The 112,665-nt window shown below is 56.7% G+C and carries 113 protein-coding genes, 5 tRNA genes, 1 pseudogene and 1 riboswitch (1 of these 120 only partly in view); of the genes and pseudogenes, 82 read left to right on the top strand and 37 right to left on the bottom strand.

The features are described 5' to 3' along the window. Positions 1-260 precede the first annotated feature (260 nt). The 3 genes from ACVDG4_RS00005 to ACVDG4_RS00015 all read left to right on the top strand — a co-directional run bounded on the left by ACVDG4_RS00005 (position 261) and on the right by ACVDG4_RS00015 (position 4,126). Complete coding sequence (locus ACVDG4_RS00005) at positions 261-974, top strand: substrate-binding periplasmic protein (protein ID WP_447233555.1); 714 nt, start codon at positions 261-263, stop codon at positions 972-974. Between the two features lie 156 nt (positions 975-1,130). Continuing rightward, positions 1,131-3,113, top strand: coding sequence for a threonine--tRNA ligase (gene thrS / locus ACVDG4_RS00010; RefSeq protein WP_447233556.1), 1,983 nt, complete (start codon positions 1,131-1,133; stop codon positions 3,111-3,113). Positions 3,114-3,283: 170 nt separating this feature from the next. Then, a complete protein-coding gene (locus ACVDG4_RS00015) occupies positions 3,284-4,126 on the top strand; it encodes a lysophospholipid acyltransferase family protein (protein ID WP_133946800.1) in 843 nt (280 codons plus the stop codon). 49 nt (positions 4,127-4,175) lie between these two features. Here the strand turns inward: ACVDG4_RS00015 and ACVDG4_RS00020 are convergent, their stop codons facing one another. Beyond that, positions 4,176-5,270 (bottom strand): RgsD C-terminal domain-containing protein, encoded by a 1,095-nt coding sequence (locus ACVDG4_RS00020; RefSeq protein WP_209173890.1) that lies wholly within the window; start codon positions 5,268-5,270, stop codon positions 4,176-4,178. Between the two features lie 180 nt (positions 5,271-5,450). On the opposite strand from ACVDG4_RS00020, the gene ACVDG4_RS00025 reads away from it, so the two are divergent. From ACVDG4_RS00025 to ACVDG4_RS00040, 4 genes are all read left to right on the top strand, one after another. Next, entirely contained in the window at positions 5,451-6,047 is a 597-nt protein-coding gene (locus tag ACVDG4_RS00025; protein WP_447233557.1) for a nitroreductase family protein, read from the top strand. 2 nt (positions 6,048-6,049) lie between these two features. Continuing rightward, positions 6,050-6,652, top strand: a complete 603-nt coding sequence (locus tag ACVDG4_RS00030; protein ID WP_133946802.1) for a flavin reductase family protein — start codon at positions 6,050-6,052, stop codon at positions 6,650-6,652. A gap of 318 nt (positions 6,653-6,970) precedes the next feature. Continuing rightward, on the top strand, positions 6,971-8,380 hold the full coding sequence (locus tag ACVDG4_RS00035; RefSeq protein ID WP_447233558.1) for a transglycosylase SLT domain-containing protein: 1,410 nt from the start codon (positions 6,971-6,973) through the stop codon (positions 8,378-8,380). 109 nt (positions 8,381-8,489) lie between these two features. Continuing rightward, the gene (locus ACVDG4_RS00040; protein WP_447233559.1) at positions 8,490-9,650 is read left to right on the top strand and encodes a DUF2336 domain-containing protein; all 1,161 of its coding nucleotides are present in this window, start codon (positions 8,490-8,492) and stop codon (positions 9,648-9,650) included. 92 nt (positions 9,651-9,742) lie between these two features. Here the strand turns inward: ACVDG4_RS00040 and ACVDG4_RS00045 are convergent, their stop codons facing one another. The 8 genes from ACVDG4_RS00045 to ACVDG4_RS00080 form a co-directional block, all read right to left on the bottom strand. Next, on the bottom strand, positions 9,743-10,270 hold the full coding sequence (locus ACVDG4_RS00045) for an Hpt domain-containing protein (RefSeq protein WP_447233560.1): 528 nt from the start codon (positions 10,268-10,270) through the stop codon (positions 9,743-9,745). A gap of 117 nt (positions 10,271-10,387) precedes the next feature. Continuing rightward, positions 10,388-11,200: an NAD kinase gene (locus tag ACVDG4_RS00050; protein WP_447233561.1), complete on the bottom strand. Its 813-nt coding sequence runs from the start codon at positions 11,198-11,200 to the stop codon at positions 10,388-10,390. Positions 11,201-11,354: 154 nt separating this feature from the next. Then, positions 11,355-12,179, bottom strand: a complete 825-nt coding sequence (locus tag ACVDG4_RS00055) for a trypsin-like serine peptidase (protein WP_447233562.1) — start codon at positions 12,177-12,179, stop codon at positions 11,355-11,357. A 98-nt stretch (positions 12,180-12,277) separates the two neighbouring features. Then, a complete protein-coding gene (locus tag ACVDG4_RS00060; RefSeq protein WP_447233563.1) occupies positions 12,278-13,780 on the bottom strand; it encodes a sulfatase-like hydrolase/transferase in 1,503 nt (500 codons plus the stop codon). Then, positions 13,777-14,559, bottom strand: a complete 783-nt coding sequence (gene phnX, locus ACVDG4_RS00065; protein ID WP_447233564.1) for a phosphonoacetaldehyde hydrolase — start codon at positions 14,557-14,559, stop codon at positions 13,777-13,779. The genes ACVDG4_RS00060 and phnX overlap by 4 nt, the downstream gene beginning before the upstream one ends. Before the next feature lie 22 nt (positions 14,560-14,581). Beyond that, a complete protein-coding gene (locus ACVDG4_RS00070) occupies positions 14,582-15,769 on the bottom strand; it encodes a 2-aminoethylphosphonate--pyruvate transaminase (RefSeq protein WP_447233565.1) in 1,188 nt (395 codons plus the stop codon). Between the two features lie 189 nt (positions 15,770-15,958). Then, positions 15,959-16,852 carry a LysR family transcriptional regulator gene (locus ACVDG4_RS00075; protein WP_447233566.1) on the bottom strand — a complete coding sequence of 298 codons (894 nt, stop codon included), beginning with the start codon at positions 16,850-16,852 and terminating at the stop codon, positions 15,959-15,961. 10 nt (positions 16,853-16,862) lie between these two features. Continuing rightward, complete coding sequence (locus ACVDG4_RS00080; RefSeq protein WP_447233567.1) at positions 16,863-17,492, bottom strand: glutathione S-transferase family protein; 630 nt, start codon at positions 17,490-17,492, stop codon at positions 16,863-16,865. A 288-nt stretch (positions 17,493-17,780) separates the two neighbouring features. On the opposite strand from ACVDG4_RS00080, the gene ACVDG4_RS00085 reads away from it, so the two are divergent. Then, positions 17,781-18,443: a L,D-transpeptidase gene (locus tag ACVDG4_RS00085; protein WP_286189906.1), complete on the top strand. Its 663-nt coding sequence runs from the start codon at positions 17,781-17,783 to the stop codon at positions 18,441-18,443. Between the two features lie 39 nt (positions 18,444-18,482). On the opposite strand, the gene ACVDG4_RS00090 is transcribed toward ACVDG4_RS00085, so the two are convergent. Further along, complete coding sequence (locus ACVDG4_RS00090) at positions 18,483-19,043, bottom strand: class I SAM-dependent methyltransferase (protein WP_447233568.1); 561 nt, start codon at positions 19,041-19,043, stop codon at positions 18,483-18,485. Between the two features lie 238 nt (positions 19,044-19,281). Further along, a tRNA-Thr gene (locus ACVDG4_RS00095) sits at positions 19,282-19,357 on the bottom strand. A gap of 435 nt (positions 19,358-19,792) precedes the next feature. On the opposite strand from ACVDG4_RS00095, the gene hmuQ reads away from it, so the two are divergent. After that, positions 19,793-20,107, top strand: a complete 315-nt coding sequence (gene hmuQ / locus ACVDG4_RS00100; RefSeq protein ID WP_428524631.1) for a heme-degrading protein HmuQ — start codon at positions 19,793-19,795, stop codon at positions 20,105-20,107. Here the strand turns inward: hmuQ and ACVDG4_RS00105 are convergent. From ACVDG4_RS00105 to ACVDG4_RS00120, 4 genes are all read right to left on the bottom strand, one after another. Next, positions 20,104-20,931 (bottom strand): TrmH family RNA methyltransferase, encoded by an 828-nt coding sequence (locus ACVDG4_RS00105; protein WP_447233569.1) that lies wholly within the window; start codon positions 20,929-20,931, stop codon positions 20,104-20,106. The two genes, hmuQ and ACVDG4_RS00105, sit on opposite strands and share 4 nt — an antisense overlap. Before the next feature lie 20 nt (positions 20,932-20,951). Further along, positions 20,952-21,476, bottom strand: coding sequence for a PaaI family thioesterase (locus ACVDG4_RS00110; RefSeq protein WP_447233570.1), 525 nt, complete (start codon positions 21,474-21,476; stop codon positions 20,952-20,954). A gap of 42 nt (positions 21,477-21,518) precedes the next feature. Further along, a complete protein-coding gene (locus ACVDG4_RS00115) occupies positions 21,519-22,019 on the bottom strand; it encodes a MarR family winged helix-turn-helix transcriptional regulator (RefSeq protein WP_447233571.1) in 501 nt (166 codons plus the stop codon). A gap of 89 nt (positions 22,020-22,108) precedes the next feature. Further along, the gene (locus tag ACVDG4_RS00120; RefSeq protein WP_447233572.1) at positions 22,109-22,750 is read right to left on the bottom strand and encodes a glutathione S-transferase family protein; all 642 of its coding nucleotides are present in this window, start codon (positions 22,748-22,750) and stop codon (positions 22,109-22,111) included. 402 nt (positions 22,751-23,152) lie between these two features. On the opposite strand from ACVDG4_RS00120, the gene ACVDG4_RS00125 reads away from it, so the two are divergent. The 14 genes from ACVDG4_RS00125 to ACVDG4_RS00190 all read left to right on the top strand — a co-directional run bounded on the left by ACVDG4_RS00125 (position 23,153) and on the right by ACVDG4_RS00190 (position 39,276). Beyond that, positions 23,153-23,237 (top strand) — tRNA-Tyr (locus ACVDG4_RS00125). Between the two features lie 20 nt (positions 23,238-23,257). Continuing rightward, positions 23,258-23,331, top strand: a tRNA-Gly gene (locus tag ACVDG4_RS00130). A gap of 165 nt (positions 23,332-23,496) precedes the next feature. Beyond that, a complete protein-coding gene (tuf, locus tag ACVDG4_RS00135) occupies positions 23,497-24,687 on the top strand; it encodes an elongation factor Tu (protein ID WP_209178387.1) in 1,191 nt (396 codons plus the stop codon). Positions 24,688-24,796: 109 nt separating this feature from the next. Further along, positions 24,797-24,872, top strand: a tRNA-Trp gene (locus tag ACVDG4_RS00140). A gap of 104 nt (positions 24,873-24,976) precedes the next feature. Further along, the gene (gene secE / locus ACVDG4_RS00145; RefSeq protein ID WP_040450750.1) at positions 24,977-25,174 is read left to right on the top strand and encodes a preprotein translocase subunit SecE; all 198 of its coding nucleotides are present in this window, start codon (positions 24,977-24,979) and stop codon (positions 25,172-25,174) included. A 50-nt stretch (positions 25,175-25,224) separates the two neighbouring features. Continuing rightward, a complete protein-coding gene (gene nusG, locus ACVDG4_RS00150; RefSeq protein WP_133946845.1) occupies positions 25,225-25,755 on the top strand; it encodes a transcription termination/antitermination protein NusG in 531 nt (176 codons plus the stop codon). A gap of 161 nt (positions 25,756-25,916) precedes the next feature. Continuing rightward, complete coding sequence (gene rplK / locus ACVDG4_RS00155) at positions 25,917-26,345, top strand: 50S ribosomal protein L11 (protein WP_133946846.1); 429 nt, start codon at positions 25,917-25,919, stop codon at positions 26,343-26,345. Between the two features lie 4 nt (positions 26,346-26,349). Beyond that, positions 26,350-27,048: a 50S ribosomal protein L1 gene (rplA, locus tag ACVDG4_RS00160; RefSeq protein WP_133946847.1), complete on the top strand. Its 699-nt coding sequence runs from the start codon at positions 26,350-26,352 to the stop codon at positions 27,046-27,048. Between the two features lie 320 nt (positions 27,049-27,368). Beyond that, the gene (rplJ, locus tag ACVDG4_RS00165; protein WP_133946848.1) at positions 27,369-27,887 is read left to right on the top strand and encodes a 50S ribosomal protein L10; all 519 of its coding nucleotides are present in this window, start codon (positions 27,369-27,371) and stop codon (positions 27,885-27,887) included. Positions 27,888-27,947: 60 nt separating this feature from the next. Then, positions 27,948-28,325, top strand: a complete 378-nt coding sequence (rplL, locus tag ACVDG4_RS00170; protein WP_133946849.1) for a 50S ribosomal protein L7/L12 — start codon at positions 27,948-27,950, stop codon at positions 28,323-28,325. A 278-nt stretch (positions 28,326-28,603) separates the two neighbouring features. Further along, positions 28,604-32,743: a DNA-directed RNA polymerase subunit beta gene (rpoB, locus tag ACVDG4_RS00175; protein WP_133946850.1), complete on the top strand. Its 4,140-nt coding sequence runs from the start codon at positions 28,604-28,606 to the stop codon at positions 32,741-32,743. Positions 32,744-32,833: 90 nt separating this feature from the next. Beyond that, positions 32,834-37,033 carry a DNA-directed RNA polymerase subunit beta' gene (gene rpoC / locus ACVDG4_RS00180; protein WP_447233573.1) on the top strand — a complete coding sequence of 1,400 codons (4,200 nt, stop codon included), beginning with the start codon at positions 32,834-32,836 and terminating at the stop codon, positions 37,031-37,033. A gap of 80 nt (positions 37,034-37,113) precedes the next feature. Beyond that, positions 37,114-37,407 carry a transcriptional regulator gene (locus tag ACVDG4_RS00185; protein ID WP_209173845.1) on the top strand — a complete coding sequence of 98 codons (294 nt, stop codon included), beginning with the start codon at positions 37,114-37,116 and terminating at the stop codon, positions 37,405-37,407. 186 nt (positions 37,408-37,593) lie between these two features. After that, on the top strand, positions 37,594-39,276 hold the full coding sequence (locus tag ACVDG4_RS00190; protein ID WP_447233574.1) for a methyl-accepting chemotaxis protein: 1,683 nt from the start codon (positions 37,594-37,596) through the stop codon (positions 39,274-39,276). A gap of 82 nt (positions 39,277-39,358) precedes the next feature. Here ACVDG4_RS00190 and ACVDG4_RS00195 read toward each other — a convergent pair whose 3' ends face one another. Further along, positions 39,359-40,258 (bottom strand): LysR family transcriptional regulator, encoded by a 900-nt coding sequence (locus ACVDG4_RS00195; protein ID WP_447233575.1) that lies wholly within the window; start codon positions 40,256-40,258, stop codon positions 39,359-39,361. 103 nt (positions 40,259-40,361) lie between these two features. Here ACVDG4_RS00195 and ACVDG4_RS00200 point away from each other — a divergent pair, with 103 nt between their 5' ends. The 35 genes from ACVDG4_RS00200 to ACVDG4_RS00370 all read left to right on the top strand — a co-directional run bounded on the left by ACVDG4_RS00200 (position 40,362) and on the right by ACVDG4_RS00370 (position 65,053). Then, positions 40,362-40,871 carry a lactoylglutathione lyase family protein gene (locus ACVDG4_RS00200; RefSeq protein ID WP_447233576.1) on the top strand — a complete coding sequence of 170 codons (510 nt, stop codon included), beginning with the start codon at positions 40,362-40,364 and terminating at the stop codon, positions 40,869-40,871. Positions 40,872-41,458: 587 nt separating this feature from the next. Continuing rightward, the gene (gene rpsL, locus ACVDG4_RS00205; protein ID WP_006936459.1) at positions 41,459-41,830 is read left to right on the top strand and encodes a 30S ribosomal protein S12; all 372 of its coding nucleotides are present in this window, start codon (positions 41,459-41,461) and stop codon (positions 41,828-41,830) included. Positions 41,831-41,842: 12 nt separating this feature from the next. Continuing rightward, complete coding sequence (rpsG, locus tag ACVDG4_RS00210) at positions 41,843-42,313, top strand: 30S ribosomal protein S7 (RefSeq protein ID WP_133946854.1); 471 nt, start codon at positions 41,843-41,845, stop codon at positions 42,311-42,313. Between the two features lie 24 nt (positions 42,314-42,337). Further along, entirely contained in the window at positions 42,338-44,413 is a 2,076-nt protein-coding gene (gene fusA, locus ACVDG4_RS00215) for an elongation factor G (protein ID WP_306150544.1), read from the top strand. 47 nt (positions 44,414-44,460) lie between these two features. Beyond that, a complete protein-coding gene (gene tuf / locus ACVDG4_RS00220) occupies positions 44,461-45,651 on the top strand; it encodes an elongation factor Tu (protein ID WP_209178387.1) in 1,191 nt (396 codons plus the stop codon). Between the two features lie 76 nt (positions 45,652-45,727). Then, positions 45,728-46,036, top strand: coding sequence for a 30S ribosomal protein S10 (gene rpsJ, locus ACVDG4_RS00225; protein WP_006936455.1), 309 nt, complete (start codon positions 45,728-45,730; stop codon positions 46,034-46,036). Between the two features lie 23 nt (positions 46,037-46,059). Beyond that, entirely contained in the window at positions 46,060-46,770 is a 711-nt protein-coding gene (gene rplC, locus ACVDG4_RS00230; RefSeq protein WP_133946856.1) for a 50S ribosomal protein L3, read from the top strand. Further along, positions 46,770-47,390: a 50S ribosomal protein L4 gene (gene rplD, locus ACVDG4_RS00235; RefSeq protein WP_133946857.1), complete on the top strand. Its 621-nt coding sequence runs from the start codon at positions 46,770-46,772 to the stop codon at positions 47,388-47,390. The genes rplC and rplD overlap by 1 nt, the downstream gene beginning before the upstream one ends. Next, positions 47,387-47,680, top strand: coding sequence for a 50S ribosomal protein L23 (locus ACVDG4_RS00240; protein ID WP_008196252.1), 294 nt, complete (start codon positions 47,387-47,389; stop codon positions 47,678-47,680). The genes rplD and ACVDG4_RS00240 overlap by 4 nt, the downstream gene beginning before the upstream one ends. A gap of 18 nt (positions 47,681-47,698) precedes the next feature. Further along, positions 47,699-48,532 carry a 50S ribosomal protein L2 gene (rplB, locus tag ACVDG4_RS00245; protein WP_133946858.1) on the top strand — a complete coding sequence of 278 codons (834 nt, stop codon included), beginning with the start codon at positions 47,699-47,701 and terminating at the stop codon, positions 48,530-48,532. Positions 48,533-48,543: 11 nt separating this feature from the next. Further along, positions 48,544-48,822, top strand: coding sequence for a 30S ribosomal protein S19 (rpsS, locus tag ACVDG4_RS00250; RefSeq protein ID WP_133946859.1), 279 nt, complete (start codon positions 48,544-48,546; stop codon positions 48,820-48,822). Between the two features lie 2 nt (positions 48,823-48,824). Continuing rightward, on the top strand, positions 48,825-49,205 hold the full coding sequence (gene rplV / locus ACVDG4_RS00255) for a 50S ribosomal protein L22 (RefSeq protein WP_008197234.1): 381 nt from the start codon (positions 48,825-48,827) through the stop codon (positions 49,203-49,205). After that, positions 49,205-49,933, top strand: a complete 729-nt coding sequence (gene rpsC / locus ACVDG4_RS00260) for a 30S ribosomal protein S3 (RefSeq protein WP_040450745.1) — start codon at positions 49,205-49,207, stop codon at positions 49,931-49,933. Before rplV ends, rpsC begins: the two co-directional genes overlap by 1 nt. Positions 49,934-49,980: 47 nt before the next feature. Then, positions 49,981-50,394, top strand: coding sequence for a 50S ribosomal protein L16 (gene rplP / locus ACVDG4_RS00265; RefSeq protein ID WP_133946860.1), 414 nt, complete (start codon positions 49,981-49,983; stop codon positions 50,392-50,394). Positions 50,395-50,415: 21 nt separating this feature from the next. After that, positions 50,416-50,616: a 50S ribosomal protein L29 gene (gene rpmC / locus ACVDG4_RS00270; RefSeq protein WP_133946861.1), complete on the top strand. Its 201-nt coding sequence runs from the start codon at positions 50,416-50,418 to the stop codon at positions 50,614-50,616. 12 nt (positions 50,617-50,628) lie between these two features. After that, a complete protein-coding gene (rpsQ, locus tag ACVDG4_RS00275) occupies positions 50,629-50,862 on the top strand; it encodes a 30S ribosomal protein S17 (RefSeq protein WP_008195414.1) in 234 nt (77 codons plus the stop codon). Positions 50,863-50,932: 70 nt separating this feature from the next. Further along, complete coding sequence (rplN, locus tag ACVDG4_RS00280; protein WP_008191626.1) at positions 50,933-51,301, top strand: 50S ribosomal protein L14; 369 nt, start codon at positions 50,933-50,935, stop codon at positions 51,299-51,301. Further along, a complete protein-coding gene (gene rplX, locus ACVDG4_RS00285) occupies positions 51,301-51,618 on the top strand; it encodes a 50S ribosomal protein L24 (protein ID WP_133946862.1) in 318 nt (105 codons plus the stop codon). Before rplN ends, rplX begins: the two co-directional genes overlap by 1 nt. After that, a complete protein-coding gene (rplE, locus tag ACVDG4_RS00290; RefSeq protein WP_133946863.1) occupies positions 51,611-52,168 on the top strand; it encodes a 50S ribosomal protein L5 in 558 nt (185 codons plus the stop codon). The genes rplX and rplE overlap by 8 nt, the downstream gene beginning before the upstream one ends. Positions 52,169-52,189: 21 nt before the next feature. Further along, the gene (gene rpsN / locus ACVDG4_RS00295; protein WP_008189926.1) at positions 52,190-52,495 is read left to right on the top strand and encodes a 30S ribosomal protein S14; all 306 of its coding nucleotides are present in this window, start codon (positions 52,190-52,192) and stop codon (positions 52,493-52,495) included. A gap of 12 nt (positions 52,496-52,507) precedes the next feature. Continuing rightward, positions 52,508-52,906, top strand: coding sequence for a 30S ribosomal protein S8 (rpsH, locus tag ACVDG4_RS00300; protein WP_133946864.1), 399 nt, complete (start codon positions 52,508-52,510; stop codon positions 52,904-52,906). Between the two features lie 41 nt (positions 52,907-52,947). Continuing rightward, complete coding sequence (gene rplF / locus ACVDG4_RS00305) at positions 52,948-53,481, top strand: 50S ribosomal protein L6 (RefSeq protein WP_055671481.1); 534 nt, start codon at positions 52,948-52,950, stop codon at positions 53,479-53,481. 12 nt (positions 53,482-53,493) lie between these two features. Then, positions 53,494-53,856, top strand: coding sequence for a 50S ribosomal protein L18 (gene rplR, locus ACVDG4_RS00310; RefSeq protein ID WP_133946865.1), 363 nt, complete (start codon positions 53,494-53,496; stop codon positions 53,854-53,856). Between the two features lie 41 nt (positions 53,857-53,897). Next, on the top strand, positions 53,898-54,464 hold the full coding sequence (gene rpsE, locus ACVDG4_RS00315; protein WP_008195825.1) for a 30S ribosomal protein S5: 567 nt from the start codon (positions 53,898-53,900) through the stop codon (positions 54,462-54,464). Positions 54,465-54,505: 41 nt separating this feature from the next. Then, on the top strand, positions 54,506-54,700 hold the full coding sequence (rpmD, locus tag ACVDG4_RS00320) for a 50S ribosomal protein L30 (protein ID WP_133946866.1): 195 nt from the start codon (positions 54,506-54,508) through the stop codon (positions 54,698-54,700). Between the two features lie 22 nt (positions 54,701-54,722). After that, the gene (rplO, locus tag ACVDG4_RS00325; RefSeq protein WP_008192103.1) at positions 54,723-55,190 is read left to right on the top strand and encodes a 50S ribosomal protein L15; all 468 of its coding nucleotides are present in this window, start codon (positions 54,723-54,725) and stop codon (positions 55,188-55,190) included. A 49-nt stretch (positions 55,191-55,239) separates the two neighbouring features. Further along, a complete protein-coding gene (gene secY / locus ACVDG4_RS00330) occupies positions 55,240-56,571 on the top strand; it encodes a preprotein translocase subunit SecY (protein WP_447233577.1) in 1,332 nt (443 codons plus the stop codon). Continuing rightward, entirely contained in the window at positions 56,568-57,164 is a 597-nt protein-coding gene (locus ACVDG4_RS00335; protein WP_447233578.1) for an adenylate kinase, read from the top strand. The genes secY and ACVDG4_RS00335 overlap by 4 nt, the downstream gene beginning before the upstream one ends. Positions 57,165-57,344: 180 nt before the next feature. Beyond that, a complete protein-coding gene (rpsM, locus tag ACVDG4_RS00340) occupies positions 57,345-57,713 on the top strand; it encodes a 30S ribosomal protein S13 (RefSeq protein WP_133946869.1) in 369 nt (122 codons plus the stop codon). 70 nt (positions 57,714-57,783) lie between these two features. Beyond that, positions 57,784-58,173 (top strand): 30S ribosomal protein S11, encoded by a 390-nt coding sequence (gene rpsK / locus ACVDG4_RS00345; protein WP_006936427.1) that lies wholly within the window; start codon positions 57,784-57,786, stop codon positions 58,171-58,173. Between the two features lie 92 nt (positions 58,174-58,265). Beyond that, the gene (locus ACVDG4_RS00350) at positions 58,266-59,288 is read left to right on the top strand and encodes a DNA-directed RNA polymerase subunit alpha (RefSeq protein ID WP_008190287.1); all 1,023 of its coding nucleotides are present in this window, start codon (positions 58,266-58,268) and stop codon (positions 59,286-59,288) included. Between the two features lie 82 nt (positions 59,289-59,370). Then, positions 59,371-59,796: a 50S ribosomal protein L17 gene (gene rplQ, locus ACVDG4_RS00355; RefSeq protein WP_409688760.1), complete on the top strand. Its 426-nt coding sequence runs from the start codon at positions 59,371-59,373 to the stop codon at positions 59,794-59,796. Positions 59,797-59,964: 168 nt separating this feature from the next. Beyond that, positions 59,965-62,145 carry a methyl-accepting chemotaxis protein gene (locus ACVDG4_RS00360; protein WP_447233579.1) on the top strand — a complete coding sequence of 727 codons (2,181 nt, stop codon included), beginning with the start codon at positions 59,965-59,967 and terminating at the stop codon, positions 62,143-62,145. A 132-nt stretch (positions 62,146-62,277) separates the two neighbouring features. Next, on the top strand, positions 62,278-63,735 hold the full coding sequence (locus ACVDG4_RS00365) for a DegQ family serine endoprotease (RefSeq protein WP_447233580.1): 1,458 nt from the start codon (positions 62,278-62,280) through the stop codon (positions 63,733-63,735). A gap of 13 nt (positions 63,736-63,748) precedes the next feature. Next, positions 63,749-65,053: a replication-associated recombination protein A gene (locus ACVDG4_RS00370; RefSeq protein ID WP_447233581.1), complete on the top strand. Its 1,305-nt coding sequence runs from the start codon at positions 63,749-63,751 to the stop codon at positions 65,051-65,053. Positions 65,054-65,161: 108 nt separating this feature from the next. On the opposite strand, the pseudogene ACVDG4_RS00375 reads toward ACVDG4_RS00370, so the two are convergent. Then, positions 65,162-65,986, bottom strand: a pseudogene (locus tag ACVDG4_RS00375) (adenylate/guanylate cyclase domain-containing protein); the annotation flags it as partial. 470 nt (positions 65,987-66,456) lie between these two features. Here ACVDG4_RS00375 and ACVDG4_RS00380 point away from each other — a divergent pair. The 4 genes from ACVDG4_RS00380 (at position 66,457) to ACVDG4_RS00395 (ending at position 71,340) form a co-directional block, all read left to right on the top strand. Next, positions 66,457-68,847: a patatin-like protein gene (locus tag ACVDG4_RS00380; protein ID WP_447233582.1), complete on the top strand. Its 2,391-nt coding sequence runs from the start codon at positions 66,457-66,459 to the stop codon at positions 68,845-68,847. 124 nt (positions 68,848-68,971) lie between these two features. Continuing rightward, entirely contained in the window at positions 68,972-69,355 is a 384-nt protein-coding gene (gene crcB, locus ACVDG4_RS00385) for a fluoride efflux transporter CrcB (protein ID WP_209178381.1), read from the top strand. 147 nt (positions 69,356-69,502) lie between these two features. Further along, positions 69,503-70,525 (top strand): RluA family pseudouridine synthase, encoded by a 1,023-nt coding sequence (locus tag ACVDG4_RS00390; protein WP_133946876.1) that lies wholly within the window; start codon positions 69,503-69,505, stop codon positions 70,523-70,525. Between the two features lie 29 nt (positions 70,526-70,554). Beyond that, positions 70,555-71,340: an inositol monophosphatase family protein gene (locus tag ACVDG4_RS00395; RefSeq protein WP_447233583.1), complete on the top strand. Its 786-nt coding sequence runs from the start codon at positions 70,555-70,557 to the stop codon at positions 71,338-71,340. Here the strand turns inward: ACVDG4_RS00395 and ACVDG4_RS00400 are convergent. Continuing rightward, positions 71,337-71,507, bottom strand: a complete 171-nt coding sequence (locus ACVDG4_RS00400) for a hypothetical protein (RefSeq protein WP_008192193.1) — start codon at positions 71,505-71,507, stop codon at positions 71,337-71,339. The two genes, ACVDG4_RS00395 and ACVDG4_RS00400, sit on opposite strands and share 4 nt — an antisense overlap. Positions 71,508-71,580: 73 nt before the next feature. Beyond that, complete coding sequence (locus tag ACVDG4_RS00405; RefSeq protein WP_447233584.1) at positions 71,581-72,882, bottom strand: DUF2778 domain-containing protein; 1,302 nt, start codon at positions 72,880-72,882, stop codon at positions 71,581-71,583. 397 nt (positions 72,883-73,279) lie between these two features. On the opposite strand from ACVDG4_RS00405, the gene ACVDG4_RS00410 reads away from it, so the two are divergent. Together ACVDG4_RS00410 and ACVDG4_RS00415 are read left to right on the top strand one after the other, a co-directional pair. After that, the gene (locus ACVDG4_RS00410; protein WP_447233585.1) at positions 73,280-73,960 is read left to right on the top strand and encodes an HAD-IA family hydrolase; all 681 of its coding nucleotides are present in this window, start codon (positions 73,280-73,282) and stop codon (positions 73,958-73,960) included. Next, on the top strand, positions 73,960-74,733 hold the full coding sequence (locus ACVDG4_RS00415; protein WP_447233586.1) for an ATP12 family chaperone protein: 774 nt from the start codon (positions 73,960-73,962) through the stop codon (positions 74,731-74,733). The genes ACVDG4_RS00410 and ACVDG4_RS00415 overlap by 1 nt, the downstream gene beginning before the upstream one ends. 94 nt (positions 74,734-74,827) lie before the next feature. On the opposite strand, the gene mgtE is transcribed toward ACVDG4_RS00415, so the two are convergent. From mgtE to ACVDG4_RS00440, 5 genes are all read right to left on the bottom strand, one after another. Continuing rightward, positions 74,828-76,255 carry a magnesium transporter gene (gene mgtE, locus ACVDG4_RS00420; RefSeq protein ID WP_447233587.1) on the bottom strand — a complete coding sequence of 476 codons (1,428 nt, stop codon included), beginning with the start codon at positions 76,253-76,255 and terminating at the stop codon, positions 74,828-74,830. 86 nt (positions 76,256-76,341) lie between these two features. Beyond that, the gene (locus ACVDG4_RS00425; protein ID WP_133946882.1) at positions 76,342-77,073 is read right to left on the bottom strand and encodes a proteasome-type protease; all 732 of its coding nucleotides are present in this window, start codon (positions 77,071-77,073) and stop codon (positions 76,342-76,344) included. An 85-nt stretch (positions 77,074-77,158) separates the two neighbouring features. After that, positions 77,159-77,977: a transglutaminase family protein gene (locus tag ACVDG4_RS00430; protein WP_447233588.1), complete on the bottom strand. Its 819-nt coding sequence runs from the start codon at positions 77,975-77,977 to the stop codon at positions 77,159-77,161. A 29-nt stretch (positions 77,978-78,006) separates the two neighbouring features. Continuing rightward, positions 78,007-78,957, bottom strand: coding sequence for an alpha-E domain-containing protein (locus ACVDG4_RS00435; protein WP_209173827.1), 951 nt, complete (start codon positions 78,955-78,957; stop codon positions 78,007-78,009). Positions 78,958-78,963: 6 nt separating this feature from the next. Continuing rightward, positions 78,964-80,388 carry a circularly permuted type 2 ATP-grasp protein gene (locus tag ACVDG4_RS00440; RefSeq protein WP_133946885.1) on the bottom strand — a complete coding sequence of 475 codons (1,425 nt, stop codon included), beginning with the start codon at positions 80,386-80,388 and terminating at the stop codon, positions 78,964-78,966. Positions 80,389-80,643: 255 nt separating this feature from the next. Here ACVDG4_RS00440 and ACVDG4_RS00445 point away from each other — a divergent pair, with 255 nt between their 5' ends. Beyond that, positions 80,644-82,176, top strand: coding sequence for an acyl-CoA carboxylase subunit beta (locus tag ACVDG4_RS00445; protein WP_306148360.1), 1,533 nt, complete (start codon positions 80,644-80,646; stop codon positions 82,174-82,176). A 113-nt stretch (positions 82,177-82,289) separates the two neighbouring features. Here the strand turns inward: ACVDG4_RS00445 and ACVDG4_RS00450 are convergent, their stop codons facing one another. The 3 genes from ACVDG4_RS00450 to ACVDG4_RS00460 all read right to left on the bottom strand — a co-directional run bounded on the left by ACVDG4_RS00450 (position 82,290) and on the right by ACVDG4_RS00460 (position 83,781). After that, on the bottom strand, positions 82,290-82,589 hold the full coding sequence (locus tag ACVDG4_RS00450; RefSeq protein WP_133946887.1) for a hypothetical protein: 300 nt from the start codon (positions 82,587-82,589) through the stop codon (positions 82,290-82,292). Positions 82,590-82,711: 122 nt separating this feature from the next. Next, entirely contained in the window at positions 82,712-83,191 is a 480-nt protein-coding gene (locus ACVDG4_RS00455) for a YfjT/YkfB family phage-associated protein (protein ID WP_209002161.1), read from the bottom strand. A 116-nt stretch (positions 83,192-83,307) separates the two neighbouring features. Beyond that, entirely contained in the window at positions 83,308-83,781 is a 474-nt protein-coding gene (locus ACVDG4_RS00460; protein ID WP_209002162.1) for a YfjT/YkfB family phage-associated protein, read from the bottom strand. Positions 83,782-84,005: 224 nt separating this feature from the next. Here ACVDG4_RS00460 and ACVDG4_RS00465 point away from each other — a divergent pair, with 224 nt between their 5' ends. Beyond that, the gene (locus ACVDG4_RS00465) at positions 84,006-86,018 is read left to right on the top strand and encodes an acetyl-CoA carboxylase biotin carboxylase subunit (protein ID WP_447233589.1); all 2,013 of its coding nucleotides are present in this window, start codon (positions 84,006-84,008) and stop codon (positions 86,016-86,018) included. A gap of 73 nt (positions 86,019-86,091) precedes the next feature. Here ACVDG4_RS00465 and ACVDG4_RS00470 read toward each other — a convergent pair whose 3' ends face one another. Next, a complete protein-coding gene (locus ACVDG4_RS00470) occupies positions 86,092-87,666 on the bottom strand; it encodes a putative bifunctional diguanylate cyclase/phosphodiesterase (protein WP_447233590.1) in 1,575 nt (524 codons plus the stop codon). 446 nt (positions 87,667-88,112) lie between these two features. After that, positions 88,113-88,264, top strand: a riboswitch (FMN riboswitch). 55 nt (positions 88,265-88,319) lie between these two features. Between ACVDG4_RS00470 and ACVDG4_RS00475 the strand changes: the two genes are divergently transcribed. Further along, positions 88,320-89,252, top strand: a complete 933-nt coding sequence (locus ACVDG4_RS00475) for a DMT family transporter (RefSeq protein ID WP_447233591.1) — start codon at positions 88,320-88,322, stop codon at positions 89,250-89,252. Positions 89,253-89,273: 21 nt separating this feature from the next. Here ACVDG4_RS00475 and ACVDG4_RS00480 read toward each other — a convergent pair whose 3' ends face one another. Further along, a complete protein-coding gene (locus tag ACVDG4_RS00480; protein WP_447233592.1) occupies positions 89,274-89,546 on the bottom strand; it encodes a hypothetical protein in 273 nt (90 codons plus the stop codon). Positions 89,547-89,754: 208 nt separating this feature from the next. Between ACVDG4_RS00480 and ACVDG4_RS00485 the strand changes: the two genes are divergently transcribed. The 4 genes from ACVDG4_RS00485 (at position 89,755) to ACVDG4_RS00500 (ending at position 93,183) form a co-directional block, all read left to right on the top strand. Beyond that, a complete protein-coding gene (locus tag ACVDG4_RS00485) occupies positions 89,755-90,042 on the top strand; it encodes an acylphosphatase (RefSeq protein ID WP_447233593.1) in 288 nt (95 codons plus the stop codon). A gap of 152 nt (positions 90,043-90,194) precedes the next feature. Further along, positions 90,195-91,415, top strand: coding sequence for an NAD-dependent epimerase/dehydratase family protein (locus ACVDG4_RS00490; RefSeq protein WP_447233594.1), 1,221 nt, complete (start codon positions 90,195-90,197; stop codon positions 91,413-91,415). A 7-nt stretch (positions 91,416-91,422) separates the two neighbouring features. Further along, entirely contained in the window at positions 91,423-92,277 is an 855-nt protein-coding gene (locus ACVDG4_RS00495) for a glycosyltransferase (protein WP_447233595.1), read from the top strand. A gap of 12 nt (positions 92,278-92,289) precedes the next feature. Further along, positions 92,290-93,183: an NAD-dependent epimerase/dehydratase family protein gene (locus ACVDG4_RS00500; protein ID WP_447233596.1), complete on the top strand. Its 894-nt coding sequence runs from the start codon at positions 92,290-92,292 to the stop codon at positions 93,181-93,183. 18 nt (positions 93,184-93,201) lie between these two features. On the opposite strand, the gene ACVDG4_RS00505 is transcribed toward ACVDG4_RS00500, so the two are convergent. The 4 genes from ACVDG4_RS00505 to lipB all read right to left on the bottom strand — a co-directional run bounded on the left by ACVDG4_RS00505 (position 93,202) and on the right by lipB (position 100,547). Beyond that, a complete protein-coding gene (locus ACVDG4_RS00505) occupies positions 93,202-96,321 on the bottom strand; it encodes an efflux RND transporter permease subunit (RefSeq protein ID WP_447233597.1) in 3,120 nt (1,039 codons plus the stop codon). A 6-nt stretch (positions 96,322-96,327) separates the two neighbouring features. Next, positions 96,328-97,467, bottom strand: a complete 1,140-nt coding sequence (locus tag ACVDG4_RS00510) for an efflux RND transporter periplasmic adaptor subunit (RefSeq protein WP_447233598.1) — start codon at positions 97,465-97,467, stop codon at positions 96,328-96,330. 202 nt (positions 97,468-97,669) lie between these two features. Further along, positions 97,670-99,628, bottom strand: a complete 1,959-nt coding sequence (locus tag ACVDG4_RS00515; protein WP_447233599.1) for a methyl-accepting chemotaxis protein — start codon at positions 99,626-99,628, stop codon at positions 97,670-97,672. Positions 99,629-99,839: 211 nt separating this feature from the next. Then, positions 99,840-100,547, bottom strand: coding sequence for a lipoyl(octanoyl) transferase LipB (gene lipB / locus ACVDG4_RS00520; protein WP_447233600.1), 708 nt, complete (start codon positions 100,545-100,547; stop codon positions 99,840-99,842). A 96-nt stretch (positions 100,548-100,643) separates the two neighbouring features. On the opposite strand from lipB, the gene ACVDG4_RS00525 reads away from it, so the two are divergent. From ACVDG4_RS00525 to ACVDG4_RS00545, 5 genes are all read left to right on the top strand, one after another. Further along, positions 100,644-100,910 carry a FliM/FliN family flagellar motor switch protein gene (locus ACVDG4_RS00525; RefSeq protein ID WP_008192565.1) on the top strand — a complete coding sequence of 89 codons (267 nt, stop codon included), beginning with the start codon at positions 100,644-100,646 and terminating at the stop codon, positions 100,908-100,910. 120 nt (positions 100,911-101,030) lie between these two features. After that, positions 101,031-101,117 (top strand) — tRNA-Leu (locus ACVDG4_RS00530). 133 nt (positions 101,118-101,250) lie between these two features. After that, entirely contained in the window at positions 101,251-102,732 is a 1,482-nt protein-coding gene (locus tag ACVDG4_RS00535) for a DUF6538 domain-containing protein (protein WP_447233601.1), read from the top strand. Then, positions 102,729-102,998 (top strand): hypothetical protein, encoded by a 270-nt coding sequence (locus ACVDG4_RS00540; protein WP_447233602.1) that lies wholly within the window; start codon positions 102,729-102,731, stop codon positions 102,996-102,998. Before ACVDG4_RS00535 ends, ACVDG4_RS00540 begins: the two co-directional genes overlap by 4 nt. Positions 102,999-103,174: 176 nt before the next feature. Next, positions 103,175-103,558, top strand: a complete 384-nt coding sequence (locus ACVDG4_RS00545) for a hypothetical protein (protein WP_447233603.1) — start codon at positions 103,175-103,177, stop codon at positions 103,556-103,558. A gap of 94 nt (positions 103,559-103,652) precedes the next feature. Here ACVDG4_RS00545 and ACVDG4_RS00550 read toward each other — a convergent pair whose 3' ends face one another. Both ACVDG4_RS00550 and ACVDG4_RS00555 read right to left on the bottom strand, forming a co-directional pair. Then, positions 103,653-103,898, bottom strand: a complete 246-nt coding sequence (locus tag ACVDG4_RS00550; protein WP_447233604.1) for a hypothetical protein — start codon at positions 103,896-103,898, stop codon at positions 103,653-103,655. After that, positions 103,879-104,871 (bottom strand): endonuclease/exonuclease/phosphatase family protein, encoded by a 993-nt coding sequence (locus ACVDG4_RS00555; protein ID WP_447233605.1) that lies wholly within the window; start codon positions 104,869-104,871, stop codon positions 103,879-103,881. Before ACVDG4_RS00555 ends, ACVDG4_RS00550 begins: the two co-directional genes overlap by 20 nt. Before the next feature lie 518 nt (positions 104,872-105,389). Between ACVDG4_RS00555 and ACVDG4_RS00560 the strand changes: the two genes are divergently transcribed. Further along, positions 105,390-106,169 (top strand): putative zinc-binding metallopeptidase, encoded by a 780-nt coding sequence (locus ACVDG4_RS00560; protein WP_447233606.1) that lies wholly within the window; start codon positions 105,390-105,392, stop codon positions 106,167-106,169. Between the two features lie 111 nt (positions 106,170-106,280). Here the strand turns inward: ACVDG4_RS00560 and ACVDG4_RS00565 are convergent, their stop codons facing one another. Beyond that, the gene (locus ACVDG4_RS00565) at positions 106,281-106,841 is read right to left on the bottom strand and encodes a type 1 glutamine amidotransferase domain-containing protein (protein WP_447233607.1); all 561 of its coding nucleotides are present in this window, start codon (positions 106,839-106,841) and stop codon (positions 106,281-106,283) included. A gap of 97 nt (positions 106,842-106,938) precedes the next feature. Continuing rightward, the gene (locus ACVDG4_RS00570) at positions 106,939-108,693 is read right to left on the bottom strand and encodes a mechanosensitive ion channel domain-containing protein (RefSeq protein ID WP_447233608.1); all 1,755 of its coding nucleotides are present in this window, start codon (positions 108,691-108,693) and stop codon (positions 106,939-106,941) included. A 97-nt stretch (positions 108,694-108,790) separates the two neighbouring features. Between ACVDG4_RS00570 and ACVDG4_RS00575 the strand changes: the two genes are divergently transcribed. From ACVDG4_RS00575 to ACVDG4_RS00595, 5 genes are all read left to right on the top strand, one after another. Continuing rightward, positions 108,791-109,696 carry a mechanosensitive ion channel family protein gene (locus ACVDG4_RS00575; RefSeq protein ID WP_447233609.1) on the top strand — a complete coding sequence of 302 codons (906 nt, stop codon included), beginning with the start codon at positions 108,791-108,793 and terminating at the stop codon, positions 109,694-109,696. 131 nt (positions 109,697-109,827) lie between these two features. Further along, on the top strand, positions 109,828-110,625 hold the full coding sequence (locus ACVDG4_RS00580) for a DUF1206 domain-containing protein (RefSeq protein WP_447233610.1): 798 nt from the start codon (positions 109,828-109,830) through the stop codon (positions 110,623-110,625). A gap of 267 nt (positions 110,626-110,892) precedes the next feature. Next, positions 110,893-111,123, top strand: coding sequence for a hypothetical protein (locus tag ACVDG4_RS00585; RefSeq protein WP_447233611.1), 231 nt, complete (start codon positions 110,893-110,895; stop codon positions 111,121-111,123). Positions 111,124-111,521: 398 nt separating this feature from the next. Next, positions 111,522-112,082: a heme oxygenase-like domain-containing protein gene (locus tag ACVDG4_RS00590; protein ID WP_447233612.1), complete on the top strand. Its 561-nt coding sequence runs from the start codon at positions 111,522-111,524 to the stop codon at positions 112,080-112,082. Then, positions 112,075-112,665 carry the 5' end (the start) of an HWE histidine kinase domain-containing protein gene (locus tag ACVDG4_RS00595; protein ID WP_447233613.1) on the top strand. 1,986 nt of this gene lie beyond the right edge of the window, so 591 of the gene's 2,577 nt are visible here — the first part of the coding sequence; the start codon lies at positions 112,075-112,077; its stop codon lies beyond the right edge, outside the window. Before ACVDG4_RS00590 ends, ACVDG4_RS00595 begins: the two co-directional genes overlap by 8 nt.

Genomic DNA, 112,665 nt, shown 5'->3' on the forward strand with positions numbered 1-112,665 from the left:
TCTTCTGTCAACTCAAAGAGTTCAAGCGAATCGCCATGCGGGCCTGCAAAACCGATCGCAGCTTCGAGGCATTCATTTACATCGCAGCGGCCGTCATCAATTCAAAATGAATCCCCACAAACCCTAGAACGCTAGCCGTCTTAAGATGTTTTTGATTTCGCCCGCGATCAGGGAACTCTCTGGCAAGTCCAGGCTGGCTTGCCGCTCAAAGGCACAGTGTTTTGCTGAATAGGTTCAAATCGTTTTTCACAGTCTCGGGAATGTTGAGCCTAACGTTCCTGTTGGCGCCGGGCTCTCTTGCTGCAGATGGCTGTAACAAGATGACCGTTGCAGCCGCCGAGATTCCGCATTTTGTTGAGAGTGAGAGCGAAGGGGAGTTCGTCGTTTTATTGCAGTCCGCGGCAAGGCGCGCGGACTTGGCTTTGGACATCAGGCTTTATCCGAAAAAACGCGCTCTTGGATTGTTTCAGATGGGGGTGGTCGACGCGCTGATGCCCCATTCCAGTGCTGGCGCGGATGTCGCGTCCTACAAATCGCTGCCAATTCTAACGAAGCGCGACTTTGCGTTTGTTCGAAAGAGTGGCTCGGTGCCGGCAAGTGTTTCTGATCTGGAAGGCCTCCGGATCGGCTTGACTGCCCAATACGCCTATCCGAAATCGCTAACGGCCAACGATGAAATCGACTTCAGCCGCGAGCCAAACTCGGATCTGGACAATATCAGAATGTTGTCCGCGGGCCGTCTGGACGGGTCGATCATCGAAGAGCAATCCGGCCTGAGGGCAATTGCAGAAGCAGGTGTCGACAACATCGTTTACGATGAAACCAGCCCGATCAATGAACTCAGCGTCTGGATCCTTTTCGCCAAAACGGAGTGCGGCGCGTTGCATGCCGAAAAGATCAACTCCGCTTTCCGGGCCATGATCAACGACGGAGAGTGGGCTGCAATCAAGAAGGCTGATCCGCCGAACGGATAGGTGACTGTCAGCCCGTTTCTGCGGATCGACCCAGACGATCATCTCGCCGGTTTCGGAAAAGGTTGCCGTTTTAGGCTGAATCCCGTATCAGCACACATCTCAAGACCAAAGACATCGCTTACCTGCTGTGTGTGCAGGAGTGAGCAGGAGACTGACATGATTCAATTGACCTTCCCCGACAATTCCGTGCGCGCCTATGAAGCTGGGACTTCCGGTCTCGACGTGGCGACCGGCATTTCCAAATCGCTGGCCAAAAAGGCCGTCGCGATGACCCTCGACGGGGAGTTAAAAGACCTCACCGATCCCATCGATGCGGACGCCAATATCGAGATCGTGACCCGGGAAGACCCGCGCGCGCTGGAGTTGATCCGGCACGATGCAGCTCACGTTATGGCGGAAGCTGTTCAGGAGTTGTGGCCGGGTACGCAGGTGACCATCGGGCCCGTGATCGAAAACGGTTTTTACTATGACTTCAAACGGGTTCACCCGGAAGGATCGGCCAATGCCGGGTCTGACTGGCCGTTTAACCCGGAAGAGCTGCCGATCATCGAAAAGAAAATGCGCGAAATCATCGCGCGCGGTGCGCAGTTCACAAAGGAAATCTGGACCCGCGAAGAAGCCAAGACCTATTTTGCCGCCAAGGGTGAGCACTACAAGGTCGAGCTTGTCGATGCGATCCCGGAAGACCAGGAAATCAAGATCTACAAGCAGGGCCAGTGGCTGGATCTCTGCCGTGGCCCGCACATGGTTTCCACCAAGCAGATTGGCGACGCCTTCAAGCTGATGAAGGTTGCCGGTGCCTATTGGCGCGGGGACAGCAACAATGAAATGCTGACCCGCATCTATGCGACAGCCTGGCACAATGAGAAGGAGCTGAAAGGCTACCTTCACATGCTGGAGGAAGCGGAAAAGCGCGATCACCGCAAACTCGGCCGCGAGATGGACCTGTTCCATTTCCAGGAAGAAGGACCGGGCGTCGTCTTTTGGCATCCGAAGGGCTGGGACATGTTCCAGAACCTGATTGCCTATAAGCGCCGCCGTTTGCGCGGGACGTATGACGAGGTGAACGCACCGCAAGTACTGCACACCTCGCTCTGGGAAACCTCCGGCCACTGGGGCTGGTACAAGGAGAACATGTTCGCCGTTCAGAGCGCGGATCCAGAGAGCGAGGACGATCGCGTCTACGCGCTCAAGCCGATGAACTGCCCGGGCCACGTTCAGATCTTCAAGCACGGTTTGAAGAGCTACCGCGACCTGCCGATGCGCTTGTCCGAATTCGGCGTTGTTCACCGTTATGAGCCGTCAGGTGCCTTGCACGGCTTGATGCGCGTGCGCGGCTTTACCCAGGATGATGCCCACGTTTTCTGCACCGAAGAGCAGATGGCTGACGAATGCTTGAAGATCAACGATCTCATTCTGTCGGTCTACAAGGATTTCGGCTTTGAAGAGATCGTCGTCAAACTGTCGACACGGCCGGAAAAACGCGTTGGCTCCGATGAAAATTGGGATCATGCAGAAGGCATCATGTCCGATGTGCTGAAGCAGATCGAAGAGCAATCAGACGGCCGCGTGAAGACGGATATCTTGCCGGGCGAGGGCGCGTTCTACGGACCTAAGTTCGAATACACGCTTCGGGATGCGATTGGCCGGGAGTGGCAGTGTGGCACGACCCAGGTTGACTTCAACCTGCCGGAACGCTTCGGCGCGTTTTATGTTGATCACAACGGCGAAAAGAAAACGCCGGTGATGATCCACCGGGCGATCTGTGGCTCCATGGAGCGGTTCCTCGGGATCTTGATCGAGAACTATGCCGGGCACTTCCCGCTGTGGTTCGCACCCTTGCAGATCGTGGTTGCAACCATTACGTCAGAGGCTGACGATTATGGTCAGGAAGTGGCTGATCTTCTGCGCTCTAAGGGCCTGAAGGTTGAAACCGACTTCCGCAACGAGAAGATCAACTACAAGGTCCGCGAGCACTCGCTTGCCAAGGTTCCGGTCATCCTGGTCTGCGGCATGCGGGAAGCGGAAGAGCGTACGGTCAACATCCGCCGTCTTGGTTCCAAAAACCAGACGCCGATGGGATTGGACGAAGCGGTGGCCGCATTTGTCGAAGAAGCGACGCCGCCGGATCTGAAATGATCGAACTTCCGTTTTGTTAACGGAAAAAATGCCAGCTTGCACACTGCCCTTACTTAAGGGCAGTGTGATGTCATACGGCTGCAACAGAGAGTCTGTTAGAGCGTTTCAATTCCGCTGGTCCGGACGCGGGTAGCGGGTACAAACAATGTAACAAACGAAGTCGGCTTATCGTGGATTACGCAGAATTCAGCTACGCCAACCCAGATCACCATCCGCTGAAACGCATGGTGATCCGGTCGATTGAGCGCTTGTCAGGGCGCCGGAAGCTTCTTGATCTTTACGAGATCTGGAAGCAGTCCATCGTAACCACAGATTACATGTGGAGCGAACTTCTGCGTCTCATCAACATTCGTGTCTCGGTGGACAGTGGTGAATGGCCGCCCAAGGATGTGCCGGATGGGCCTTTGGTTCTGATTGCCAATCACCCGTATGGCATCGGCGATGGTCTGGCAATTCTGTCCCTTGCCGAACAACTCGGCCGCCCGTTCAAGATCATGATCAACAACGAGCTGCTCAAGCTTCCTGAGATTCGGCCATTCTCCTTGCCGGTCGATTTTGAGGAAACCAAAGAAGCGCTCAAGACAAATATGGCGACCCGCAAGGAGGCGCTGAAACTCCTGGAAGAAGGCACGACGATTATCGTGTTTCCAGGTGGGGGCGTTGCAACGGCGCAAAAGCCGTTCGGCCGTGCCGAAGAACTGCCATGGAAAACCTTTACGGCGAAGATGATCCGCTCATCCAAAGCGACCGTCTTGCCGATCCACTTTGAAGGCCAGAATTCCTGGTTGTTTCATTTGGTCAGCCGGTTCTCGCTGACCCTTCGTCTTTCGCTTTATGTCCGCGAGTTTCGCCGGACACTCGGGCAGGCAATCCGGGCAAGGGCAGGGGCGCCGATCCCATATGAAACCATTTCTGGTTTCAAGGACCAAAAAGAAGTCATGGATTTCTTGCAGTCTAAAGTAATGGAAATGGCACCGGCCGAACAAAAAGAACGGCTGCTCAGCCGTCATTGACCGGCGGTCGCTTTGCTTTCCTGGAAAATTCTGAAATCTCCAAGGGCGATCAGTTCGCCCTTGATGATCCGCTGACCAATTCGCTGATCGAAGAGACCACTTCCACTTCGCGGTCTGCACCTGGCTCAACCGTGAACGTATGAAGGTAAGTCCTTCCGTTGTTGCGGGCCACTGCCTCATATTCACCCGCCGCAAGAACAAAGTCAGGAAACGCGCCGGTGGCTTCGACGACCACATCACCGCCTGGTGACAAAACCGACCAGGTGGTGTTGGCGATGGCTTCGCCGCCGCGTTCATTGACAAGCTTCAGCGTGATGTCGGCCGCTTTGTGGAAAATTGTCGCTTCAGTTAGCTTGCCCGGAAGGACCTGGATGTCGGCGCGGATTTCGGCGTTCGCATCCCCGTATCGGCTAACAATGTGGTAAGTGTCTGCGTTCAAACGGATTATCGAACCAGGCTTCACGCTGCTGGCGATCAGATCTCGTTCGCCGCGCTGATCGAATTCCCGACTGTAAATGTCGAACGTCACCGGCCCGCTTTCTAAAGGAGCACCGTCCGGCAGCGTGGCGTCGAATTTGATGCCGCCGGCATTTAACGTCACCATTTTCGATAGGACTTCCTTGCCGATCACGATCCGGTTGGTAGCCTGCGCATAGCCGTAGGAGGTGTGGATCATGTATGCACCCGGATCCAAACGGAATTCGGCATCCCCGCCTTTCGACGTGGCAATCAACTGAAGCCGGCCATCGGCGTTGGTCGTTTCGGAGTAGATGCGCCAAATGAGATTGTCGTTCAGCGGTTGGCTGTCACGTGTCAGCTTCGCCATGAGATAAAGTGCGCCGCCATCCAGCCCGTCGGCCGTTCCTTGAATGCCGCCGGATGCGGGCGCGTAAGGAACCAGCGTGTTGTCCGAGAACAAGGGTTCCGGTTCGCGGTCGAGAAGATTCTGAATGGGTTCCTGAGACGCCGCGGACGGTGCGTTTGGATCCGGCTTCATGGCAGGCGGCATCGGCGCACTGGTTTGGGCCTGTGCTGTGCCAGGTAGCGCTGAAATCAGCGCCGCGCAGAGCGCAGTCATGACGAACCGCTGCACCTTGGTGCGCGTGTCTTTGATCCGGTTCAACAAAGTCGTTGGATTCTGCATGCCCACTTATTATCGTTTTGGCCAAGCGATGTCATCTGGTCAGCGGTACCTTCCAGCCTGTTTCTTGTAATGGACCTTAAAATTTGGCGAATTCAAGACCTGAAGAGTGCAGTTGACAAATCCCAACAATCAATTAGGTAGATAGTTGCAAATGAAACTATCTGCGGAAAGGCAGACCGAATGTCCGAGTTTGGCAGGGGATCACCTCAAACCTTGGAGTTTTTGCGGACCCGCCGGTCACACCCATCTGTCACCATGTCGGCGCCTGGCCCGGATGATGCCCAGCTCACAGATCTGTTGACCATTGCCGCGCGCGTTCCGGACCACGGAAAGCTCGCGCCTTGGCGCTTCATCACTTACCGGGCATCGCAGGGCGAAAAGATCGGGGCCTTCCTTTCAGAGCTTTATGCCAGAAAGAACGGACCGCTTGATGAAGCCCAGACCGACAAGGAACGGACGCGGTTCACGCGCGCGCCTGTGGTTGTCGGTGTTGTAAGCAAGGCCGCAGAGCACCCGAAAATACCTGTCTGGGAACAGCAGCTTTCTGCCGGCGCCGTTTGCATGACCCTTGTTTCTGCAGCCGCTGCTGCTGGCTTTGCCTCTCAGTGGTTGACGGAGTGGTATGCGTTCGATGAAGAAGCGGGGCGTTATCTCGGTCTTCAAGATGGTGAGCGGTTTGCAGGTTTTGTTCATATCGGAACAGCCACGCAGCCGCCCGTTGAACGTCCGCGGCCGGATCTTTCCGAAATAACTTCCAACTGGACGGAAACGGACTGAATATGTTCTACGAAACAGAAAAAAACGATCACGGACTGCCGCATAATCCATTTAAGGCGATCATCGCACCGCGGCCGATCGGTTGGATTTCCAGCGTCGACAAGGATGGGAAAACCAATCTGGCTCCCTACAGTTTCTTCAACTGTGTCTGCGATACGCCGCCGATCGTGATGTTCTCGTCCTCCAACTATAAAGACAGCGCTGCCAACATTGATGCGACCGGTGAGTTCGTCTGCAACATGGCAAGCTACGATCTGAAAGACGAGATGAACCTGTCCTCCGCTGCCGTGCCGCACGAGAAATCTGAATTTGAGTTGACGGGTTTGGAGATGGCTCAATCCAATCTCGTTAGCGTGCCGCGGGTTGCCAAGGCGGCAACTGCCCTGGAGTGCAAGCATCTTCAGACCATCCGTATGAAAGGTCTCGACGGAACCGATACGAACAGCTGGGTCATTTTCGGTCAGGTGGTCGGGGTGCACATTTCCGATGATGTAATCGTCAACGGCATGGTGGACGTGACCCGGTACAAGCCGCTCTCCCGCCTCGGCTACATGGATTACGCTGTGGTGACGGAAGTATTTCAGATGGGCCGTCCCAAAGTTTGAGTATCTGACCGAGAATCGACAAGGCGCTGTAGTGAACAGCGTCTTGTCTCATTATGAAACAATGAATTTTCCGTCTAGCAACTGATTTGTCCCAAATATTTCCGGACTAACCCGGCAATTTTTTCCCAAGAAAAATCGCAGGAAACAGCCAAAGTCCACAAATGCCTGAGATTGCATTGGCATAGTTACGTAGGAGCCGTTAGGTTTTCGTTTCTCTAATAAATGAATCGGTCCCGCCTGTGGCTTGTTAAGGTTTTGTTAACCTTTTTGGCGCGAAAGTTAACGAAGTAATAATTAGTTTCGTCGAGGAGGCCAGTCATGCGGGTTGCTGACACTACCTCGGTCGCGTCTAGGATCGAGCTTGCGTTTCAGTCTGCGAGTACATCCACAGGAACGTCGTTTGACTATCTTGTGAAAACAGCCGCACGGGAATCTTCGTTTAATCCGTCGGCCAAGGCAAAAACATCGAGTGCTACAGGCTTATTCCAGTTCATAGAGTCCACCTGGCTCGAAACAATGAAACAGGCCGGGCCAAAGCACGGGTTGGACAAGTACGCGGACCATATTCACCGGTCAAAAAGCGGTAAGTACTATGTCAGCGATCCCCAGATGCGCCGGGAGATCCTTGATCTTCGCAAGGATCCTGAAATCTCGTCTGTCATGGCGGGGGCTTTGACCCAGAAGAACGCGCAGTATCTTGAGCGCCGGATTGGCCGTGAGCCGACGGACGGCGAGCTCTATATGGCGCATTTTCTTGGTGCGAACGGTGCAAGTCGCTTGATCGAAAAAACCGCGGCAAATCCCGACATGCGCGCCGATCAGGTTTTTTCCGCACAAGCGCGGGCCAACAAGCCGATCTTCTACCATCGAAATGGCCAGGCCCGGTCCATGGAAGAAGTCTATCAGGTGATTGTGTCCAAGCATGATGCAGTCAACATGATTGCTGAAGCCGGCGGACGTAAAAACCTCAGGACCTCTGGCGAGCTTTTGAATGTGGCAGCTCTGCCGAATGCGAAGCCGGCATCTGGAGCGCCAGTAACGGCACCGGTTCCGTTTGATGATCTGGCGGGAGATCCGGCTGCAGCTTTTGCGATGCGGTCCAAGCCACAGCCGCCCAGCATGATGGCAGAGGCAAAGCCGAAGGACTTTGACCATTTGGCAGGGGATCCGGCCGCACAATTCGCGATGCGGTCCAAGCCGGATGCACCAATGCAAATGGCGGCGGCGACAGTGCCCGTCCAGCCGGAACTGCCGCTTGACCTTCCTGAAAGGGTTGCAAATGCGCCTGTTCCGGAGGGACGTCCGCAGACTGTCGCGGTTGCCGATCCAGGGGCGAGTGATCCGGCACAATCTCAAGCACAGGCTCAACAAGTGGCAAGCGCTCCGCGGCCTGATCCTGACGACCCGCGTGACGCGAGTATCAATCAGGCCCCCGATCAAACCGCGAGCCGTGTGTTGTCCGCGTTCCAGGCAGCCCAGACCGCGAACCCGTTTGAAGCTCTGTTCCGCAATGATCCCGGTTCCGATCAGGCAGGCGTCAATCCAAGGTTTGCATCCGCCTTTGCGGCGGTTGAAGAGGCTGCGCTCTACAGCGCTGTTTCTGGAGCATCTACTCAGGTGGCTGCCCAGGAATTGGCCCTTGTCAACCAAGGTGGTCCGTTAGACCTCACACGGTTTCTTCGCTTGAAGGCTCAGGAAGAACAGAAAGACTTACTGCCTCCGGCTTAGGTTTGGGAGGTTGAAGACAGGCGGGGGCATGTCAAAATTATGGTGAACGGATCGTTAAGTCTTTGATGTCAGGATAGTTCAAATACTATTCAGGACTGACGTTAAGAGCATGACCGTTCACGACATTCTGCACCTCACCGACACTGATCAGGCGGGCCTCGATATTGAGGCTGCACGAACCTATGCAGAGCGTTATTTGGCTGCCGAAGAAGGCAGCCTGGAACGGAAAACCATGGCGGCAGCACTTACAGTTCTTCTGGATGATCCGAGCCGGCCGGTTCGCAAAACCGTCGCGAAGGTATTGGCTGCGAGCGCGCATGCACCGGGACACGTGATCCGTTTTCTGGCGCAGGACGTTGATGAGATCGCGGTCCTTGTTCTGAAATCTTCCCCGCTCTTGAACGAAACCGAGCTGGTGGATCTTCTGGCCGAGGGAAGTCCAGAAGTTCAGTGCGCCATCGCAGAACGCGAATCTGTCCCTGCAGGTGTTAGCGCGGCTATGTGCGAAGTTGCTGATGAAGCGGCCTGCATGGCCTTGCTTAAGAATCCAGGGGCAACAGTTTTGAAGTCGTCTCTGGTACGGCTTGCCGAACGTTTTGAGCAACACCCCGATCTTTGCGATGAATTGCTGAAACTCGGCGATCTGCCAATACCTGTGCGCTACGAGTTGTTGATGGGGCTTGCACAGAACCTTGAGAACCATCCCGTTGTTTTGGAACGTGTTCCAGAGCATCAGCGCGATGTGTTCCTGTCGGATGCAATCGACAAAGTTGTCCTTCGCCTCGCGCTTGAGGCAAAAGATGACGATCTTCCCGAATTCGTGGAACACTTGCGGGCCAGTGGTCGATTGAACACGCGTCTTCTACTGCGGGCTGTTTGTTGCGGCCGTCTACGCTTCTTCGCGGCAGCTTTGGCAAACCTTGGCAACATGCCTCTGCCACGCCTGTGCAAGGTTTTGCTGACTGTCCGCCGCGCAGCACTTCAAGCCGTTTTGAGAAAGGCTGGATTGCCAATCCGGTCACACCAGGCGTTCCTGCTTGCGATCGATATTGCCCGCAAGGCTGAGGCTGACTTCAGCTATGACCTTGCCCTTGAAGAAGCGCGGGCTTTGACCGAAACGTTGCTGTCTGAAATGCAAGACGGTGCTTTTGGTGCGGATGATGATATCAATGCATTCCTGCGTCGGTTTGCGATCGATGTCGCCCGCCTTGAGGCACGCTCGGTTCTGAAAAAGAGCCCCGGAGATCTTCGCTCGGTCAATGCTGCGTGATTCCCAACGCCGGGCAGCATTGGTGCGCGGAGCGCGAATCTGATCCAAAATACGATGGGTAGTGATTCAGGCTTGCTGCTGGTCGCGTCCGCCTAGTTCTCGTCTGTTTCTTTGGACGGGAACTGGGCAAGATAGGTGTCGGTCGCCGTGCGCAGCGTTTCCAAAAGCTCGACACCGGTCTTGTTGGCGGTGTCCTTAGCGCCTTCAATCACCATCGCCCGGATTGCTTCAACAAATCCTTCCGCGAGCCCTACCGGCAGATCGTTGGGCGTTGGAATGTTTTCAAGCAAGTGACAAAAGCTGGAAGCAACGTCGCCGACGAGCGGAAAGCCCAGTGTTAGCGCCTGGCCCTTGATGTTGTGCGCCGATTGATAAAGGACATCTATCGTTTCGGAGGAAATGCCGTCCGCTTTGACGGAGTCCCAAGCACCCACGAGCGTTTTGGCTTCGTTTTCCATCCAGTTGCCAAAATGCGGAGCGATCCTTTGCAGAGCAGCTTCTGCAGCTTTCACAGGATCAAACTTGCGTGCCTCGCGAGGTGTCAGTTCACGGACCTTCTTCCGCAGATCTGTCGGCGGCTGCAGAATTTCGTAATCTTGATCCGGAGCGGTTTCAGCCATTGCGGCAGGGTCCTCATCGTTGCAGTGAGCGATCACTCACGATCACCAGTATGCGTAAACAACTTTAACAGGGTCTTTCCCGCCGCCAAGTCTTTCGCAGGTGGCCGATCAGGACCGCTAGTATCTGAACATTTCCGTCAGGATCCGCTCATCCCAGCCGTGATCGTCATCAAACATGATCCGGCCTTCCTTTTCCGTGGACTCCCGAACCGACACTTTTGTGACCCTGCGGATCTCGCGGTGATCCGCAGAGGCGCTGACCGGCCGTTTTTCAGGGTCCAGGATTTCGATATCGACCGCCGCCCAATCGGGAAGCAATGCACCGCGCCAACGGCGTGGGCGGAAGGCGCTGATTGGGGTCAAGGCAAGCAACTGCGCTGTGATTGGTAGAATCGGACCGTGCGCGGAGAGGTTATACGCCGTGCTGCCGGCAGGTGTTGCCACAATGATCCCATCACAAATCAGTTCTTCCAACCGAACGCGGCCATCGACCGAAATCTTCAGGCGCGCAGCCTGGGATGTTTGGCGGAGCAGGGAGACTTCGTTGATGGCGAGCGCGGAATGCTCCGCGCCGTTGTCATCGGTGGCCGTCATCTCCAGTGGGTAAATTGCCGTGGTGTCCGCTTTGGCAAGACGTTCCCGCAGGCCATCTTCCCGGTACTCGTTCATGAGGAAGCCGACCGAACCACGGTTCATGCCGTAAATCGGCTTGTTTGTTCCCATCTGTGCATAGAGGGTTTCCAGCATCAGGCCATCACCGCCCAGTGCCACTATGATATCGGCATCAGCGATCGGAACTTCACCATATTGCGCCGCTAGTGTTTCCCGCGCGTGCGTCGCCTCATCCGTGTCACTGGAGACAAAGGCGAGCTTCTTGTCAGTGATCTGGCTGGCATCGTCCGGCTGCGGGGAAGAAACAATACGGTTCATTGATCAACAAGGGCCTGGACGAGAGTTGTCTTATGGATTTTATGCCGCCACGGCGCTGTGGCGCCAGCTGTCTAAGGACTAGGCCATGCCCTTGAAAAATTAGCAAGTGCCGGTGGTGGGAAACAGGTTCGCAGTCGAAGGTGAGACGAAGCTATCAGTCAATTGTGGGACGCAAAGCCGTTTGGGCTGCATCGCCGCTTTCAGGACAAACCGGGGAGGCCAGAAGTTCCTGCCACTCGAAAAAGGGTACGATAGCGGATCGGATATCGTCGATTTTTGCAGACATTACACCGGCCACTCTGAGCCCATCCGGGGTTGCTACTAGCAAAGGTCCGCCCGATGCGCCGCTTTCCGAAGAGCAGTTGGTAACCCAGCTGTCTTCTACGGTGCCGATCACCTGGCAGGTTGAGACGACGGTTGGCAGAAAACGGCGGCTGCGGCGATAGCCGGCTGAATCGAACCGGGTGTCCTGAGTCAACACCGCAGCATCCTCAGGTGACAGAGCCGGGACGGCAGGCAGCTTGGCGTTTTCCTTCAAAATTAAGATCCCGACATCGGTATGCACATCAGCCAGTTTCGGTTGTTTCTTCGGAGCATAGCCCTTGGCAGACAAGGCGCAGGCCACCTCCAGGCGCGCAGAAAACTCGTCTCGGCGGACACCGGCGATGAAGAACATGTCGTCTTCCGGAAACTTCTTCAGCGTCGCCTTGTTGTAAAGGCAGTGTGCTGCGGTCAGCACGATGTTCGGCGCAATCAGTGTGCCGGTACACATGGACGTGGTGCGGTAGCCAGCCACATTTACCCGGCCAATGGAAGGCCAAGGCGCGTCCGTGCTGTCGATGACCTTAAGAGCTGGTTCTGTTGCTGCAGCAGTGTCAGAAAGGACGAGGCAAGACAGTGCGAACACGGCCGCATAAGCGGCCGCTAGCCTGCGCCACAGTGTTCCGCTGCTTGATGTAATCCCACTGAGGACAGCCACGTTTTGAAGCCTCCGACGAACCTAAGCTGACCGTTTTCCTTTGTGCAGTGTCGCTGAACGGGTTTAACGCGGCCTAAAGTCAATCGCTGAAAGCTCTGCTAGTTCGAATAATACTCCCACACCATGGTCCGCGCGAGTGTCTCGTCATTGTGGCGCATGCGACTGGAAAGCAGGGCGTCCATATTTTGGATCAGGGCCGCCGGTTCACTGTCAGCCTTGTTCTTGATCCCACCCGTTTCATCGTTTGTTGAGAGCAATAGATTGGGTAGTCCGCTGAAGTGAACATATTGCCACTCGGTTCCAAGGCGTGTCAGTGCTGACGCACCGCCCGCCTGGCAGTTCTTGCGGACGTCTTCCGGGAAAAACTGTAACAAACGCCGGAAGTCGAACTCATATAGCGCAGCATCCCGCCAACCGGTCGGTGTTTGGCCTCTAAGATACGGGGCAAGGCTGTTTCCGTCAGGTTTGTGTTTGGGCTCGAGACCTAGAACGTCCAAAAGGGTGGGGAAGATGTCTGCGGCCGAAGTAAAAGCGGAAACCCTGTTGTCTTTTGCCATGCCCGGTCCCCGGATCATGAGCGGGATGTGATAACTCTCTTTGTAAAACCCGCCTTTGCCGAGCATCCAGTGATCGCCCATCATCTCTGCATGATCGGAGGTGAAGATGATCAGTGTGTCGTCCGCGATCTGATCGATCGCGGAGAAAATACGGCCAAGCTGCGCATCAACTTCTGTGATCATGCCGTAGTAGAGCGCCCGAACGCGCTTTAAATCGTGCCGGGTCAGGTCGCGCACGTGGCCATTGGCACCTGGAATGTGGCTGGAAAGGTGCTGGTACTCTTGCAAGGCTGAGACAAGGGGATGGAACGCTGCTTCTTGCCATGCGCTTTCGGCGCCCTTGAACTCAGGTCCGTCATCCGGATCGTACATCGTATTATACGGCTCGGGTACGGTGATTGGTGGATGCGGACGCAGGAATGAAATATGCGCCATCCAGGGCTTTCCTGCGTCCTGTTCGCCAAGCCAATTGAAAAAACTGTCCGTTAGGAAGGCCGTCTGCGTTTCGTTCTTGGAATAGCGCGGGGCCTTGCGGGAGATAAGTTCGCCATCCTCCGGCTCAACGTGGTGCAGCGTGTCGAAGGATGCGGAATCATGGCCGCGAGCGGCCAGCCAGGAGCGCCAGGGTTTGTCATCTTCGGGCAGCGGTTGACGAACGTAAAATCCAGGCAGAACCCCCTCATAAGTGGAGAGGGCCGGATCGTTCGGATCATGTACCCGTGGATCCGGCGAGGTGTCCGTATAGCCAAACAAAGTCGGGACATATCCGGCTCTTCGTGCCGCGCGGGCAATGTTGTCGAACCGGTCGTCCAGCGGAGCCCCGTTCCAGATCACTCTATGGTTCATCTGATAGTTGCCGGTGTAGAGAGAGGCCCTCGCCGGAGAGCAGGGTGCAGTCGTCGCATAATGCTGCTCAAAAACGGTGGCCGTTTCTGCAAAGGCATCAAGGTTCGGGGTTATGACCACCGGATGACCAACAGCGCTGAGGCAATCGCCGCGCCACTGATCGGCCGTTATCAGAAGGATGTTCGGACGCGATGTCATGCAGCTTCCATCTGATCCATCAGTTTGGGAAGATCGGCAACAGTATCGATCACGTAGTCGGCACCCGCTTCCGTAAGTTTGGCGGTTGCTTCCTGACGGATCGCATTGATCTCGGCCTCAGGCAGGGCTGCCAGTTCTTCCGGGGTTTTCCCTGCGAAGTTGCCGGAAAGAGCAAGACCGACGGTGATGCAGCCGGCTGCCACGCCCTCTGCGATGCCGGGCTCCGTATCATCTACCTTGATGACGGCGCTGGGCGGGTAGGCGACAAGATCAACAAAGCACTGATACATGCCGAGCGGACCCGGACGGCCCTCAGGCAGGTCATCAGAACACACCAGATTGTCCGGCGCATAACCCTGTTCGGCAGCTCTTGGAAGAACGCGCTCCATAATCGACCGGGTGTATCCTGTGGTAGAGCCGATTTTCACGTTGTTAGATCGCAGGTAAGCGATCGTATCGAGAGCGCCTGGAACGAGGTCGGCATAATCCGCGACTACTTCCTCATTCATAGGTACAAAGATCTCATAGACTTTGTCGACATCGGCATCAGTTGGGGCGCTGCCGTATTTGGCCTGCCATTGAGCAGCAATGTCCGGATCGTCCATCATGGACCGGATGTGGTCCCACTTCGGCATGCCCATTGGGCCACGGGCCTGATCAATACTCGCGGTGATCCCGAATTTTTCGAATGCTTTCACAAACACACCCATGGGTGCGAAGGATCCGAAATCGATCATGGTGCCGGCCCAGTCGAAAACGACAGCTTTGAATTTGCTCATTGGTTCTCTTTCTTGTGTTTGCTCAAGCGGCGAGTTTCGCGCGCTCTGCGAGCGCTTCTGCAGGTGGGGCGGCGCTTTCAACGCCCATTTCTTTCAAAACGTCAGAAGCGGCGGCGGTTACGCCGCGCATGACATGTTCGTCCATTTGACCGATGCAGCCGACCCGGAAGCTGTCAACGACAGTCAATTTGCCCGGATAGAGGATAAAACCACGCGCTTTCATGAGCTCGTAGAACCGCGGGAAGCTGAAGGCGGGGTCTGCCGGGCAAAAGAAGGTGACGATGATCGGCGACAACCATTCAGCATCCAGCAGGGTTTCAAATCCGAGCGCCCGCATCCCTGAAACCATGACGTCCCTGTTTGTCCTGTAGCGCGCGCCGCGCGCTGCAACGCCGCCTTCGGCTTTATGCGCCCGCAAGGCCTCCAGGAACGCTGCGACGACGTGAGTTGGCGGTGTGAATCGCCACTGACCGGTTTTCTCCATGTGTGCCCATTGGGCATGTACATCGAGGCTGACGGAATGGCTGTTGCCTTTGGCAGCCTCGAGCTCGGCCCTTTGTGCGATCACAAAACCGAACCCTGGCACGCCTTCAATGCATTTGTTTGCAGATGATACCATCGCTGCAAACCGGAGCTTTGACGGCTCGACGGGTATAGCGCCGAAAGCCGACATGGAATCGATCAAAAGGGTTCTGCCCGCGGCGGCAACGGCGTCCGAAATTTCCTGCAAAGGGTTGAGGATGCCGGAGCTTGTCTCACAATGGACGATCAGGACGTGGCTGATCTCTGGATCCGCGTTCAGAAGGGCGACGACTTCCGGTCCACGCGGCGGAAGATAGTCACCCTTGTCCAGCACTTCCGCCGGGCGGCCAAGATAAGCCATCGTTTCAACTGCGCGTTTGCCGTAGGCACCGTTGGACAGGATGAGGGTCTTTTTGGTCTTCGGCGTGAAACTGCCCAACATGGCTTCGACCGCAAAGGTGCCACTGCCCTGGATCGGGACGCAGTCATAGGCATCACTACCGTCGCCCAGCAAAGAAATGAGGCCTTTCCGGAGTTCGGCGGTCATCGCCTTGAAATCGCCGTCCCAACTGCCCCAATCCCGCAACATGGCTTCCTTGACATTGAACGATGTGGTGAGTGGCCCAGGGGTCAAAAGATAGGGCTCGCCGTATTTCGGTTTTGGCAAGGCCGTCGGGTGTTGGGTCATGAATGGTCCCTTTGGGGCGTGAAATGAACTGCAGACAAAGTTGAAGACGCCTCTCGGTTCCATGTGCCAACCGAGCGGATCTCCAGAGCCTGTGCGCCTTTAACACTCTCTTCGGGTAACAGTTTAATGAAATAGTCTTGTCTATAATTATTAGTTATAGACTTGATGCTGGCACTGTCGGCAGGTGGGTCAGGCTGTAGAGTTCAAACTGGCCCGGAACGCCTCTATTGCAGCAACGCCTGACATGTCTTTTTGCCAGACAACATAATGGTTCGCGATGAGGGAAGGGCTGTCGATCGGGATTGCGACACAGCCATCCCGGTCTGTGATCTCAGCTTCCATTGCAATGCCAACACCGATGCCGGACCGGATCAGAGTGGCGATCGACCCCCAAGACCCGAGCGCAAGAATCGTTTTGGGTTTGATCCCGGCAACAGTGGCAGCTGCCTCGAACATCTTGCGGGTTCCGGATGAACTTTCCCGCTGGAGCAACGGAAGGGTTTCCAGGTCTTTCCAGCTTAAAGTGCCTTTGGATGCCAGCGGATGGTCGGCGCGTGCGGCAATGACGATGCGCGTCTGGACCAGAAGTTCGCCCTGAAGACCTGCCGGGATCTCCCGGCCGGTCACAAAGCCGATGTCGATGTCCCCGTTGTCAAACAGATCCAGAATATCGCTGGTGGCCAGGGCGCGGGCTTCGATAGTAATTTCAGGGTGACGCGCCATAAAGGCTGAGATTCTCGGGATCGCCAGCTGATAGGTCGAATAACCGATCCTGAGCTCACCGGTGCCCAGCTGCTTTTGATGAAGCAGTTCCGATTCCAGATCGCTGGTGAGAGCTAGGATCGCCCGTATCTTCGGCAAGAGCGCCTCAAGCGCAGGTGTTGCGGAGACTGAGTAACCGGATTTGGCGATCAGCCGGGTCTTGAAGCGGTTTTCCAATCCATGCACATGGTTGGAAATCGAGGGCTGAGAAACCCCGATCTCCTTTGCGGCCGCAGAAAAACTGCCCCGGCGTACAACAGCTTCGAGAGCGCGCAACTGACTGAGGCTGAGCGGATTTTTAATGCGGTTTGGGACGTCCATCTCTGCTTGTTCACCCGGCTGGAATCGGTCCCATGTCTTTCGGCACTTGATATCCGCGCTGGACGGCCGGACGTGCAGCTATGCGCTGATACCAGGCCTGGACATTCGGAAAATCGGAGAGATTGACGCCCTGCCATTCATAGCGCGATGCCCAAGGCCAGCAGGCCATATCGGCAATCGAATAATCGCCTGCGATAAAATCGCGCCCTTGAAGTTGTTTGTCGAGCACGCCGTAGAGCCGGCGCGCTTCTGTGGAATAGCGCTCTTTGGCATAGTCAGACTTGTCCGGATTGAAATGCACAAAATGATGCGCCTGGCCAAGCATCGGCCCAAACCCACCCATTTGCCACATCAGCCATTCCAGCGTCCGGGCCCGTTCTTCTCCCGACGGGGCGAGAAACTTGCCGTATTTCTCGGCGAGGTAAATCATGATTGCCCCGGATTCCATAAGCTTCAGACCAGTCTCGCGATCCATAATTGCCGGGATTTTGTTGTTTGGGCTGATCTCCAGAAACTCCGGTGCCATCTGGTCACCATTGGTGATGTCGATTGCATGGGACGTGTAGTCAACGCCAAGCTCTTCCAAAAGGATCGACACCTTGCGGCCGTTCGGGGTGGTCCAAGTGTAAAGGTCAATCATGGGTCGGCTCCGGATGTCTGGATCGCATGTGTTGGGAACAGCAAGAAAGCAGGATAGCGGTGATTTCAACCCTGATGATCAAATTGGCGTGTGTGTCACCGGTTTGTTTGGCAGATTGCGTTGCTGTTAAGGGACTGTTTACCATAATGATGTTGGCATTCATTCCTGCAACAGGTTCGGTAATTGACGTTGGATCCATCGGCCGGTCTTTCAAAAAGCATCCAGGTCTGACGTGACTCTGGGTGGTTTCAGAAAACCGGAAATATGCCGGTGAAAGGATGTGAGAGCATGGCGCTGAAGTTTACCCGCCGGAGTTTTGTCATTGGCCTTCCGCTCGCTCTGGCAGCTTGCCAGAGCAAGAAAAGCGCAACTGTTGAGGCTGGTCTGACGCCTTTGTCTGATGGGACGCCAAATTACGCGCTGGCTTACGCTGCTGTCCGCGATGGTGGTTTCAATCTGCCGCCGATCGATTATCAGACTTTTGATCCGAAATACCTGCGGCAAACGGTTTTTTACCCAACCTCACATCCGGTTGGAACAATCGTGGTCGATCCGAACAACAAGTTCCTCTATTTGGTTCAGCCAGGCGGGCGGGCGATCCGGTACGGCATCGGGGTTGGCAGGGCCGGGTTTGCCTGGAATGGCGAGGCGGTGATCCGCTTCAAGCGCGAGTGGCCGAAATGGTTTCCGCCCGATGAGATGATCGAACGCGATCCGGATCTAGAGCGGTACCGGGACGGCCAGGAGGGCGGGCCGAGCAATCCGATCGGCGCGCGCGGTCTTTACCTCTGGCAAGGCAACAAAGACACGCTTTATCGGATCCACAGCACCAATCAACCCCGCAGCATCGGTACCAATGCTTCAAGCGGCTGCATCCGCATGTGGCACCAGGACATCATTGATCTCTATGATCGTGTGGAGCTCGGCACCAAGGTTATTGTTTTAGGGTAACCAGTTTTTCCCGAGGGGTTGCTCGGTGAGGAGGCAGGTTTAGCTCTGCATCCTGGCATACCGGTAGACACGGCCGTTCCTGGAAATTTCGAAGAACATCCCTGATTTCTCGATGGCGCCGGGGACGCCAGCGGTCGTGGGGAACAGCCAGATGCCCATTTGCCCATCGGGTTTCAGGACGCGGTGCATTTCCGGCAGAAGTTTTTCCAAGGGCAAAGTCGGGAATGGCAGAACGCCGAGCAGCAGCACCAGATCGGCACAGCCTTCTTCAAGTCCCGTTTGAAGCGCATCGTGTTGGATCACATCAACATTTTGCAGCCCGGCTGCGTCGACCTTCAAACGGACCCTTTTGACATAGTCCGTCAACGGATCCATCGCGATCAAATGCCCGCTGTTGCCTAGGATGCGCGCTGCAGGAAGGGTGTAGAAGCCTGTGCCGCAGCCGACCTCAAGGACGGTTTGCCCTGGTTTAAGCCCGGCATCGCGAAGCGTTGCGACCGGATCAAAAAGCAGATGACGCAACCGGCTTTCCATCGCTATACCGCCCAACCGGGCTAGAAAATTCATCAGGCGTGATTTGCCGAGTTTTTCGGTGTTCATTGGATTACGCCAGCTTTGTGAAATCGATGCGTGCTCCATGGCGGCGCGTTTCATACTGGCAAAGTACAGACAAATTCAAAAGGGCAAGGCGGCAGCCATATTATCAGGCGGCCAGACGCACCAGAAGCGACCAATCCGCGCTTATCGTCTGCGCAAACATGCACTTACCTAGTGGGCCACTTTCCAGCAGAACCATCGGCTGCTGGGAACCCGCAAAGAACTCAATAAATTTGGGAAGTGGTGCCGGCAGCAGGATTCGAACCCGCGACCCCGAGATTACAAATCACGTGCTCTACCAACTGAGCTATACCGGCGCTGGAGAGGGCTTCTACCAGAAACCGGTTGGATGTCTAGAGGGGGCGATACATTTTTTGATTTTCACGGCGAATTTGTTTCTAAGTCGCCGATATTGCATGCGAAAAGCCGATGCCCTTGTGGAAAACATTTTGGCCTTTTCGCCGTTGCCCACTAGATCACCTTTGCTAACGCGCAAGTCGGTGCGGATACCGTAATCACTTTCGATGCGAACAATACGATTACCCTTGAAAACGTCGCTTTGTCGCCTCTCGGTGCAGATGATTTTGCTTTTGTTTGATCTCAGGTGATGACCGGGGCAGGCGGATGCGTCTGCCCTTTTTCCATAAGCCCTATCACCTCAGAGATTTGAATATGTTGGCAAATCAGCACTGGTAATATGAGTGAAATACTCATAATTATTGGCGGAGCAATTTCAAAAAAGGAAGGCCGCCATGTATCTCGCGATGAACCGGTTTGCAGTGAAAAAGGGTCAGGAGGAGGCTTTTGAAGCTGTATGGAAAGGCCGGGAGACCCGTCTTCACGAGCTGGATGGTTTTAACAGCTTTCATTTGCTGAAAGGCCCGGAAGCCGAGGACGGTCAAACCGTCTTGTATGCGTCCCATACGATCTGGAACAGCAAAGACGACTTTCTCGCCTGGACCAAATCGGAACAATTCCGGGATGCGCATAAAAACGCTGGCAGTAACAAGGACCTTTATGCCGGCCCGCCAAAGTTTGAAGGCTTTGAGACGGTGAGTGGTGCCTAAAGCCCCATTTTCTGGCGCGCGACATAAAGTGAGAGTACGGCAGCGTTGGACACATTCAGCGAGCGGATTTCGCCGGGCATGTCGAGCCTGGCCAGGAGACCGCAAGCTTCCCGCACGCCTTGTCGCACGCCTTTCCCTTCCGATCCGAGAACCAGAACGGTCTTTTCGGTGAAGTCGGTGTCTTCAAGGCTCGCCGGGCCATCGCTGTCGAGCGCGATGCAGCCAAAGCCTTGCTCCTTCATCTCTGTTATGAAGCGGGCCATGTTCTTCACCCGAACATGCTTGATCATGTCGAGTGCGCCGGAGGCGGATTTGGCCAGCACAGGGCCCTCTTCCGGAGCGTGGCGTTCCGTGGTCACAACGGCGTCGGCGTTCAGGGCGACGGCAGAGCGCAGGATCGCACCAACATTGTGCGGATCGGTGACCTGATCCAGGGCCAGAATCAACCGGGCGCCCTTTAAGTGTTCTGCGCCATAAGCGGGTAGGGGATCAGCCTCCAGGATCATGCCTTGGTGGACGGCGTCCTTGGTGACCATCCGGTCCAGTTCCTTGGGGCGCTTGTCCTCAACCGGAACATCAATAACAACGCCCCGCTCTTGCAGGCGGTTCTTTGCATTCTCCGTTGCATAAAGTTTCAGGCGCTTGCGATCCTTATTGGCAAAGGCTGCTTCCACCGTGTGGAGGCCATAAAGCAAGACGGGGCCTTCCGGAGACAATCCGGGACGCCGTGGTCCCGGTTTACCCTTGGATTTAGAAAAGCGGCCTTGGGCATTGCCGGAGCCGTGGCGCTGAGTTTTCCATGCAGGTTTTTTATCGTCGGTCATTCCGCATGCTCTAGCTCCAATTAGCGTGCAGGGGAAGAGGCTGCAGGATTGGGAAAGATCATGCAGCTGACCGTCGCATGGGCAATCAGCTTGCCGCGGGCATCTTTCAACTCACCTTCAGATGTTGCCAGCCGGGAGCCACGATGGACAATGCGCCCTTCGCACGTGACTTCCCCGCTGCCTGGCATGAGGGGGCGGACCATATTCACGGTCAAGGATGTGGTTGTGTAGAACTCGCCAGGTTCCAGGCAGGTGTGAACTGCGCAACTGAGAGCGCTGTCCAGAATCGTTGAAATCCAACCCCCATGAATCGTACCCAGCGGATTGAGGAATTGCTTTTCCGGCTGGCCGACGAAGACCGCACGCCCGTGATCAAATTCCTTCAAGCGGATATTGGATTGAAGCATGATCGGGGGAGCTGGCAGTTGGCCATCGAGCATCAGTCTGAAAACATCCATTCCGGATATACCTGCCACCTGTTCTTTGGGCAGAGCATCGAACTGATAGGTTTTGCCGTTTTCCGTTACGGTTTGCGCAGTGGTCATTAAACTGTCCTTAAAAAGAATGGTTTTTGGGGATCCGGTTATTTAGGAAGACCCCCCGTTGGGCGGCGCGGCAGGCTGTTTGGCAACGGTTTCGAGTGCACGAACGGTTTTTCTCAGGCTCGACAAATGACCGCGAATAGCATCTGCCGTTTCCGCGCCGAGTTCGTGTGTCAGGTCGCGCTGGGCCTGTTCCCAGGCAGCATGAACTTCTGCGGTCAGAGTGGCGCCCCTTTGGGTCAGACGTGGTGTTACCTTTCGGCCGCCGGGCTTGTGCCGTTCAATCAAGCCGGCAGCCTCTAATGGCTTTAGGTTGCGGGCAAGGGTCGAGCGGTCAATTCCAAGGTAACGGGCGATGTCGGAGGAGGAGAGAGCATCCCCACTGGCAATAACCGCCATGAGTTGCGCCTGCGTGATCTCCAGGCCAAGAGGCGCGAGGTAGCGGTTGAAATGGCGGGTCAGCAGATTGGCCGTCCGGCGGACCGAATGGCCAAGGCACAGGCGGCCCATTTCATTAAAATCGATATCGTCGAGTGAGTTGCTCATATGTTGTAGCTACAACATAACGGCGCTTGCTGCAATGATCCTGTCGTGCCTCGCCGGGTGGCTTTCTGTGAGAAACTCCCCAAATTGGGTTACCTGCAGCGCAGTTCCTCGTACGACACCATGACGTGCTCGCGGAAAGCGCTGCGTTCGGTGAGCCGGTGATAATAGCGGTGCAAACGGGGCAGATCCGCGCGGTCGATATTAATGTCGAAGTACCGGTAAAGAATGTGGCCGAACTGGATGTCCGCCAATGTGAAGTCAGGACCAGCAAGATAGGCATGGTTCGTCAGCTGCAGCTCTGCGATTGCGAGTTTGGTTTCAAGAGCCGCTATTGCCTTTCGGATCTGGTTCCAGTCCTGGGCATCCGGAGGTGTGCGGACCACCCGCCAGAAAACCGGAGCCGTAAACGCCATTGCGATGTTGATCTTGGACCACTCCGCCCACATGTCGACCCGGGCGCGCTCTTGCGGTGGCTTCGGCCAAAAGCTATCGGGTCCGTATTTGTCGGCCAGATATCTCATGATGGCTCCGGTCTCCCAGATTGGTGGGCCGACTGCGTCTTGAAGAACGGGGATCGTCTGGTTTGGATTTAGCCGCTTGAAGTCTTCAGTATCGGTTCCCCCGAACCTGTGCCCGATGTCGGCTCTGTCATACTCCACGCCGAGCTCTCCGATGCACCAAATGAGTGCTTGAACATTGGACGATGTTTTGCGGCCCCACACCTTCAGCATCCGTTTGCCTCCAATTTCATAGAATCCGAAACGGCGTTCTCATGCCGCCGGTCGAATATGTCAGGGAATGAACGGCGCTGCGAAGAATGAAGAGCCGAATTGGCCGGACAAAGTTGTCCACAGGGTAGGGGCTTGTTGTAACTGAGATCACGAAAAAGCGGCGAAATCCTTGGAGGTTTTGCTCTGTTTGAGGTCATAATGATCCAAGAATGGCAAGCGGTTATGGCGCGCTTGGGTCCAAGGTTTTCGGTCCCGGGTTGATTTTGTTCGTTTCTTTTCAAAATCGGCGTTGACAGGTCAGGTCCGCATCTGCATAACACGCGCCACGGGATTGCTCGCCCCTTCCGGGCGGGCTCTTCGGTTAAGCCATCCTGATCGCTTCGGCGTGAAGCAAGACGAGATGGAGGAGTGCCCGAGTGGCTAAAGGGGACGGACTGTAAATCCGTTGGCTATGCCTACGTTGGTTCGAATCCAACCTCCTCCACCATCGTCTCGTTTCCTCGTTGTGCGGGTGTAGCTCAATGGTAGAGCAGCAGCCTTCCAAGCTGACGACGAGGGTTCGATTCCCTTCACCCGCTCCATCATGGGCCTGATCGGAGTGTCCGGAACGGAAGGCTCTTTCGCCCGGAAATCCTGAAAAGTTCTTATGGGAAGTTGTTTGCCGCTTGGGCTCTGTTCAAGGCGTCAATCAGCGCCCCGCGCGAGCCTTATCGACTGAACCGAGTACTGGACAGAGAGCGACGCCGATGGCGAAGGAAAAGTTTGAGCGCAACAAGCCGCACGTCAACATTGGCACGATTGGCCACGTTGACCACGGCAAGACGACGCTGACCGCTGCAATCACCATGACGCTGGCCGAAGCTGGCGGTGCGACTGCAAAAGCATATGACGAGATTGACGGCGCGCCTGAAGAAAAGGCACGCGGCATCACCATCTCCACGGCGCACGTTGAGTATGAGACGGAAAACCGTCACTACGCTCACGTTGATTGCCCGGGCCACGCCGACTACGTGAAGAACATGATCACCGGTGCTGCCCAGATGGACGGCGCGATCCTTGTTTGTTCTGCAGCGGACGGCCCGATGCCGCAGACCCGTGAGCACATCCTGCTTGCGCGTCAGGTTGGCGTTCCGGCACTTGTCGTGTTCATGAACAAGGTTGACCAGGTCGACGACGAAGAGCTTCTCGAGCTCGTCGAAATGGAAATCCGTGAACTGCTGTCTTCCTATGAGTTCCCGGGCGACGACATTCCGATCGTCAAGGGTTCTGCTCTGGCAGCTGTTGAAGACCGCGATGCAGCCATTGGCCGTGACGCAATCCGTGAGCTGATGGCAGCTGTTGACGACTACATCCCGACGCCTGAGCGTCCGAAGGATCAGCCGTTCCTGATGCCGATCGAAGACGTGTTCTCGATCTCTGGCCGCGGTACTGTTGTGACCGGCCGTGTTGAGCGTGGCATCATCAAGGTGGGTGAAGAAGTCGAGATCGTCGGCATCAAAGACACCCAAAAGACAACGGTTACCGGCGTTGAAATGTTCCGCAAGCTGCTGGACAGCGGTGAAGCAGGCGACAACATCGGTGCTCTGATCCGCGGCGTTGGCCGTGAAGATGTTGAGCGTGGCCAGGTTCTTTGTAAGCCGGGTTCTGTGACCCCGCACACGAAGTTCAAGGCAGAAGCCTACATCCTGACGAAGGAAGAGGGTGGCCGTCACACGCCGTTCTTCACCAACTACCGCCCGCAGTTTTACTTCCGTACGACGGACGTGACCGGTGTGGTTTCTCTGCCGGAAGGCACGGAAATGGTGATGCCTGGCGACAACGTCTCTGTTGACGTTGAGCTGATCGTGCCGATCGCCATGGAAGACGGTCTGCGCTTCGCGATCCGCGAAGGTGGCCGCACCGTCGGCGCCGGCGTCGTCGCCTCAATCATCGAATAAGATGAGTTTTTGATTGCCGGGCTTCGGCCCGGCAGTCTTGTCTTCAAATCACTTGATTACCATGTGTTTGAAGCGTATCAGGAGCTGGTCCCTAGATAGGACCATCTGAAGGGGTATAGCTCAGCTGGTAGAGCGACGGTCTCCAAAACCGTAGGTCGCGGGTTCGAACCCTGCTGCCCCTGCCACTTTTGCTCTTGATTAATTGGCCTCGAGGGCTTAAAGAGTTTCCTCGAGTGAGGCGCGCAGAGTTTTCTGCGCGCCCACTCGTATTTAACGGACCGGAATCGGAATGGCGAAGACCAATCCCTTTAAATTCATCCAAGAAGTGCGCTCCGAAACGTCCAAGGTGACGTGGCCGACGCGCAAGGAAACAGCTGTGACCACCGTTATGGTGTTCATCATGGTGATGATCGCATCGATTTTCTTTCTCGTTGCGGATCAGCTGATGAGCCTTGGCATCGGTTACATTCTCGGGGTTGGCGGTTAATCAGCCGCTGGTCTGTCTAAAGACAAGAACAACAAACGGAACTGAGATCTATGGCCAAGCGCTGGTACATTGTGCACGCCTATTCGAATTTCGAGAAAAAGGTCGCCGAGTCCATTCGCGAAAAGGCCGAGCAGAAAGGGTTGTCCGATCTGTTCGAGGAAATTCTGGTTCCTATGGAAAAGGTGGTGGAGGTGCGCCGCGGCCGGAAGGTCGACGCTGAGCGCAAATTCTTCCCAGGTTATGTCCTTGTGAAAATGGATATGACCAATGAGGCGTTTCACCTCATCAAGGACACGCCAAAGGTAACTGGCTTTTTGGGTGCGGATCAAAAGCCGATGCCGATCCCGGAAAAAGAAGCTTTGCGGATTATCAATCAGGTTCAAGAGGGCGTTGACCGGCCGAAGCCGTCCGTCAGCTTTGAAGTTGGCGAGCAGGTTCGTGTTTCTGATGGTCCGTTTGCGTCTTTCTCTGGTCTTGTCGAAGAAGTCGACGATGAGCGGGCGCGCCTCAAGGTTGCTGTGTCCATCTTTGGTCGGGCAACGCCAGTTGAATTGGAATTCGGTCAGGTCGACAAGCTCTGACTGTTTGCCGCCCCGCGGGGCGGCGTGAGTGCCGGACGTGAATTGTCCGGAATTAAGTCGGTGGCAGGTTCATGCACTCTTCGCCGGGTGCTTTAACGGGCCACACCACCAACTCCCAGATGGTCAAATTGCCGTTTGGCCATGCATGATTGGAGAAAACTATGGCGAAGAAGATTGAAGGCTTCCTGAAGCTTCAGGTGCCGGCAGGCTCTGCGACCCCGTCCCCGCCCATCGGGCCGGCACTTGGTCAGCGTGGTCTGAACATCATGGAATTCTGTAAGGCGTTCAACGCGCAGACCCAGGATGTTGAAAAGGGTGCTCCGTGCCCGACTGTGATCACATACTACACCGACAAGTCCTTCACCTTCGAAGTGAAGACGGCTCCGGTTTCCTTCTTCTTGAAGAAAGCTGCGAAGCTGCAGAAGGGTTCCCAGACCCCGGGCCGCGGTACGGTTGGTTCCGTATCCAAGGCGCAGGTCAAGGAAATCGCGGAAGCGAAAATGAAGGACCTGAACGCCAACGACATCGACGCAGCAATGCTGATGGTTGAAGGCTCCGCCCGCTCCATGGGCCTTGAGGTAACGGAGTAAGATCATGGCGAAGGTTGGAAAACGTATTTCTGCAGCACGTGAAGGCATCGACCGGAACAAGCTATACTCCCTGAACGAAGCCATCAGCCTCGTTAAGGGTCGCTCGAAGACCAAGTTCGACGAAACTGTCGAAGTTGCGATCAACCTCGGCGTTGACCCGCGCCACGCTGACCAGATGGTTCGTGGTGTGTGCGTTCTGCCGAACGGCACCGGTAAGAGCGTCAAGGTTGCAGTGTTTGCACGCGGCGACAAGGCTGAAGAAGCAAAAGCTGCTGGTGCAGACATCGTTGGCGCAGAAGAGCTGGTTCAGGAAGTTCAGGGCGGCAAGATCGATTTCGATACCGTCATTGCAACTCCGGACATGATGCCGCTGGTCGGTCGTCTCGGTAAGGTCCTCGGCCCACGCGGCATGATGCCGAACCCGAAAGTCGGCACCGTGACCCCGGACGTCACCAAGGCTGTGAACGATGCAAAAGGCGGCGCTGTTCAGTTCCGCGTTGAAAAAGCCGGTATCGTCCACGCTGGTGTTGGCAAAGTGTCGTTCTCTGAAGACAAGATCTCTGAGAACATCAAGGCTCTGCTCGACGCTGTTCAAAAAGCTAAGCCGACTGGCGCAAAAGGCACCTACATGAAGCGTGTCGCCGTGTCCTCCACGATGGGCCCGGGCGTTAAAGTCGACCTCGCGAGCGTTGCTGGCGAATAATCCGGTCATACCGGATTGACCAAGAATTTCAGCCTTCGGGCTGAATAGATCCGGCGGTTCGCCGCCGGATTGCCCTGTCCGAGACTGCAGGTGCCGGGAAACCGGCTTAAGCCGTAACAGGCCTGCATAGATGGGTGAGAACCGAATTCTCCGCGACAAGCGGGCAACCGGTTCGAACCAGACCTTGCCGACACTTTTTGAGTGCAGGTGAGGGGACAGGACCCTGAGCGTCGTCTTTGCAGGCGGTTCCGGGTTCGGGACCACCGCACAGGCGGCAAGGTAAACCGGTGGCGATTTTCGCCATCAAATGGAGAAGGCAAGTGGAAAGAGCGGAAAAGCAAGAGTTCGTGACATCCTTCAACGCCGAGCTGGCTGACACCGGCGTCGTTGTCGTCGCGCACTATGCAGGTCTTTCGGTTGCACAGATGACGGCCCTTCGGTCGTCCGTACGTGAAGCCGGCGGTTCTGTAAAAGTCGCAAAAAACCGCCTTGTGAAACTCGCCCTCAAAGGCACTGACCTTGAGCACATCTCCGACCTGCTCCAGGGCCCGACCGTACTCGTCTATTCCGACGACCCGGTTGCAGCACCGAAAGCAGCTGTCGAATTCGCTAAGGCCAACGCTCAGTTGGAAATCCTTGGTGGTGCTCTTGGAACGACAAACCTGAACCCGGAAGGGGTCAAGTCTCTGGCAACAATGCCGTCGCTCGACGAGCTGCGTGCAAAGCTGGTTGGCATGATCCAGACCCCGGCATCGCGCATCGCACAGGTTGTCAACGCACCGGCCGGGCAGCTCGCCCGCGTCTTCGGCGCGTACGCCAAGAAGGACGAGGCCGCATAAGGCGCCCCCAAACACTGTCTAATGAACCCAGATACTGGTTCGAACTGAAGGTAATGAAAAATGGCTGATCTTGAAAAGCTCGTAGAAGAACTGTCCGCACTGACCGTTATGGAAGCTGCTGAACTGTCCAAGCTTCTGGAAGAGAAGTGGGGCGTTTCTGCTGCTGCTCCGGTTGCAGTTGCTGCTGCTGCTGGTGGTGGCGATGCAGGTGCTGCTGCTGAAGAGAAGACAGAATTCGACGTCATCCTGGCTTCTGCTGGTGACAAGAAAATCAACGTCATCAAAGAAGTCCGCGCAATCACCGGTCTTGGCCTGAAAGAAGCTAAAGAGCTCGTCGAAGGCGCTCCGAAAGCTGTCAAGGAAGGCGTTGCCAAGGACGAAGCTGAAGAGCTGAAGAAGAAGCTGGAAGAAGCTGGTGCTTCTGTCGAGCTGAAGTAATTAAGGCGGAAACGCCTTATACGGTCCCGGGGTTGCCCGGGGCCGCTTTTCGCCCCGGCGGGTCTGACCCGTTTCCGGGGCAAACGTCCCACTAGGGGCCTGTTTTGCCTGATGAGTACGCAGGCAAGGTCCCTGGATCCAAAGTCCGATCAATTCTTCTCATGTGCACAGAAGGTTGATCTTGTTTGGTGGACGGTTTTCCGAAGCGCCCGGGCAGAGGCCCGATTGGACAAGGGGCGTTTCGGGAAGCCGTTTTCCGGCCGATACGAGGAGCGACAATGACCCAAACGTTCAACGGTCGCAAAAAGGTCCGCAAATACTTCGGATCTATCCGCGATGTCGCGGCGATGCCCAATCTCATCGAGGTGCAGAAAGCCTCTTACGACCAATTCCTTCAGGTCGATGAGATGCCGGGTGGCGGCCGCAAAGATGAAGGCCTTGAAGCGGTCTTCCAGTCCGTATTTCCAATCTCCGATTTTGCGGGCACTTCCCTTCTGGAATTTGTTTCCTACGAATTTGAAGCTCCAAAATACGACGTAGATGAGTGCCGCCAGCGCGACATGACCTATGCAGCTCCGCTGAAGGTTACCCTGCGCCTCATCGTGTTCGACGTTGACGAAGATACCGGCGCAAAGTCCGTCAAAGACATCAAGGAACAAGATGTCTACATGGGCGACATGCCGTTCATGACAGACAACGGTACGTTCATTGTGAACGGCACCGAACGCGTGATCGTGTCCCAGATGCACCGCTCTCCGGGCGTGTTCTTTGATCACGACAAGGGCAAGACCCATTCTTCCGGTAAACTGTTGTTTGCCGCACGCGTGATCCCGTACCGCGGCTCTTGGCTTGACATCGAGTTCGACGCCAAGGACATCGTCCATGCGCGCATCGACCGCCGCCGGAAAATCCCGGTGACGTCGCTGTTGATGGCACTTGGCCTGGACGGTGAGGAAATTCTCAACACGTTCTACAAACAGGTTGAGTACACCCGTCAGAAAGACGCTTCCTGGCGTATGCCGTTTGACGGCGAGCGTCTGAAGGGCACAAAAGCCTCTTATGACCTGATCGATGCCGACAGCGGCGATGTCGTTGTGGAAGGCGGCCGCAAGATCACTGCCCGCACGATCAAGCAACTGGCGGAAAAGGGCGTCACCGCACTTAAAGTGACCGACGAAGACCTCCATGGCCAATATCTGGCAGAGGACATCGTCGACATGAAGACCGGTGAAATCTACGCAGAGGCAGGTGAAGAAATCACCGGTAAACTGCTGGAAGAGCTGGTTGACCGCGGTTACCACGACCTGACCATTCTTGACATCGATCATGTCAATACCGGCCCGTACATCCGCAACACGCTGAATGTCGACAAGAACGAGTCCCGCGAAGACGCGCTGTTCGACATCTACCGTGTGATGCGTCCGGGTGAACCGCCCACCATCGACACGGCCGAAGCGATGTTCCAGTCGCTCTTCTTTGACGATGAACGCTATGATCTGTCCGCGGTTGGCCGTGTGAAGATGAACATGCGTCTAGACGTCGACGCGGAAGACACCGTGCGCGTCCTGCGCAAGGAAGACATCCTGGAAGTTATCCGGGTTCTTCTGGAGCTGCGCGACGGCAAAGGCGACATCGACGACATCGATAACTTGGGCAACCGCCGTGTTCGCTCTGTTGGCGAGTTGATGGAAAACCAGTACCGCGTCGGTCTTCTGCGTATGGAACGTGCGATCAAGGAGCGGATGAGCTCTGTCGAGATCGACACTGTCATGCCGCAGGATCTGATCAACGCGAAACCGGCTGCAGCTGCCGTTCGTGAATTCTTCGGCTCCTCGCAGCTGTCGCAGTTCATGGACCAGACCAACCCGTTGTCGGAAGTCACTCACAAGCGCCGCCTCTCGGCTCTTGGACCGGGCGGCTTGACCCGTGAGCGTGCAGGCTTCGAAGTCCGCGACGTTCACCCGACACACTACGGCCGTATCTGCCCGATTGAGACCCCGGAAGGTCCGAACATCGGTCTGATCAACTCTCTCGCAACGTTCGCCCGTGTGAACAAGTACGGCTTCATTGAGAGCCCGTACCGCAAGGTGAAAGACGGCGTTGTCACCAACGAAGTCGTTTATCTTTCGGCCATGGAAGAAGCGAAACACTATGTTGCGCAGTCCAACGCCGAATATGATGACGAAGGCCGGTTCACAACAGAGCTGATCACCTGCCGCCATGCTGGCGAAAACATGATGGTTCCGTCCGACAAGGTCGACCTCATGGATGTTTCGCCGAAGCAGCTCGTGTCGGTTGCGGCATCGCTTATTCCGTTCCTGGAAAACGATGACGCGAACCGCGCACTCATGGGCTCGAACATGATGCGTCAGGCCGTGCCGCTGGTACGTGCCGAGGCACCGTTCGTTGGTACCGGCATGGAGTCTGTCGTGGCTCGGGATTCCGGTGCGGCGATCGGTGCCCGCCGGGCGGGTGTTGTTGACCAGGTAGATGCGACGCGTATCGTTATCCGGGCAACTGAAGAGCTGGATCCGGGACGGTCAGGTGTCGACATCTACCGCCTTCAGAAGTACCAGCGTTCCAACCAGAACACCTGTATCAACCAGCGTCCGCTGGTGCGGGTGGGTGATCGCGTCCACAAAGGCGATATCATCGCCGACGGTCCGTCCACCGATCTCGGTGATCTGGCACTCGGCCGGAACGTGCTCGTCGCGTTCATGCCTTGGAACGGCTATAACTTCGAGGACTCCATCCTTCTGTCCGAGCGCATCGTGTCTGACGATGTCTTCACCTCCATCCACCTTGAAGAGTTTGAGGTGATGGCCCGTGATACCAAGCTTGGTCCGGAAGAGATCACCCGTGATATTCCGAACGTTTCTGAAGAAGCGCTGAAGAATCTCGACGAGGCAGGTATCGTTTACATCGGTGCCGAGCTTCATCCGGGCGACATCCTCGTCGGCAAGATCACACCGAAGGGCGAAAGCCCGATGACGCCGGAAGAAAAACTTCTGCGCGCGATCTTCGGCGAAAAAGCCTCTGACGTCCGTGACACGTCCCTGCGCTTGCCGCCGGGTGTTTCCGGCACCGTCGTTGAAGTTCGTGTTTTCAACCGCCACGGCGTTGAAAAAGACGAGCGTGCGATGGCGATCGAGCGTGAAGAAATCGAACGTCTTGCAAAAGACCGTGACGACGAGCAGGCAATCCTTGACCGCAACGTCTATGGCCGTCTGGCCGAGATGCTGATGGACAAGACCGCAGTTGCTGGTCCGAAGGGCTTCAAGAAGGACACTGTGCTGACCGGGGACGTTCTCAACGACTTCCCGCGCTCGCAGTGGTGGCAGTTTGCCACCGACGACGAGAAGTTCATGTCCGAGATTGAAGCTCTGCGCGGTCAGTACGACGACAGCCGGAAGCGTCTCGAGCAGCGGTTCATCGACAAGGTCGAGAAGCTGCAGCGCGGTGATGAACTGCCGCCAGGCGTCATGAAGATGGTCAAGGTCTTCGTTGCCGTGAAGCGCAAGCTTCAGCCGGGCGACAAGATGGCCGGCCGTCACGGTAACAAGGGCGTGGTCTCCAAGATCAACCCGTGTGAAGACATGCCGTTCCTGGAAGATGGCACGCACGTCGACATCGTTCTCAATCCGCTCGGCGTTCCGTCGCGCATGAACGTTGGCCAGATCCTTGAAACCCATATGGGTTGGGCCTGCCGCGGCATGGGCTTGCGCATCGGCGAAATGTACGATGAGTACCGCAAGACCGGTGAGATCGAAAAGCTTCGTGGCAAGGTCATCGAGATCTACGGCGACAACATGAAGGGTGATGCGGTCAAGGAGTTTGATGACGAAGGTGTCGTGAAACTGGCCGAGCAGCTGAAGAAGGGCGTGTCCATTGCGACGCCGGTCTTCGACGGTGCCCGCGAGCCTGATGTTGTTGATGCGCTGAAGATCGCGGACTTCGACACCAGCGGTCAGTCGACTTTGTTTGACGGCCGGACCGGTGAAGAGTTCGACCGCAAGGTGACCGTGGGCTACATCTATATGCTCAAGCTTCACCACTTGGTCGACGACAAGATCCACGCCCGCTCGATTGGCCCGTACTCGCTCGTCACCCAGCAGCCGCTTGGTGGTAAGGCGCAATTCGGTGGCCAGCGCTTCGGGGAAATGGAGGTCTGGGCTCTTGAAGCTTACGGTGCAGCTTACACGCTGCAGGAAATGCTGACGGTCAAGTCTGATGACGTTGCCGGCCGTACGAAGGTCTATGAGGCCATCGTTCGCGGTGACGACACCTTCGAGGCGGGTATTCCGGAAAGCTTCAACGTGCTTGTGAAGGAAATGCGGTCCCTGGGTCTCAACGTTGAACTTCAACGGACTGACGCACCCATGATTGGCGAGGAAGAAACTGCAGACGCTGCAGAATAACCCCGCCAACGGACCCCTTTAGACTGAAATGCCGGTTTGGGGGAGGTAAGGAGCACTTACCTCCCGGCCGAGCATCGAAGGAGATGGATCATGAATCATGAGGTCATGAACCTGTTCAACCAGCAGGCTCCCGCACAGACCTTCGACAATATCAAGATCTCTCTGGCCAGCCCGGAGAAAATCTTGTCCTGGTCATTCGGTGAGATCAAAAAGCCGGAAACCATCAACTACCGGACTTTCAAGCCGGAGCGTGATGGTCTTTTCTGCGCGCGCATTTTTGGCCCGATCAAGGACTACGAATGTCTTTGCGGCAAATACAAGCGCATGAAATACAAAGGCGTTATCTGCGAAAAGTGTGGCGTTGAAGTCACGCTTTCCCGTGTACGCCGTGAACGTATGGGCCACATTGAGCTTGCAGCTCCGGTGGCACACATCTGGTTCCTGAAGTCCCTGCCGAGCCGCATTGGTTTGCTGCTCGACATGACGCTGAAGGATCTGGAACGCGTTCTGTACTTCGAAAACTACGTCGTTCTGGAGCCGGGTCTGACCCCGCTCAAGCAGCACCAGCTTCTGTCTGAAGAAGACTACGTTGCTGCTCAGGACGAGTACGGCGAAGACGCCTTCACCGCGATGATCGGTGCAGAAGCGATCCGCGAGATCCTGATGTCGATGGATCTTGAGCGTGAGTCTGAAAAGCTCCGCCAGGAAATTGCTGAAGCAACAACCGAGCTGAAGCCGAAGAAACTGGCCAAGCGCCTGAAGGTCATTGAAGCCTTCATGGAATCCGGCAACCGTCCGGAGTGGATGATCATGACCGTTGTTCCGGTCATTCCGCCGGATCTGCGTCCGCTGGTTCCGCTCGATGGCGGCCGGTTTGCAACCTCGGATCTCAATGATCTGTACCGCCGCGTGATCAACCGGAACAATCGTCTGCGCCGCCTGATGGAACTGCGTGCTCCGGACATCATCATCCGGAACGAGAAGCGCATGCTTCAGGAGTCTGTTGACGCCCTGTTCGACAACGGCCGCCGCGGCCGGGTCATCACTGGTGCCAACAAGCGTCCGCTGAAGTCTCTGTCCGACATGCTGAAAGGCAAGCAGGGCCGCTTCCGTCAGAACCTTCTCGGGAAGCGCGTTGACTATTCCGGCCGTTCGGTGATCACCGTGGGTCCGGAACTCAAGCTGCACCAGTGTGGTCTACCGAAGAAAATGGCGCTTGAGCTGTTCAAGCCGTTCATCTATTCGCGCCTCGACGCCAAGGGTTTCTCTTCAACTGTCAAACAGGCGAAGAAGCTCGTTGAAAAAGAGCGTCCGGAAGTCTGGGATATCCTGGATGAGGTGATCCGCGAGCACCCGGTTCTCCTGAACCGTGCGCCAACGCTTCACCGTCTTGGCATTCAGGCGTTCGAACCGACCCTGATCGAAGGCAAGGCGATCCAGCTGCACCCACTCGTTTGTTCCGCGTTCAACGCTGACTTCGACGGTGACCAGATGGCTGTTCACGTTCCGCTGTCGCTCGAAGCACAGCTGGAAGCGCGGACGCTGATGATGTCCACGAACAACATTCTGCACCCGGCAAACGGTGGCCCGATCATCGTGCCGTCGCAGGATATCGTTCTCGGTCTCTACTATCTGTCGATCATGGCAGAGAAAGAGCCGGGCGAGGGCATGGCTTTCTCCGATATCGGCGAGATCCACCATGCGCTGGCCAACAAGGTCATCACGCTGCACACGAAGATCAAGGGCCGTTTCCGTTCGGTGGATGCCGAAGGCAACCCGACCTCCGACATCTTCGAGACAACACCGGGCCGGATGCTGATTGCAGAACTACTGCCGAAGCATCACGAAGTGCCGTTCGACGTTGCCAACAAGCTGATGACCAAGAAGGACATCTCCAAGATGATCGACACGGTTTACCGTGCCTGCGGTCAGAAGGAGACGGTTATCTTCTGTGACCGGATCATGCAGCTCGGCTTCAAGAATGCCTGTAACGCCGGCATCTCCTTCGGCATGGACGACATGGTCATCCCGGACACCAAGCAGAAGCTTGTCGGGGAAACCGCGGCACTCGCGACCGAATACGAACAGCAGTACAATGACGGTCTCATCACCCAGGGCGAGAAGTACAACAAGGTTGTCGACGCTTGGGCGAAATGTACCGACAAGATCGCTGACGAGATGATGGCCCGCATTAAGGCGGTCCAGATCGATGAGGAAACCGGACGCCAGAAGCCGATGAACTCGGTTTACATGATGTCCCACTCCGGTGCGCGTGGTTCGCCTCAGCAGATGAAGCAGCTGGCCGGTATGCGTGGTCTTATGGCCAAGCCGGACGGGTCCATCATCGAGAACCCGATCATCTCGAACTTTAAAGAAGGTCTCTCGGTTCTCGAGTACTTCAACTCCACCCACGGTGCCCGTAAGGGTCTTGCCGATACGGCGTTGAAGACTGCGAACTCCGGTTACCTGACCCGCCGTCTCGTGGACGTTGCGCAGGATTCCATTATCCTTGAACCGGATTGTGGCTCTGAGCGCGGCATCACCGTGGCGCCGATTGTTGACGCCGGTAACGTCATTGCCTCCCTCGGCATGCGTGTTCTCGGTCGGACAACGGCGGAAGACGTCATCAATAACGCCACCGGCGAAGTGATCGTTCCGAAAGGACGTCTCATCGACGAGAAGGACGTTGATGCGATCGAAGCGGCGAAAGTTCAGCAGATCAAGATCCGCTCGGTTCTGACCTGTGAAACGGAAACCGGTGTTTGCGCAACCTGCTACGGCCGTGACCTTGCACGTGGTACTCCGGTGAACATGGGTGAAGCTGTTGGCGTTATCGCCGCGCAGTCGATCGGTGAGCCGGGCACCCAGCTGACCATGCGGACGTTCCACATTGGTGGTACGGCGCAGGTTGTCGATTCATCGTTCATCGAGTCCAACGTCGACGGTACGGTCAAGATCCGGAACCGCTCTGTACAGCGCGACTCGGAAGGCAATCTGATTGCCATGGTCCGCAACATGTCCATCGTTGTCATCGACAGCGACGGCAATGAGCGTGCCGTGCATCGTGTTGCCTACGGTTCCAAGCTGCATGTCGATGAAGGTGACGCGGTCAAACGCGGTCAGCGGATTGCCGAGTGGGATCCGTACACCCGTCCGATGCTTGCTGAAGTTGATGGTGTTGTGGACTTTGAGGACCTGGTTGACGGGGCATCTGTTCAGGAGACCGCCGACGAGGCGACCGGTATCACCAAGCGTGTCGTCATCGACTGGCGCTCTTCGCAGCGTGGCGCGGATCTCAAGCCGGCGGTTGTCATCAAGGACGCCAAAGGTTCCGTTGCCAAAAACCAGCGTGGATCCGATGCCCGCTTGATGCTGTCCGTGGACGCGGTTCTCTCGGTTCAGCCGGGTGCATCGGTCAAGGCCGGTGACGTGCTTGCACGTATTCCGCTGGAAAGCGCCAAGACCAAGGACATCACCGGTGGTCTGCCGCGCGTTGCGGAACTGTTCGAGGCTCGCCGTCCGAAGGATCACGCGATCATCGCAGAAATCGATGGTACGATCCGCTTTGGCCGCGACTACAAGAACAAGCGCCGTGTCATCATCGATCCGGCAGAGGAGGGCGCCGAGCCCGTCGAATACCTCATCCCGAAGGGCAAGCACTTCCACCTTCAGGAAGGCGATGCCATTGAAAAGGGTGAGTACATTCTCGACGGTAACCCGGCACCACACGACATTCTGGCCGTTAAAGGCGTTGAGGCGCTCGCTGCCTACCTCGTCAACGAGATCCAGGAAGTCTATCGTCTGCAGGGCGTTGTGATTAACGACAAGCACATTGAGGTGATTGTCCGTCAGATGCTGCAGAAGGTCGAGATCACCGATCCGGGTGAGACCGAATTCTTCTCAGGTGAGCAGATCGACCGGATCGACTTTGAAGAGGCCAATCAACGGGCCATCGACAATGCGAAGGATCCGGCGAAAGGCACACCGGTTCTGCTCGGGATCACCAAGGCGTCGTTGCAGACACGCTCGTTCTTCTCCGCCGCCTCCTTCCAGGAGACGACCCGCGTTCTTACCGACGCGGCGGTCAACGGCAAGACCGACCCGCTGGTCGGCCTCAAAGAGAACGTTATTGTTGGCCGTTTGATCCCGGCCGGTACAGGCGGGGTGATGAAGCGGATCCGCAAGATTGCATCCCATCGCGACGACCTGATCCAGGAAGCGCAGCGGGCTCAGTCTTCGGAAAGTGCCGCAGAAGGCCTTCTGGAAGACATGACCGGCGCTGCGGAATAAGCTTCGGCAACAGTCAAATCATGAAAGGCCGCCTCCGGGCGGCCTTTCTCGTATCGAACGAGTTAAGGAGGGTTGCCCTCATGAATGACAATGACCTGGAACTGGACCCCGTGGTCTACATCGTCATCGGCCGTGTCTGGCAGGATGAAAATACATCTCCGGATGCAGCGATCACGATCCATGCTCTTTTGACAGCACCAGATGATGACGATGCCGTGCGCAAGACCTTGGAAGCTCTGTCGTCGCAAGGCTTCACGGAAGCGGAACTGGATCAAATCGGTGTCATCGACGGTGAACCGGATGAGCCTATCTATGAAGGCGCCTATCATGATGCTCTGTCGGGCAACGTGGCAATTGTCACGCTTGCCGACTAAGACATGTTGTAGGTAGTTTCGTTAGGACAATTAAATAGTATTGTCATCTGTGATTATGTTTTGCCTCTGCTGTCAAAAGCGGAGGCGTATTTTATTTATATTCTGAGTTGTCTTACGAAAAACATCCACCTTTCGTTTACGTAACTGGAAAACACTAAACCCTGAATTGCAAATCGGAGGTTATACATGTTTTCGAGAATTTCAGTTGGCATGCGATTGGGCATGCTCATGGGGTTGGTGGTTCTTTGCTTGATTGCGATCCTTGGCGCAGCGGCTTACCAGGATCGCGACCGCTCGTATGCGGAGCGGCGGATTGGCCTGACCCATCTTGTCAATGCGGCCACGAGCACGATTGAGAGTTACCATAAGCGAAGCATAGCCGGAGAGTTCACTGAAGAGCAGGCGCAAAAGTTCGCCAAGGAGGCGATACGAGGCATGCGCTATGACAATGGCAATTATCTCTTTATCAACCTGCGCGGCGACGCGCTGATCATGCACCCCGCACGGCCGGATCTGGAGGGCATGACCTCCCAGGACCTCGTTCGTGACTTCGGGTCGTCCAGTTTGCCGACTTTCTATGACATCGTGCAGAGCCAGGGCAGTGGTTTTCATGATTACGTTTGGCGCAGGCCGAATTCCGACGATCCGGCAGGCAAGACGGCATATGTGACGATGTACCAGCCTTGGGAGTGGGTGATCGGGACCGGCGCCTACGTGGATGACATTGAAGCGGCATTTCAAAAGAACCTTGTTTGGCTTGCCGGGATCGCCCTTGGGTTGGTTCTGCTTCTGGCTATCGCTTCCCACTTCCTGATCCAGTCGATTACAAAGCCACTGGCGCGGACGGTCCAAGAAGCTGAAGCGCTTGCAGCCGGTGACACCGAGATCCAGTTCACTGATGCGGATCGCAAGGACGAGATCGGGACAGTGGCGCGGTCGATCGCTGCTTTCCGGGATCGGATTTTTGAACAACAGCGGCTCGCCCGGGAAGCTGCTGAAACGGCAGATGCTCAGACCCGCCGCCAGCATCTGGTGGAAAGTCTTGTGTCCCGGTTTCGCGAAAATGTCTCCCATTTGCTTACCGCGGTTGGTGACCGGATCGGTACTGTGAAGACAACGGCGACCGAATTGTCCGGTCTTGCAAGCGCATCTTCAGAGCGGGCAGCTGGAGCTAGCGGATCAGCGGAATCGGCCAACGGCAGCATTGAGACAACAGCCGCCGCGGCCCAGGAGCTCACTTTCGCAATCCGGGAAATCAACTCGCAGGTGTCCAAAACCACGGAGGGCGTCCAAGGGGCGACGGAAGCTGCGAACAAATCCAGCCAGCGGGTCACCAGCCTGTCCAATGCCGCGATCAAGATCGGTGAGGTGGTCACACTTATTCAGGCGATCGCCGAGCAAACCAATCTTTTGGCCTTGAACGCAACCATTGAGGCTGCGCGGGCCGGGGAGGCGGGCAAGGGGTTTGCCGTTGTCGCTGCTGAGGTGAAAGAGCTCGCAACACAGACCGCAAAAGCCACGGAAGAAATCAGCAACCAGATTGCCGACATCCAGGGCTCCACCAATGAAGCGGTGGCCGCGATTGACGAGATCACATCTCGTGTCGAGGAAGTCCGCAATTTCACTACCGCGATTGCTGCCTCTATCTCTCAGCAAGAGTCTGCAACAGAGTCGATTGCTCAAAGTGTGGTGCAGGCCGTTGAACAGACAAAATCGGCCAAATCCGAAATGGAAATGGTTGTGACCTCTGCCCGGGAAACCGACGACGGATCGCTCGTCGTTTTGCGCGGCGCTGATGAAGTCGCCGACTATGCCGAGAAACTTCGCGGTGAGGTCGACACCTTCCTCGATTCTGTCGCGGCTGCATAAGCAGAGCGGGGGGAGTGGCAAAAGACCCGGGCGCAGGAAACCGCTGCCCGGGTCTTTGTGTTTCCAGGAGTCATGTTGTCTGCTAGTCCGCTTTTTCTAGCTGGAGGGCGGTGTCTCTAAAAGCTGCGGCGATCGGATGTTGACGTGCTGGCCATGGCCTGTTCCGAAGGGTGCACATCCAAAGGTCTTGAAACAGTGGTTTTTCAAGTTCAGCGACGGCGACTTTATCGCGGCAGGAAAATGCATCGATCCCGCTGCGCGGCAAAACGGTATATCCGACACCTGATGTCATCGGCATCGGGATCTGGCCGATTTGATTGACGCTTCCGCGCAATCTCAGATTCTCGATCCCCGCATAGTCGTTGGGATAGTTCAGGCTGAGTAAGCGGTCCGCATAGCCATAACCATCCGGATGCCCAATAAAGCCCAACTCCTGCAAAGCATCAAATTCCGGACGCATACCTCCGAAATCAGCGGGAAGGAGAAGGCACAACTCTTCGCGCCCAAGATGCTCAACGTCCAAACGGGTGTGTGTGGGCTTTTCGCTCACGATGCCGAGATCAATGGTGTTGTCGAGGAGCCCTTCAATTATTTTGTTCTGCGGCATTGAATGGAGGTGAAGCGCAAGGGAGGAGTGGTTGCCCATCAAGGCTAAAAGACGCGGGTAAAGAAGGAGGGCGAAACTACCCGAACATGCCATTGTGCTCGTCCCGGTGCCGGGATCATCGTGGTTCAAGTTATTGAGCAGAGCCTGTTCTTGTGTCCACCATCTTTTGCCGTACTCCAAAACGGCTGTTCCCGCGGGGGTAAGCGTGAAAATTCTGCCCGAACGAACAACAAGATCCTGTCCGATTTGCTCCTCCAGCTTTTTCAAATGCTGTGAGACACCGGGCTGGGTCATGTTCAAACGTTGAGCTGTTTTCGTAAAGCTTTGAGTTCCGCAAAGAACAGTGAATGTCGTCAGCCAGTTCGAGTTCAGCACGATATCCTCGAGAATAACAAAAAGTAATTCCAAATATCATATATGATAATTATTCAAAATATCCGATGGGGCCTATCTTTGTAATCCAACAAGGAGAGACACCATGAAAATCACCCCCCGTTCATTTTCCCACATCGGTTTGTCGGTCCCGGATGTCGATGCCGCAGTCAAATTCTATTCCGAGGTTCTGGGATTTTACATCATCATGCCCAGCACTGAGGTGGTCGAGGACGACAGTGAAATCGGACGCATGTGTACAGATGTCTTCGAACCAGGCTGGACCAAACTCAGGATTGCCCATTTGGCCACTTCAGACAGAATTGGCATCGAGCTGTTCGAGTTTGAAGGGAACCATCCGCCGGAGGACAATCTTGACTTCCGCAGGCATGGAACATTTCACTTCTGTATTCAGGATCCCGACGTTGAGGGTTTGGTGGAGAAGATTGTTGCTGCGGGCGGTAAACAACGTATGCCGATCCGGGAATATTATCCTGGTGAGAAACCGTATCGGATGGTCTATGTCGAAGATCCGTTCGGCAATGTTTTCGAAGTCTACAGCCACAGTTATGAGCTCACATACTCTTCCGGCGCCTACGCAGCACCGGCAGAGTGATATTGGGGCCATGTTTGCTGCATAGCTGCCATGCTACTGTTGGAATCAGTAGCCGGCTGTCCATGCCGGCCCTGTTTGTTTGATGAAACCTGCAGGATTGGCATGATTTGAATCACTGGCTTAACCATTGATTCACTGCTTGGAATCGGCCGATCCACCTGCAAAATCACAAACGAACAACAGAAGCTTGGTTGACGAAACAATCTTACAATCGGGCGCTGTCTGCTGGAGAAAAATGACGCGGATTTCTGCGGTTTTGCGGAAATGCGGAATTTCCAACAAATCACTTGACGCAAAGGGTGCATCTGAGTAGTTTCCGCGCATCCCAAGGGCAGGCGGTAAGAGCGAACCCTCCAGCGCTTCACGAAAGCGCAGGACACAGTCCTCTTAAACGCTGCCGGGTCACATAGGCGAATACGCGTCGATTGCATGACCGCGAGGCAACTCGTGGTCCTCTGGTTTTTCGCAGCGCCGGCCGCTCCAAATGGAGCGCGCGGGCGCGATTCTGCATGTTTGAACACATGCGGCGTCAGCGGGGGACTGCAGTTGCACAAAAGATTTTGGATGGACAAGGTAAAGGGCACAGAATGCCGACCATCAACCAGTTGATCCGCAAGCCGCGGAAAGATCCGCCGAAGCGGAACAAAGTGCCGGCCATGGAGGCCTGCCCGCAGAAGCGTGGTGTTTGCACCCGCGTATACACAACCACTCCGAAGAAGCCGAACTCGGCTCTGCGTAAAGTGGCGAAAATCCGTCTGACCAACGGCTTCGAAGTCATCGGTTACATCCCGGGTGAAGGCCACAACCTTCAAGAGCACTCGGTTGTGATGATCCGTGGCGGCCGTGTGAAAGACTTGCCGGGTGTCCGCTACCACATCATTCGTGGTGTTCTGGATACCCAAGGCGTCAAAGATCGTAAGCAGCGTCGTTCGAAATACGGCGCGAAGCGGCCGAAGTAAGGAGCACATTAGATGTCCCGTCGTCACCGCGCCGAAAAACGCGAAATCAACCCGGATCCGAAGTTCGGGGATATGGTCGTCACAAAGTTCATGAATTCCATCATGTACGACGGCAAGAAGTCCACTGCAGAGCGCATCGTTTACGGTGCTTTCGACGTGGTCGAGAACAAGACCCGCGAGAACCCGATCGAAGTGTTCCACGCTGCTCTTGAGAACGTTATGCCGCAAGTGGAAGTTCGTTCCCGCCGTGTTGGTGGTGCGACCTACCAGGTTCCGGTTGAGGTTCGTAGCGAACGCCGTCAGGCGCTTGCAATCCGCTGGTTGATCGCAGCTGCGCGCAACCGCAACGAAACCACAATGGTTGATCGTCTGTCTGGCGAATTGCTCGATGCAGCAAACAACCGTGGTACCGCAGTTAAGAAGCGCGAAGACACGCACCGGATGGCAGACGCCAACCGCGCATTCTCGCACTATCGCTGGTAATTTCGACTTTGAAGGGCTGACGCTATGTCGCGCACGCATAAAATCGAGGACTACCGTAACTTCGGCATCATGGCGCACATCGATGCTGGTAAGACGACCACCACCGAGCGGATCCTCTACTACACTGGTAAGAGCCACAAAATCGGCGAAGTTCATGACGGTGCCGCCACCATGGACTGGATGGAGCAGGAGCAGGAGCGTGGCATCACGATCACCTCTGCTGCAACAACCGCGTTCTGGAATGAAAAGCGCCTGAACATCATCGACACCCCGGGCCACGTTGACTTCACCATTGAAGTTGAGCGCTCCCTGCGTGTTCTTGACGGTGCGGTTGCTCTTCTGGACGCAAACGCTGGTGTTGAGCCGCAGACCGAAACTGTTTGGCGTCAGGCCGACAAGTACAACGTCCCGCGGATGATTTTCGTCAACAAGATGGACAAGCTCGGCGCCGATTTCGATCGCTGCTGCGAGATGATCAAGTCCCGTCTTGGTGCAACTCCGCTGGTCATGCAGTTGAACATCGGTGCGGAAAGCGAATTTGCCGGTGTTGTTGATCTGCTGAAAATGAAGGCGCTGATCTGGCAGTCCGAGAACCTCGGTGCTGCTTGGGATGTTGTCGACATCCCGGCTGAACTTGCCGACCGTGCGCAGGAAATGCGTGATGCCCTGATCGAGACTGCTGTCGAGATCGATGAAGAAGCTATGGAAGCTTATCTTGAAGGCGAAGAGCCGTCCTTCGAAAAGATCCAGCAGCTGATCCGCAAGGGCACCATCAACGGTGACTTCGTTCCGGTATTCTGCGGTTCTGCATTCAAAAACAAAGGCGTACAGCCGCTTCTTGATGCAGTGGTTGATTACCTGCCGAGCCCGGTCGAAGTTCCGGCCATTAAGGGTATCGATCCGAAGACCGAAGGCGAAGCGGTACGGAAATCTTCTGATGAAGAGCCGCTCAGCATTCTGGCATTCAAGATCGCGAACGATCCGTTCGTTGGTTCTTTGACGTTCTGCCGTATCTATTCTGGCGTATTGAACAAGGGTGTTTCCTTGCTCAACACCGTGAAGGATAAGAAAGAGCGCGTCGGTCGCATGATGCAGATGCACTCCAACTCGCGTGAAGACATCGACGTCGCATATGCTGGCGACATTGTTGCGATCGCAGGTCTCAAGGATACCACAACAGGTGACACGCTCTGCGATCCGCTGAAGCCGGTCATCCTGGAGCGGATGGAATTCCCTGAGCCGGTTATCGAGATCGCGGTTGAGCCGAAGACCAAAGGCGACCAGGAGAAGATGGGTCTCGCCCTGAACCGTCTGGCTGCTGAGGATCCGTCCTTCCGGGTTAAGACCGACGAAGAGTCCGGTCAGACCATCATTGCTGGTATGGGCGAATTGCACCTCGACATCCTTGTTGACCGCATGAAGCGCGAGTTCAAGGTTGAGGCGAACATTGGTGCGCCGCAGGTTGCCTACCGCGAAACCATTACCAAAACAGCAGACGTGGACTACACCCACAAGAAGCAGTCTGGTGGTTCCGGTCAGTTCGCTCGCATCAAGCTCACGATCGAACCGGCAGAGCCGAACGAAGGCTTCGTCTTCGAAAGCAAGATTGTCGGCGGTAACGTTCCGAAAGAATACATTCCGGGCGTTAGCAAGGGTATCGAAAGCGTCATGTCGTCTGGTCCGCTGGCCGGCTTCCCGATGCTCGACATCAAGGCAACTCTCACCGATGGTGCCTACCACGATGTTGACTCCTCGGTCCTTGCGTTCGAGATCGCCGGCCGTGCCGGTTTCCGCGAAGGTATTGCCAAGGCCGGACCTAAGCTCCTTGAGCCGGTCATGAAGGTTGAGGTTGTTACCCCTGAAGATTACATGGGTGACGTGATTGGTGACCTGAACTCCCGCCGCGGCCAGATCGCGGGTACGGAGAACCGGGGCATTGTGACTGTCATCACCGCAATGGTGCCGCTGGCCAACATGTTTGGTTATGTGAACAACCTGCGTTCCATGTCTCAAGGCCGCGCTCAATACTCGATGGTGTTCGATCACTACGAGCAGGTGCCGCAGGCTGTCGCCGAAGAGGTTCAGGCGAAATACGCCTGACCCCAACCTCTTGAATTAATTAAGAATTAGAGAAACGGAGTACTCCGATGGCGAAGGAAAAGTTTGAGCGCAACAAGCCGCACGTCAACATTGGCACGATTGGCCACGTTGACCACGGCAAGACGACGCTGACCGCTGCAATCACCATGACGCTGGCCGAAGCTGGCGGTGCGACTGCAAAAGCATATGACGAGATTGACGGCGCGCCTGAAGAAAAGGCACGCGGCATCACCATCTCCACGGCGCACGTTGAGTATGAGACGGAAAACCGTCACTACGCTCACGTTGATTGCCCGGGCCACGCCGACTACGTGAAGAACATGATCACCGGTGCTGCCCAGATGGACGGCGCGATCCTTGTTTGTTCTGCAGCGGACGGCCCGATGCCGCAGACCCGTGAGCACATCCTGCTTGCGCGTCAGGTTGGCGTTCCGGCACTTGTCGTGTTCATGAACAAGGTTGACCAGGTCGACGACGAAGAGCTTCTCGAGCTCGTCGAAATGGAAATCCGTGAACTGCTGTCTTCCTATGAGTTCCCGGGCGACGACATTCCGATCGTCAAGGGTTCTGCTCTGGCAGCTGTTGAAGACCGCGATGCAGCCATTGGCCGTGACGCAATCCGTGAGCTGATGGCAGCTGTTGACGACTACATCCCGACGCCTGAGCGTCCGAAGGATCAGCCGTTCCTGATGCCGATCGAAGACGTGTTCTCGATCTCTGGCCGCGGTACTGTTGTGACCGGCCGTGTTGAGCGTGGCATCATCAAGGTGGGTGAAGAAGTCGAGATCGTCGGCATCAAAGACACCCAAAAGACAACGGTTACCGGCGTTGAAATGTTCCGCAAGCTGCTGGACAGCGGTGAAGCAGGCGACAACATCGGTGCTCTGATCCGCGGCGTTGGCCGTGAAGATGTTGAGCGTGGCCAGGTTCTTTGTAAGCCGGGTTCTGTGACCCCGCACACGAAGTTCAAGGCAGAAGCCTACATCCTGACGAAGGAAGAGGGTGGCCGTCACACGCCGTTCTTCACCAACTACCGCCCGCAGTTTTACTTCCGTACGACGGACGTGACCGGTGTGGTTTCTCTGCCGGAAGGCACGGAAATGGTGATGCCTGGCGACAACGTCTCTGTTGACGTTGAGCTGATCGTGCCGATCGCCATGGAAGACGGTCTGCGCTTCGCGATCCGCGAAGGTGGCCGCACCGTCGGCGCCGGCGTCGTCGCCTCAATCATCGAATAATCGACAGCCGGGCCTGCTGGCACCTTAGAACAAGTGAATGCGGGCAGGCCCGCCAGTCTTATTGGGAACAACAACAATGAACGGTCAGAATATCCGGATCCGCCTGAAGGCTTTTGACCACCGTATTCTCGACGCTTCCACCAAGGAAATCGTCAATACGGCCAAGCGGACCGGTGCACAGGTACGGGGTCCCGTGCCGCTGCCGACGCGGATCGAGAAGTACACCGTACTTCGTGGACCGCATATCGATAAGAAAAGCCGCGATCAGTTCGAGATGCGCACACATAAGCGCCTTCTCGACATCGTTGACCCGACACCGCAGACCGTGGACGCGCTGATGAAGCTCGACCTGGCCGCTGGCGTCGACGTCGAGATCAAGCTCTGAGGCGAGGCGAAGGGGACACATCCATGCGTTCTGGAGTGATCGCTCAGAAAGTGGGCATGACCCGCATCTATAACGATGCAGGCGAACATGTTCCGGTCACAGTATTGCGGCTGGAAAACTGTCAGGTGGTTGCCCACCGGACTGACGAAAAGAACGGTTACAACGCACTGCAGCTCGGTGCCGGTACCCGTAAAGTAAAAAATACGCCGAAGGCACTGCGCGGTCACTTTGCTGTTGCAAAGGTTGAGCCGAAGCGGACAGTGGTCGAGTTCCGCGTTTCTGCGGACAACATGATCGACGTTGGCGCGGAAATCACCGCTGACCACTACGTCGAAGGCCAGTATGTCGACGTGACCGGAACTTCCATCGGTAAAGGCTTTGCCGGTGTTATGAAGCGTCACAACTTCGGTGGTGGCCGTGCATCGCACGGCAACTCGATCTCGCACCGCTCACACGGTTCTACCGGTCAATGTCAGGACCCGGGCCGCGTGTTCAAGGGCAAGAAGATGGCCGGTCATATGGGTGATGCCCGCGTGACCACGCAGAACCTCAAGGTTGTGCGCACTGATGTTGAGCGTGGCCTGATCATGGTCGAAGGCTCTGTACCGGGCGCCAAGGGCGGCTGGATCCAGGTCCGCGATGCGATCAAAAAGGCGCTGCCGGACAACGTTCCGGTCCCGGGTGCTTTCAAGGCGTCCGAAGCGGCTGAGGCTGCCGGGAAGGAGAGTGAGTGATGGAACTCCAGGTCAAGACCCTCGAAGGTGGGGCGGCCGGTTCGATCACGGTGTCTGACGAGATCTTTGGTCTCGAGCCGCGCACCGATTTGATCCACCGCGTTGTGCGCTGGCAGCTTGCCAAGCGCCAGGCGGGTACCCACAAGACGCTTGGTCGTTCGGAAGTTACTGGTTCTACGAAGAAATTCGTTCGCCAGAAAGGTTCCGGCGGCGCGCGTCACGGCAACAAAAAGGCTCCGCAGTTTCGCGGCGGTGGTAAGGCATTCGGTCCGGTCGTTCGCGATCACGGCCATGACCTGCCGAAGAAAGTCCGCGTCCTCGGCCTGAAGCATGCGCTGTCCGCGAAAGCAAAGGCAGACAGCATCGTTGTTGTCGAAGATGCAAAGGCTGCTGAAGCGAAAACCAAGGCTCTCAAGTCCCAGCTGAACAAGCTCGGCCTGACCAGCGCTCTGGTGATCGACGGCGCCGAAGTTGACAACAACTTCGCACTGGCGTCCCGCAACATTCCGCACCTGGATGTGTTGCCGGTTCAAGGCATCAATGTTTACGACATCCTGCGCGCCAACACTCTGGTGTTGACGAAAGCTGCGGTGTCCGCACTTGAGGAGCGCTTTAAATGAGCAATCTTCCTCACTACGACAAAATCGTTGGCCCGGTAATCACCGAAAAGTCGACGATGGCTTCTGAAGAGAACAAGGTTGTCTTCAAGGTTGCCAATGATGCAACCAAGCCGGAAATCAAGGCCGCTGTCGAAGCACTGTTCGGCGTCAAGGTCACGGCAGTCAACACTCTTGTCCGCAAGGGCAAAGTGAAGCGCTTCCGCGGACGTCTTGGCCGCCAGTCTGACTTCAAGAAGGCCGTCGTAACGCTGCAGGAAGGTCACGCAATCGACGTGGCCACCGGGCTCTAAGACGGGGACTTAAGAAAAATGGCACTTAAGACATTCAATCCGACGTCCCCGGGCCGCCGTCAGCTGGTACAGGTTGACCGCTCCGGTCTTTGGAAGGGCAAGCCGGTCAAGACTTTGACCGAAGGCCTTTCTAAAAAGGGCGGCCGGAACAACACTGGACGCATCACGTCTCCGAACCGCAGTGGCGGTCACAAGCGGACTTACCGTCTTGTTGACTTCAAGCGCCGCAAGTGGGACGTGCCGGCAACGGTAGAGCGCCTGGAATACGATCCGAACCGGACCGCATTCATTGCTCTGATCCGTTACGAAGACGGCGAGCTGAGCTACATCCTGGCTCCGCAGCGCTTGTCCGAAGGCGACACTGTTGTCGCCGGTGAAAACGTTGATGTGAAACCGGGCAATGCGGCTCCTTTGTCGCGCATTCCGGTTGGTACGATTGTGCACAACATCGAGCTGAAGCCGGGCAAAGGCGCCCAGATCGCTCGCTCTGCCGGTGCATTCGTTCAGATCGTCGGCCGTGACCAAGGTTACACAACGCTGCGCCTGATGTCTGGTGAACAGCGCCGTGTTCTCGGCACTTGCATGGCAACCATTGGCGCTGTGTCCAACCCGGACCACTCCAATGTGAACCTCGGCAAGGCAGGCCGTTCCCGCTGGCTGGGCATCAAACCGCACGTTCGCGGTGTTGCCATGAACCCGATCGACCACCCGCATGGTGGTGGTGAAGGTCGGACCTCCGGCGGTCGTCATCCGGTTACTCCTTGGGGTAAACCGACCAAAGGTAAGCGCACGCGGAAGAACAAGCAGACCGATAAGTTTATCGTCCGCTCCCGCCACGCGCGTAAGAAGTAAGGGACAGGATCGTGGCACGTTCGATCTGGAAAGGTCCGTTTGTCGACGGGTATCTGCTGAAGAAAGCGGAGAAGGTCCGCGAGGCCGGCCGGAACGAGGTCATCAAGACCTGGAGCCGCCGCTCGACGATCCTCCCGCAGTTCGTTGGTCTTACCTTCGGCGTCTACAACGGTCAGAAGCACGTTCCGGTGCTGGTGTCTGAAGAGATGATTGGTCACAAGTTCGGTGAGTTCTCACCGTCCCGGACCTATTACGGACACGGCGCCGACAAGAAGGCGAAGAGGAAGTAACGATGGGCAAGCCGAAGCGTGAGCGGGTGCTCGCTGACAACGAAGCTCGGGCGATGACACGGATGATCCGTGTCTCTCCCCGCAAGCTGAATCTCGTTGCTGCTGCTATCCGCGGTAAAAAAGTCGGTTCCGCAATCGCGGATCTGACATTCTCCCGCAAGCGCATTGCGCAGGACGTCAAGAAAACCTTGATGTCTGCGATTGCAAACGCGGAAAACAATCACGACCTGGACATCGACAACCTGGTGGTTGCCGAAGCTCACGTTGGCAAAGCTTTTGTCATCAAGCGCTTCCAGGCCCGTGCACGCGGACGGGTTGGCCGGATCGAGAAGCCGTTCTCGAACCTGACCATCGTTGTGCGCGAAGTTGAGGAGAGTGCCTGATGGGACACAAAGTTAACCCGATCGGCATGCGCCTCGGGATCAACCGCACCTGGGACTCCCGCTGGTACGCGAACAAAAACGAGTACGGCGATCTTCTGCACGAAGACTTCCGCATTCGTGAGTACCTGATGAAGGAACTCAAGCAGGCGGCGGTGTCCAAGGTAGTTATCGAGCGCCCGCACAAGAAGTGCCGTGTGTCCATTCACTCCGGTCGTCCGGGTGTGGTCATCGGTAAAAAAGGTGCGGACATCGAGCGTCTTCGCAAGAAGATTGCTGAAATCACCAACTCCGAAGTGCATCTCAACATCGTTGAAGTGCGCAAGCCGGAAATCGACGCGACATTGGTTGCCGCTTCGATTGCTCAGCAGCTGGAACGCCGTGTTGCTTTCCGCCGCGCCATGAAACGGGCTGTTCAGTCCGCCATGCGTCTGGGCGCACAGGGCATTCGGATCAACTGCGGCGGCCGTCTCGGCGGTGCGGAAATCGCGCGTATCGAATGGTACCGTGAAGGCCGTGTGCCGCTTCACACTCTGCGTGCAGACATCGACTACGGTGTTGCAAGCGCGCACACAGCTTACGGCGTGTGCGGTGTGAAGGTCTGGATCTTCAAGGGTGAAATTCTGGAACATGACCCGATGGCGTCCGAACGCCGTGCGACGGCTGCTTCCGAAGGCAACCAGGGTGATCGCGGCGGACGCCGGGATCGGGGCCGCGAGCGCGCAGCTTAATATAAGCTGCCTGCCGCTCGTAAGATAAGAAAGACGAGAGAAGAACGATGCTGCAACCGAAGCGCACTAAGTTCCGCAAGCAGCACAAAGGCCGCATCCACGGCTTGTCGAAGGGGGGGACTGACCTCAACTTCGGCGCATTCGGTCTGAAGGCTCTGGAGCCGGAGCGGGTTACCGCTCGTCAGATCGAAGCGGCCCGTCGTGCTATGACCCGTCACATGAAGCGTGCGGGTCGTGTTTGGATCCGCATCTTCCCGGATCTGCCAGTTTCCTCGAAACCGGCTGAAGTCCGCATGGGTAAAGGTAAGGGTTCTCCGGATTACTGGGCTTGCCGTGTCAAGCCGGGCCGGATCATGTTCGAAATTGACGGTGTGCCGGAAGACGTTGCTCGTGAAGCAATGCGTCTTGCCGCTGCCAAGCTGCCGATCAAGTGCCGTTTCGTTCAGCGTATCGGCGAATAAGGCAGGCCAGGAGAGACAGCCATGAAGGCGACCGATGTACGGGCTAAGACCCTCGACGAGCTCCGCACAGAGCTTGAGGGCCTGAAGAAAGAGCAGTTCAACCTGCGCTTCCAGAAGGCTACGGGTCAGCTTGAAAACACTGCACGTGTCCGGCAAATTCGCCGTGATATCGCGCGTATCCAGACCATCATGCGCGAAAAGCGCGTGTCGGCGACCGCATAAGGAGACGGATCAATGCCAAAGCGTATCCTGCAGGGCACCGTTGTCAGCGACGCCAATGACAAGACGGTGACGGTGAATGTGGAGCGCCGCTTCACACACCCGCTGCTGAAAAAGACTGTGCGCCGGACTAAGAAGTACCGCGCACATGATGAAAGCAACCAATACAAGGTTGGCGACACAGTTCAGATTGAAGAATGTGCGCCGATCTCGAAAAACAAACGTTGGACTGTGGTCACTACTCAGTGATCACGCTCCGTCAGGTGAGCATCAGGCGCCCGCGTAACGGTGCGCCGATAGAAGAACAAGGCAGCCAGTCATGATTCAGATGCAAACAAACCTCGACGTCGCCGACAATTCCGGCGCCCGTCGTGTCATGTGCATCAAAGTGCTCGGCGGCTCCAAGCGCAAATATGCCCAGGTAGGCGACATCATCGTCGTCTCCGTTAAAGAGGCTATTCCGCGGGGCCGCGTTAAAAAGGGCGACGTGATGAAGGCTGTCGTCGTGCGCACGGCTAAGGATATCCGCCGTCCCGATGGCAGCGTGATCCGGTTCGACCGCAATGCGGCCGTGCTGGTGAATAATAACAAGGAGCCAGTCGGCACCCGTATCTTTGGTCCGGTGCCGCGTGAACTCCGCGCCAAGAACCATATGAAAATCATTTCGCTCGCGCCGGAGGTGCTCTGATGGCTGCGAAAATTAAAAAAGGCGACACGGTGGTCGTACTGACTGGCCGTGACAAGGGCAAATCTGGTGAAGTTATCCAGATGCTGCCGGCTGACAACAAGGCGCTGGTACGCGGCATCAACATGGTTCGCCGTCACCAGAAGCAGACCCAATCGCAGGAAGCTGGCATCGTGTCCAAAGAGGCACCGATCCACCTGTCGAACATCGCACTGGCCGATCCGAAAGACGGCAAGGCGACCCGCGTCGGCTTCAAGGTGCAGGACGATGGTGCCAAGGTTCGTGTGGCCAAGCGTTCGGGAGACCTGATCGATGGCTGAGACCACTAACGTACCGCGTCTCAAGACGCATTATGACGAAGTCGTGCGCAAGCAGCTTCAGGAAAAATTCCAGTACAAGAACGTTATGCAAGTTCCGCAGCTGGAAAAAATCGTCCTGAACATTGGCGTTGGCGAAGCCGTAGGCGACTCCAAAAAAGCGCGTACAGCAGCTGAAGATCTGGCAGCGATTGCCGGTCAGAAGCCGGTCATCACCAAAGCGAAGAAGTCAATCGCGACCTTTAAGGTTCGTGAAGGCATGCCGCTTGGTGTCAAGGTGACCCTGCGCCGCCAGCAGATGTTCGAGTTCCTGGATCGCATGATCACAATCGCGCTTCCGCGCGTTCGTGACTTCCGCGGTCTGAACCCGAAGAGCTTCGACGGTCGCGGCAACTACGCTATGGGCATCAAAGAACACATCGTGTTCCCGGAAATCGAGTACGACAAAGTCGACCAGATCTGGGGCATGGACGTGATCGTCTGCACCACGGCGCCAAACGATGACGAGGCGCGCGAGCTTCTGCGTGCTTTCAACTTCCCGTTCACGAAGTAACGGGCAAGGAAGGGAAACACGATGGCGAAGAAAAGCGCAGTCGAGAAGAACAAGCGTCGCGAGAAGCTTGTCAAAAAGTATGCCGAGAAGCGTGCTGCTCTGAAAGCCATGGCCAAGGACGATACCTTGAGCCCTGAAGAGCAGTTCAATGCCCGCCTGAAGCTGGCCAAACTGCCGCGGAACTCCGCGCCGAACCGCGTTCGCAACCGTTGCGAAGTGTCCGGCCGTCCGCGCGGTTATTACCGCAAGCTGAAGATGTCGCGTATCGCGCTTCGTGAACTGGGCTCCCTGGGTAAGATCCCGGGCCTGGTCAAGTCGAGCTGGTAAGGAGAAACTCCGATGGCAATTTCTGATCCGTTGGGGGATATGCTGACCCGGATTCGCAACGCGCAGCTGCGTCGCAAAAACAAGGTCAGCTCACCAAATTCTAAATTGCGCGCACACGTACTTGATGTGCTTGCAAAAGAAGGGTACATCCGTGGCTACACCACGGTTGAATACGAGGGCGGTAAGTCCGAGTTGGAAATCGAACTGAAGTATTTCGACGGTGAGCCGGTGATCCGCACGATTGAGCGCGTATCCAAGCCGGGCCGCCGCGTTTACTCGTCGGTGAAGAACATCCCGCATGTCTCTAATGGCCTGGGCGTGTCGATCATTTCGACTCCGCGCGGCGTCATGAGCGACCATCAGGCGCGGGACGAAAATGTAGGTGGCGAGGTTCTGTGTCGCGTCTTCTGACGCGGCATTCTCGCTGTTAAAACAACGACAAGGTTGGTCAAATGTCTCGTATTGGCAAAAAGCCAGTCCCCGTGCCAAGCGGGGTAACGGCATCGATCGACGGTCAGACAGTTACGATCAAGGGCCCGAAAGGCGAAAAGTCTTTCATGCTCAATGAACTCGTTCTGGCCGAAATGACTGATGACGGGATCAAAATCGATCCGCGTAACGACTCCAAGCCGGCTCGCTCCATGTGGGGTATGAGCCGCACCATGGTTCAGAACCTGATCACCGGCGTGACCGATGGCTTCAAGAAAGACCTCGCGATCACTGGTGTTGGTTACCGTGCACAGGTCCAGGGTCAAAACCTTCAGCTGGCACTCGGCTTCTCACATGATGTGATCTACGCGATCCCGGAAGGCATCGAGATCAAATGTGCGAAACCGACGGAAATCAGCGTTTCTGGCACCGACAAACAACGTGTCGGCCAGGTCGCAGCTGAAATCCGCGAATTCCGCCCGCCGGAGCCGTACAAAGGCAAAGGCGTTCGTTATGCAGACGAGTTCATCGTCCGCAAAGAAGGCAAGAAGAAGTAACGGACCGAGATCATGGCGAACAGCAAACAAGCTTTCGAACGCCGCCGCGATCGCGTGCGCCGTTCAGTCAAGAAAGCCGCGAACGGTCGTCCGCGCCTTTCTATCTTCCGCTCGTCGAAGCAGATCTATGCCCAGATCATCGACGATGCGCAGGGACATACAATTGTCTCCGCTTCTACGATCGAAAAGGATCTGAAGGGCGGCCTGAAAACGGGCGCCGACGTGTCTGCAGCCGCAGCCGTTGGCAAGCTTGTCGCCGAGCGTGCAGCTGCCGCAGGTGTCAAGCAGGTCGTGTTCGACCGGGGCGGTTACCAGTATCATGGGCGTGTGAAAGCGCTCGCCGATGCTGCCCGCGAAGGTGGACTTGAATTCTGACCAGCGCCCGTTGGCGCTCCTAAGTACGGAAGACGTATAATATGGCGAGACAAGAAAATCGCGAGCGCGAAGAGCGCGACAGCGAATTCGTCGACAAGCTCGTACACATCAACCGCGTTGCCAAAGTGGTCAAGGGTGGCCGCCGTTTCGGTTTCGCAGCCCTCGTCGTGGTTGGTGATCAAAAGGGCCGTGTCGGCTTCGGTCATGGTAAGGCACGCGAAGTGCCGGAAGCCATCCGGAAAGCAACTGAAGCTGCAAAGCGCACGATGATCCGTGTGCCGCTGCGTGAAGGCCGGACTCTCCACCACGATGTGGAAGGCCGTCACGGCGCTGGTAAGGTTCTGCTGCGCGCAGCACCGGCTGGTACCGGTATCATCGCGGGTGGTCCGATGCGTGCGGTCTTTGAAACGCTTGGCGTTCAGGACGTTGTGGCAAAGTCTTTGGGGACATCCAACCCTTACAACATGGTTCGTGCGACTTTCAACGCGCTGACCAAAGAAGACAGCCCGCGCTCCGTCGCTGCCCGCCGTGGCCTCAAGGTCTCTGTGTTGCAGTCCCGGCGCCGTGACAACAACGATGAGGCGGCTCCGGCTGCCGCTGAGGCTTGACCTTAGCGGCGCCAGCCACCAGCTGAATGAGGGTTAGTTCCATGGCGAACACCGAAAAGACTGTTACGGTCGAACAGATCGGCAGCCCGCTGCGCCGTCCGAAGGACCAGCGCGCGACGCTCGTCGGTCTCGGCCTGAACAAGATGCACCGCCGTTCCACACTGAAGGACACACCTGAAGTGCGCGGCATGATCAATAAGGTCCAGCATCTCGTTCGCGTCGTCGAAGACGCGTAAGGACGGGGTGAGGAGAAAAGACATGAAGCTCAACGAACTTCGTGACAACGATGGTGCCTCTTCCGAGCGCACACGCGTTGGCCGCGGTATCGGGTCTGGCAAGGGCAAGACCGGTGGCCGTGGTGTAAAAGGTCAGAAATCCCGTTCTGGCGTGGCGATCAAGGGTTTTGAAGGCGGTCAGATGCCGCTTCACCGCCGCCTGCCGAAGCGCGGCTTCACGAACATCTTTGCCAAGGACTTCAACACTGTGTCCATTGGCCGTGTTCAACAAGCGATTGATGCCGGCAAGCTGAACGCGTCTGAGGCGGTTACCGTCGAAGCGCTCAAGGCAGCCGGTGTTGTCAAGCGGGTCCGCGATGGCGTACGCCTCGTTGCTTCCGGTGAACTCACCGCGGCAGTGACCTTTGAAGTTGCCGGTGCCTCCAAGGGCGCTGTTGCAGCGATCGAAAAAGCAGGCGGCAAGGTCGCCGTTCTGGGAGCTCAGGCTTAACAGCCTGGGCTTTTCCCATTTGTCAGCAAGCATCTGACCGGAGTAGGGCATGGCATCGGCCGCCGAGCAACTGGCGTCAAATCTAAATTTCTCAGCTTTCGCCAAGGCTGAAGAACTCAAAAAGCGCATCTGGTTCACGCTGGGGGCGCTTTTGGTTTATCGACTGGGCACTTACATTCCGATGCCCGGCATCAACCCGGAAGCCTTCGCGCAGGCCTTTAACCAGGCTCAGTCCGGTATCATTGGCATGTTCAACATGTTCGCCGGCGGTGCCGTCGAGCGCATGGCGATCTTCGCCCTCGGCATCATGCCGTACATCTCCGCTTCCATTATCATGCAGCTCATGACGACGGTCGTTCCGTCTCTTGAGCAGCTGAAGAAGGAAGGCGAGCAGGGCCGCAAGGTTATCAACCAGTACACCCGGTACGGAACCGTTGTATTGGCTGCATTCCAGGCCTACGGGATCGCCGTTGGTCTTGAGGGCGCCACCAATGTTGTGACCGACCCGGGCTGGTTCTTCCGTGCATCGACCGTGATCACGCTTGTTGGCGGCACCATGTTCCTGATGTGGCTGGGTGAGCAGATCACCTCGCGCGGCATCGGTAACGGTATTTCGCTGATTATCTTTGCGGGCATTGTCGCAGGACTGCCGTCCGCGATCGTGCAGACGCTCGAGCTGGGCCGTCAGGGGTCGCTGGCAACCGGCATCATTCTGGCAGTCATCCTCCTGGCCGTTGTCGTGATCGCGTTTATCGTGTTTATGGAGCGCGCGCAGCGCCGTCTTCTGATCCAGTATCCGAAGCGCCAGATGGGCAACCGCATGTTCGAGGGCAACACCTCGTTCCTGCCGCTCAAGCTGAACACAGCTGGTGTTATCCCGCCAATCTTTGCATCTTCGCTGCTTTTGGTTCCGGCAACGATTTCCGGCTTCAATGCAGGTGGCGGCAATGAATGGCTGACAACGATCACGGCTTTGCTCGGACATGGACAACCATTGTTCATGGTCTTCTACGCGGCCATGATTATTTTCTTCTGTTTCTTCTACACAGCGATTGTCTTCAATCCGAGCGACACCGCTGACAACCTGAAGAAACACGGTGGCTTCATTCCAGGCATCCGTCCAGGTGAGCGCACTGCCCAATACATCGACTTCGTGTTGACCCGGATTACGGTCGTTGGTGCGATTTACATCACCATCGTTTGTCTATTACCCGAATTCCTCATTTCGGCGACTGGCGTTCCGTTCTATTTCGGTGGAACATCCTTGTTGATTGTCGTGAGCGTGACAATGGATACCGTATCGCAGATCCAGGGTCATTTGCTGGCGCATCAATATGAGGGGCTGGTAAAGAAATCGAAACTTAGGGGGAAACGTCGATGAGGCTCATTCTGGTTGGACCGCCAGGAGCGGGGAAGGGGACACAGGCCGCAAGGCTGGTTGAGAAATATGGTATTCCTCAACTTTCCACTGGAGACATGCTGCGTGCAGCTGTCGCCGCGGAGACCCCGGTCGGACTGCAGGCCAAGGCTGTCATGGACGCCGGTGGTCTTGTGTCAGACGAAATCGTTGTCGGCATCATCCGGGACCGGATTGCCGAGGACGACGCCAAGAAGGGATTTATCCTGGATGGCTTCCCACGCACATTGGCCCAAGCAGAAGCACTCGACGACATGCTGAGTGAAAACAGTCTGAAGCTGAACGCCGTGATTGAACTTCGCGTTGATCAGACAAAACTGGTCGACCGGATCATCAACCGGGCGGAAGAAGCCAAGGCTGCCGGTCAGCCGGTTCGCAAGGACGACGACCCTGAGGTCTTCAAGGATCGGCTTAAAGCTTACAACCGGGATACAGCGGTTGTTGTTCCCTACTACGAGAAAACAGGTCTCCTGTCCGTCATTGATGGCATGCAGGCAATCGATGACGTAACGGCTTCTATCGAATCCGTGCTTCAGGGACTTGACGAGAAGGTATAGAGCGGCTAAACGACGCGCTCACCTTACAGTCAAGCCGGTTCCATGCCCATGGGACCGGCATTCTCTGTGCCGGGGCTGCCCCGGCATTTTCGTACCCTGCAAGGGCCGGACTCCACCGGACGCGGGGCTTTTTGAAACGCGGTCAGGCGTAAGCTTTGCCCGCAAAACATGGAGACGAGCGTGGCACGTATTGCTGGCGTTAACATCCCAACGAATAAGCGCGTGGTTATCGCGCTTCAGTACATTCACGGCATTGGTGCGAAATTCGCCCAGGAAATCATCGAAAAGAACAACATCGATGCGGCCCGCCGTGTAAACGAGCTTTCCGACGCAGAAGTTCTGCAGATCCGTGAAACCATCGACCGCGACTACCTCGTGGAAGGTGATCTTCGCCGTGAGACTGCCATGAACATCAAACGTCTGATGGACCTTGGCTGCTATCGCGGCCTGCGTCACCGCCGCGGCCTCCCGGTTCGTGGTCAGCGGACGCACACGAACGCACGTACCCGTAAGGGTCCGGCGAAACCGATCGCAGGTAAGAAGAAATAAGATCGCTTTGCGATTGGTGGTGGAGCTGCCGGGATTACGGCAGTGACGAGATCAATACAAGGACAACAGAATGGCTAAAGACACGACGCGCGTGCGTCGCCGCGAGCGCAAGAACATCTCTTCTGGCGTTGCGCATGTGAACTCCACATTCAACAACACGATGATCACGATCACGGATGCTCAAGGCAACGCGATTTCCTGGTCTTCCGCTGGTGCACTCGGCTTCAAAGGCTCCCGTAAGTCCACGCCGTATGCCGCTCAGGTTGCTGCTGAAGATGCTGCGAAGAAAGCAGCTGAACACGGCATGCGCACCCTGGAAGTAGAAGTCCGTGGTCCTGGTTCCGGTCGTGAATCTGCTCTGCGTGCTCTGCAGGCTGCCGGTTTCCTCATCACGTCCATCCGTGACGTGACGCCGATTCCGCACAATGGCTGCCGTCCGCGCAAGCGCCGCCGCGTCTAAGGCTTTCCAGCTTTAGGTACTTGTTTCTCCAAATGGCAAAGAATAGCCCGGCATTGAATTGACCCGGGCGGGATAGCCGAAGGGACGAAAACGTGACCATTCAAAAAAACTGGCAAGAACTTATCAAGCCGACCAAACTCGAGATCAAGCCGGGTGATGACCCGCGCTTCTTGGCAACCGTTGTTGCCGAGCCGCTCGAGCGTGGCTATGGCCTGACCTTGGGCAACGCGCTGCGCCGCATCCTGCTGTCTTCTCTGCAGGGTGCTGCTGTGACCGCGGTACAGATTGACGGCGTTCTTCATGAGTTCTCCTCGATCCCCGGCGTTCGTGAAGATGTCACCGACATCGTTCTCAACATCAAGGAAATCGCCATCCGTATGGAAGGTGAAGGCCCCAAGCGCATGGTTGTGCGCAAGCAGGGACCTGGTGTTGTGACCGCAGGCGACATTCAGACCGTTGGCGACGTGGAGGTTCTCAATCCGGATCTGGTGCTATGCACCCTGGATGAAGGCGCTGAAATCCGCATGGAGTTCACTGTCAACACAGGCAAGGGCTATCATTCGTCAGACCGGAACCGTCCGGAAGACGCACCGATTGGCCTGATCCCTGTCGACAGCCTCTACTCTCCGGTCAAGAAGGTTTCTTACAAGGTGGAAAACACCCGTGAGGGCCAGGTTCTTGACTATGACAAGCTGACCCTGACTGTTGAAACCGACGGTTCCGTCAAGCCGGATGATGCCGTGGCATTTGCTGCACGCATTCTGCAGGATCAGCTTTCCATCTTCGTCAATTTCGAAGAGCCGCAGCGCGAAGTCGCCGAGGACACTGTCCCGGAACTGGCTTTCAACCCGGCGCTTCTGAAGAAAGTCGACGAGCTGGAATTGTCTGTCCGGTCTGCAAACTGTCTGAAGAACGACAATATCGTGTATATTGGCGATCTCATTCAGAAGACCGAAGCGGAAATGCTGCGGACCCCGAATTTCGGCCGCAAGTCGCTCAACGAGATCAAGGAAGTTCTCGCCCAGATGGGTCTCCATCTTGGCATGGAAGTGGCCAACTGGCCGCCTGAGAACATCGACGATCTCGCCAAGCGCTACGAAGATCATCAGTATTAAGGGCGTACGCGTCCTAACGGAGCAACCGGGCAAGCGCTCAACACACAAAGAGCGGACTGCCTGAAAGACAAAGGAGAGGGCCATGCGCCACGGTAAATCCGGCCGCAAGCTCAACCGGACCGCTAGCCACCGTAAGGCTATGTTCGCAAACATGGCAGCGTCGCTGATCAAGCACGAACAGATCGTAACGACCCTGCCGAAGGCTAAAGAAATGAAGCCGATCATCGACAAGCTCATCACTTTGGGCAAGCGCGGTGATCTTCACGCACGCCGCCAGGCAATCTCGCAGATTCGCGACGTTGCTATGGTCAAGAAGCTGTTTGACACGCTTGGTGAGCGCTACAAGGAACGCGAAGGCGGTTACTCCCGCGTTCTGAAAGCTGGTTTCCGCTATGGCGACAACGCTCCGATGGCTGTCATCGAGCTGGTTGACCGGGATCCGGAAGCACGCGGCGCCGACGACCGGGCACGTGTTGAAGCTGAAGAAGCGGCTGAAAACGCAGCGTAAGTCGAGCGTGTAACGATCAAGAAAAGGCAGGCCTTCGGGTCTGCCTTTTTTGTTTCGGAGGGCTTAATGAAGGTCGCAAGCAGAAATGTAACTTGCGAATTATCAATACTTTAACGGTCGTTGGGTAGTTTTTCCAATATGTCTCGCGGGGGGACCAGGAGAATTACTTTGACCCACTCAGCTTCCTCATCCAAGGCCAGCAAATGGCCGTCTATTCGTTTGTCATTTTTGATACCGGCGCTCATGGTTTTCCTGACGATCGGTGCATGTACCGCAGTCGGCGTGATCGGTTTCTTCAATGCACGAGACGGTCTGCGCGAAGCCGCAGAAGGCGAACTCGGTATGGTCGTCAATGCCAAGTCGGCATTGCTCGAAGCGCGTCTTGCTTCCATCGAAAATGAAATTGTCAATGTGGCGACGGGTGCCGGTATTGGGGAAGCCTTGGTCAACATGACCAACGCCACCATGAACCTGGAGAAGCAGCGCCAGGAAATCTTCGATTACTACAAGGCAGGTGCCACCGCTGAAGAGCGCGCTCAAAAGATGGGCGATGACCACAAGTCCATGTACTCATGGCGCCACTCCGAAATTCACGGCTCCTTCGCCTCTATCTGGAAAAAGGGTGGTTACGGCGACGTCTATCTCATGGATCCGAACGGCCTGGTCATGTACTCGGTTGCCAAGGGCGATGAGTTTCTTTTTCCGGTGACTGAAGTCGGTGGCGGCAACACAGGTCTGCAAACCGCTTTCGAAATGGCCAAGGAAGTCGAAGCAGGCCAGGTCGCGGTCAGCAACTTCGAAGTCTACGCGCCGGGTGGCAACTCCGCGTCGATGTTTGTGGCAGCGCCGGTGTTCGTAAATACCTTCGGCGATATCTCCTTCGGTGGCGTGGTTGCCATCCGGATCGATGCCGGTGTGCTCGATAACGTGGTTTCCTCACGCGCCGATCTCGGCACAACGGGCCAGGCTTTTGTCGTCAACGCCGAAGGCTACACACTTTCCAACAAGCCACTTTCAGATAGTGCGACAGCTCTTAACGAGATGAACAGCGGGGATGTTGTTGCGTCTGCGCTCAACGGTGTTGAAAAAGCCGGCATCGAGGCCGGACCCGATGGTGTTGATCGTTTGATGGTCGCAAAGCCTTTGGTCTTCCAGGGACGCCAGTGGGCGGTTGTTGCGGAAAAGACCGTTGAAGAGACCTTTGCCAGCGTCACAGCCATGCGGAACTCCATGGTCACCTGGTCGTTGATCGCAATCGCCATTGCAGCTGTTGTTGCGATCTTCTTCTCCCGCAACATCACCAAGCCGCTGACGACGCTGGTCGGTGCGCTGAATGCAATCGCGGAAGGTGATCTGAACGCTGAAATCACCGCGGCTCGCCGCAAGGATGAGATCGGCGATATTGGCCGTGCTGTCCTGCAGATCCGTCAGAACGCAGCCGAAGAAAATGAGCAGCGCGCTGCAGACCAAGCCGAAACAGCCGAACGTCAGGCCGCGCAGCGACAGGAAATGCTGGCAAGCCTTGCCGGCGACTTTGAATCGACCGTCGGTACGGTGGTCGACAAGGTGGCCCAGTCCGCAGCGTCCTTGCGCGAATCTGCCAATAACATGCGCCAGATGACAGAAAGCGCTGGCGAGACGTCGTCCAAAGCAGCCGAGATGTCGAAAGAGACCCTGTCTGAAGTGGAATCTATTGCAGCAGCGTCCGATCAGCTGTCCAGCTCTATTCAGGAAATCTCGACTCTGATCGAGCGGTCTTCCAGCGTTGCAGCAGATGCGACCCGCCGGGCCCAGACAACCAACCACACCGTGAAGTCGCTCGCAGAAGCGGCCAACCGGATCGGCGAAGTTGTCACACTCATCAGCGACATTGCAGATCAGACCAACCTTCTTGCCTTGAATGCGACGATCGAAGCGGCGCGGGCAGGGGAAGCCGGTAAGGGCTTTGCGGTTGTTGCCTCCGAGGTTAAGGACCTTGCAGCTCAAACCGGTAAGGCAACCGGCGAGATCCAGCAGCAGATTGATGCGATCCGCGGTGCAACGGATGATGCGGTCGGTGCGATTGGCGACATCCAGAAGACCATCGACGAGATCACCCAATCCGTTAGCGAAGTCGCTGCAGCTGTCACGGAGCAAAGCTACGCGACCCAAGGCATTGCTGAGAATACCCAGCGCGCCGCCGGTGGAACGTCTCAGGTCTCTCAGGATGTCCAGAACGTGTCGTCCTTGTCTGAACAGACCAACGGCGCGGCAACATCCTTCTCTGAAGAAGCTGTTGCCATGGCCAGCCAGGCGGAACATCTCGATGAAGAGGTGCGCAAGTTCCTGCATCAAGTGCGCTCCGCCTGATCTCAGAATTCATGACAAGTTGAAAAGCCGCGGGCAGGGTCCGCGGCTTTTCTTTTTGTATTTGCCTCCATTTTTCCCTATCTGCCGTGTAAGCATCTTGAAGATTTGAGAATCGGGAAAAGGGAAGTGTTCATGGGTCTGTTGGGAACGCGGGCTAGGTCCGGCACGAAAGCCATCACCGCAGGTCTGTTGGCATTGTTCTGGATTGGATCAGCTGCGGCACAAGCGCAACAGCCGACGCCTTCAGACTTGCGTCTTGTTCCGGACAGTGCGGCGCAAATCAAGCTGTCCTTTGCGCCCCTGGTGAAGAAAGTCGCTCCCGCCGTTGTGAACGTTTATGCAAGCCGCAAGGTGGTTCAGCGCCAGCAGCTGTCACCGTTCTTTGACGATCCGTTTTTCCGGCGATTTTTCGGCCAACCGAATGGTGGGTTTGGCCAGCCGCGTGAACGGGTTGAATCTTCCCTTGGCTCCGGCGTGATTATTTCCGCGGATGGAACGGTGATCACCAACCATCACGTGATCAAAGGCGCCGATGAAGTCCGGGTTGCGCTGAACGACCGGCGTGAATTTGATGCGGACATCGTTCTGATGGACGAGCAGACGGATTTGGCGGTGTTGAAAATCCGTGAAGGCGGCCTTTTTGAGCATGTCGAATTCGCAGATGCGGACTTGCTGGAAGTCGGTGACATCGTTCTTGCGATCGGCAATCCGTTCGGGGTTGGCCAGACCGTGACGCAAGGGATCGTCTCTGCGCTTGCTCGAACGCAGGTCGGTGTGACGGACTACCAGTTCTTCATTCAAACCGATGCAGCGATCAACCCGGGCAATTCCGGCGGCGCACTGATTGACATGACGGGCAAGCTGGTCGGGATCAATACCGCGATTTTCTCGCGCTCTGGCGGATCGAACGGCATCGGTTTTGCAATCCCTGCACATATGGCGCGCTATGTTGCCCGCGCCGCAGACCAGGGTGGCAAGGTTCAGCGGCCCTGGCTTGGGGCAACTGTTCAGCTTGTCAGTGCGGAAATTGCAGAAGCCTTGTCTCTCGACCGTCCAAAAGGGGTTTTGGTGACCGCTGTCTTTGACGGCTCCCCGGCCCATGAAGCTGATCTGCGTGTAAGTGATCTGGTTGTCGCGATCGACGGCAAGGAAGTAATTGACCCGAATGCTTTCGGCTACCGCTTTGCCACCAAGATGATCGGAGAACGTGCCGAGTTTACCGTCCTGCGGTCCGGGCGGGAAGAGACCGTATCCATCAGCTTGCAACCGGCTCCGGAGACCATTCCTCGCGACACACGGGAACTGCTTGAGTTTTCGCCATTTGAAGGAGCGACAGTGATGAACCTATCACCCGCCGTCGCTCAGGAGCTGGGGCTCGACGGGCTGCCGGAAGGCGTGATCATTGCAGAGGTGCGCAGAGGTGGTCAGGCAGATCGTGTTGGCCTGCGTCCGGGCGACATCGTCCGTGCGATCAACAACCAGTCGATCGACAGCACGCGCATGATGGAGACGATCACGAAGACACCACCGCGTATCTGGCGTCTTGATATCGAACGGGACGGCAAGGTGTCCCAAATCGTTCTGAGATAGTCAGGCAAAGTACGTGAGTGATCTGTTCGAAGCTTCTGGTTTGGCTGCGTCTGCGCCGCGTCCGTTGGCAGATCGCATGCGTCCGGCACGGTTGGAGGACGTGGTCGGGCAGGACCACTTGCTCGGACCAGAGGGGACGCTGTCCAGGATGCTGAAAACCCGGACGCTCGGTTCCCTGATCTTCTGGGGACCTCCGGGTACCGGAAAAACAACGATTGCACGCCTGCTTGCCAACGAGACTGATCTCGCATTCGAGCAGATCTCGGCCATTTTTTCAGGTGTTGCCGATCTCAAGAAAGTGTTTGAAGCCGCCCGTGCACGGCGCATGGGCGGGCGGGCAACTCTCTTGTTCGTCGATGAGATCCACCGCTTCAACAGAGCTCAGCAGGACAGTTTCCTGCCCGTGATGGAAGACGGAACGATCACGCTTGTTGGAGCGACCACGGAAAACCCGTCTTTTGAGCTCAATGCAGCGCTCCTGTCGCGCTCTCATGTGATGACGTTTCAATCGCTCAACAAGGAGGCGATTGAACAGCTTCTGGCGCGCGCTGAGGAGGTGGAAGAGCGCAAGCTGCCGCTCGATGACGAAGCGCGTGGGGTCCTCATCCGCATGGCAGATGGTGATGGGCGTTCCGCGCTCACACTGGCAGAAGATGTTTGGCGGGCATCTGCCGAAGATGAGGTGTTCGATGCTGAACGCCTGCAGGAAATCGTGCAACGCCGGGCCCCGATTTACGACAAGAGCGCGGACGGCCATTACAATCTCATCTCTGCGCTGCACAAGTCCGTGCGCGGATCTGATCCGGACGCGTCGCTTTATTGGTTTTGCCGAATGCTGGATGGCGGCGAAGATCCGATGTATCTCGCCCGACGCCTGATCCGGATGGCGGTTGAAGATATCGGCCTTGCGGATCCCAATGCGCTGGTTCAGGCCAATGCCGCCCGGGACGCCTACCAGATGCTTGGCTCGCCGGAAGGTGAGCTGGCGCTTGCTCAGTGCGTGATCTACCTGGCGACCGCGCCAAAATCCAACGGAGCATACACCGCTTACAAGGCTGCGATGCGGGATGCCAAGACCAGCGGGTCTCTGCTGCCGCCCAAGCATATCTTGAATGCGCCGACCAAGCTGATGAAGCAGGAAGGTTACGGCGACGGCTATCAATACGACCACGACGCGCCAGACGGCTTTTCCGGTCAGGATTATTTCCCGCAGGATTTGGGCCGCAAGACTTATTACGATCCGCCGCAACGCGGTTTTGAACGGGATCTGCGGAAGCGCCTGGAGTACTGGGACAAGCTGCGCAAGGAACGCAGCTAGAGCATCGGTCGTTTTGATGAAAACGCCCCAAGATGCTCGACCAATTTATGAGTGATCAGCTTCGGGCGTGAAGTCGATCCCGTTTTAACGCCCGTTGATTTAGTAGATCTATTTGTCATCCGCCTCGTTGAGGCGTGCCAAGGCATTTTTCAACGAAGAGACAAGGCTTTCACGCTCTTTGCTGCCAATTTCCGACGGCAGCTCGAAAGCAAGATCCTCAAGCTGTTTGGACATGTCCATGAGCTTGTCCGCTGACTGAAAATCTTCCTGCATTTCTTCGCGCAGCACTTCAAAGGTCGTGATCGGATAGGCGATCCCCTTGACGGTGGCATCGCCGGTTTCCCGGCAGACGATGTGGTCTTTGACCTGTGAGTAGGTTTCAAAGGAAATCGTGATCGCCCCGGGTGCCGCCAAGCTCTCGAGGCGGGAAGCAATGTTTACACCCCGACCGATGATCGTATAGTCGAGACGGTCCTCGCTGCCGAAGTTGCCAACAGTGCAGTAGTCCGTGTGGATGCCCATCCGGCATTTCAGCGGTTTGGAAATGCCAGCCTTGCGCCAATCCGCCTGCAATTCGCTCATGCGGATTTGCATTTTAATCGCCATCCGAACACAGGCGAGGGCATCTTCGCGCACGCCTTTTGTTTCCGGGTCCCCGAAGAAGATCAGGATTGCATCGCCGACATATTTGTCGATGGTTGCACCGTGTTTGAGCGCGATGTTCGACATCTCTGTCAGATAGTGATTGAGAAGAGCTGTAAGTTCTTCCGATTCCAGCCGGTCTGCGGTCTCGGTGAACTCGGCGATATCGGAGAAGAAAACGGTGAGCTTCTTACGTGTCGAAGCAATTTTGACTTCCTGCCGCCCTTCGAAAATCGACTTGTAGACTTGCGGAGAGAGATATTTCGAAAGTTTGCCGGAGAGCACTTCGAGCTTGGCGGTCTGGCCAGCAAGCTGGTCCTCGATTGCCTCACTGTGCTCAATCGTTGCTTCATAAAGCAGGGTCAGATCGTCCAGCTCTGCCCGAAGGGCAGCATTGTCCTTGCGGAGCTTTTGCAATTCCGAACCGGATTTCGACCGCGTCTTCTTGGGCGCTTTGGCGCGGTCCTCCGATTTGATGCTTTTCGTATCTTCCATAAACGCTTGATCCACACCGGCGGTTCGCCGCGATTGAATGGCTGCTGGCGCCAATGGCCTTGCCTGTCAGCAATCTAAAACGCTGCAGATTAATTTGCACGAGTTTCTAAGGGGAAAGCGGTACGCCAGCTTCGAAAAACCATCTGTGAACAGGTTTGAATAAGAAACGCCTGATAGATTCTTTCGAGGGGCGGGGCGAATGCCAACATGAATGATACGGGCGCCGTTCTGCGGTAGCATTTGGATAGAAGGACCGAATCAATCCCATGAAGGAAGTCGAGCTCAGACTTGCGCTTGTTTTATATGGCGGGGTGTCCCTTGCCATCTACATGCATGGTGTGAGCCGTGAAATTCTGAATTTGGTGCGGGCGTCGTCTTATCGCGCAGACCGGAAAAGCAAAAACGGCGAAAAGCCGTACAGTGCGCAGCATATGGCGCCGTCCCAGGCTGCCTATGAAGACCTACTCAATCTCTTGTCGCCTAAGGCAGATATTCGTGTTGTCGTCGACGCGATTGCCGGGGCGTCTGCGGGTGGGGTCAACGGGATCATGCTCGGGCGCGCAATCGCCCACGACCTGCCGCTGGACAGTCACAGTGAGATGTGGCTGAAAAATGCGGATGTGACCCGCCTTGCCCGGCCCCAGAACGGCTTGTCCCGATACTTCAAGATGTCGGTATCACCGATGCTGGACCGGTTGGTGTCTGCGCGGCTTTCCCGGCGGGTTGAAGATCCTGAAACACGTGACAAGCTGCGCCAGTTTATGCAGTCACGATGGTTTTCCCCGCCGTTTTCTGGAGAACGGTTCATCGGATGGATGCTCGATGCAAGCCAGAAGATGGAGATCAAACGGCCAGAGGAACGAACTGTGATTCCGAGGGGGCAAACCCTCGATCTCTTTGTGACGATCACCGATTACAACGGTATCAAACGACGCATTTTGCTGGATGATCCGGACTATGTGGAGGAGTGGGATCACCGGCGCATTCTGCATTTCCATGCCTCGCATCGGTCGAACCATTTCATTGACAGCCAATTCGACGAAAAAAGCATTCCGGAATTGGTGTTCGCGGCTCGTGCCACATCGTCGTTTCCCGGTGCCTTTCCCCCGGCAACGATTGCTGAGATGGATCGTGTTCTCACCCGCCGCAAGGAACGCTGGGCCAATCGCGACCGGTTCTTGTCCCGGGCACTTCATCTCGATGATGACACGACCTCGCGTCACTGTTTTGTGGACGGCAGTGTGGTGATGAACAAGCCTTTCGCGCCAGTGATCGATGTCATCAAGGACCGCCCTGCGGCAAGGGAGGTGTCGCGGCGGTTATTGTATGTCGATCCAACCCCGCTTGAATACGCGGCCGAGGAGAGGGGTGTCACTGAACTGCCCGGCTTTTTCCGGGTTATTTTGGCGTCGCTAGCCCACATCCCGCGTAATGAGCCGATCGGGGATGATCTGAAGGAATTGGAGCAAAACAATCGACGCAGTCGGTGGCTGGCGAAATTGATCGACACCGCCAACCCGATCGTGGAACAGGCCGTGTCCGGGATTTTGCCAAGCTGGCGGGCCATCACGCCCGATGTCGTGTCGCGTTGCCGGAAACAGGCGACGGTCAAGGCTTTTGAACAGGCCGGATTTGCTTTCCTGAACTATCAGTCCTTGAAACTGCATGCACTGGCAGAACGGCTTGCCACCTTGGTGACAGCCTTCGATACAAACCAGGACGGGACTCGCCAGGAAGAGCGGCTGCTCAACCAATTCTACAATCACTTCCTGAGCTTGCCATCTGATCGTCCGGATGAGCTTGGCAGAAGCGACCCGGCGGTGATTGCACTTCTGAAAGGGCTGGACGTCGACTATCGGATCCGCCGCCTGCGGTTTGTTATTCGCAAGCTGAATGAGTTCTACAACTACGATCGCTCGTCCAAACTGCCACCGCCAGACACCGCCGCCCTGGACCGGCTGAAGGGCCTTCTTTACGAGCAGGTTGATCATTTGTCGTGGCGTTGGCAGGAGCGGTTCTACGGAGGGCAATTTGTGCAGTCGGCCCACGAGCTCTGTGCGCAAGATCCCGCTTCCACGTCTTGTGCTCAATCGCTAGAACAAATGATAGACCAGCTGAGCGTTATGATGGGGCTGGCTGATCTGGATCGGTTGCAGGACGAACTCTTTGCCGAGGCAGCAGGAGGGGCGCTGGACAAGGACCGGCATCGGGCACTTCTCCAAGCCTATATCGGCTTCGGCTTTTATGACCTGATCACATTCCCGGTCCTGCAGCGGAACGACTTTTCGGAAGTCACGGAGATCCTTGTCGACCGGATCAGTCCGAAGGATGCCGAAAGCCTCTACACCGACGGGTTTGAGCTCAAGGGAAAACAGCTCAACATGTTTGGAGCATTCTTCAACAGGTCCTGGCGCGAGCATGACTATCTATGGGGCAGGCTCAACGCTGCCGACCGGCTGGTCAGCGTCATTCTCTCAGCTGTCGGCGAAACCACGTTGCCTCAGCATCAGGTGAACCAGGCGCGCGCGCGGGTTTTTCTGGCCATTCTGGACGAAGAACGGGAAAAATTGGCGAACATTCCCGACGAACTCGACCGCGTGGATGCATTGGTCCGGTCTATCTACCCTGACTTTGCCCATGTCGCGGAGAATGTGTGACGCAACTCCCGCCGCCTGTGAGCTGCAACGGCCTTTTGGTGTGCAAGAAACCAGACGTCATGGTTGATTTACGGGGCCGGTCCGGCAAAGACTGAGAGCAGATAACGGAATAGGGCGGATTGGTTTGTATCACCTTCTACTGGTTATGATCGGTGGCGGTATTGGCGCTGGCGGACGGCACCTCGTGTCGATGGCAACCCTCCGGTTGTTTGGCCCCGGATTTCCGGTCGGTACCTTGGCGGTGAATGTGATTGGTTCGCTGGCCATGGGGCTTTTTGTTGGCTGGTTGGTCAAGCATGAGGCCGCACACCTGCAACCACTGCGATATTTCCTTGCAACGGGTCTTCTCGGCGGCTTTACGACCTTTTCCGCTTTTTCTCTCGATACGTCGGTCTTGTGGGAGCGGGGCGACACAATGCTGGCCTTGATCTATGTGGTTGGCTCGGTCGTGCTGTCCATTCTGGCGGTGTTCGCCGGTCTTGCAGTCATGCGCATTGGCGGATCTTGAGGTCATCGGGCTGCCTGCCTGCACGTTTTCCTTTCCTTTCGGCCCAAATCCGCCTATACGCGGCGGAATGTTTGTTTTGCCTTTGCGACGCTGCGAAGGCCCAGATCGAGCGCAGCACATTCAAGCTGCAGCTGAACGAGTCCAAAAATGTCCGCGATTGAACAGAAAAAAGTGACCGCTGATGAGGCGGGCATGCGCCTCGACCGTTGGTTCAAGGCCCATTATCCCGGATTGGGTTTTGGCCGCTTGCAAAAACTGCTGCGGACCGGACAGGTGCGGGTGGATGGCAAGCGCGCGGAAAGCAACACGCGCATCGCCAAAGGGCAGATTATCCGTATTCCACCGCTCGGTGTTGAATTGCCGGCGGATGACAAAAAAAACGCCCGGCCGAAATCGACCAAGCTGATTGCCGACGACAAAAAGGCTATCGAGGACATGCTGCTCTATGAGGACAACCAGGTCATGGTCCTAAACAAGCCGGCTGGTCTTGCGGTTCAGGGTGGTTCGGGTTTGAAGCGCCACCTGGATGGCATGTTGGATGCGTTCACCGATCAGAAGGGCAACAAGCCGCGCTTGGTCCACCGGCTTGACCGGGAAACCTCCGGGATCATTCTTGTTGCGCGGACCCGTCAGGCGGCGCAGGAACTGACCAAGGCGTTCCGCCATCGCAATACGCGCAAGGTGTATTGGACAATCCTTGCCGGTGTTCCGAAACCGCACCAGGGACGGATTTCAACCTTCCTCGCTCGCGATGAAGAAGAAGAGCGGATGCAGGTGGTCCGCCAAGGCGGCGCGGATGATGCACAACACGCAGTCTCGCTCTACTCTGTCTTCGAAAAATCCGGCCAGAAGCTCTCATGGGTCACGATGAAGCCGATTACGGGCCGGACACACCAACTGCGCGCGCATGCAGCTCATATCGGTCACCCGATCATCGGGGATGATAAATACTTCAACATCGAAAACTGGGAACTGCCGGGCGGTATCCAGAACCGTTTGCATCTCTTGGCGCGGCGGATCGTCATTCCGCACCCCTCCGGCCACGGAAAAATTGATGTGTCCGCACCGCTCCCGCCGCACATGCAGCAGACCTGGAACCTCTTGGGCTTTGATGCGACCGACTATGATCCGGAAATAGATGATCCGGATGAGAACGTCATCAAGCGCTAAGGACGTTTCTTTCATGCCAGAGTTTGGACATGGTTGATCACCTGGCCGAGTTTGGCCGGACCGCTCATGACCTAGCTGATGCCGCAGGTGAAATCGTGCGGACAGCCTGGTTCAGTGAGGGCGCGGTTTCGTACAAGGCCGACCGTTCTGCCTTGACTGAAGCGGATACAGCCGTTGAACACCGGCTTCGTGATCTGATCGCACACCGTCATCCGGACCATGGCATCCTCGGCGAAGAGTTTGGTGCAGAAGATCTCGACAAGGAGTTTGTCTGGGTCTTGGACCCGATTGACGGAACACGGCAGTTCGGTGCCCGGCTGCTCAACTTCGGCGTCCTGATTGCGCTCTGCCACCACGGGAAACCTGTCATAGGCGTCATCGATCAACCGATGGGACATATCCGGTATTGTGGGATCAAGGGCGGTGGAGCGACCTTGAACGGCCGGTGCATCACCAGCCGCAAAGACGCGGACTTGGATCACGCGGTCCTGTCGCTGGCCAATCCGAATTCGTTTTGCGGTGAGAGCCGGAGTGGCTTTGAAGCTTTGAACAGCAAAGGCGCCATGACGGGGTTTGATGGCGGGTGCCTGGCCTACGGTGCCTTGGCGCGGGGTATGGTGGACGTGTGCCTGAACGGTCCGGACCTTGATCCGTTCGATATTTGTGCGCTGGTCCCTATCGTTGAAGAAGCGGGGGGATGCATCACGGATTGGAGTGGCGCTCCGTTATCGCTGTCGTCACGAGGTGCAATTGTTGCCTCAGGCTCAAAGCAGCTTCATGAAACGGTATTGGATCTCCTTCCAGGGCGGACTTAAAGTCCCTGAAACAGTGCGGTCAGAATAACGGATCCGATGGTGACGGCGACCACGCCGGCTGCCAGTTTCCAGGCATCAGACCGCTTCTTAAGGCCAGGCCAGCCGAGCGGCTTGATCACCTGGATTGCAGCCACCAGGATCAAGAATAGCGCGATTATTTTGGTCAAGGATGGCTCCGGGCAGGCTTCGTTTGGAGATGCCTAAAACCCATACCCAATCAACTGACAGACCACAAGTACGCTATCTGGAGGCGTATTTCCGTTCGTTGTAGAGCGCCATGTATTTCGGCAGTTTGCTCATGTCAGGCACGACGATCATCGTTTTGACCTTGCCCTGTTTGAAGGCTCTCAGGAACTTGTCGTAGTGGGTGAACGCAACACAGCCATGCGAGCCCTTGCTCCGCCGAAGAAGCGGAGAGTGCGCCAACATACCGTCGCGGCCGCGCATGGCGGCAACGTCGTAGGGCAGCATCCGGATCGCTTCGACCCCATGGAAACGTCGCTCGCGCATCCGCAGCTTGTAAACGTTCGGCGGCGTTGGGCCGAGGTTTTTTACATAAGCGTATTTGGGTTTGTTCATCCGGTGTCCGATGCCGGAATTTGCCTTCAGCTTGCTGCCATCCGGCATGTGAACGACAGCTGCGCTGATGTCATACACCGCGATTTTACTGCTGCGGCCCGGCAAGCCGCCGCCTTTGCCGTTAAACAGTTTTCCGAGGCCACTAAACGGTGAATCTTCCGCGCCCGGTTCTTGCGGCTTGGCGTATGCCAAGACAGGCGCCTGAGTGGTCTGGCGCGTGTTTGGTGCAGAGGAGGGCTTCGAAATTGCGCCGGGTTTGGTTCGAACCAACGGTTTCGGGCGCATGGCAGGGACAGGCAGCACATTTGATGGCGACAGGCTTGCCACCTGAACAGTCGCAGTTTCCGCGTCGATCATCGGCAAGGCATCGACCGTTGACGGATCTGCCGTGATATCGGCCGGTTCTGCAAGGCCCGCAACGACCGTTTCCGGTTCAGCTGTGTCGGCAGCCAGTCCTGCTGGCGCGGTTGCTTCAGCCGTCAGAGTGTTGCTGCCAGCTGGGGCGGATGGACCATAAACGTCCTCGTTTTTGGCAGGTCTGCTCGCCAAAAGCGCATATCGGAGATTTAGGGACGCAAGGCGTTGTGCGAGGGCCACCTTGGCGACGTTCTTTTGGTCCTGTGTTGGCAGAAGCTGTGCCGTAGCTGGGGTAATCCTTGCCTTGTCCACGGTGTCTAAAGAAGCGCGATCGTTTGCAAGGAAGTCCGGTAACTGGATCGACGTTGCGATACGAACCGTGTGGTTTGCATCTTCGGCCTTGGCAACCTGTACCGTAGCCTTGATTGGAGTGAGCGCGACTGCCTTATGCTCAGCTGTGCCTTGCAGGGCAGGCAGTGCCGCCTTGATGGCGAGAGCACCGGCGAGGACTGTAACCGCACCGATTGTCAAAAGATGGCCGCCGAAGCTGCTTTGCTTGGATACCGGAGTGTGCGCCTTGGGCGTGGACTGGTGTGTCTTTGGCATAAAGCACGTATTTCCCTGAGGCCGCGGACCGAATCACACGGCGATGTTTACTGATACTCGCCCGTCAAGCTTGCCTGAGGCGTTTATATAAACTTTTAACCATACGGCGATTTTTTGCCGTCTCGGCCGGGGCGCGGCGCACTCGAAACTCAGACCACCTTGACTGAGGTGTCCGGGAAGTGCCCGGTCGTTTTCCGCGATATCCAAAATTGCTCGCCCGGGAGGGGCGGTTCTGTGGAGGAACCCGGCAATTTCTGCAGGGACGGGAAAAATGCTCTATCCGGCAGCGCGCCATTTGACTGCAAATGCGGGCCAAAATATGTCCCAGACCGCTTGACCCTGGCTGGAAAACCCGGCACATGCGGCCAATTGGTGAGCCCAACGGACATGGATCCTAATGTACCTGATCATATTTGATGTCGATGGCACGCTTCTCGATAGCCAGAACACCATCGTGCATGGCTTCGAAACAGCGTTTTCCGCTGTCGGGCTCCCAGCTCCCGATCGAAAGACCATCCTGTCAATTGTGGGGCGGTCGCTGGAAGAGGCGTTTCAGGATCTTGTCGGTCCGAACCACACGCATCTTGTCGCGCAAATGGCGGACGCTTACCGTAAGGAAAAAATCGCGCGGCGGACGTCCGGGCTGGACCTTGATCCCTTGTATCCGGGAGCCCGCGAGGCGATCGATTGGCTGCATGCACGGCCTGATGTTTTGCTTGGTATCGCAACGGGCAAGGCGATGCGCGGGGTTCGGTACATGCTGGATGTTCATGATCTGCATCGACGCTTCATCACCATCCAGACCGCGGACACATCCCCGTCAAAGCCACATCCGGACATGATCGAACGGGCTTTGCGGGAAACAGGTGCAGAAGCCATAAAGACGGTCATGATCGGCGATACCGGGTTTGATATGGCCATGGCGCGGTCTGCCGGGGTCCATGCGATCGGTGTGACCTGGGGCTACCATGATCACAGCCAGTTGGTAAGTGAGGGCGCGGAGCGGGTCGTCGACACTTTCGATGAGCTCGCTGTAGCAATAAATGAAATCTTAAAAATCACAGAGGAATCAGTGTGATGCGTGATTACCTTGAAGCATTGCATGAAGATGCGGCGAAGGATCCGGAGCAACGGGCCCGGGAACTGTCTCGCCGCGAGCTGCCAAAGAGATTCTACAAGAGCGCCGAACACGTTGAAACAGAAAATGGTTTTGCCATTCATCTGGATGGGCGCCCGGTGAAGACACCGGCCAAGTCGACACTTTTGCTGCCGACCGAAGTCTTGGGCGATGCTGTTGCCGCGGAGTGGGAGGCTCAGGAGAAGGAAATCAATCCGGCCCGAATGCCGCTGACCCGGATTGCCAACTCGGCCCAAGATGCAGTCGCCAAGCGATTTGGCGAAGTCGCGGATGACATCACCGGGTTTGCCGGAAATGATGCGCTTTGCTATCGGGCCGACGATCCGGAGAGTCTCTGCGACACTCAGCGCCGTGTGTGGGACCCGGTGGTTGAATGGGCCGGCGATCAACTTGGCGGACGATTCGTGCTCATCGAAGGCATCATGCACACGCCGCAGGACCCAGCGCTGTTGACCGCGTTCCGCACCAGGATCGGCGAAGACAGCCCTTTGCGGCTTGCCGGGCTTCATACCGTCACCACGTTGACCGGGTCGGCGCTCCTTGCGCTCGCGTTACGCGAGGGTTTCCTGGACGCGGACAATGTCTGGACTGCCGCCCATGTTGAAGAAGACTTCAACATCGAGCGTTGGGGCGAGGATGCGGAAGCTAAACAGATCCGCGCATACAAGCGCTCAGAGTTCGATGCGGCCGCTCTTGTTCTGGCAAACGCGTAAGGCTCGATAGCCCTGATGGCCTCGGTCTCAGTGGTTACTAGGCCCTGCCTTCACAGGGGCGGCCTAAGGATGAGATACTTGGTCGATCTGGACATCAGCCCAGATAGAACGTTGTTGCCATCAGGAAGAAGATCAGAACGCCCAAGACGTCATTGGACGAGGTGATGAAGACACCGATGGCCATTGCCGGATCGATGCCGATCTTGTCGAGGACAATGGGAATGGTGGCGCCGACCATGGCGGCGATCGTGGTGACGCACAACAAAGAGAGTGATGTCGCCAATGCCAGATCAAGCGGCGCTTCAAGCGGCACGACGAAAGAGGCAAGCATAACCAGCGTCCCAAGGATAAGGCCTGCCACAGTGCCGTTCAAAAGGGCTGCCAGAAATTCCTTGAGCAGCCGGAACACAATGTCACCGGACCAAAGGGCGCCGGTGGCGATCCCCTGAACGGCAACCGCGGAGGCTTGAAGCCCAGCATTGCCCGCCATGGACATGGTCACGGGAATGAAAGCCGCCAGGATCGCAGCTTCGGCCAGCTGGTCTTCGTAGGAACCAACAACAGTTGCCGCAACACTTGCGCCGATTAATCCGGCAAGCAGCCAGGGCAGGCGGCCCCGGACGATCCGGAAAACCGTATCGTCGGAACGGGATTCGGCAGACACACCGCTCATCAAGAGCATGTCTTCATTTGCCTCGTCGGATGCGATCCGGGTCAGCTGCTTTGGCGTGATCCGCCCCACCAAATGGCCGTCTGCACCAACAACCGGGACGGTTCGCATGTCCCGTTTTCGGGCGAGGCGCAGAACCTCTTCCTGATCCATGTCCGCGGACACTGAAATGACATCGCGGTTCATGATGCTGGACAACGGCGCGTCTGCTGGGGCCAGCAAGAGTTTGCCGACTTCGACCGTCCCGGTCAGTCGGCCGTCTTTATCGGTGACATAAACGGTGAAAACCTTGCGGATCCGGTCGGCCTCCGCGCGCATCTGTTCGACGGCCTCTCCGGCCGTGCATACCTCGGGCAGCGCCACAAACTTGCGGGCCATAACCCGCCCGGCCGTGTCATCGGCATAAGAGGCACGCGTCGCAATATCTTCCACATCGGGCAGGCGCGTGATCAACTCATCGGCGGCATCTTCGGGAAACTCGTTGAGGATCTCGATTGCGTCTTCCGGGTCGAGGCCAGCCAGGATGTCCCGGAACTGATCGAGGGTGGACTCCTCCATCAAAATGGACCGGAATTCCGGACTAAGCTCCGCAACAACCTTGATCGACGGATTGGCCGGGAGCCATTTGAACAGCTTTCGGGCGTGTTTCAGACGGAGCCGTGTCAGCATCTGCATGACGTCGGTCGGATCCCACAGCTTCAATAGATCCAGGAGTTCTTGCCGTTTTCCGGCCTTGATCATGTCGCGCACGGCGCTGAGCGTTGCGTCGTTCTCGTCAAGGTGTTCCTGGGCTGGTTCGCGGGTCCAGACAAAGTCTGGAAGTGCGGACGCCATTGTGTCGGCTTTGCTCATTCAGGCAGGACTCCGGTTGTCTCCGCACGCTTTTAGAAGCTCAATGTGACGGAACCCTAACAAAGGCAGGCAGTGCCGGAAATCGGTTAGACGTCGAACTCTTCCAGATCGGCAAAACCTTCGCGAAGTTTCTCTGACCAACCGTGGGAAAGCTTCTGGAAATACGGGTTGTCCTGCTCGATGCGAATTTGCCGGTCGGTGTTGAAGCTGTCTGTGTTGTAGAGCAGCATGTCGATCGGCATGCCGACGGACAAGTTCGAGCGCAAAGTGGAATCAAAAGACAGGAGGATCATCTTGGCAGCCTCGCCAAGACGCATGTTCTTTCGTGTGACACGATCGAGGATCGGTTTGCCGTATTTGTGCTCGCCGATCTGAAGGAACGGCGTGTCATCGGCGACTTCGATGAAATTGCCCGCCGCATAGACCTGGAATAGGCGCGGTTCTTCGCCCTTGATTTGGCCACCGAGAATAAAGCTGACATAGAAGTTGTCGGCATTTGCGGCCAAGGCTTCGCCGTCGATTGCCTTTACCTCGCGAATGGCGCTACCGACCAGACGCGCGACCTGGAACATGGTCTTTGCGGTCATCACGGTGGTGCGTTCATCGCTTGAGTTGTCGGCGTGCTCGCTTAACAGGGACACGACCGCTTGTGTGACGGCCAGGTTGCCGGACGACAGCAAGGTGATGACCCGCTCGCCGGTGTTTTCCCAGACATGCAGCTTTTTGAAAGACGCAATGTTGTCGATGCCGGCGTTGGTGCGCGTATCGGCAGCCAACACAAGGCCACGGTCCAGTTTAATTCCAACGCAATAGGTCATACGGCTCTTCCCGATCCCGCGAATTTTGGCCGACGCCGTTTAGTCCCAGTTCCCGGCGTTGGCAAGCGGATTCAAAAAGACCCGATTATTGTTGCTGCTGAAGCGCAGCTTGCGCCACATCCACCTCGACATGCAGGTTTTCTTCCTGCCCGCCAAAACGGATCCCCCGGATAGGAGCAGCGGAACGCGAGTCGAGGCCTGTGGTCAAGCGGATATAACGCTCTGTCGGGCAAATAGCGTTGGATACATCGAAACCAACCCATCCAAGCCCCTCGATCCGGACTTCCGCCCACGCATGGTGCGCTTCAGAGGCCTGTTCGTCTTCCAGCAGCAAATACCCCGACACATAGCGTGCCGGTGTCCCGATTGAGCGGGCTGCGGCGATGAAAATATGGGCATGGTCCTGGCAAACACCTTCACCGGCCGCAAGTGCGGTCGTCGCACTGGCGTGGGTCTCTGTCACGCCTACTTTGTAGTCGACCTTATCGCGGATGGCGTGCATGAGCTCGTGAAACCCGGAGATCGGATCCGGGACTTCTGCGAGGGACGCCAGTTTGCGGATTGCCTGGTTCGAATGGGTGAGGGGCGTGACGCGGGTGTAGATCCGTGCCGGTGCGCTTGCGCCCTTTTCTTTGCCGATCACGCCATTGGTTTCCGTCGTTTCCACAGTGCCGGTGGCGGTGATTTCAACGTCTTCTACAGGCCCCGCGCGCGAGACCATATGCACGATGTTGTCAAACGCATCGGAATAGGTTGTTGCGCGCTCAATGCCGGGCGCTTCGATATTCCAGTCAATGATACGTTGCGCAGGATTGTCGACTGGCGTGAGCCGAAGCTGCTGCATGGCGTTGGCAAGCGGCTGATCGTATTTGTAGCGAGTTGTATGTCGGACGAATAATCGCATCTCGGTTCCGAAATTGTTCGGTTAACAGGTCAGGCGAAGTTGTAGTCTTCACATAGTTGGTGGGCGAACTGGTTGTTCTTGCCGATAAAGTCGATCAGGAAATCATGCAGGCCTTCCTGGTAGATGTCCCGCATCTGCTTTTCCTTCAGATCCTTGAAGATGTCGGCTGCCAGATCCAGGCTGGGTTCCCTTGAGCCATAGAACTGACCGAGGTCTTCGGCCGTGTCGGCGAGCCAGTCATAGCAATAGGCCAGTGACCTCGGCATTTCGCGCCGGAGGATTAGAAACTCGGCAATATTGAAAGCCTTCAACTGAGCATTCGGATAAGCAAATCGGTAGCTCCGGCGGCCAGACAGGGCGCGAAGGATTGCAGACCACTGATACCGTTCGGAACTGCCGTCTTCGATGATGTCATTGTCCGGCAAGAGCACCCAGTATTGGTTGTCGAGGATCCGTGCCGTGTTGTCGGCCCGTTCAACAAATGTGCCCATCTGGCTGAAGTAGTAGCCGTCATCCCGCAACACGGTGTTCAGGAGAGCGCCCCGGAACAGGTGTGAGCGCTGACTGAGCCAAGCCAGAAAGTCCGGAAGTTTTTCCTGGGTGACTGATTGCGGGCTAGTGTCGCAAAACTCAATCCAGGTCGTATTGATGGCTTCCCAAAGCTCGGCGGTGATGCCTGTGCGCACCGCACGGGCGTTGTTGCGCGATAACTCCAGGCAATTGCGGATGCTGATCGGGTTGTCTTTTGAAAAGACCATGTAGTTCGTGACGTGCCGCGAGTGCAGCTCGTCATGTTTTTCGTGGTAGCCAGTCTCAGCGCCTGAACAGGCCAGAGCGAATTGCCAATGGTGGCCTTCGGCTTGCCCATCGTAAGCCATGATGGCCCCACGATAAGCGACTTCCATCAGCCGGGTGATGTTTTGGGCGCGCTCCTGATAGCGCGACATCCAGAACAAGGAGGCGGCGGTTCTTCCTAGCATGTCGTCTCAGTCCTCCAGTACCCAAGTGTCTTTTGTTCCGCCGCCCTGGCTGGAATTGACGACCAGGGAGCCTTTCTTCAGCGCAACGCGGGTCAAGCCGCCAGGTGTGATGCGCACTTGATCACCGATGAGGACGAAGGGGCGCAAATCCACGTGGCGGGGCGCGATGCCGGAGGCAACATGGGTTGGACAGGCCGACAATGCGAGCGTCGGCTGAGCGATGTAGTTAGAGGGGTTGTTCTGCAGGATTTTCCTGAACTCTGCGATCTCCCGTTTTGAGGCTGTTGGACCGATCAACATGCCGTAGCCACCAGATCCGTGAACCTCCTTCACAACGATGTCGGCGAGATTGTCGAGCACATAGGCAAGATCATCTTCCCGCGAACAATTCCACGTGGGCACATTGTTGAGGATCGGTTTTTGACCGGTGTAGAACTCAATGATGTCCGGCACATACGCGTAGATCGCCTTGTCATCGGCAATTCCTGTGCCCGGCGCATTGCAGATCGTCACATTACCGGCTCGATAGGCATCAAACAGTCCGGGCACGCCCAGCATGCTGTCCGGATTGAAAGTGAGGGGGTCGAGGAACGCATCGTCGATCCGGCGGTAAATCACGTCGACCTGTTTTGGCGCCCGGGTGGTGCGCATGAAGACCTTGCCGGCATCGACAAACAGATCGCGGCCTTCAACCAGCTCCACGCCCATACTGTCGGCGAGGAAGGCGTGCTCAAAATAGGCGGAGTTGTAGATACCAGGTGTCAGGACGACGATGGTCTGTTCTGATTTCGCCGGATCCGGCGCGACGCTTTCGAGCGTCTGGCGCAAGTTTTCCGGATAACGTTCGACGGGGGCCACATTGTGCGTTTGGAACAACTCCGGGAAAAGACGCATCATCGTTTCCCGGTTCTCCATCATGTAAGAGACACCGGACGGGGTCCGCGTGTTGTCTTCCAACACATAAAACTCGTTCTCAGAAACCCGGACCAGATCTGTCCCGATGATGTGGGAATAGACCTTTCGCGCCGGGGTGAACCCGGCCATTTCCGGCAAGAATGCCTCGTTCTGCAGGATAAGGTTCGCCGGAATGCGCCCGGCACGGATAATTTCCTGGCGGTGATAAATGTCGTGTAGGAAGGCGTTGAGGGCGCGAACACGCTGGTCGATACCGGCCGACAGGCGGCGCCACTCTGAAGCTGAGATGATCCTGGGGATGGGATCAAAGGGAATAAGCCGCTCAGTGGCGTCTTCGGCACCATAAACCGCGAAGGTAATCCCAAGGCGGCGGAAGATGGTTTCCGCGTCGCGGCTCTTCTTGGTTAGAAAACTGTTCGGCTTGTCTTGAAGCCAATTGGCGATTCTTGAATATGGGGCCCGTGGACTGCCGTCCTGTTCGAGCATCTCATTGAAAAACCCAGAGCTGTCTGACATTGCCTCCCCGCTTGCTTTGTTAATTAAGACTAGGATGGCAGGCCGGATCTGACAACCCAAGGTCAATTTAACGGCGTATTCTGCCTAATTTCTAGGCAAAATTGATAGGACTGCGGGCGGAGGAAGGCGGATAGCTCACCAAATCGCACCGAATTCAGATTTCTAGATCGCACCTGCCATTCTCCCTTGTGCTGACTTTGCCGGGTTCGGAGGGCATGCTAGGACCAAGCAAGACAAAGACATTGGGAGACCCAGATGAGAGACGTTCTGGTGGAGTTGGAGCAGCGCCGGGAAACGGCCAAGATGGGTGGCGGCCAGCGACGCATCGATTCCCAGCACTCCAAAGGCAAGCTGACCGCTCGGGAGCGGATCGAAATCCTTTTGGACGAAGGCTCGTTTGAAGAGTTCGACATGTTCAAGCAGCACCGCTGCACCGATTTCGGCATGGACGAGCAGCACATTCCTGGCGACGGCGTTGTCACCGGCTGGGGCACGGTCAATGGCCGAACCATCTACGTGTTCTCCAAGGACTTTACTGTTTTCGGTGGGTCCCTGTCAGAGGCCCATGCTGAAAAGATGGTCAAACTGCAGGACATGGCTCTGCAGAACCGGGCACCGATCATTGGTCTTTTCGATGCGGGCGGTGCGCGGATCCAGGAAGGGGTTGCAGCGCTGGGCGGTTATGGCGAGGTGTTCACCCGCAATGTCCAGGCATCCGGCGTCATTCCGCAGATTTCCCTGATCATGGGCCCCTGTGCGGGCGGTGACGTGTATTCCCCGGCAATGACCGACTTCATCTTCATGGTCCGGGACACGTCCTACATGTTCGTCACCGGACCGGATGTTGTGAAAACCGTGACCAATGAAACGGTCACAGCTGAAGAACTCGGCGGTGCGTCGGTGCACACAACCAAATCCTCAATCGCCGACGGTGCATTCGACAATGATGTTGAGGCGCTTTTGGAGATGCGGCGTCTTATCGACTTCCTGCCGATGAACAATCAGGCAGAGCTGCCCGAGGTCACAAACTACGACGACCCGGACCGGATCGACATGAGCCTCGACTCCTTTATCCCGGACAATCCAAACAAGCCTTACGACATGAAAGAGCTTGTGTTGAAGACCCTCGATGAGGGGGACTTCTACGAGATTCAGGAGAACTTTGCGGGCAACATCATCACCGGTTTCGGCCGCATGGAAGGGCGCACCGTCGGTGTGATTGCGAACCAGCCGATGGTTCTGGCCGGTGTTCTGGACTCAGATGCAAGCCGCAAGGCAGCCCGCTTTGTGCGGTTCTGCGATTGCTTCAATATTCCGATTGTCACCTTCGTCGATGTACCGGGGTTCTTGCCGGGCACGTCTCAAGAGTATGGCGGTCTGATCAAGCACGGCGCGAAGCTTCTGTTTGCCTACACAGAGGCGACGGTGCCAAAAGTCACGGTCATCACCCGCAAGGCGTACGGTGGGGCCTATGACGTCATGAGTTCCAAGCACATCCGCGGTGACATCAACTATGCTTGGCCGACGGCGGAAATCGCCGTGATGGGTGCAAAGGGCGCTGTTGAGATCCTCTACCGCTCTGAACTGGGGGATCCGGAAAAGATCCAGAAGCGCACGCAAGACTACGAGAACCGGTTTGCAAACCCGTTCGTCGCAGCCGAGCGCGGATACATTGATGATGTGATCCGCCCCCATTCGACCCGCCGCCGTGTCTCGAAAGCCTTGGCTTTGCTGCGCGCCAAAAAGGTCGAAACGCCTTGGAAAAAGCACGACAACATTCCGCTCTGATTGCGAAAGATGTTTAGCGTCAATACCCGCCGAGAAAAAACTTGGCGGGTTTTGTTTTTTAGGCTCTCTTGATTGCCGTAGTCTCTTCAAGAGTTGGCCGCGGCCGCGGTGTCTCAATCGATGAACAGCAGATCCGGGTCTTTACACTCATAAGCAACATAACACTGCGGATTATCGCGCGTTGCGCCATACTGTGGTGCTAGGGCTTTATCGCGTTCACAATATCTAAGGTTCGCGACGAACCTGGAATAAGTGTACTGGCCTGTCGTAAAGACCACCGCACCGTTTCTAAGCACCATGTTTTGTGCCTGGGCACAGGTCATCTGACGCAGATCCGGCCGAGCCTCTGCAACGTTCGCGGCTGAAAGAAGCGAAAGAACAGCGGCGGGGATTAGTAAGGCATGCGGCTTCATGCGAACCTCCAGCGTGTTTCAGGCACCGCACTTTGCAGGCCTGGTAGGAAGTAATATAGCGCGATCAAGCCGCCGGACATGTGACCGGCAACACGGATTGTCTTGCTTTACGGGATGAAGACCTATTGGTGGTTGGCCTGAAGGCCCGGGTCCGGTTCACAGACCGTTGGCGGGATCACTTCGCCAACGCCGCGGGTTGAAAAGCCCGCATACCGCCGATCCTCGTCAAACAGGACGGCAAAGCGCGCTGAGTTGCGAAGAAGCTGCCAGAAATACCGCATGTTGTCGGCGCAGGCAGGACAGTCCGGGCGGATGTACCCGTCTCTGTCGGCAGTAAATTTGATCAATCGGTGGTCCAGCTCGACCCGGATCAATGTTCTCGGGACCGGAAGACGCCCTTTAATATCAATGCTGATCAGCGGAAGCACGGCCTTCTTGCTATCAGGGCACCAAATTGAAAACCGCGAACCGAGCTTGTTCTTGGTCCAATAATGCTGATAGCCATTCACTTTTTCACTGTGCCAACTGCCCACGGTTTCCGAAACGCTCGGCGTGACGGAAAGACCGATAAACATTGCAATTAGAAACAGGCGAGTGAACATCCGGAGCCCCAATGTATGCACTGCTGAAAATACCGAGGGTTGTCTTAAATTTTAGCTAATTCCGCTGAGTAGAAACGCCTTGAAATGACACTTACCGCTCTTGTCTGAGATGCTGCTCATGACGCTTGCTTTTTTTGCCAGTCAGTCGGGCAAACATTTGCCGGTAAAATTTCCTTCGCACCTTTGAGCGAAAAACCGGCGTAGCTGTCGTCCTTGAACTTCACCGCAATGGCTGTTGCGGCGCGGAGCCGGTGCCAGACATATTCGAACGTGTCGGCGCAGGTTGCGCATCCTGTGTCGATATATCCCTGTTCGTTGACCGGAATTTCCATGATCTCGTTGTCGATGATCAGCTTCATGCGTGTGTTTGGAGTGGGTGTTTTGCCGTCAATGACGACGTGCAACAAAGTGCCGTTGACTGGACGCTGTGGATGGCACCAAACGACGAAACTCGCGCCGATGTTGTTTGTGGTCCAATACCGGGTGAAGCCGTCGACTTCTCCGGCATGCCACTTCTCGATCGTTTTTGCCTGAACAGAACTCGTCAGGGCAAAGCCGATGATCAGTGATGTTATTAGTTTTTTTGCCACGTCGTCTTCCTCCAAATACATGGTAGAATTTGCAATATATTTGTTAAGAAAAAGGAAAATCAGTGCCTTGCCGCAATAGACCGTGATCCAAACCTATCGATTGTTTTGCCTGAACGGCCGTAGATAGATGGTTCTCACATCGTCTGACCACCCTTTGGATAAGTTGCACTGGAGGGGAGGACCGGCCTACAACTCAGGAAACAGATCCAGCTGGGTGGAATTGCATGTTCTCGAAAATACTGATCGCCAACCGGGGTGAGATTGCGTGCCGCGTTATCAAGACGGCACGGAAGATGGGAATCAAAACCGTTGCGGTCTATTCAGATGCCGATCGGAATGCACTGCACGTGGAGATGGCTGACGAGGCCGTTCACATCGGTCCTGCAGCGGCGGCTGAATCCTACCTGATTGCCGACAAGATCATCGCGGCGTGTAAGGAGACTGGCGCTGAAGCTGTGCATCCGGGCTACGGCTTCTTGTCTGAGCGGGCAAGCTTTCCGGAGGCGCTCGCAAAGGAAGGTATCGTTTGGATCGGTCCGAACCCGCGCGCCATTGAAGCGATGGGCGACAAGATCGAATCCAAGAAGTTTGCCAACGAGGCGAAAGTCAGCACGGTTCCAGGATATCTCGGTGTCATTGAATCACCTGATCAAGCCGTCGAGATCGCAGAGGACATCGGCTACCCGGTGATGATCAAGGCTTCGGCCGGCGGTGGCGGCAAGGGGATGCGGATCGCCTGGAACGCTGAAGAAGTACGTGACGGCTACACCCGGTCCAAATCAGAAGCCGCGTCTTCCTTCGGTGACGACCGTGTCTTTATTGAAAAGTTCATCGAGAACCCGCGCCATATTGAAATTCAGGTTCTTGGCGACAAACACGGAAACGCGATTTACCTGGGTGAGCGTGAGTGTTCGATCCAGCGCCGGAACCAGAAGGTGATTGAAGAAGCGCCATCGCCGTTGCTGGATGAAGACACCCGCCGGCTCATGGGCGAACAAGCGGTCGCCTTGGCGAAAGCCGTTGACTACGACAGCGCGGGCACCGTTGAGTTTGTGGCTGGCCAGGACAAGAGCTTCTTCTTCCTTGAAATGAACACCCGACTTCAGGTGGAGCACCCGGTTACCGAGTTGATCACCGGGGTCGATCTGGTCGAGCAGATGATCCGCGTAGCCTATGGCGAGAAACTGGAAATCGCACAGGACGACGTGAAGCTGAACGGCTGGTCGGTGGAAAGCCGGATCTATGCCGAGGATCCTTACCGGAACTTCCTGCCCTCCATTGGCCGGCTCGTGCGCTACGTGCCGCCGGAAGAGTTGGAAAGCGATGGGCTGACCATCCGGAATGACACCGGTGTGGTCGAGGGTTCGGAAATCTCCATGTTCTATGACCCGATGATTTCCAAGCTGATCACCCATGCCCCGACCCGCGAAGAAGCCATCGACGCCATGAGCAAGGCGCTGGACGGGTACTACGTCGACGGCATTCAGCACAACGTGCCGTTCCTGACAGCATTGATGAACCATCCGCGTTGGCGGTCCGGTGAACTTGCGACCAGTTTCATTGCAGATGAATACCCGGACGGCTTTTTCCCAGCTGAGCCGGATGACGAAGCGCGGGGTGTTTTGGCGGCGGTGTCGTTGTCCATGGCGGCGATTGAGCGCGAACGTCTCGACCATCTTCCTGGCCGTTTACGGCCGCACTCCGGTGCGATCCGCGAAGACTGGGTGGTCAAGCTGGACAAGACCTATGTTCCCATTCGCCTTGCGGCCGGTTATCCGGGAACGCCGATTGAGTTTGATGTCGCGATTGGTGACGGGCCTGTCGTCAATGTGGAATCGGATTGGGCGCCAGGCGCTGCACTTTGGAGCGGCCGCGTCGGGGACAAGGACATAACGGTTCAGGTCCGTCCGGTTCGTGGAGGCTATCGCCTCGATTGGCAGGGCTATTCTGTCACAGCCAAGATCATGACGCCGCGCGTTGCCGAGCTCGATGAGTTGATGCCGGAAAAACTCCCGCCGGACACATCCAAGATGCTGCTGTGCCCGATGCCAGGTCTGGTCGTATCCATCGCGGTCAGTGAAGGTCAGGAAGTCAAAGCGGGCGAACAGCTGGCCATCGTTGAAGCCATGAAGATGGAGAACGTCCTTCGTGCCGAGCGGGACTGTGTCGTGACTGCCATCAAGGCAGAGCCGGGCGACAGCCTTGCCGTTGACGCCGTGATCATGGAATTTTCCTGATACACCACATGAATGTTGCTGAATACACAGAACCCGCCGCGAACACGGCGGGTTTTTTGTCCGTTGTGCTGCTTTACGCGCTCAGTTCCGAAGTAGCCTGTTTCGATCCAGATTTCTCATGCAGAAACTGGATGAAATGATCAGAGGGCATGGGGGTGGCAAAATAATACCCCTGCAAAAGGCGGCAGCCTTGTGCTGCAAGGATGTTGGCGTGTTCGAGGGTTTCGACACCCTCGGCAACAACTTCGACACCGAGAGCTGTGGCCATATCGACAACGCTTTTTACAAGTTTGCGGGAGCTTTCAGACAAAATAATGGGAGCGATAAGGTTCCTGTCGATTTTCAGGCGTTTCGGTTCCATCTCAAGAAGACTTAGGATGGAGGCACGTCCAGACCCGAAGTCATCAATCTCTACTTCGAAACCTTGTTCAGCGAGTGCTTCAAGGTTGTATCGTGACATGTCATCAAGTGTGTCAAAGGTGACAGCTTCACTGATTTCGAAGATTAAGGACGCCGGATCCACATTTATGTTGCGAACCATGTGTAAGAACAGCGGTGATTTCAGCCGGTCTGCAGATATGTTGACGGATATTCGCGGTGCGACCAGACCGCTGTCCTCAATCTTGTGACGGATCTTTATGGCTTCTTCCAGCATGGCTTGGTCGATCTGGCTGATGAGGCCAAGGGTCTCAGCTGTGTCCAGAAACTCTGCCGGTGCAAGAAGACCTCTTGTTGGATGGCGCCATCTGACGAGCGCCTCGGCGCCAACGACGTCAAATGTTTGCGCATCAACAAGTGGCTGAAAAAAAGCTTCGAACTCTTTTTGCTCACATGCTCTGATCAGGTCATCGCCCAGGATCGTCTGCTCTTCGAATTTTTGCCGCATGGTCGGATGATAGACCTCGCATCTGTTCCGGCCATTGGATTTTGCCGTGAACATCGCAATGTCTGCGCTGGTCATCAGACGTTCGGAATTCAAATAGTTCTGAGGCGTAAAATCGTCGTTTATTGCGATGCCAATCGAAGCCGTTACGGAATGTTCAACTCCTTGATACTGGAACGACCGATCAAGCAATGAGACAAGGTATTGTCCCAAATCTGTGACATCCGATCGTCTCTTGTATGGCTTAAGAAGCAAAAACTCATCGCTGCTTACTCTTGCAAGCAGGTCTTGGTCGTCAAGCCGATCTTCAATGAGGTTTGCAACTTGCTTGAGAACGCCATCACCGACTACCGGACCATAACGGTCGTTGATCTGCTTAAAGCGGTCCAGATCGATATGGAACAGTGCGTAGCAGGCCTTTTTCCTAAGGCCAACGCTGAGTGTCTGTTTGATGTCTATGAAAAATTGAAACCTGTTCGCCAGACCGGTCAATGGATCGACCGACGCAAGATGGCGCGCTGTTTCTTGGGCATTCACACGCAAAGCCATTTCGCGCTTTAAGTCAACGAGCCGGCGGATCACGATGATCAGCAGTATCGCAGGCAACGCCATAAACGCTGCAAACACGTCATCCAACTCGTAGTCTTCATGAGCGCGTGAGAATTCATAAAGCCATTCAAACAAATCGATGGATGAAAACAGAGTTGCGAGGGCGACAAACGCCAGAAGTGACGCGCTTGTTTCCCATATAAATCTCGTTCTCATCGACGGTTTTTCGCTCATGACGATGTGCTGCTACTCGCCCCTTATTGTGAATACTGACAGTGGGAATTCTAAAGGTTTCAAAATTGTTTATTCTCGCAAAATTCATGTATAAATTCCATAATTTGTTTGTTTTGAGGGGCTAATAGGGGGAATTTCTAATAATGAATGCATTGTTTTCTATTTATTTCTGAATTTTTATTTACGATGAATTAATTTATTGGCGAGTGATGTCCTAAATATTTTCTGGTTTCACGCGCCGCCACTTTCATTGCCATGATTTCTAGAATTCGTTTCACAAAGCCCACTTGAGCTGCAAGAACAACTTGAGATAAGGCTTGAGGTTGCGGTTGATGGAAACGTCTCAGATTTTGTTTTCAGTCATACTGAATTATCCGGCCCGCAGCCGTTGCGCCGATCGGTTGAGGCGGGTAAATACGGATTTCAGGAACAGTTCTCGGGGCGGGGTGAAAGTCCCCACCGGCGGTATCAGGGAAACCTGGAGCCCGCGAGCGCCTTGGTAATCCATGTTTACCAAGGGTCAGCAGATCCGGTGAGATGCCGGAGCCGACGGTTACAGTCCGGATGATAGAGAGCTTGGCTGGGCCGCTTTTCTCAAGCGGTGCAGCTTTTTGGTCTTATTGAGACTGTTCTGGATGAAAACTGGAACGGACTTGAAGACGATGGACACCAAATCCTCCTCACTTCAGGCGCAGCCGGTGCTGGCAGCGCTTGCCATGGTCGGCGCAGGCGCCTCATTTGCGCTCGTAAATGGCGCCCTGCAGGCATCGACAATGCAGCTCGGTGTGCCGTCAACGTCGGCAGCTTTCTGGCAATATGCGCTTGGACTTGGCTTTGCGCTTCCCTGGGTGCTCAGGCGCGGGCGAACCGCCTTGAAAACACAGCAACTCGGGTTGCACCTCCTGCGAGCTTTCCTGGCCGTCATTGGCATTCAGCTGTGGGTTGCCGGTCTGGCGCGCGTGGAAATCTGGCAGGCGATTGCCCTTGTGATGACCTCGCCGTTTTTCGTCATTCTTGGCGCCCGGATCTTTCTCGGGGAACAAGTTGGCTGGGTGCGATGGCTTGCGACCATTGCCGGTTTTTCCGGTGGGATGGTGATCCTCGAGCCCTGGTCACAGGCGTTCAACTGGGGCGCTTTGCTCCCCGTTGCAGCCGCTGCTTTTTGGGCTGGAACGTCGCTTGTGACAAAAAAGCTGACACGGCGGGAGGAGGCCGATTCCATCACGCTCTATCTGTTGCTCCTTTTGACGCCCGTGAATGCCGTGCTGGCCTTCGCCGATGGTGGTCTCGTCGTGAGCGGTCCGGCGCTTGTCTTGCTCGTTGGGGCAGGCCTCTTGACCGTTCTTGCGAACTATCTTTTGGCGCTGGCCTATCAAAAGGCGGACGCGACCTTTGTTCAGCCGTTCGACCATCTGAAGCTGCCGCTCAACATTGCCGTTGGCTTCATTGCCTTCGGCTTTGCTCCAACGGGTGCGTTTTGGCCGGGTGCTCTCGTTATTGTGGGGGCATCGCTCCTGGTGATGCTCGATGAGCAGAGGCGGGGAAATGCCGCGCCAAAGACCGCGTGAGCCTTTCAAAGACAGCCCATATCAGTCGATCGGTTTGAAGATCGTATCGATGGCTTCGAACATGATGTTGTAGTTTCTGATCTCATGGTCCGAGAAGTCGCTGTGCGGAACTGCCTTCTTGGCTTCATTGATGAGGTCGGTTTTGATTTGATCCAGATCCAGCCCGACCGCTTCTGCATGTGTGCTGAGTTCCACATGCAGCCTCTTTGCAATGCCTGCATAAGCAACAATGGCTGTGATCGCTTCTGAAGGATCTTTGGGCACGCGGATGTTGAGTGTTTTCTGTGTGGTCACGCCTATGAGATCCTCTTTCATTTATTACGGGCTTGGCTGGATGTAGGTCGTTGGCTGTCCAGCATAAAGGCAAATGTTCTTCTGAAGGCAGAGCGGCTCAGAAATTCTGCGCTGTTTTTGCTGCATAAAGCCCCACTGCAGGTATGAAACGATCCGCAATACTCTAAGCTCTGAGCCAAGGTAACGCTTTTGGAATAAGGAAGTGCCGATGACCCAGGATCCTTTGACCGTCCATCTCCTGATCGAGGGCAGGGTGCAAGGTGTCGGTTACCGGGCCTGGTGTGCGGAGGCGGCGGCAGCGCGCGGTCTTTCCGGTTGGGCCAGAAATCTTCGAAGCGGGGCTGTCGAAGCTGTCTTCTCCGGCCCGTCAGATACTGTTGTCGACATGATGGATGCCTTGTGGCGCGGCCCGGCGCTTGCCCGGGTGACGTCCATTTCGGACCTTGAGCCGGTTGAGCCGGGTACCGGGCGTTTCGCTGTTCGTGAAACGGTATAGCTTTTTCAAAGTGCGCGAAAATCCTGTCTCTGTGTATCAATTCGAAGAAACTTCTTTGAACTGTCATTGAATTATCGCAATCATCTGATCTCACATATGAAACAATCATGACGGTGGAACAGGTCCATCGGATCGAATGCAGGAGTGGTCAGGTGAAGATTGCAATTCTTGGTGGTGATGGTTTTGTTGGCTGGCCGACGTCCCTGCATTTGTCCGACAAGGGCCACGAAGTCCACATCATCGACAACCTGAGCCGCCGCTGGATCGATGCCGAACTCGGTGTTCAATCACTGACGCCGATGGATTCCATTCAGGAGCGGACCCGGATCTGGAAACAGGAAACCGGCAACACGATCCGGTTCCATCTGATTGACATTGCCGAGAATTATGAAGTGTTCAAGGCATGGCTCGCTGAAGAGCGCCCTGATGCGATTATTCATTTTGCCGAACAGCGCGCCGCGCCCTATTCGATGAAATCGGACCAACACAAGAATTACACGGTCACCAACAACGTCAATGCGACGCACCACCTGCTCAATGCAATGGTGGAGCTTGATCTGGATGCCCATCTCATTCACCTCGGCACCATGGGCGTGTATGGGTATTCCAATGTCGGTGCGGCGATCCCTGAAGGGTATTTAAGTGTTGACGTCGAAACACTCTCCGGCGCGACCGCAAGCCAGGAGATCCTGTATCCGGCCAATCCCGGTTCGATCTATCACATGACAAAGTGTCTGGATCAGCTCCTGTTTCAGTTCTACGCCAAGAACGATGGCTTGAGGATCACGGACCTGCATCAGGGCATTGTCTGGGGAACGCATACCGAGCAGACGCTCAAGCACAAGCAGTTGATCAACCGGTTCGACTATGATGGCGACTATGGCACCGTCCTCAACCGGTTCCTGATCCAGGCGGCGATCGACTATCCGCTGACGGTTCATGGCACCGGTGGCCAGACGAGGGCCTTCATTCACATTCAGGACTCGGTTCGCTGCATCGAGCTTGCCCTGGACAACCCGCCGGAGCGTGGCGACCGGGTGATGGTGTTCAACCAGATGACCGAAACCCATCGGGTGCGTGACCTTGCAGAGCTCATTTCCAAGTTGACCGGCGCGAGAATCGCCTACCTTCCGAACCCGCGAAAGGAAGCGCCGGAAAACGATCTGGTGGTCAAAAATGACCAGTTTCTGCAGCTGGGCCTCAACCCGATCAAGCTGGAAGACGGCTTACTGAGTGAAGTCGTCGATGTCGCCAAGGCGTTCTCATACCGGATCGACCGCAGCCGGGTTCCGGCCGTCTCTGCCTGGACGAAGGAGATTGCCGTGGACATCGAACGCGATCCGGAGCACCCGCGTCTAAAATCTGTTTCTTGAAGTCCCAATGGCAAGCGATCATCCGGTCTTTGAGAAAGCGGCTAGCAGTCGACACGCCTATGTGACGCTGGTGACCAATGCTGATTATGTGCTCGGTGCAACTGCGCTCCTGCGCTCTTTGCGGCTCAGCGGAACGCAGGCTGATCTCGTGGTGCTCTATACGCCGGGTGTCGATCCGGGCGATCTGGAAGCGCTCCGCGAATTCTCCCCAAGGCTTGGCCGCTGTGACCGCCTGCCGACATCAGACGCGTTTAATGAGCGGCACGAGCGGGGACGGCTGCACCGGGCGGCGCCGTTCACTAAGGGCGGCAAGCCGGTGTTTCACACCCCGCTCGACAACTTCGTCAAATTGCGCCTGTGGCAACTGGAAGACTATGACAGCGTGGTCTTCATTGATGCCGATGCACTCGTCTTGAAGAACTGCGACAAGCTGTTTGGGTATCCGGAGTTTTGTGCCGCCCCGAATGTCTATGAGGCGCTGGGCGACTTTCACCGGATGAACAGCGGTGTCTTCACCGCCCGCCCGAATGCGTCAACCTATGCGGATATGCTCCAGAAGCTGGATGCCCCTGAGGCGTTTTGGCGGCGCACGGACCAGACCTTCCTGGAAAGCTATTTTCCCGACTGGCATGGCCTGCCGGTGTTCTACAACATGCTGCAATATGTTTGGTTCAATCTGCCGGATCTCTGGGATTGGGATCAGATCCACATTCTGCACTATCAGTATGAAAAGCCGTGGCAAACGGACCACGGGCGGTCAGATCTCTTGCGCCCCCTGATTGATCTGTGGCAGGCCTTTCACGAGGGACGGGATATTGGTGAAACACTCGCCAATCTGCCGTCACCGCCCGCACAGAACTAGAAAAGTCGATCAATGCATATTCTTATCACCGGAGCGACGGGGCAACTCGGCCGGTTTATTGCCAGCCGTTTGCGCCAGGATGGCCATCAGATCACGTGCCTTGGACGTGCGTCGTCCGGCAATCCGGCCGACAAATATGTCAAATGGGATCTGGATGATCGGGCATTTGAACTCCCCGCAGCCGATGCGCTGATCCACTGTGCCCTGTCCCATGTGCCGGGAAAGTACCGGGATGGGGAGGGGGACGACCCCCATGGGTTCATTGACCGGAACGTCGAAGGAACGCAGGCGTTGTTCCAGGCGGCAAAGGCTGCTGGTGTCGCTCAGTGTGTGTTCCTCTCCAGCCGGGCGGTCTATGCCGGTGCCGGCGAATGGGGCGTCTTGACAGAAGAGGCGCCTGTCGACCCGGACAGCTTTTACGGTAAGGTCAAATATGCCGGTGAACTGGCTCTTGAGGTGCTGAGCGATGCCAGCTTCAAGGGCACTGTCGTCAGGGCCACCGGCGTTTATGGGTGCCCTCCGGGCCAGGAAACCCACAAATGGTCCAAAGTGCTGGATGATTTCGCCAAGGGCGATGCCGTGATCCCTCGGGTTGGCACGGAAGTTCACGGCGAAGATCTGGCAGATGCGGTTGCGCTTCTACTGGAAAAGCGCGGCGACAGCGAGGACGTCTTTGATGTGTTCAATGCGTCCGACATGCTGCTCGATCTTCAGGACCTTTTGAAGATCTACAAGGAAACATTCAGCCTTGAGTGGCACTTGCCGATCCGCGCGCCGGGACCCGTTGGCGTGATGGATGTCGCAAAATTGGTGAGACTCGGCTGGTCTCCCGGCGGCAAGGCTAAACTGGAAAGTTTCGTCCAGTCATTGCCCGCACCTGCCCAAACTGAAGCAACAGCGGGTTAAATCAGAAACCCGTTTGGACTATTCCGCTGGCGGGGTTTCGGCTCCTGCCGCCGGGCCGCGTTTGCCGAGTTCCGTGTTTAGCCGCCGCTCGATCGCAGAACGTGGTTCGGTGAAGCGCGCGAGCAAGCTGTAGAGCACCGGCGTCAGGAACAGCGTCAGGATGCCGGACAGGAGCAACCCGCCGACAATCACGGTTCCAATTGCAATGCGGCTCTCGGCACCAGCTCCGCTCGCCAGCACCAAAGGCATTGCACCCAAAACGGTGGACACGACCGTCATGACGATTGGCCGGAGACGCAGGACCGTTGAATCGATGACCGCTTGCGTAACGTCCTTGCCTTCGTCCCTGAGCTGATTTGCGAATTCGACGATCAGAATGCCGTTTTTCGCCATCAGTCCCACAAGCAATATGATGCCGATCTGACTGTAGATGTTGAGCGACAAGCCAGCCGCTGCCAACGAAAAGACGGCACCCGCAACGCCGAGCGGCACAGTCAGCATGATTACGAATGGGTGGACAAAGCTCTCGAATTGGGCGGCAAGAACCAAGAACACGATCAAGAGCGCCAGCGCAAAGGTGAAACCAGCACCGCTTGATGTTTCGCGGAACTGTTGCGACTGACCGGCAAGGCTGATCCTGGCCTCTGCGGGCAGGATCTCGGCTGCAGCACCCTCCATGTATTCGATGGCATCGCCAAGCGAATACCCTTCCGCAATGGAGCCCTCGATTGTAATGGACGGCAACCGGTCGTAGCGGCGCAGTTCTGCAGCCGCAGCGTTGACATCAAGCGACACAAGGGCGCTGAGCGGAACGAGCGTGTCGCCGTCATCTGCACGCAGGAAGATGAACTCGATATCCGTTGGAGAGGCCCGGTCATTGGCCGCAGCCTGGACGAGGACCGGATACTCTCGGCCACGTTCCAGATAGGTCGTCACTTCGCGGGAGGCCAGTAGCGTTTGCAGTGTCGTTGCAATCGTCTCTACGGAAATCCCAAGGTCATCAGCGCGTTCACGGTCGACGGAAATGTCGAGCTGCGGCTGATTTTCTTCGTAGTCCATTTCCAGATTGCGCAGGTTCGGGTTTTCCTGACCGCGCTCCAGGAGCTGCGCGGCCCACACCTTCACTCTTTCAAAGTCAGGACCGCTAACAACGATGCGCAGCGGCGTGCGGCTGCCGCGCAAGCCAAGGCCAGCCGGTGTGATGGGAAAGCCCCGCGCCGCCGTAATCTGGCCCATGCTCGGGATCATGGCCCGAACGACATCGCGGTGGGATTTTTCCCGGTCTTCCCAGTCTGCGAGGCGAAGGACGACAAAGGCCCGGTTCTGACGGCCCCAGGTGCCGGTGTAGGTGAAGACCGTTTCGATATCGCCGGAAGCAACGAGTGGCTCTGCAATGCGTTCGACTTGGCGGGAGGCCTGATCGGTGAATCCCACCGTGCTGCCCTGCGGGGCCGACAGGGGCACAAAAACAATTCCGCGATCCTCGCTCGGGGTCAGTTCGCGCGGCAGCTGTTCATAGACGACAAAGCCGAGTGCGGCGATGCTGCCTGCAAGCGCCAGGATGACAAGCGGCATGCGGACCGCAAGCGTGACCACTTTCCGAAACCACCGAAGCACCAGGGTCTCGGCAGGCGTACCTTCATTGCATCCGGCTTGAGGTGTTTTGGATCTGGTCAAAATACGGGATGCCAGCGCTGGGCATGCGGTCAGCGCAACAAAGGTCGAGATAACCACCGCACTCGCCATCACGAACCCGAACTCGACAAAGAGCCGCCCGACCTGACCTTGCAGGAAGGAGAGGGGTACGAACACGGCGATCAGTGTCATGGATGTTGCAAGGACCGCAAATGTAACCTGACGGGTGCCCAGGAAGCTTGCCATCAATGGGCTCTCGCCGAGATCGATACGCCGCTGGATATTCTCCAGAACGACAATCGCGTCATCAACCACCAACCCGATGGCAAGAAGGAGGGCGAGAAGGGTCAGGACGTTGACCGAGAACCCGAGCGCGGAGATCGCCGCAAAGGTTCCGATCAATGCGATCGGGATCGTGATTGCCGGTATCAAGGTTGCGCGCAGGGATCGCAAGAACAACAGGATGACCAGGACAACAAGCCCGAGGGACACACCCAGTGCAATCACAACTTCCCGGATTGAGGCCCCCACGAAGATGGCATCGTCAGAGCCTACTTCGATCTGCATGTCGGCTGGCAGGTTTGGCTGAAGCGCATCGATTTCTTCACGCACAGCTTCTGAAATGGCAAGCGTGTTTGATTGGCTTTGCCGGATGACCGCCAAACCAACGGCAGTCTTGCCATTGTTCCGGACAATCGTGTCGTCCTGCGCGACGCCAGCAACCACCGTTGCAATATCGCGCAAGCGGATCGGATATCCGCCGACCCGCTCAATCACGACATTTGAAAATGCATCAACGGTCGGTAGCCGGCTGTTGAGGCGCACCGACAATTGCCTTGCATCCGATTCCAGTTCGCCGGCCGGCAATTCGAGGTTGGCGCGCTGAAGAGCGCGTTCAATGTCGACAACCGTTAGATTTCGGGCGGCCATGGCGCGGCGATCCAGCCAGACCCGCACGGCTTTTGGCCTGCCGCCATAGGTGTCAATCGACGCGACGCCCGGGACGGTCGCCAACCTGTCGATCACATACCGGTCGACATAGTCGGTGATCTCAGCCGCACTCAATCTGTCGGATGTGACGGCGAGGCGCATGACAGGGTCAGAATCCGCGTCGTTCTTGACCACTTGTGGTTCGTCCGCATCGGCCGGAAGATCTGCCCGGACACGGGAAACAGCATCGCGCACATCGTTTGCCGCCGCATCAATGTCGTTCCCGACTTCAAACTCCACGACAACCCGGCTGCGGCCCCGTCGGCTGCTTGAGCTGATTGTCTTGACCCCGGCCACACCAGCAACAGATCCCTCGATGATCTCCGTAAGGTCCGTGTCGATGACGTCCGGAGCCGCACCGCGATAAGTTGTCGTGACGGTGACGACCGCCGTATCGATGTCCGGAAGTTCGCGGACCGGGATGGAGGTCAGGACACCAATCCCGAACACGATGATCAGAAGACTGGCAACGGCGGCCAAAACCGGGCGGCGGATGGCAAGATCGGACAACATGGACCGTCAGCTCCGTTGACGCGGTTGCGCCTTCGCAGCCGTTTCCGGTGTTCCGGAGGCATCATCCTGGGCTTCGGGCTGGCCTTCGATCACCTCGATCTTGCTACCATCGCGCAGCGATTGGATCCCGCGGTAAATAACGCTTTCGCCGGTTTCCACACCCTCTGAGATTTGAACCAAGCCGCTGCGGCGCAGGCCGGTCGTGACATTACGCCGTTCAGCCGTGTCTCCATCTGCGACAAACAGGAAGATGGTCCCGCCTTCGACCTGGAGCGCCTCTTCCGGAACAACAATCGCCTGCCGGATACTCAATTCGATCTCGAGCCGCATGAACATCCCGACCGGCAAGACCCGATCCGGGTTGGGCAGGCGGGCCCGGACACGGAAGGACCGGGATGCTTGATCGACACGGCTGTCAATCGCAGCAACGTTTCCGGTGAACGAGCGGCCAGGAAATGCTGCGCTGGTGGCGGTGACCGGCTGGCCTTGCACAATCTGCCCGTAGACCGTTTCCGGCAAGCGGAATTCGATTTCCACCTCGGCCAGATCATCTAGATGAGTGAGTACGGTGGAGGTTTCCACCCGGGCTCCAAGATCAATCGAACTGATGCCCAAAACACCAGTGAACGGGGCCCGGATTGTCCGGTCCGCCAAGCGGCGCTGTGCCCGGTCGAGTTCGGCATTGGCGATGGCAAGTTCGGAGCGCAATTGTTCCAGGTTTGCCTGACTGATGGTGTTGGTCTGGCGCAGGGCTTCCGCGCGTTCCATGGCGAGGCGGCGTTCATTCACGCGTGCCTTGGCTTCTGCAAGTGTTGCCCGTTCAATCTCATCATCCAGCCGCGCAAGAACGGTGCCCGCCGTAACTTCTTGGCCGGACTTGATGTCGATCTCGACAATGCGTCCTTCCGCCAGGGGCACGATATCGACAGCCCGCAAGGCGCGTGTCGTACCGACCGCTTCGGCAAAGACGGGGAGTTCTGTTTCCTTGGCAGGAACCGCCTCAACCTTGACCGTTCGCGCACCCCGTTGGCTGCGTTCGCCAGAGCCTTCGGCCGCGCTCGTCATGTGGGTATCGTAGTACCGGTAACCGCCGCCGGCGAGCCCAGCCAGCACACACAGCACCAACAGTTGCTTGAAAAATCCCATTATCCAATGCCTTCGTCGGAATGGTCCAGCGTGACACCGGGTCAGCATTGGTCCTTGCAACTTATAGATATATTGCCGGCGGCAATCAGATCAAGTCAGCCGGAGCGGCCAAGCAGGACGGGACAAGAGATGACGCGGCGGATCTCGCCAATCTCCGCACGGCTGTGGTGAGCCGTGCGGAGATTGTTTTTGCACAGGCGAGTTAGGCCGCGCGGATGCCGTCGAAGAACTGGTCGACTTTCGAGCTCAGGGTCTTCGATTGCGCCATCAAGGCTTCGGCAGTGGACAAGACATCGGTTGCATTGCGTCCGGTCGATTGCGCGCCGCTGGAGACCTGCGACATGGTCTCTGAAATTGCATCCGTGCCGGATGACACTTCGTTGACGTTCCGCGAGATCTCCGTTGTTGCCATGCTTTGCTGCTCGACGGAGACCGAGATGTCTTGGGAGATCTCGGTCATTTCACCGATGACGCTGGCAATGTCTTTGATCGCCGTTGCTGTCTGATCGGACACAGACTGCATGGCCTGGATCTGTGTGGCGATTTCCTCGGTCGCCTGGGCGGTCTGGTTCGCAAGCGATTTCACTTCGGACGCAACAACAGCGAAACCCTTGCCGGCTTCCCCGGCGCGGGCGGCCTCGATGGTCGCGTTCAAGGCCAGGAGATTGGTCTGTGCCGCAATGTCGTTGATCAGGCTGACAATCTGGCTGATCCGGTCCGTGGTTGCGACAAGGCTTTGAACCGTCTCATCGGTATTGGCTGCAGCTGTCGAGGCCTTGCCGGCAATGCTCGCCTGGTCTTCAACCCGGCGGGCAATTTCTGCAATCGACGAGGTCAACTCTTCGGAAGCAGCTGCAACCGAGCGGACGTTCGCGGCGGTGTCGCCCGTTGTCTTGGCGGCTGAGGCGGCATCGTTGGAGCTCTTCTCGGACGTTTCCGCCAGTTCACGGGCCGTGCCTTCCAGCTCGCCCGTTGCATTGGCAACGGTTTCCAATACACCGCGGATTTCGTGGTTGAAGTCGTTCAGGAGGCGATCGACGGTTTCTGCGCGGTTTTGCTTGGCCAGCTGCTCGGATGCCTGTTCCGCTTCCAGTTGCCGCTGGGCCTTGCCATTTGTCTTGAAGACCTCCACCGCATTGGCGATCGACCCGATTTCGTCCTTGCGTTCAACGCCTGGAACCGGGCAATCAAGATCGCCGCCGGCAATCTCGCTCATGGCCCGGGTGACCGATGCCAAAGGCCGCGCGAGCAACGTCTGGAAGAGTGAGCCAAGGATCACCAGCATCAGGACCGTTGCAATTGCTGTGGCAATGAATGCCGAATTGCGAAGGCTCGCCAAGCTGGCATAGGCCGCGCCCCGGTCGAGGGACAGGCCAATCTGCCAATCAACCGGCAGGCCTTCGATTGGAACAAACTGGATGATGCGATCGCCGAACTGCGTCGACGCATACTGTGTATCGCTGGAGACAGAAACAGGGTCGTTCGGAAACAAGTCTGAGAGTGGTTTGGATACCAGCTCATTTTCAGGATGTATGAGGATCGTTCCAAGCGAGTCGGTCACAAACACATAGCCGTTTCCGCCAAGATCGGACTCTGAGAGCATTTTGGCGATCTCGGTAATATCGAAGTCACCGCCGACCACTCCAGACAAGGTGCCACCCGATTTCACAGGCGTTGCCGCCGTCACGATTAGGCGATCGCTGGATGCGTCCTGATAGGGCGCGGTGATCGTCGGGCCGTTTTCCGCAACAGCGTCCTTGTACCAAGGGCGGACGCGCGGGTCATAGCCCTCCGGCAAGTTGGTTTCCGGCCAGATCGTGAATGTGCCGTCTTCCTGTGCGCCGAAATAGGTGCCATCGAAGTTGGACGTCAGGGTCGGCAAATCAAAGAATTCAGCGCCGAGGCTCTCTTGCCGGGCAACGCCTTCCGCTGTGGAGGTAATCAGCATCAAACGGGCCTGGAACCAGTTTCGAACCGAGTTGGCTTCCGCAAAGCCGACCCCGGTCATGTAGTCCCGGATCTCCTCCGACTTCGCAGAGCGTTGCAAGGTGTCGTTGAAAAGGCCGAAGCCTGCGAAGATGGCGATGATTACTGCGGCAGCCGCCAGCAGGATCTTAGTGATGATGCTCTTGGCAGCATGTTTTGTGGACGCTTGTGTCACAACCGATGTCCCAGATGTGTTGAATTGGTCGGACACTGCCTGTTTTCGATAAATAAAGACTAAATTTCGATGTGTGTGACGCGTAATAACGTCATCCACCTGAGTTAACTCAAAGTATTATTGTTATTAATGGCAATGTATTTGTGGTAATTTTGTTATCGGGTTCTCTTCATTTGGCGTTTGAGCAGTCTCCAGAAAAATCGCCGGGCACTTAAGCAGAGGTCGTTGGCCCAAAAATTTTCTCAAACTCGGCCCTGAGCACACTGTCGTTCTCCGCCATTGTCACCGGGATGCCTAAATCCACCAGGCTCGTGACACCGTGTTCGCTGACGCCGCAGGGCACAATCCCGGAGAAATGGTCCAGCTCTGGTTCCACGTTGAAGCTGATGCCGTGAAATGTCACCCATTTGCGCATGCGAATTCCGATCGCAGCAATCTTGTCTTCAACGTTTGCGCCGCGGTCCGGCCGGCGCACCCAGACGCCGACCCGATCTTCCCGGCGTTCGCCGCGAATGTGATAGTGCCAGAGCGTGTTGATGAGCCAGGCTTCTAGCGCCGACACAAACCCGCGCACATCCTGTTTGCGGCGTTTGAGGTCAAGCATGACGTAGGCCACACGTTGGCCCGGGCCGTGATATGTGTGCTGGCCACCGCGGCCCGTGCGGTAGACCGGAAAGCGGTCCGGTGCGATCAGGTCCTGGTCGTCGGCTCTGGGACCGGCGGTATAAATCGGCGGATGCTCCAAAAGCCAGACCTGCTCATTTGCCTCGCCCGCGATGATTCGCTGGACCCGTTCGTCCATTTCCCTCGAAGCGGCTTCATAGTCGACTAGGTGTTCAGAGATGCGCCATTCGACGGGTGCCGAGCCGGTTTCCGGCAGAAAACTAAAGTTCAGGGCGTCGCGGAGGTCAGGTGACATGTGGATGACACTTCTTTGTTTTTTGAGCAGGCTGCCGATCCCGTGGTAGGATCAGCGCTGGCGAATGTTTGCCCTATTTAAGGACTAAGGCGTGTTATGGCCACCTTTGATGAAATCAATGTCGATATCTCAGTCGTGCTCGGCGAAAACCATATGCCGGTGCACCAGCTGCTGCGCATGGGCCGCGGAGCGGTGATCGATCTTGATGTGGATGAAGATGACGACGTCAAGATCTACGCCAACAATACACTTGTGGCAAAAGGGCAGGTGGTGCTGCTCGGTGAACGCATCGGCATTTCGATTACCGAAGTCCTGATGCGGCCGCCGGAAACCCGCCCGATGCGCACAGAAGGACCGCTTTAATCTGGCGAATTTAAAAAAGTTAGGCGCCTGTGAATTATTGCAAGCTCGGCTCTTGCGCCTCCCAAAACCTTTTGCTACATGGAGCGCCTCGACGCGATCAGCGCCGAGAAAACTGACTAAGCGGTCGTGGCGGAATTGGTAGACGCGCAGCGTTGAGGTCGCTGTGGGCTAACCCCCGTGGAAGTTCGAGTCTTCTCGACCGCACCATCAATCACACTACCAAGTGATTGAGATCATAAAGGAACCGGCCTCTGGCCGGTTTTTTTATTTGTGAAATCGCGGATTTTACCCCACAATTTACCCCAGTTTTTACCCCACATGCGTGTGAGAGGATAATGCGGTGGGTAACGACGACCGGTTCTTGAAGTGCCATCGGTCCGGCACATGGTATTACCGGCGGCAGGTGCCGCTGGACGTGAAGGATCTGGTCGGCCGGTCATCCCTTGAAGTCTCTCTCAAGACCAAACACCTTGATGTTGCGCGGCTGCGCCGCGATGCCATGGAGGAGGCGGACACGCTGTTCTGGGCCTCGCTGCTCGGCGGCGGCGCCGCAGCCGCCGACCCGGCAACGGCCCGGTACCGGGCCGCGCAGAAGCGGGCGCTCGCCCTCGGCTTTGTCTGGAAATCGTCCAGCGATCTTTTAAACCACGCCCCGCTGGACGATCTGATCGCCCGGCTCGATGTCCTGAAGGGCCGGCCGGACCTGGAGCGCAAGAGCGATGCGGAGGCGCTCCTTGGAACGGCGCCGCGGCCCGATGTGCTGGTCTCCAAGGTGCTGGAGATTTACTTGACCGAAATTGCCCCCGACGCCCTGAAAGGCAAAAGCCCGGCGCAAATCGCGGCCTATAAAAAGGTGAAGACCCGGGCGGTTGCGAACTTCATCAAGGTGGTGGGCGACAAGCCGGTCGACGCGGTGACAAGGGCCGATGCGCTGGCGTTTTTCGACTGGTGGCAGACGCGGGTCACAGGCGCAAATACGGGCGCGAATAAAAGTATGGGCGCTGACGCTTCTGCGGGCACTGGCGCTGGTGGTGGGCACAAACGCAAACGCGGCGCGCCGTCAAAACCCCTGTCGGGCAATTCGGCCAACCGGGATGTCGGCAACATGCGGCAGCTGTTTCAGGCCTATTATCAAAGGATTGGCGAAGAGGGGCGGGACAACCCGTTCCGGAACCTGTCCTTCCGGGACCCCAAGGCCTTGAAACAGGACGTGCCGCCGTTCCCGGTCCACTGGATCCTCGACCGGTTGCTGACCCCCGGTGCCTTTGACGGGCTCGACCGGGAGGCCGCACTCTTGTTCCTGGCGCTGATTGAAACCGGATGCCGGCCGTCGGAGCTTTGCAACATCACCGCCGATCAGATCCATCTGGAGGGCGCCGTGCCGTTCATCGAAATCCGCTTCCGCGCGGACCGGGCGATCAAGACAGAAGCCAGCGTACGCCAAATCCCGCTTGTCGGCGTGTCGCTGGCAGCTTTCCTGAAAGCTCCGGACGGGTTTCCGCGGTACCGCGACAAGGAAACGAACTTTTCCGCAATCGGCATGCGGCACTTACGGCGCGCCGGTCTCCTGCCGTCGGAGCATCACCGGATCTATTCGCTGCGCCATGCCTTTGAAACCCGGATGAAGGAAGCCGGGCTCGATTACGAGCTGCGCTGCCTTCTCATGGGCCATGCGCTCAGCCGACCGGACTACGGCGACGGCGGCTCGCTTTCATGGCGCCAATCGCAACTCAAGAAAATCGAGCTGCCCTTCCCAGATGCGCTGATCGACGGCCTCGCGTCCCGGCCGCAGCGCAGACCCAAACGAAAGGTGAGGTCATGAGCGGATACCAAACCGGGCCCGAAACCGGCACCGCGCTTCAGCTGTTTGCCGCCGAAGTGTTCAAACGGGATCCGGATGTGTGCGCGGCTGCGCTGCAGGCCGCCCGGGACCTCCTGAAAGCCCAGAAACGGCCCTGGTTTGCACGCTCAAAGAGGCCGGAGCTGGAGGCGCTTGAGGCCGCCGAAGGGCTCGTCGGTCTCATGAAACTGCTCGGAGAGACCGATCCTGAAAAACTCGCCCAGCTTGACAAGGACTGGACGCGCTGATGACCCCGCGTCGGGATCCGTGCCCACGTTTTTTGGGGGGCGTGTGTCCGCGCAAGACATCAAATGACCGGCCGCTTCGGATGTTGTTGATTGGCACGACTATTGCCTGCTTATATTGAAAGTGCTCGATTTGGTTGAATTTTTTCTGCGGGCACTGGCAAAGTATTGGAAACGAAATGTCTATATCTGCGACGTCCCTTCCCATATCACTGCGTCTCAAGCCCCAAGAGATCCAGGTCAACCCAGATACGGTTCGGTCTGCAATCGTAGGTGACGTAGATCCAGACTGGTCGCCGCCTGTATATGTCAGCCGCGAACAGTCCATGGCGATGACGACACCGAGCCAGGAAAACAACACCCTTAATCTGGGCAACATCACTACGTTGAACTACAAAGCAGCGTTTGATCAGTATAATTTCGTCGACAGCCTTGTCGAAAGCGGCCAGTTCGATGCCGACAGTTTCAGAGGGTTCAACGGTGCCGAGCAGGCAGAAACTGCCGATCAATATTTGTTCTGGCTGCAGGCCCGGATGCAGGAAATCGGTCCGGAGAGCGGTTGACCGTCACGCCGTGACCTTACCCTCATGCTTGCTTTCACCGCGACAGGCCGTCCGAACCCTCCTGAAAGCCCAGAAACGGCGCAGGTTTGCACGCTCAAAGAGGCCCGAGCTGGAAGCGCTTCAGGCCGCCGAAGGGCTCGTCGGTCTCATGAAGCTGCTCGGAGAGACCGATCCTGAAAAACGCGCCCAGCTTGACAAGGACTGGACGCGCCGATGACCCTGCGCCGGAATCCGTGCCCGTTGCCTTCGGAGCAATGGTTCCCCGATCCTGCCGGCTGCGCCGGACAGCGGGTGGAAAGCGTCCCCAAAGGCCTGCGCGGTCACTCCCAGTCTTCGCCAACCGGGGGGCGATCCCTTTGTTTTTCAGCTGCAACCACCTGGTCTGTCTCCACCTTGTCCGCTGCAGTGGCCGGGGACGGCATCCGGTTGTCACCGCTGCCGCGAAACACCAGACGGTAGAACATCGGAAAGTGGTCGGACCCGACAAAGGGGAGCCGCCGCAGTTCCTCGATCTCGAAGTGATGAGAGTGAAAAATGTGATCCAACGGCCACCTCAAGAACCAGAATCTCGCGTCGAAGGAGTTGAAGACTCCCCGGCCTTGCCGGGGATCCAACATTCTTGAAATCCTGAGAAACCGGCGTGTCGTGCGCGACCAGGCAACGTCGTTCAGATCCCCCGTCACAATCATCGGGCGCGTTTCCCGGCGGGCTTCCTGTCCGACCAACAGGATTTCCGCGTCCCTGGCTTCCGTATCGCGCGTGGGGACCGGTGGCTCGGGGTGCAGGGCGATCACCCGCAGGGCGGCACCGTTTCGAAGACGGATCACGGCGTCGATGCTCGGGACGTGGTCGTTGAGGCGATGCTGTATTTCATAGGTTTCGACAGGCAGACGGCAGGCGAGCATCATGCCGTAACTGTTGTCCATCGGGCACTCGATGCGCATGTAGGTGCCGGCAATCCCCTGCCTCAGGGCATCGACCCAGCCGGTGTCCACTTCCATGAAAACCGCAAGGTCGGGCTCAACGGCAGCCACCTGGGACAGGACCGCCTGATAGTCCCTGTTGCTTTGTTTCACGTTGCAAGACAGGATCGACAGCGCGCCGGCTTCATCCAGCGGCCCGGCAACCGTCGCCGTCTGCTTTGGCCAAAGAGGGGTAAAGGGCAACACATGCGCCATTTGAATAAACAGACAGGCGCCCAGCATGGTCAGGATTACGATTTCCAATTCCGTTGACGCGCCCGAAAGAACAGGTGTCAGACAGAGCAGGGCGGCAGCAATGGCAATGATTTGAAGGCGGCCGAAATCGAACATGCGGATCGCCCCATGCGCGGCCGGGACAAGGGGCAGGAGACTGGCGACGAGACATGCGGAGGCCAGGACAAGCAGCAAATAAGAAATGACGAGGGTTCCCTGCGCAAAGTGAACTGTTCGAAGTCTATCATATGGCTAAACTGCCGTTTGAGGAGATCGTTCCACGCTCCGCCAGCCGGTCTGTCTGTTTGCAGGGGCAATCCGTTTGTGGATACGCTGGGACAGATCGGGGACCGCCATGCCCATCCCGGGCAATCGTTTGCAGGTGGCGCATTCCATTTGACCAATGACGGTCCACGCGTTTGTTTTTCCAGGAGACCGGTGTGAAGATTTTTGAGTGTCCAGAGTGCTCCAGTCCGGTCTATTTCGAAAACATGCGGTGCTCCTGCGCTTCGGAGCTTTTCTACAATCCAGAAACTGCGGGATTTTCAAGCCAGGGCATTGCTTGCGCAAACAGAGAGCTGTTGTCCTGCAATTGGGCCGCACGGCCCGGTGAGGCGCTGTGTGATTCCTGCGTAATGACAAAAGTCCACCCGGAACCGGATGTTGACCAGAACCTGGCGCTCTGGGCCAGGACCGAGGCCTCCAAGCGTTGGGTCCTTGCCAACCTGAAGCAGCTGGGCTGGTTTGCGGCAGCCGACACCGGGCCCCGGCCGTCCTTTGAATTGCTGTCGGAGACAACCTCCACCGGAGCAGACAGTCCGGTCATGGGGCATCTCGCCGGGAAGATCATCATCAATGTTGCAGAGGCAGACCCGGCGACGCTCGTAGACCGCCGCGAAAAAATGCAGGAGCCGTTCCGCACAATGGTCGGGCACTTCCGCCATGAAATCTCGCATTTCCTGTTTTCCAGGTTGAGCGGATCGCATCCCTTTCTCACCCGGTTCCGATCGTTGTTCGGTGACGAAACGGCGGATTACCGGGACGCACTTCAGCGCTACTACGAAACCGGAGCCGGTGAGGGTTGGTCAGACACCCACATTTCAGAATATGCCAGCGCCCACCCGCATGAGGACTGGGCGGAGACCGCGGCCCATGTTCTTCATCTGCTGGATCTTCGCGACAGCGCAAACGCTGTTGGAATGACCCTGCCTGGAACGCGGTTCGGGGCCCATGACACCCGGACAGCCCTGAATGAGGGTTTGGACCTCGGGGTGGCCCTCAATCACATGAACCGGTCCATGGGGCTGGACGATGCCTACCCGTTCGTCATTGCGCCCATCGTGCGGGACAAACTCGAATTCTGTGCCGAGCAGCTGAACCAAAAGAACCGGACCGGCAAGCTCCAACCGGGATAAACACGGCCGCCCGATCCCGGTCCAGTGATGTTTTCAAAACCATAAAAGCGAAAGCGGCGAACAGGCGCCGCTTCCAGATTTTCCGATCCGCAAGGCCGCAGGGCCGAAGGGTCAGGCGACCTTGCGCTCGTGCTCGCCTTCTTCAACTTCCTCCAGGATCTTGGAGACAAAGGCGTCAAGGTCCTCCGGGGTCCGGCTGGTGATGATACCGTTGGAGATGGCGACCTCCTTGTCGACCACGTTGGCCCCGGCATTTTTCAGATCGGTGCGAATCGACGTGAAGCCCGTCATTTCGCGCCCGGCGACGACGCCGGCCTCGATCAGAAGCCAAGGTGCATGACAGATGGCGGCAATGATCTTGTTCTTTTCCACGAACTCGCGGATCGTTGAGACAACCTTTTCATCCGTGCGCAGGACATCCGGGTTGATCTGACCGCCGGGCAGCACGAGCGCGATATAGTCGGACACATCGACATCCGCGATTTTCAGGTCCGCTTTCACACTTCTGCCCCAGTTGCCGCCGTCCCACCCGGTAATGTCCTTACCGTCCGGCGTTGCGATCTGCACGGTCGCACCATGGTCGGTGAGCTGTTTGAGAGGAACTTCCAGTTCGGACTGTTCGAAACCGTCCGTTGCAACAACCAGGATTTTTGCGTTCTCGATCTTCGGCATCAGTTGCACTCCCTCCGTGTGATTCCTTACGACAGAGCAACCGGTGACAGCCGGTTTGGTTCCGTTAATCTTTTTAAATGTTGATGCTGGCGACGGGTCACTCGATCGGGCGGACATCGCTCAAAAGATCCTCCTGATCCCCTCTTGCTCGCTCCTCGGCCACCTGGCGGCGGACATCATCATCCTGCGAGACATCGATGCGGTCAGGGACTACCGGCTTTGGGGGGCGTGGCCGTTTCGGCAGACGGCCGGCCCCCTGCTGGGGCTGCGCGGCCGGCAGAAAGCCGCCATCGCTGCCCTCAAGCCGCACGCGATAGATGGGTTCCGGCAGGGTAAAGCCCTGGTCTTCCAGAATGGTTTTCACCGCGTTGATTGCCGCACTGCGGGCTTTGAGGAAGTCGGTCCGTGTCTGATCGATCCAGGCTGCGAACGTGATGACGATATTGGAGTCTCCGACCTCTTCGATGAACGCAATCGGCTTTGGATCATCCAGCAGGAAATCGAGGCTCTTCATTGTTTCGAGCCCTGCCGCGGTCGCATCGATCGGGTCATCGTCGGCATCCACGCCGAGGTCGAAGGTCATGCGCCGCTGCGGGTTTCGCGTGTAATTGAGAATGATGCCCTTGAAGACCTCAGCGTTTGGAATCCTCAAGTGGTTGCCATCCAGTGTCATCAAAATGGTCGCCCGGGATGTGAGCCGGACCACGATGCCCTCCATGTCGTTGATGACCACATGGTCATCGGCGCGAAAGGGTTGGCGGACGCTCAGCATGAGGCTTGCGACGTAGTTTTCGATCGTATCCTTGACCGCAAACCCCACGGCAAGACCGATCAGGCCGGCGCTGCCCGCCGCTGCGCCGAACAGGGCCATGGCATCCAGGATGCTCAGGGCGAGAAGAAGCCCGGCGAGAATTCCGAAGAACCGAATGGATTGTGAAATCAAATCGCCGATGTACGGGTTTGGAGCAAAAAACCGCCAGACGACGTGCGCCGACGCGATCAAATGGGCTGTCAGCGACACGCCGATAAATGCGAGCGCAGCAATTGCGTAAAGCGGCCAGGCCTTGATGACCGCATCAACCGTGTTTTCCGTTCTCTGCAGAAACGGGTCCAGATTGTCTTCAACACTCAACGTGCGGTCGATTCTGTCCTCGACCGCAACAGCGCCTTGAAGACGCGTTGCAAGCTCGACGGCTCTGTCCGCCGCACTGTCATTGGCAACGGCCCCGCTCAAAACGACCACACCTTCGTTCACCCGAACCTGCACGCCGCTCAAAGCCTCAATTTCCCGGAATATTGCCTGAAGGCGCGTGGTGATCGAGCGATCCTCTCCAATCGTGCGCTCTGTCTCAATGAGTGCGGTCGGCTCGATCGCATTGCTGTTGTCCGTTTGCGCCTGTCCGGGGATCACAGAAACGCAGATGAAAAAAATCAAAAGGCCAATTTGCCGGGCAAACACCTGAAATTTCCGACCGCTAAAGCAGAGCGGTTTTTGCGCCCGCGCGATCCGGCCGGTTCCCGGTCCAGGCGAAAAAGCCGGAAGTGCCGGGGACAGCAATCCCAAGCGATCCGTGCGCCCGCGCGCATCCAGCCGCTCTCCTTGTGTTCGTCTGCCAGGCAGCCCCTGTTTGCCACCTCCAACGTCTTGTTCTTGCCCGTTTGCAGTCACGATTTCCAATGTCCTTCCGTCAGCCGAGCGGGAAATTCTTCCGCTGACAAGGGAACCTTTTGCGTTTGAAGAAGTTCCCATCAAAAGGAGAAAGTCATGCACAACATCATCTATCTGGTTGGCCTTGTGGTCGTTGTCGGAGCCGTTCTTTCCTTCGCCGGGTTGATCTAAGCTTTTGGACATGAGGCCGATTGCGCCGATCCGCGCGGATTGACCCGGACGGCACTGCCGCCCTTGCTGGAGGCCGTGCAACACGCTTCACAGAGCACCGAGCATATTCATGGATGTCGATATCGAACCCGTTCGCATACTTTCCGATCAGCTGGCGGGGATCGTCCGAACCGCAGTCGCCCTGGCGCCGAACCTTCTGGCAGCGGTGCTGGTCATCGCCCTGACAGGCGCGTTTGCCTTTGTTGTCGGGCGCCTGTCGTCCTCGGTGCTCCACCGGTCGTCTCTGCGGCGCTCCCTTGTTGAAGCGATTACCAAAGTCAGCCGGCTTGCCGTGTGGCTGGCCGGTGCGCTCGTCGCAGCAACACTGCTGTTTCCAAATCTTACCCCGACCAAATTGCTCGCCGGGCTTGGTCTGGGATCCATCGCCGTCGGACTGGCGTTCAAGGACATTTTCGAGAACTTCCTGGCCGGTTTCCTCATCCTCTTGCGCAAGCCGATGCGGATCGGCGACGACATCAAGTGCGGGGATTTGAACGGACAGGTCGAACATATTTCTATCCGCGACACGTTCTTGAGACAGCGGTCGGGCGAGTTGATCCTTGTGCCCAACAGCTTTCTTTATAAAAACCCGGTCAAGATCCTGACCGACCAACCGAAGCGGCGCGTAACGCTCGAGGTTGGCGTTGCCTACGGGGAAGACGTCGAAAGGGCCCGGACCGTCATTTCTGAGGCGGTGGAGACATTGTCCACACGCGATACGTCCAAACCGTTCGAAATCTTCACGACCTCCTTCGGTTCGTCGTCGATCGACTTCCTGGTCCGCTGGTGGACCGGAAGTACGCCAAAGGATGAGCTTCAGTCCAGAAGCGAGGCCGTGTCACAGATCAAGAGCGCTCTCGATCGTGCCGGCATCGAAATTCCGTTCCCCTACCGCACGCTGACGTTCAGCGAGCCGCTCAAGATCTCGGCGGAAGCCCTGGAGGGACCGGGCCCGCGGTCCGAAAACGATGGGTAGGTTCTGCGGCCGGCCGTGCGGTGCCCGATCGCGGGAGGCGGACGGCGAAAGGGCAGCACACGGCTGACACCGGACCCGAGCGACGGCTGAGGGGCGCAATCAACCCGCATGGCAAGAGGGGGACATGGCCGGTGAAAACGTCTTGGTTCAAACCTGCAGCGCGGGCCGGTTATGCCGCCCGAGGCGTCATCTACGGGACCGTTGCGGTCCTGACGATGGTCACCGCCTTTCTTGCCGGCGCAAGCGACGGTCCCAAAGACGCGATCTCGACCATTGCCCGGCAACCTTTCGGCAAAATCCTGCTGGTGCTGCTGCTGGCCGGACTTCTTGGATACGTTGCTTGGCGCCTCATCCAGAGCCTCCTTGACACGGATGATCATGGCTGGGGGATTAAAGGCCTTGCCATTCGCCTGGGCCTCCTTGCAAGCGCCGGAACCTACTCGGTGCTGAGCCTGTTCGTTCTTGCGCTGCTCGGCCCGGGAAGCAGTGACGGCGGCAGTGGCGGCGCCGTCCAAGCCGCACTGGACGGGGTGACCGGTGTCCTTGGGGCATGGCCGGTGTTCCTGGCGATGGGGTTTGCTTTTTTGGGCATCGGGGGCGCGCATTTCTGGAAAGCCATAAAGGGCAAATACGAAGACCACCTGGAGGCGGACGCGGCGGCCATGGCGCTCATACATCCGATTTCGGTCACCGGTCTGTCGGCCCGCGGCCTCGTTTTTGTCATCCTCGCATTTCTGATCTTCAGCCAGATCGTCTCAGGAGTGCGGTCGCCGCAGTCCAAACCGGGGCTGGAGGATGCGCTCACCTTCCTGCAGGACATGCCGTTCGGCAGCGTCCTGATGTTCCTGATGGGGGCGGGCCTGGGCGCTTTCGCCCTTTATTCCTTCACCCTTGCGCGGTGGCGCCGGATCAACATCGACGACATTTGATTCATTTGTTGTTCTGAAACCACTTCAACCGGTCAGATTTTCGTCGCCGGTTTCATTCAGCCTTTTTTGCCGACAGAGGCCGTGAAGATGATTTTGCCAGTCATGCTGTGGTCCGAAAGAGGCCGGCACCCGGCCGCTCGCGTTTCGAGATCCGTCAGTCGGGATCCGGTTCACGGTTTCGTGATCGTTAACATATGTTAGAGACTTCGGAAGCGCGCATGTGCAGCATTTTGACAAGTTGAACCCGGTCGACTTTGGATGCCGTGCATGAATACAGCCGTGGGTCAGGGGACTGCCCTTGTGTTATCAATGGATGAAGCCGTGCGAGCGCGATTGTCCCGCATCCTTGCGCTGGCAGGGTATACGGCGGTCGTTGACGTGAGCTGCCTCAAAGACGCCACACAGGTGCTGTCGCACACCACCTTCACAGCGATTGTGCTGGACACAAACGATTGGTCGCAACTGCACGCCAGTTTCGTGCAGCTTGTCAGTGTTTAAGGAAAATCAGTCTATCTGCTGGAGCCGACACTCAGAGAGTTGACTTTGCCGCTCTGTCCTCGCGTGGTCTGTCTCAACAGCACGATGGAAGACGAAGACATCCTGGAAAGACTGGGTGTTGCATCCCTTGCCTCATAACAGCCAGACCCTTGAACCGGACCGGCCGGTCATGAGCCGCTTAACGGTTCTGCGCATGCGGGGTTTCATCGGTCCAGCGTTTGATGGAGGGTTTCAGCGGGAAGGCAAATCCCAAACGTCCGCGGCGGACCGGGTCGGTTGATTTACATGCAAGAGCCCTTGTCATAATTACCGAAGTCACTATAAAAACTGATAAAATTGGCTTCAAGGAACAGTCCGGCCCAGGCGTTTCCTTGATCGGAAGAGGTCGAATTGAGGCCATGGAAACATTGCGAACGCGCCTGCGGCGGGACACGCAGACCGCTCATGCCAATCTGGACCGCGTCATAACCGCATTCGATGTGGCATCGGTGCCGGGTCTGAAGGCTTTCCTGTCCCTGCAGCGGCATGCACTTACAACACTCACCAAGACCGAACCGTTCCCCGCATGTGCTCCAATGATGCAGGATCTTCTGGTGCGGATCGACGAAGATCAGCGCAAGATAGGGGCAACGGGCCCGTTGGCCCCTGATCCGTTCCGGTGCCACTTCCACCCAAAAGCCATCGACTACGTGATGGCGGGCTCTCGTCTTGGAACGACAGTGCTCCGGCGGCAATGGGAGGCGTCCAAATCGGATCTGGTGCAGCAGACCAATGCGTATTTTTCTGCACCGAGTTATATTGAATACTGGCAACAGTTTTCAAAGGACGCTGCTGACATGTCCGGTGACACCGGCATTTCCGCCCAAATATGTGCGGATGCGGGGCTGATTTTTGAATTCTATACCTTTCATGCGACGGACTTGCTGCCGGAGACAAAACGGATGCAAACAGATGCCTGATCTCAAACCCCAGAGCGGTCCGGCCGATGTCAACCTCACGAATTGTGATCGTGAACCCATTCACATTCTCGGCCGTATACAGGATTTCGGCTATCTTGTCGGCGTCTCGTCGGACTGGATCGTCACGCACGCATCAGAAAATTGCCATGTCTTTTTCGGCGTCGATCAGAACGCCCTGATCGGCCACCGGCTGGTCGACCTGCTGCCCGAAGGGACCATTCACCATATCCGGACCCGCATGCAATTGCTCGCAGGGCAAGATGATGTTGTCCGGGTCTTTTCCTATCCGGCGCTCGGCTCCGGGACGCTCTTTGACATCTCGGTTCATTGGAACGGCCGGCAGACCATCCTTGAATTCGAACCGCAGCAAAGCGAGGCGGATCCATCCGTCGATGCTGCGATTGTCCCGGCGTTGATAAAACGGGTCCAACGGGGGGACAGCCTTGAAAGGATGGCCCAGGAGGCTGCAAGGGGGCTCAAGAGCCTTTCAGGGTATGACCGGGTCATGGTCTACAGGTTCGAAGACGATGGCACCGGGAGTGTCATCGCGGAGTGCCTGGAACCGTGGCAAACCCCATATCTG

The organism is Roseibium sp. MB-4 (assembly GCF_053005265.1).

Excerpts from the sequence above, each read along its gene's own strand:
- ACVDG4_RS00425 (WP_133946882.1), bottom strand. The coding sequence starts at position 77,073 with ATGACCTATTGCGTTGGAATTAAACTGGACCGTGGCCTTGTGTTGGCT.
- ACVDG4_RS00085 (WP_286189906.1), top strand. The coding sequence starts at position 17,781 with ATGGCGCTGAAGTTTACCCGCCGGAGTTTTGTCATTGGCCTTCCGCTC.
- rpsN (WP_008189926.1), top strand. The coding sequence starts at position 52,190 with ATGGCGAAGAAAAGCGCAGTCGAGAAGAACAAGCGTCGCGAGAAGCTT.
- rplF (WP_055671481.1), top strand. The coding sequence starts at position 52,948 with ATGTCTCGTATTGGCAAAAAGCCAGTCCCCGTGCCAAGCGGGGTAACG.
- rplC (WP_133946856.1), top strand. The coding sequence starts at position 46,060 with ATGCGTTCTGGAGTGATCGCTCAGAAAGTGGGCATGACCCGCATCTAT.
- ACVDG4_RS00440 (WP_133946885.1), bottom strand. The coding sequence starts at position 80,388 with ATGTCAGACAGCTCTGGGTTTTTCAATGAGATGCTCGAACAGGACGGC.
- ACVDG4_RS00200 (WP_447233576.1), top strand. The coding sequence starts at position 40,362 with ATGAAAATCACCCCCCGTTCATTTTCCCACATCGGTTTGTCGGTCCCG.
- ACVDG4_RS00395 (WP_447233583.1), top strand. The coding sequence starts at position 70,555 with ATGGTTGATCACCTGGCCGAGTTTGGCCGGACCGCTCATGACCTAGCT.
- rpoB (WP_133946850.1), top strand. The coding sequence starts at position 28,604 with ATGACCCAAACGTTCAACGGTCGCAAAAAGGTCCGCAAATACTTCGGA.
- ACVDG4_RS00560 (WP_447233606.1), top strand. The coding sequence starts at position 105,390 with ATGACAAAAGTCCACCCGGAACCGGATGTTGACCAGAACCTGGCGCTC.
- ACVDG4_RS00545 (WP_447233603.1), top strand. The coding sequence starts at position 103,175 with ATGTCTATATCTGCGACGTCCCTTCCCATATCACTGCGTCTCAAGCCC.
- ACVDG4_RS00120 (WP_447233572.1), bottom strand. The coding sequence starts at position 22,750 with ATGCTGAAGGTGTGGGGCCGCAAAACATCGTCCAATGTTCAAGCACTC.
- ACVDG4_RS00590 (WP_447233612.1), top strand. The coding sequence starts at position 111,522 with ATGGAAACATTGCGAACGCGCCTGCGGCGGGACACGCAGACCGCTCAT.
- ACVDG4_RS00025 (WP_447233557.1), top strand. The coding sequence starts at position 5,451 with ATGTCCGAGTTTGGCAGGGGATCACCTCAAACCTTGGAGTTTTTGCGG.
- ACVDG4_RS00430 (WP_447233588.1), bottom strand. The coding sequence starts at position 77,977 with ATGCGATTATTCGTCCGACATACAACTCGCTACAAATACGATCAGCCG.
- ACVDG4_RS00115 (WP_447233571.1), bottom strand. The coding sequence starts at position 22,019 with ATGAGCAACTCACTCGACGATATCGATTTTAATGAAATGGGCCGCCTG.
- ACVDG4_RS00365 (WP_447233580.1), top strand. The coding sequence starts at position 62,278 with ATGGGTCTGTTGGGAACGCGGGCTAGGTCCGGCACGAAAGCCATCACC.
- ACVDG4_RS00030 (WP_133946802.1), top strand. The coding sequence starts at position 6,050 with ATGTTCTACGAAACAGAAAAAAACGATCACGGACTGCCGCATAATCCA.
- rpsJ (WP_006936455.1), top strand. The coding sequence starts at position 45,728 with ATGAACGGTCAGAATATCCGGATCCGCCTGAAGGCTTTTGACCACCGT.
- ACVDG4_RS00380 (WP_447233582.1), top strand. The coding sequence starts at position 66,457 with ATGAAGGAAGTCGAGCTCAGACTTGCGCTTGTTTTATATGGCGGGGTG.
- ACVDG4_RS00435 (WP_209173827.1), bottom strand. The coding sequence starts at position 78,957 with ATGCTAGGAAGAACCGCCGCCTCCTTGTTCTGGATGTCGCGCTATCAG.
- rplX (WP_133946862.1), top strand. The coding sequence starts at position 51,301 with ATGGCTGCGAAAATTAAAAAAGGCGACACGGTGGTCGTACTGACTGGC.
- ACVDG4_RS00240 (WP_008196252.1), top strand. The coding sequence starts at position 47,387 with ATGAGCAATCTTCCTCACTACGACAAAATCGTTGGCCCGGTAATCACC.
- rplA (WP_133946847.1), top strand. The coding sequence starts at position 26,350 with ATGGCGAAGGTTGGAAAACGTATTTCTGCAGCACGTGAAGGCATCGAC.
- tuf (WP_209178387.1), top strand. The coding sequence starts at position 23,497 with ATGGCGAAGGAAAAGTTTGAGCGCAACAAGCCGCACGTCAACATTGGC.
- ACVDG4_RS00485 (WP_447233593.1), top strand. The coding sequence starts at position 89,755 with ATGACCCAGGATCCTTTGACCGTCCATCTCCTGATCGAGGGCAGGGTG.
- ACVDG4_RS00415 (WP_447233586.1), top strand. The coding sequence starts at position 73,960 with ATGCGTGATTACCTTGAAGCATTGCATGAAGATGCGGCGAAGGATCCG.
- phnX (WP_447233564.1), bottom strand. The coding sequence starts at position 14,559 with ATGAGCAAATTCAAAGCTGTCGTTTTCGACTGGGCCGGCACCATGATC.
- ACVDG4_RS00410 (WP_447233585.1), top strand. The coding sequence starts at position 73,280 with ATGTACCTGATCATATTTGATGTCGATGGCACGCTTCTCGATAGCCAG.
- lipB (WP_447233600.1), bottom strand. The coding sequence starts at position 100,547 with ATGTCACCTGACCTCCGCGACGCCCTGAACTTTAGTTTTCTGCCGGAA.
- ACVDG4_RS00510 (WP_447233598.1), bottom strand. The coding sequence starts at position 97,467 with ATGGGATTTTTCAAGCAACTGTTGGTGCTGTGTGTGCTGGCTGGGCTC.
- ACVDG4_RS00090 (WP_447233568.1), bottom strand. The coding sequence starts at position 19,043 with ATGAACACCGAAAAACTCGGCAAATCACGCCTGATGAATTTTCTAGCC.
- ACVDG4_RS00450 (WP_133946887.1), bottom strand. The coding sequence starts at position 82,589 with ATGAAGCCGCATGCCTTACTAATCCCCGCCGCTGTTCTTTCGCTTCTT.
- ACVDG4_RS00505 (WP_447233597.1), bottom strand. The coding sequence starts at position 96,321 with ATGTTGTCCGATCTTGCCATCCGCCGCCCGGTTTTGGCCGCCGTTGCC.
- rplV (WP_008197234.1), top strand. The coding sequence starts at position 48,825 with ATGGGCAAGCCGAAGCGTGAGCGGGTGCTCGCTGACAACGAAGCTCGG.
- ACVDG4_RS00565 (WP_447233607.1), bottom strand. The coding sequence starts at position 106,841 with ATGCCGAAGATCGAGAACGCAAAAATCCTGGTTGTTGCAACGGACGGT.
- rplD (WP_133946857.1), top strand. The coding sequence starts at position 46,770 with ATGGAACTCCAGGTCAAGACCCTCGAAGGTGGGGCGGCCGGTTCGATC.
- rplK (WP_133946846.1), top strand. The coding sequence starts at position 25,917 with ATGGCGAAGAAGATTGAAGGCTTCCTGAAGCTTCAGGTGCCGGCAGGC.
- ACVDG4_RS00525 (WP_008192565.1), top strand. The coding sequence starts at position 100,644 with ATGGCCACCTTTGATGAAATCAATGTCGATATCTCAGTCGTGCTCGGC.
- ACVDG4_RS00105 (WP_447233569.1), bottom strand. The coding sequence starts at position 20,931 with ATGACCGACGATAAAAAACCTGCATGGAAAACTCAGCGCCACGGCTCC.
- secY (WP_447233577.1), top strand. The coding sequence starts at position 55,240 with ATGGCATCGGCCGCCGAGCAACTGGCGTCAAATCTAAATTTCTCAGCT.
- ACVDG4_RS00110 (WP_447233570.1), bottom strand. The coding sequence starts at position 21,476 with ATGACCACTGCGCAAACCGTAACGGAAAACGGCAAAACCTATCAGTTC.
- tuf (WP_209178387.1), top strand. The coding sequence starts at position 44,461 with ATGGCGAAGGAAAAGTTTGAGCGCAACAAGCCGCACGTCAACATTGGC.
- ACVDG4_RS00575 (WP_447233609.1), top strand. The coding sequence starts at position 108,791 with ATGGATGTCGATATCGAACCCGTTCGCATACTTTCCGATCAGCTGGCG.
- ACVDG4_RS00585 (WP_447233611.1), top strand. The coding sequence starts at position 110,893 with ATGAATACAGCCGTGGGTCAGGGGACTGCCCTTGTGTTATCAATGGAT.
- rplQ (WP_409688760.1), top strand. The coding sequence starts at position 59,371 with ATGCGCCACGGTAAATCCGGCCGCAAGCTCAACCGGACCGCTAGCCAC.
- ACVDG4_RS00335 (WP_447233578.1), top strand. The coding sequence starts at position 56,568 with ATGAGGCTCATTCTGGTTGGACCGCCAGGAGCGGGGAAGGGGACACAG.
- ACVDG4_RS00465 (WP_447233589.1), top strand. The coding sequence starts at position 84,006 with ATGTTCTCGAAAATACTGATCGCCAACCGGGGTGAGATTGCGTGCCGC.
- rpsC (WP_040450745.1), top strand. The coding sequence starts at position 49,205 with ATGGGACACAAAGTTAACCCGATCGGCATGCGCCTCGGGATCAACCGC.
- rplE (WP_133946863.1), top strand. The coding sequence starts at position 51,611 with ATGGCTGAGACCACTAACGTACCGCGTCTCAAGACGCATTATGACGAA.
- rplN (WP_008191626.1), top strand. The coding sequence starts at position 50,933 with ATGATTCAGATGCAAACAAACCTCGACGTCGCCGACAATTCCGGCGCC.
- rplL (WP_133946849.1), top strand. The coding sequence starts at position 27,948 with ATGGCTGATCTTGAAAAGCTCGTAGAAGAACTGTCCGCACTGACCGTT.
- ACVDG4_RS00185 (WP_209173845.1), top strand. The coding sequence starts at position 37,114 with ATGAATGACAATGACCTGGAACTGGACCCCGTGGTCTACATCGTCATC.
- rpmC (WP_133946861.1), top strand. The coding sequence starts at position 50,416 with ATGAAGGCGACCGATGTACGGGCTAAGACCCTCGACGAGCTCCGCACA.
- ACVDG4_RS00570 (WP_447233608.1), bottom strand. The coding sequence starts at position 108,693 with ATGTCCAAAAGCTTAGATCAACCCGGCGAAGGAAAGAACGGCTCCGAC.
- ACVDG4_RS00080 (WP_447233567.1), bottom strand. The coding sequence starts at position 17,492 with ATGATTGACCTTTACACTTGGACCACCCCGAACGGCCGCAAGGTGTCG.
- rpsL (WP_006936459.1), top strand. The coding sequence starts at position 41,459 with ATGCCGACCATCAACCAGTTGATCCGCAAGCCGCGGAAAGATCCGCCG.
- rpsG (WP_133946854.1), top strand. The coding sequence starts at position 41,843 with ATGTCCCGTCGTCACCGCGCCGAAAAACGCGAAATCAACCCGGATCCG.
- ACVDG4_RS00045 (WP_447233560.1), bottom strand. The coding sequence starts at position 10,270 with ATGGCTGAAACCGCTCCGGATCAAGATTACGAAATTCTGCAGCCGCCG.
- nusG (WP_133946845.1), top strand. The coding sequence starts at position 25,225 with ATGGCCAAGCGCTGGTACATTGTGCACGCCTATTCGAATTTCGAGAAA.
- ACVDG4_RS00495 (WP_447233595.1), top strand. The coding sequence starts at position 91,423 with ATGGCAAGCGATCATCCGGTCTTTGAGAAAGCGGCTAGCAGTCGACAC.
- ACVDG4_RS00540 (WP_447233602.1), top strand. The coding sequence starts at position 102,729 with ATGAGCGGATACCAAACCGGGCCCGAAACCGGCACCGCGCTTCAGCTG.
- ACVDG4_RS00455 (WP_209002161.1), bottom strand. The coding sequence starts at position 83,191 with ATGTTCACTCGCCTGTTTCTAATTGCAATGTTTATCGGTCTTTCCGTC.
- ACVDG4_RS00475 (WP_447233591.1), top strand. The coding sequence starts at position 88,320 with ATGAAAACTGGAACGGACTTGAAGACGATGGACACCAAATCCTCCTCA.
- ACVDG4_RS00020 (WP_209173890.1), bottom strand. The coding sequence starts at position 5,270 with ATGCAGAATCCAACGACTTTGTTGAACCGGATCAAAGACACGCGCACC.
- ACVDG4_RS00390 (WP_133946876.1), top strand. The coding sequence starts at position 69,503 with ATGTCCGCGATTGAACAGAAAAAAGTGACCGCTGATGAGGCGGGCATG.
- mgtE (WP_447233587.1), bottom strand. The coding sequence starts at position 76,255 with ATGAGCAAAGCCGACACAATGGCGTCCGCACTTCCAGACTTTGTCTGG.
- fusA (WP_306150544.1), top strand. The coding sequence starts at position 42,338 with ATGTCGCGCACGCATAAAATCGAGGACTACCGTAACTTCGGCATCATG.
- thrS (WP_447233556.1), top strand. The coding sequence starts at position 1,131 with ATGATTCAATTGACCTTCCCCGACAATTCCGTGCGCGCCTATGAAGCT.
- ACVDG4_RS00500 (WP_447233596.1), top strand. The coding sequence starts at position 92,290 with ATGCATATTCTTATCACCGGAGCGACGGGGCAACTCGGCCGGTTTATT.
- hmuQ (WP_428524631.1), top strand. The coding sequence starts at position 19,793 with ATGTATCTCGCGATGAACCGGTTTGCAGTGAAAAAGGGTCAGGAGGAG.
- rplB (WP_133946858.1), top strand. The coding sequence starts at position 47,699 with ATGGCACTTAAGACATTCAATCCGACGTCCCCGGGCCGCCGTCAGCTG.
- ACVDG4_RS00005 (WP_447233555.1), top strand. The coding sequence starts at position 261 with ATGTTGAGCCTAACGTTCCTGTTGGCGCCGGGCTCTCTTGCTGCAGAT.
- rplR (WP_133946865.1), top strand. The coding sequence starts at position 53,494 with ATGGCGAACAGCAAACAAGCTTTCGAACGCCGCCGCGATCGCGTGCGC.
- rplO (WP_008192103.1), top strand. The coding sequence starts at position 54,723 with ATGAAGCTCAACGAACTTCGTGACAACGATGGTGCCTCTTCCGAGCGC.
- ACVDG4_RS00050 (WP_447233561.1), bottom strand. The coding sequence starts at position 11,200 with ATGAACCGTATTGTTTCTTCCCCGCAGCCGGACGATGCCAGCCAGATC.
- ACVDG4_RS00035 (WP_447233558.1), top strand. The coding sequence starts at position 6,971 with ATGCGGGTTGCTGACACTACCTCGGTCGCGTCTAGGATCGAGCTTGCG.
- rpmD (WP_133946866.1), top strand. The coding sequence starts at position 54,506 with ATGGCGAACACCGAAAAGACTGTTACGGTCGAACAGATCGGCAGCCCG.
- rpsE (WP_008195825.1), top strand. The coding sequence starts at position 53,898 with ATGGCGAGACAAGAAAATCGCGAGCGCGAAGAGCGCGACAGCGAATTC.
- ACVDG4_RS00060 (WP_447233563.1), bottom strand. The coding sequence starts at position 13,780 with ATGACATCGCGTCCGAACATCCTTCTGATAACGGCCGATCAGTGGCGC.
- ACVDG4_RS00555 (WP_447233605.1), bottom strand. The coding sequence starts at position 104,871 with ATGTTCGATTTCGGCCGCCTTCAAATCATTGCCATTGCTGCCGCCCTG.
- ACVDG4_RS00445 (WP_306148360.1), top strand. The coding sequence starts at position 80,644 with ATGAGAGACGTTCTGGTGGAGTTGGAGCAGCGCCGGGAAACGGCCAAG.
- ACVDG4_RS00040 (WP_447233559.1), top strand. The coding sequence starts at position 8,490 with ATGACCGTTCACGACATTCTGCACCTCACCGACACTGATCAGGCGGGC.
- rpsH (WP_133946864.1), top strand. The coding sequence starts at position 52,508 with ATGGCAATTTCTGATCCGTTGGGGGATATGCTGACCCGGATTCGCAAC.
- secE (WP_040450750.1), top strand. The coding sequence starts at position 24,977 with ATGGCGAAGACCAATCCCTTTAAATTCATCCAAGAAGTGCGCTCCGAA.
- rpsK (WP_006936427.1), top strand. The coding sequence starts at position 57,784 with ATGGCTAAAGACACGACGCGCGTGCGTCGCCGCGAGCGCAAGAACATC.
- ACVDG4_RS00470 (WP_447233590.1), bottom strand. The coding sequence starts at position 87,666 with ATGAGAACGAGATTTATATGGGAAACAAGCGCGTCACTTCTGGCGTTT.
- rpsQ (WP_008195414.1), top strand. The coding sequence starts at position 50,629 with ATGCCAAAGCGTATCCTGCAGGGCACCGTTGTCAGCGACGCCAATGAC.
- rpoC (WP_447233573.1), top strand. The coding sequence starts at position 32,834 with ATGAATCATGAGGTCATGAACCTGTTCAACCAGCAGGCTCCCGCACAG.
- ACVDG4_RS00075 (WP_447233566.1), bottom strand. The coding sequence starts at position 16,852 with ATGGACGTCCCAAACCGCATTAAAAATCCGCTCAGCCTCAGTCAGTTG.
- ACVDG4_RS00405 (WP_447233584.1), bottom strand. The coding sequence starts at position 72,882 with ATGCCAAAGACACACCAGTCCACGCCCAAGGCGCACACTCCGGTATCC.
- ACVDG4_RS00190 (WP_447233574.1), top strand. The coding sequence starts at position 37,594 with ATGTTTTCGAGAATTTCAGTTGGCATGCGATTGGGCATGCTCATGGGG.
- ACVDG4_RS00070 (WP_447233565.1), bottom strand. The coding sequence starts at position 15,769 with ATGACCCAACACCCGACGGCCTTGCCAAAACCGAAATACGGCGAGCCC.
- rplP (WP_133946860.1), top strand. The coding sequence starts at position 49,981 with ATGCTGCAACCGAAGCGCACTAAGTTCCGCAAGCAGCACAAAGGCCGC.